This is a genomic window from Streptomyces sp. NBC_00667 (genome assembly GCF_036226825.1).
Classification (GTDB): Bacteria; Actinomycetota; Actinomycetes; order Streptomycetales; family Streptomycetaceae; genus Streptomyces.
The window spans coordinates 6,432,025-6,540,063 of record NZ_CP109022.1 but is presented as its reverse complement, the minus strand read 5'-3'; the positions used below and the strand labels follow the sequence as shown (position 1 = coordinate 6,540,063).

Here is a 108,039-nt window from a genome sequence, read left to right as displayed (position 1 = left end):
GCGCACGGCAGTTCGGGCTCGCGCAACCGGATCGGCGCCCACCCCCGTGGCCCGCTCGCCCATCCGACGCAGGGCGTGTTTCCGGGGCAGCGGCAGGGGTGATTTCTGATGAGCACACCAACCCCTCCCTACTCAAGGAGTAGCCATGCGCATTCGCGCCGCAGTCACCACCGTCGCCCTCGCCGCCACCATGGTCCTCGGGGGCGCCGCCACAGCGCTCGCCCACGGAGACGACGACCACAACGGCGGTTCGGCGCACCACGGCGCCTGCTACCTGGCGGGCGGCGTCAACCACGGCAACCCGGGCTTCGCGGGCGGCTGCGAGTGGGCGGGCATCGACTGGCGCTGACGGTCCGAGCACGTGCGTGGCCCGGAGTCCGCTCCGGGCCACGCCCTCGTCCGCACCGGACCCCGGTCGGGCCGTTCGGCCGCGCGCGGCCATCGGACGGCCCTCAGGCGTGGGACACGACGAAGGCGATCAGGAACCCCAGCACCGTGGTGAGCCCGGTGAGGAGGTGCGCCTGCTCGAACGCCTCAGGGATCATGGTGTCCGCGATCATGGCGAGGATGGCCCCGGCGGCCACCGCGGTGATCGCCGCCAAGACGCTCGGGGACGCACCGCCGAGGAGCGTGTATCCGGCCAGTGCCGCGAGGCCGGAGATCACCGTGATGACCGCCCACAGCGTGAAGACGTAGGTCCGGCTGCGTCCCGCCCGCTTCATGCCGGCCGCGCTGGCCATGCCTTCGGGGACGTTGCTGATGAAGACGGCCGCGACCGTGGCCAGCCCCACGCTGCCTCCGCCGAGCAGGCTGGTGCCGATCACCACCGACTCCGGGATGCCGTCGAGCAGCGCGCCCAGGGCGATCGCATTGCCCGAGCCCCGCTGTTCCTCCTCCGACGGCTGGCGGCCGCCCGACCGTTTGCGTGCCGGGCTCCGTGCCGGGCGAGCAGCACGTTGGCCAGGGAGTATGCGGCCGCACCCGCCACGGCCCCGCAGGCCGTGGGCACGACGCCGCCCTGTTCGTACGCCTCGGCCATCAAGTCGAAGGACACGGCGGAGATCAGTACCCCGCTGCCGAAGGCCATGATCAGCGCGATCCACTGGGCGGGGACCCGGAACAGTGATCCCACCGCCGCGCCCACCAGCAGTGCGGCTCCGGCGAACAGTCCCCATCCTCCTGCGACCAGCGCTCCCGCCATGACCCGTCCTTTCGCCCGTGTGCGTCACCGCCCCCCTGCCCAGGCGGGCCCGGTCCCACTCCGGACGGCGCCGCCCGAGACCGCGGGTCACCCGTAGCTGACGCTCACCTTGCGGAAGCCGAGCGAGCGCAGCAGGCCCTCCAGCATCGCCGTGGTGTTCTGCTCCGCGCGGGCGGCGAGGCCGCTGTCGCGGGCCGCCTCGGTGATGTGCTGGACGGCCAGGCGCTGTACGGCCTGTTCACCGGCCGGGTTGTCGGAGAAGAAGTCGCCGAGCCGGTCCAGCAGGCCGCGCTGCTTCGACGCGGCGTAGGAGCGGTCGGGGTCGAGGGCGGCCGGGCCGAGGGTCGCGTGCGGAAGCCGGATCGAGGCTTCGGTCCGGTCGTCGTTCACCGTGACGCTCTTCTCTCCGAGGCCGCCCAGTTCGACGTATCCGCTGACCGCGCCCGCGCCGACGTACAGCGTGCGGGTCCCGCGGATCGCGTCCGGCAGGAAGGCCGCGTCCTTCTCCAGGTCGACCACCACCTGGAAGTTGCCGACCGCGCCCTCGTAGCGGTGCATGTCCTGGATCGACTTGAGCAGTGCGGGACCGGAGCGGTCCCGGGTGTCCTCGCCGAACAGCCCGCCGAGGCCCGGGAGCAGGCTGAAACGACCCGCGACCACGAACAACGCCACGAGCAGGGCCAGTCCCCCGGCCACCAGTGCCCACCACGGCATCCTGCCCCGGCGCTGCGGGGTGACCGGCTGCTCGGAGGTACGCGAAGAGGTCTCCATGCCTTCCGTGTACCCCGTGGACTGCCCTCCACCTCCGCCGGATGTGACCAGGTGCGTCTCAAGTCCCCGGCGGTACAAGGCGCTTGGCGGCGCCCGGTGCCCGTTCGCATGCGGCGGGGCATTGCGGGCACAAGCGGCCGGTCCCGCCCCGAGGAAGCTGTGGAGGTGATGCCCGTATGGCCGTGACCCATGGTCCGGCACGCCGGATGTACGCGGCGGCACGCGAGGCCGCCGCGTACGTGCGCAGAGGCGTCGGATCGCCGGGCACCGAACGTGACGACTTGATCCGGCAGGCGAAGACGGTGGTGGCGGCGATGGCCGCCTGGGCGCTGGCACACCGCCTCCTGCCGCCGACGGTCACGACGTTCGCGCCGTTCACCGCGATCCTCGCCCTCCAGGCCACGCTCTACCGTTCGGTGCGCGAATGCGTCCGCTACCTCGGGGCGATGGTGCTCGGCGCGGCCCTGGCCGCCGGGCTCGCGGCCCAACTGGGCATCCACGCCTGGTCCTTCGGCCTGCTCGCCCTCCTCGCGCTCGTGATCGGGCGCGTACGGCATCTCGGCTCCCAGGGGCTCCAGGTCGCCGTCGTCGGCTTCTTCGCCTTCACCTCCGGCCACGGCCGCATCGACTACATCGGCCACCTCGCCGGTTCGGTCGCGCTCGGCGCGCTCTGCGGACTGTCGGCGCACCTGCTGCTCGCGCCGGCCCGGCACGTACGCCACCGCCAGCAGGCGGTGGCCGACCTGTACGGGAGGCTGCGGCACGTGGTCACCGAGCTGGCGGCGGCCGCCGGGGAGGGCGACGGCCCGACCGGGGAGCAGGTCGGGCGGTGGCGGCGCGCCTGCGACCGGGTGGCGGCGGACGCGCCGCACGTCCAGGCGTCGGTCGACGCCGAAGCCGAGAACAGCCGCCTCAATCCCCGCCGGGCCGACGGCCGGGACGGGGAGGTCCTGCCGCGCGCCCAGGAGGCCGGCGCTGCGGCCGGCCGCAGCGCCGCGCACCTGCACTCGCTGCTGCGGAGCCTGTCCTCCTCCGTCGACAGCGGCCACTACGCCCGTGTGCCGCCCCGGTTCCTGTCCGGCTACGGCGCCCTCCTGGACACCGTCGCCGCGGCCATGGAGGAGGTCGGCCGGCCCGCCCGGACCGACCGGCGGGAACTCGACGCCCTCGTCGACGAGGGGCTGACCCTCCACGAGGACCTGGAGTACGCGGCCCAGCAGGACACCGGTGTACCCGCCCCGGTACGGACGCTGTGCGGCGCGCTCCTCACCGACGCCAGCCGCCTGCTCCACGAGCTGCGCGGCGCGCTCCCCGAACCCGCCGGCACCCGAGGTCAGCGGTAGCGGCTCCGGGAGGCGGCGGGCGCCCCCGCGCCTAGGGTGTTGTCCATGACACGCACCAGCGCCCCCTCCCGTACCCGCCGCCCGAGCCGGCTCGGATACGCGGGCGCCGGGGCGGTGTTCGCCATCGGTATGGCCGGCACGACGCTGCCCACCCCGCTGTACGGGCTGTACCGGCAGGAGCTGGGGTTCTCGGACCTGACGGTGACGCTGGTCTTCGCCGCCTACGCGGTCGGCGTGATCTTCACCCTCCTGGTGGCGGGGGGCTACTCCGACGTCGCGGGGCGCCGCCCGGTCCTGCTCTACGCGCTCGGCCTGGGGGCCCTGAGCGCGCTCTGCTTCCTGCTGGAGGGGGGCCTGCCACTGCTGTTCGCCGGCCGGGTGCTGTCCGGGTTCTCGGCCGGGCTGCTCAGCGGGGTGGGTACGGTCGCGGTGCTGGAGCTGGCTCCGCCGGAGCACAAGGCGCGGGCCGGTCTCGTCGCGACCGCCGCCAACATGGGCGGGCTGGGCTGTGGCCTGCTGCTCGCGGGAGTACTGGCCGAGTACGCCCCCGCGCCGCTCACCCTGCCCTTCGTCACCCACCTGGCCCTGCTCGCGGTGGCGTGTGCCGTGGTGCTCGCGCTGCCCGAGACGGTGGACGACGCCCGTCGGTGGGCGCCGCTGCGGCCCCAGGGCCTGTCGGTCCCGGTGTCCGCCCGCGGCGTGTTCGTCCCGTGCGCGCTGGCCGCGTTCGCCGGGTTCGCGCTGCTGGGCCTGTTCACCTCGTTGGCGCCGAGCTTCCTGGCCGAGACGCTGGGCGTACACAACCACGCGGTGGTGGGGCTCGTGATCTTCTCGGTGTTCCTCGGCTCGACGCTGGGCCAGTGGCTGGCGGGCCACATCGCGGTGGCGCGGGCGCTGCCGCTGGGCTGTCTCATCCTGGTGGCCGGTCTGCTGCTGGTCGCCGCCTCGCTCTGGGCCGAGTCCCTGGCCCTGCTGGTGGCCGGCGCCCTGGGCGGTGGTCTGGGGCAGGGCGTGGCCTTCCGCGCCGGGCTCAGCGCGGTGGGCGACGCGGCGCCGGCCGCGCACCGGGGCGCGACGACCTCCTCGTTCTTCGTGGTGGCCTACACGGGGATCTCGCTGCCCGTGGTGGGCGTCGGCGCCCTGACCCTGTGGCTGGGCCTGGTCGGCGCCGGGCTGACGTTCAGCGCGTGCGCGATCCTCGTGACCACCGCCACGGGCCTGTACCTCCTGCGGCACCCCCCGGCGTCGTGAACCGCAGCACCACCCGGGGCCGACCCGGCACCGGATGCACCACGGCCGGGGCCGGCGGGGACCGGCGGCATCACGGCCGCTTCCTCCCCGAACGGGTGCCCGCGGTGCCGGGGGATCGCGGACACGTGTGAGGGCCGCCGCTCGGGGAAGGCGGGCGGTCGCGGCAGGGGCGCCCCGTCCCGGAGCCGCGCAGGGGGCGACGGCCGCCCGGTACCGGAAGAGAGGAACTGCCCGTGAGCATCAACGTGTGGGGTTACCGCGAGGGATCGGGCCGGGTGGATGCCCTGGACCTGACGGGTTACAAGGTCGAGGCGGCGGACGGCGGGATCGGCAAGGTCAGCAAGCATTCCGACGAGGTCGACTCGTCGTACATCGTCGTGGACACCGGACCGTGGATCTTCGGCCGGGAGGTCCTGCTCCCCGCGGGCACGGTCACCCGCGTCGACGCGCAGGACAGGACGATCCACGTGGACCGGACGAAGGACCAGATCAAGGCGGCCCCCGACTTCGCCGGGGACCAGCACGTCGAGGACCCCGCCTACTACAGCCGGATCGGCGGATACTACGGCAACCTCCTGGGCTGACCCCCGAGGACGCGCCCGCTGGCGTCCGCGCCCGGGGATGGCACCCTGAAACGGGGACCGCGAACGGCGGGCGGAGACCAGATGGGCATCCCTACGGATCCGGACACCGGAACGGATACGGCAGGTGCCGGCGCGGAGCGCGGAGCGTCCCGGGCGCTGACGCAGTTGCGCACCGGCACCGGCGCCGCGCCGGCCGCGGCCCGCCGGGCCGTGCGCGTCACCCTCGCCGCGTGCGTCGGCTTCTACACCTTCCTTTATGTCCTGCACCGCACGGTCCCGGCCACGTACGCCCTGTTCGCCGCCGTCTCGCTGGCCGTGCTGTCCCGGATCCCCGGGACGGGCCGCCAGCGGGCGGCGCAGCTGGTACGGGTGCTGCCCTTGGCCTGCGTGCTGGTCACCCTCGGTACCCTGCTGGCCGTACGGACCTGGGTCGCGGTGGCCGGCATGCTCGTCATCGGCTTCTGCCTGGCCTTCTCCTCGGCCGCCGGTCCCCGTCAGGCCGGGGCCGCGCCCGGATTGCAGTTGCTGCTCATCCTGCCCTGCTTCCCCCCGTACTCCCCCGGTGACCTGGGCGAGCGCCTCGCCGGCGCCGTCGTCGGGATCCTCCTGCTGATCCTCGCCGAAGCCTGGGTGCTGCCCGATCCGCCCGTGCGCTCCTACCGCGACCGGGCGGCCGAGGCGGCCGGGGTCGCGGCCCGGTGTGCCGCCGCGCTCGCGGCGCCGCCCTACGCCCTGCCCCGGGCGGCCGCGGGGGAAGCGGTGGCCGCCGGCGAGGCACTGCGGCCCTCCAAGTCCCCGGAAGCGGAGCGGCCCGCCGGCCCCGGGCTCCGGGAGCGGGCCCTGGCCCACACCGGCCTCGCGGCGCGCACGCTCCTCGCCCGGCTGCACGCCCTGCCCGCCGCGGCGGAGGGCGTCCCGCCGCTGCCGGAGAGCCTGGTCCTGATGCGGGCGGTGGAGGGGGCGGGACGGGAGGTCGCCGCGCTCCTGGCGGACCTCCCGCCCGCCGGCTCCGCCCGCCCCCGGGAACAGGACGCCGAGGCCGTACTGGTCCTGCGGCGGGCGCGCGCCGAGCTCGCGGTCGCCCTCCCCCCGAAACCCGCCGACCGGCGCCGGCAGGCGAGCGTGCTGGAGGTGGCCGACGCCGCGCTGGTGCTGGGCGAGGCGGCGGACATCTGCGTCCGGGGCCGCAGGGCGGCCACCGAGGGGCGCGGTTCCGGGCGTTTCTGGTACGCCCGGATGTCCGCGCCGCGGCTGTGGTGGCACCGGCTGGCAGCCCATGCCGGCCCGAGGTCCGTGCACTTCCAGAACGCCGTACGGATCGCCCTCGCGCTCGCGGTGGCCCGGACGATCGCGGGGCTGGACACCCTGCCGCACGGCTTCTGGGCGATGCTGGCGGTGCTCAGCCTGACCCGCACCACTGCCGTGCAGACCCGCCACACCGTGCGCAGCGCCCTGGTCGGCACCTGCGTCGGCGCGCTGGCGGCCGGCGGCGTCCTGACCCTGGCCGGCACGGCGAGCACCGCGTACGCGTTCATCCTGCCGCCGCTGATGCTCGTCGCCTTCGCCACCGGCCCGCTGCACGGTGTCGGGTGGGGGCAGGCGATGTTCACGAACGTGGTCGCGATGGCGTTCGCCCAGTTGGCGCCCTCCGACTGGCGGCTGGCCGAGTACCGGTTCCTGGACGTGCTGATCGGGAGCGTCATCGGACTGGCCTGCGGTCTGCTGGCGTGGCCGCGCGGTGCCCATGACGAGCTGGGCAGGGCCGTTGCCCGGTTGCTGCGGGCCGCCGCCGCCGAGGTCGCGGCCACCACCCGCGGTAGCGGGGGCCCCGGGCCCGCCGGGGCCGGGGAGCCCGAGGAGTCCGAGGTCCGGCGGGCGCTGGTGCTCGCGGAGTCCGCGTACGCGCAGTACCAGGGCGAGGCCCAGCGCCCGGCGGGCCCGGGCGCCGACTGGCAGAGCGCCCTGATGGCCGGGCACCACGTCCTGTGGGGCTCCCGGCGGGTCCGTGCGGCGGGCGGGGGGCCGCCGGCGCCGGTCGCGGAGCGGCGGGTCGGGGAGTACGGGGCGTGGGTGGCGGAGGGGCTGCGGACCGCCGCCGAGCGCTATGACGTGCCCCGGAGCTCGGCCGGTCCTGCGGGGCGTTCCCCCGCGGGCGCCGGGCCCCGGACCTCGGATTCCTCACTCGACGCCCCTCCGCGCTACTACACGGCGGTGGCCTGGCTCGACTTCCTCACCGCGGATCTGGTCCGGATGGCCGCGTCCCATCCGGCCCAGCGTCTGGTGACCCCGTGAGACCGCCGCCGGGCGGCCGGGCGCCGTCCGCGGTGCTCGCGAGGCGGGCCGCCCGGAGGTTGAGGTAGTCGCGTTCCGGGAGGCTCGCCGTCCGCCTCGCGGCGGCCCGGTAGTCGGCGACGGCTTCCTCGCGGTCCCCGGCCAGCTCGTGGAGGTGGCCGCGTACCGCGTACAGGCGGTGGTGCTCCCGCAGGGCGGGTGCGGCGGCGAGCAGGGCGAGCCCCGCGCGCGGACCGTCGACCATCGCGGTCGCGACGGACCGGTTCAAGGTGATCAGCGGGTTGTCGGACATTCGCTCCAGGACCCCGTACAGGGCGAGGATCTGCGGCCAGTCCGTCTCCTGTGCGCTGGGGGCTTCGTCGTGGACGGCCGCGATGGCCGCCTGCACCTGGTAGGGGCCGACCGGGCCGCGCGGCAGGGCCGCGGTGATCAGCGCGACGCCCTCGGTGATCGCGGCGGCGTCCCAGCGGCCGCGGTCCTGTTCGGCGAGCGGGACGAGTTCGCCTCCGGGCCCCGTACGGGCCGGCCCGCGGGCGTCGGTGAGGAGCATCAGCGCGAGCAGCCCGGTGACCTCGCCGTCGTCGGGGAGCAGCGCGTGGACCGCCCGGGTCAGGCGGATGGCCTCCCGGGCGAGCGGGGCGCGTTGCAGGTCGGGCCCGGCGCTGCTGGTGTAGCCCTCGTTGAAGATCAGGTACAGCACGTGCAGCACCGCGTCCAGCCGGGCCGGCCACTGGTCCGCGCCGGGCATCCGGAACGGCACCCCGGAGGCCTTGATCCGCTGCTTGGCCCGGCTGATCCGCTGGCCCATGGTCGCCTCCGGCACCATGAAGGCACGGGCGATCTCCCCCGTCGTGAGCCCGCCCACCGAACGGAGGGTGAGCGCGATCGCCGAGGCGGGAGAGAGCGCCGGGTGGCAGCACAGGAACAGCAGGGTGAGGGTGTCGTCGCGGGCCGCCCCGTCCTCCGCGTCCGCGGGCGGCGCGGCCTGCCGGTCGGCCGGCGTCCGGGCGGCCACCAGGTCCTCGCGGCGACGGCGCGCCTCCTCGCTGCGCACGTACTCGGTCATCCGGCGGACGGCGACCTGGATCAGCCAGCCCCGCGGATTGCGCGGCAACCCCTCCCCGGGCCATTGCCGGGCGGCGTCCAGCAGAGCCTCCTGCACCGCGTCCTCGGCGGTGGCGAAGTCGCCGTAGCGGCGGGTGAGCACGCCGACGACCTGCGGCGCGAGTTCGCGCAGCAGGTCCTCGACGGTGCGGTCGCCCTCGGTCACAGCTCGGTCGGCGGCGCCGACATCACCTGGCGCACCTCGATCGGCATGTTCAGGGGCCGCCCGCCCGGTCCGGGCGCGGCGGAGACCTGGGCGGCGATCTCGACGGCACGCTCGTCGCCGTCACAGTCCACGATCCACCAGCCGGCCAGGAACTCCTTGGTCTCCGGGAACGGCCCCTCGGTGATCACGGGTGCGCCGCCCTCGTGCGACCGTACGATCCGCGCGGTCTCGGGCATCGCCAGGCCCTGGGCGTCGACGAGCTCACCCGCCTCGGCCAGCTCCCGGTTGGTGTCCTTCATGAAGCGGATGTGGGCTTGGAGCTCCTCGGGAGTCCACCGGTCGATCCCCGGGAAGTCGACGGTCTTCTCGCTGAACTGCATGAGCAGCATGTACTTCATGGTCCCGTGCCTCTTTCGTCCTGTGCGCCGGCCCTCGCCGCGTCGGAGGGCCGCTCTCACGGTGAGGTAGGAGCAGGTTCCTGGATTTCGACGTCCCCGACGGGATATTCCGAAAAAAGTTTGCGGGTGCCCGGCCGCCGCCTCCATCTGCGGGCCGCTCTTTGTGGCTGCCGCGCACATGTCCGCAGCTGCGCCGCGCACCTAACCTCCGGGAAACCATGCGAGCGAGCCGCCCTGGAGGGTCCATGCGTCCTTCGTTCCACGCCCGGTTGCGCGAGGCCGCGGCTGTCCTGCTCCTCATCGCCGCCGCGCTGGTGCCGTCCCTGGCCGCCCCCGCGCAGGCGGCGCCGCCCGTCCCGGTGCCCGGTGGCCTGTCCCGGTACGACGTGGGGGCGGTGTACAGCGCCGGCGTCTCCTCGGGCGGCTACATGGCCACCCAGCTGCACGTCGCGTACTCCGGTACGTTCAGCGGCTCCGCGGTGTTCGCCTCGGGTCCGTACGGCTGCGCGCAAGGCGATCTCAACAGGGCGCTGGGAGCCTGTATGGACACCGCGCAGGACCTGCGGCTCGACGCGCTGGAGCGGACCACCCGTGACTGGTCGGCCCGTGGTCTGACGGACCCCGTGTCCCAGCTGGCGGGCGATCCCGTCTACGTGTTCAGCGGCTCGGGCGACGCGACGGTGAAGCGGCCGGTCGCGGACGCCCTGGCGGACTTCTACGGCCGTTTCGGCGCCCGGGTGCGCTACGACAGGAGCACGGCGGCCGGTCACGCCTGGATCAGCCCGCTCGGCCCGAACCCGTGCGCCGTCACGCAGAACCCATGGGTCAACAACTGCGGTCTCGATGCCGAGCACGACCTGCTGGGCCATCTGCTGGGTTCCGTCGCCGCGCCGGGTGACGCGCCCCGCGGCTCCCTGGTCCGGTTCGACCAGAACCCGTACGCCCCGGGCGGGTCGGCCCGGCGGGTGTCGATGGACGAGGCGGGCTTCCTGTACGTGCCGACGAGCTGTGCCGGCGGCGCGAAATGCCGGCTGGTGGTCGCCCTGCACGGCTGCAAGCAGGGCTACTCGTACCAGGGCTTCAGAAGCCGGTTCATGGATACGGCGTACCTGGACGAGTATGCGGACACCAACGACCTGCTGGTGCTGTACCCGCAGGCCGTTGCCACCACGACCCTCGACAACCCCAACGGCTGCTGGAACTGGTGGGGCTACCTGGGAGACACGGCGTACGCCCGGCACGGCGGGGAGCAGATCGAGACGATCATGGCAATGGTCAGGGCGCTCGGCGGCGCCGTGCCGACCACCCCGCCCGGGCAGAGCAGTGTGGTGCTCGCGAGCACCGACTCCCAGGACGGTTACGTCAAAGCGGCCGCCGACGGTTCGGGAGCGGCGGTCGGCACCCTGGAGGGGGCGTACGGGCTGGCGGTGGGGCGTGGCACCGACGGCAGGTTCGACCGCGCCGTCCTGTCCTTCGACACCTCGCGGATCCCGGCCGGGAAGGAGATCGTCCGCGCCTACGTGACGGTGACGCGCGTCGGGGGCGCCGGAACCCCCTGGTCGAGTCCGCCGGGAAACGTGATGGCCGTCGACGTCCGGCGGGGGTGCTTCGGCGGTTGCGCGGTGGAGCCCGGGGACTGGGCGGCGGAGCCGACGGCGGCGGAGGCGGCCCGGATCGCCGCCTTCGCCGGGGGCGACGGGGTGTCCACGGACCTTGCGGCGGCCGGGCTGTCGGCGATCGACCGGTCGGGGACGACGCAGGTCAGGCTGCGGTTCCGGCAGGACCAGACGTCGCCCGCGTACGTCTTCCTCGCCCCGGCCGCCGGGGCGACCCTCACCGTCGAATACCGCTGAGCGGCGGGGGTACGCGGGTGCCAGGGTGGCACGTGGGACCCATGGGGTGAACATGGAGCCAGCTGGGCAGGGTGCTGAGAGCGAGGAGGCTGACGATGACCGAATCCGCGGCCGGCGGGTCGTATTCGAACGTGGTCGTGTCACCCGTCATGGCGGGAAGCCCGCCGTTCCGGATCGTGCAGGTCTGCGGGGAGGTGGCGGGCCGGGCACACGACGTGGTCGACGTGATCCACCTGCTCCGGGCCGTCGGCATACCCCACGCCGACCTCGACGACCCGTCGGTGGTCCGCTGGGAGGGCGGGGATAAGTTCACCTGGGGCCTGCACAGGAAGTGACGACGGCCGGCGGCGGCCGCGCCCGGCCTCACCTGGTCGGCCCACTGGTGGCGCGCGGGTTGCCGGGGGGTTCGCGAAGGGGCGCGGAGCCGACGCCGCCGGGCCGCCGTCGCGCTGTGACCGGAGGGGCCGACGGCGCGAGCGGCGCCCAGCGCGAGGGGTGCTCCCCTTGGACGGCGCCCGCGCGGTGCGACCGGCCCGCGTGGCGGAGGCCGCCCGCGTAGGGCCCCGCCCGAGGTCCCTGTCCGGTCAGCCGTTCAGCGCGGCCATCAGCTCCGGGGCGTAGCGATCGCCCGAGACGGCGCCGTGCGGGGCGACGGCGTCGAGAGCGGCCAGGTCGGCGTCGGTGATCGTCACGGCGGTGGCCGCGACGTTCTCCTCGAGGTAGCGGCGCCGCTTGGTGCCCGGGATCGGCACCGCGCCCTGGCGCAGCGTCCAGGCCAGGGCGAGCTGCGAGGGGGTGACGCCCTTCTCCGCCGCCAGGCGGCGCACCTGGGCCACGAGGGCGAGGTTGCGGTCGAAGTTCTCGCCCTGGAAGCGGGGGTCGGTGCGGCGGAAGTCGTCTGCCGCGAAGTCGTCCGGGCTGGTGATGGCGCCGGAGAGGAAGCCCCGGCCCAGCGGGGAGTAGGCGACGAGGCCGATGCCGAGCTCGCGCAGGGTCTCCAGGACGCCGTCGTGCTCGATGCCGCGCTCGAAGAGGCTGTACTCGGTCTGGACGGCGGCCAGCGGGTGGACGGCGTGGGCGCGGGCGATGGTGGCGGGCGCCACCTCGCAGAGGCCGATGTGGCGCACCTTGCCCGCGGCCACCAGCTCCGCCATCGCGCCGACGCTCTCCTCGATCGGCACGGCCGGGTCGACGCGGTGCAGGTAGTACAGGTCGATGTGGTCGGTCCCGAGGTGGCGCAGGGAGCGATCGGCGGCACGGCGGATGTACTCCGGGGTGCCGTTGTGGCCGCGGAACTCACCCTGGTCGGTGAATTCGATGCCGGTCTTGGTGGCGACCACGGCCGCGTCCCGGCGACCGGTGAGCGCCTTGCCGAGCAGCTGTTCGTTGATGAAGGGGCCGTATCCCTCAGCGGTGTCCAGCAGCGTGACGCCCAGCTCCAGGGCCCGGTCGATGGTGGCGAGGGACTCGGTGTCGTCGGTGGCTCCGTAGTGCGCGCTCATGCCCATGAGCCCGAGGCCCTCGACGCCGACGGTGAGGCCCTGGCCGCCCAGTGTGCGCATCTCCATGGTGTTTCTCTCCTGCTCCGGCTGCTTCCGCCGAGTAAGTAACTAACTGGATAGTTCGATACTGTGGCACACCTGCCGAGGATGTCAATAACTGGATAGTTACTTGCTAGGCTGCCGCCATGGCACGGGACTCCAGCGCAACCAGGGCACGGCTCCTCGACGCGGCCTTCGCCGAGTTCGCGGCGTACGGGATCGCCGGCGCGCGCGTCGACCGGATCGCGGAAGCGGCGCAGGCGAACAAGCGCCTCATCTACGTCTACTTCGGCAACAAGGAGGAGCTCTTCGACGCCGTTCTGCAGCGCGCGCTGGCGACCGGCTCCGAGACGGTGCCGTTCGACGCCGAGGACCTTCCCGGGTACGCGGGCGCAGTCTTCGACCACCTGGTGGAGCGGCCCTCCCTGATGCGGCTCGTGGCGTGGAAGCAGCTGGAGCGCCCCGGGGTCGCCGACACCGAGGCAGAGTCGTACCGGGGCAAGATCGCGGCGGTGGAGCAGGCGCAGCGGGCCGGGCTGGTCGACCCCGCGCCGGACCCCGCCGATCTGCTGACCCTGGTGATGGGACTGTCGCAGTCGTGGTTCGGCGCGGTGGGCGGCCCGGCGGCGGGCGACTCGGAAGCCGGCTGGTCACCGGAGCGGCTGGCCCGTCACCGCGCGGCGGTCGTGGAGTCCGTACGCCGCGTCGCGGCCCCGCCGCCCGCAGCGGCGCCCTGAGCGGCCGCGGGGAGGCGGGCAGCATGGACACGGCAGAACTGGAAACCCGGGCCCGGCGCCTCGCGGCGGCGGGCGAGCGGGGGGCCGGCGGGCGGGCGGCCGGCGAGCTGCCGGCCGACGGGCTGCCGGCCGGCGGGCTACCGGCCGGCGGGCTACCGGCCGGCGGGCTACCGGCCGACGGGCTACCGGCCGACGGGCTACCGGCCGACGGGCTACCGGCCGGCGGGCTACCGGCCGGCGGGCTACCGGCCGGCGGGCGGCGGATCCTGGGCATCGCCGGAGCGCCCGGCGCGGGCAAGTCCACGCTCGCCGCGCGACTGGCCCGGGCTCTGGGTCCCGCGGTGGCGGTGGTCGTACCGATGGACGGGTTCCACCTCGCCCAGGCCGAGCTGGAGCGGCTGGGCCGCGCCGCACGCAAGGGCGCGCCCGACACCTTCGACGCGGCCGGCTACGTGGCCCTGCTGCGACGGCTGCGCGAGCGGACGGCCGAAGCCGTGTACGCGCCGGCTTTCGACCGCACCCTGGAGGAGCCCGTCGCCGGGAGCATCCGGGTGGAGCCCGACGTACCGCTGGTGATCACCGAGGGGAACTACCTGCTGCACGGCGCGGGGATGTGGGCCGAGGTCCGCCCCCTGCTGGACGAGGCGTGGTTCCTGGCCCCCGACGACACGGCACGGGTCCGGCGGCTGGTCGACCGCCACGTGCGGCACGGCAAGGACGAGGCGTACGCCCGCCGTTGGGTGGCCCGCTCCGACGAGGCGAACGCCCGCCTGATCGCGCCGGGGCGCAGCCGGGCGGACCTCGTCATCGATTGACCGGGCCCCGGGGAACGGCACTGTTCCCGGGACGGCACCAGCCGGCCGGCCCGGGCGTCCGCCTTCGCCGCCCGCGCGTCAAGGGGCGTTCGGCGGGGCCGGGTCGTGGCGGGCGAAGACCTGGTCGAGGCCGACGATGCCGAGCACGCGGGTGATGTTGTCCGGTACGGCGGCGAGCGCCATGGCCGCTTCCGCGGCGGACGTCCGGTTGTGGGCGGTGATCAGGGCGCTGATGCCGCTGGAGTCGCAGAACTCCAGGCCGCCCAGGTCCAGGACGAGGAGGTCGCCGGGGGCGAGGGCGAGGGCGTCGACCGCCTGGCGCAGTTGCGGCGCGGTGTCGAAGTCGAGGTCGCCGGTGACCCGCAGTACGGGACCGGTGTCGGCGTCTCGGACGGTGATCGTCAACGGACTCATGTCAGGTAGTCGCTCCGGAAGGTGTCGGGGAGGCCGGGAGGCCGAGGGCGAGCAGGGCGGTGTCGTCGTCCAGCCCTTCGCCGAAGCTGTCGAGCAGGCCCCTCAGGGCACCGATCAGGCCGTGGGGGCCGACGGCGGGACGCGCGGCGGCGAAGTCGCGCAGCGCCTCGTCCCCGTACAGCTCGCGGGTCGCTCCGATCCGGGCCTCGGTCAGGCCGTCGGTGTACAGCAGGAGCGTGTCACCCGGCTCCAGCACGGTCCGGGCGGGTGTGAACGACGCTTCGGGCAGGACCCCGACGAGCAGCCCGCCGGGGGTGGACAGGTACTCCGCCCTTCCGTCGGCGCGTATCAGGAGCGCCGGCGGATGGCCGCCGGACGCCAGCTCCACGGTGACGGTGTCGCCCACGGGTTCCAGTACCCCGAAGATGGCGGTGCAGTAGCGGGGATCGCCGCCGGTGTACCGCTCGTGGAGGACGGCGTTGAGCGTGGTGAGCGCGGCGACGGGATCGGGGTCGTGCAGGGCGGCGGCGCGCAGGGTGTACCGGGTCAGGGAGGTCACGGCGGCGGCCTGGGGGCCCTTGCCGCAGACGTCTCCGAGGAAGAACGCCCAGCGTCTGCCGTCGATCCGGAACAGGTCGTAGAAGTCACCGCCGAGCCGGTCGAGGGAGGCGGTGTGGTAATGGGAGGCGGCCTCCATGCCCGGGACGTCCGGCAGGGTGGCGGGCAGCAGGCTCTGCTGGAGGACGGCCAGTGCCTCCGTGAGCCGTTTGCGGTCCGCTTCCGCCTCGGCGCGGGCTTCCTCCGCGGCCTTCTGCCGGCGCAGCAGCTCCCTCTCGTAGGAGCGCCGCTCGCTCGCGTCGAAGACGGTGGTGCGGATGAGCAGGGGCTGGCCGTCGCCGCCGGTCTTCACGGTGGAGGTGACCAGGACCGGCAGCCTGCTGCCGCCGGCCGCCTTGATCTCGAAGGCGATGCCGCTGACCTGGCCCTGCATGCGCAGCAACGGCGCGAAGTGGGTCTCGTGGTAGAGCTTCCCGCCGACCGTCAGCAGGTCGGCGAAGCGCATGCGGCCCACGACCTCCTCGCGGGAACGGCCGAGCCAGCTCAGCAGGGTGGTGTTGATCTTGGCGATGGTGCCGTCGAGGAGGGTGGAGAGGTAGCCGCAAGGAGCCGACTCGTAGAGGTCCTCCGCACTGTCCTCCAGCAGGGAGGTGAACACCGCGTCGGTCGCAGCCCTGTCTCCCGGCTGCTCGGCGCTGTGCCCCGTGCAGGACATCACCGCAACGACCGGACGAAGGCCAGGATCTCGGCGGCCGTGGCCTCCGGAGCGCTCAGCTGGGGGCAGTGACCGGTGGCGTCGAGGGTGACCAGGCGGCTGCCGGCGATGGCGGAGTGTACGTAGGCGCCCACCTCGCGCGGTGCGATCACGTCCTGGGAGCACTCCAGAACGAGCGTGGGGACGGTGACCTTGCGCAGGTCGTCGCGACTGTCGGTGAGGAACGTGGTGCGGGCGAAGACGCGGGCGATGTCCGGGTCGGTGGCGCAGAAGCTGGCGGTGAGTTCCTCGCCGAGTTCGGGGCGGTCGGGGTTGCCCATGATGACCGGTGCCATCGCCGCGGACCAGCCCAGGTAGTTCGATTCCAGGGAGTCGAGCAGTTCTTCGATGTCGTCGGCGCTGAACCCGCCCCGGTAGTCCTCGCCGTCGATGTAGCAGGGGGAGGGACCGACCATGACGAGGGAGGAGAACCGGGAGGGTGCGGCCGCGGCGGCGAGCATACCGATCATGGCGCTCACCGAGTGGCCGACGAACGCCACGTCCCGCTGGTCGAGCTCGTCGCAGATCTCCACGACGTCGCGGGCGTAGCCGTCCAGTGACGCGTAGCGTTCCCCGTCCCACGCGGACAGGTCGGAGCGGCCCGAGCCCACGTAGTCGAACCGCACCACACGGTATTCCTCCGACAGCGCCGGCGAGACCAGCCGCCACATGTTCTGGTCGCAGCCGAAGCCGTGCGCCAGCATGATCACGGGGGCGCCCTCGCGTCCGCTCACCGTTACGTTGTTTCTGCGGAGGATGTCCATCCGTACATCCTCCCATCCTGCCGGACGGCCCCTTCGGGCGCCTCCCCGCCCGGCCGCAGAAGCCGCCTCCCCGCCCGGCCGCCGAGCGGCCTCCCGCACCGGCCGGCGACCCGTGCGTTCTGCACACCCCATCGGTGACAGCCGTGACTGTCGCCGTGCCCGGTCCGGCTGGCACCGTTGATCCCGCCACCAACCGACCGAGGGAGTACGGGTGAACAAGGGGTACGCCGCCTTCTGCGACGCAGACCGCTGGTTCTACGACGCGCCGTACCGGCGGGCCGAGGAGAGCTATCCGGCCGCGCTCGCCCCCGTACCGGCGGGATGGCGCGCCCACCGCAACGGCAGCTGGTACGCCTTGCGGCCGCTCGGCCTCGAACTGCCCTCCCAGGGCTGGAAGATCCACGTCTCGGCCACCCTCGACAACGCCGAGTCCGTCCTGGCCCGCGTGTACGAGTACTGCGTGGACGGACGCATCGCCTTCAAGTTCGTGCCGAGCCGGTACCTGCTGCACCTGCGCAACGCCAAGTACGCCGACCGCGGCGCCAGCGGCAAGTTCCTCACGGTCTACCCTGCCGACGCCGAAGAGTGCCGCCGCATCTGCGAGGACCTGGACGGCCTGCTGTCCGGGGAGCCCGGCCCGTACATCCTCAGCGACCTGCGCTGGGGCGCGGGCCCGGTCCACCTGCGCTACGGAAGCTTCACCCTGCGGCACTGCTACGACGAGCAGGGCGAGGTCGTCCCGGCGATCGAGGCCCCCGACGGGCGCCTGGTGCCCGATCCACGGGGGCCGGTGTTCCAGCCCCCGGAGTGGGTCGAGCTGCCGCCCTTCTTGAAACCGCACCTCGAAGCGCGGTCCGCCGTCAGTCTCGCCGGTCTGCCCTACACGGTGGAGCGGGCCCTGCACTTCTCCAACGGCGGGGGCGTCTACGCCGGCCGCGACACCCGCACCGGTGAGGCGGTGGTCCTCAAGGAAGGACGGCCGTACGCGGGGCTCGCAGCCGACGGGGCGGACGCCGTGGCGCGGCTGCACCGGGAGCGGGCGGCGCTGGAGCGGCTGGCCGGTCTGGACTGCGTACCCGCGGTCCGCGACGCCTTCACGGTCGGCGACCACCACTTCCTGGTGCTCCAGTACCTGGAGGGCAAGCCGCTCAACACCTACTTCGCCCGCAAGCACCCGCTGATCGACGCGGACCCGACGCCGGACGCGCTCGCCGCCTACACCACCTGGGCCCTCAAGATCCACGAGCGGGTCACCGAGGCCGTGGCGGCCGTCCACGCCCGTGGGGTGGTCTTCAACGACCTGCACCTGTTCAACGTCATGGTCTGCGAGGACCCGGAGGGCGAACCCTCCGTCGCACTGCTGGACTTCGAAGCCGCCGCGCACGTCGACGAGGGGCTGCGGCAGACGGTGGCCAACCCCGCCTTCGTCGCCCCGCCCGACCGCCGTGGCTTCGCCGTCGACCGCTACGCCCTCGCCTGCCTGGGCCTGGCCCTGTTCCTGCCGCTGACGAGCCTGCTCGTACTGGACCGGGCGAAGGCCGTCCACCTGGCCGCCATCGCCGCCGAACACTTCCCCGTACCACGGCGGTTCCTGGACGAGGCCGTCGCGGAGATCCTCGCGGGGCCGCAGGGGGAGCCGGCCGAGGCGGCGGCCGGCCCGGTGCCGGTGCCCACCGGCCCGTACCTCCCGGTGCACCCCGGGGACGGGGCCGCGGCCCGGCGCTCCATGGCGGCGGCCCTGCGGGCCTCGGCCACGCCGGACCGGGAGGACCGGTTCTTCCCGGGCGACATCGCCCAGTTCACCATCGAAGGCGGGGGCACCGGCTTCGGTTACGGCGCCGCCGGGGTGCTGTACGCGCTGGCCGAGACCGGCGCCGAGCCCTGGCCCGAAGCCGAGGAATGGCTGCTGGCCCGGGCCGGGGATCCCGGCTCGGGGACCCCGCTCGGCTTCTACGACGGCCTCGCCGGCACCGCCTGGACCCTGGAGCGGCTCGGGCACCGCGAGCAGGCCCTCGCCCTGGCCGGGGAACTGCTGCGCCAGCCCTGGCAGGAGACCGGCCCGGACCTGTACGGCGGACTCGCCGGCATCGGACTGGCCCTGGACGCGCTGGGCACGGCGACCGGCGAAGGCGAACTCCACGCCGCCGCCGTGCACTGCGCCGAACTCGCCGCCCGATCGGCCCCCCGGCTGACCCGCGCGGGACTGCTGTACGGCAACTCCGGGCCCGCGCTGCTCTTCCTGCGCCTGTACGAACGCACCCGCGACGAGGAGTACCTCGTACGTGCCGGGCAAGCCCTGCACCGCGATCTGGACCGGTGCGTGACCAGCGCGTTCGGTACCCTGCAAGTCGACGAGGGCTGGCGCACGATGCCCTACCTCGGCGCCGGCAGCGTGGGCATCGGCATGGTCTTGGACGATTGGTCGGAGCACGCCGAGGACCCGCGTTTCGCACGGGCCCGGCGCGAGATCGTACGCGCGGCACGGTCCCACTTCTATGCGCAGCCCGGCCTGTTCCGGGGCGCGGCCGGAATGGTCGTGCACCTGGCGCGGACCAGCACGCCCGACCCCGAAGCCACACGGAGCGCCGACCTCGACCGCCAGATCGCGGCCCTGGCCCGGCACGCCGTCCCCTACCAAGGCCATCTGGCCTTCCCCGGCGAACAGTTGATGCGCCTGTCCATGGATCTCTCCACGGGCACGGCCGGCATCCTGCTCGCCCTCGGCAGCGCGACGCCCGGCGGGCGCGCCCAGCTGCCGTTCCTCCCACCGCTGCGGCACGCCGCGGCGGTCCCAGAGCCGGCCACGCACCACCGCGAGGCCGTGACCCCATCGCACCAACTCATCGAGAGGAACATGACATGACCCTTCTTGACCTGCAGTCGATGGAGACCGTGAAGGAAGAGACCACCGAGGCGGCCCTGCACGGCGGTGGCAGCCAGGCGAGCCTGCTGCTCTGCGGTGACAGCAGCCTGAGCCTCACGACCTGTCACTGATCAGGTAGCTTCCGGGCCCGGGCGGTTCACCGCCCGGGCCCGGAGCCATCTCCTCAAGCCTGGGAGCCCCGACCATGACCCCGCCCGCGTCCCCGAGCCCCTCCCCCGGCCCTCAAGGCGGGGCGGTGTCCGGACGCGGCGGCGACCGGGCCCTGCTGGCGGCCGCCCGGCACAGCGGTGCGCGCACCGCCGCCGTGGGCGTGTGCTCCGCCGCCGCCGCCGTCGCGGCCCTCGCCGAACCCGCCGTGCTCGGCCGTGCGCTCGACCTCCTGCTGCGCCGCGACCCGTCCGGGCCGTCCTGGACCCTGTGGTGTGCGGCCGTCATCGCGGCCGAGGTGCTCCTGGACGCCGTCACCGCCCGGCTGACCGGGCAGGTGGGCGGCCGCAGCACCGCCTGGCTGCGCCGCAAGGGGCTGGCCGCGCTGCTGCGCGCGGCACCGCACCACGCGGGCCGCCACTCCCCCGGCGACCTCACGGCCCGGCTGACCGCGCACGCCACGGAGGCCGGAACGGGGCCGGCCGCCGCCGCGGCCGGTCTCGCCTCGCTGCTGCCGCCGCTCGGCGGACTCGTCGCCCTGTTCCTCATCGACACGTGGACCGCCCTCGCCTTCCTCGCCGGACTTCCGCTGCTGGGCTGGCTGTTGCGGTCCTTCGCACGCGACTCGGGCGCCAGCGTGAACCGTTACCAGGAGGTGCAGCTGGCCATGGCGGGCCGTCTGGTGGAGGCCCTCGCCGGGGCCCGGACCATCGCCGCCGCCGGAACCGTCGACCGCGAACGCGCCCGGATCCTGCGCGGACTGCCCGAACTCGGCGCCCAGGGGCGGCGCATGTGGCGGGTCTACGGCGGCACGAGCGCACGGACCTCCGCCCTGATGCCGCTGCTGCTGTACGTGGTGCTCGGGGTGGGCGGGACGCGGCTGGTGGCGGGGGCGCTGGGCGTCGGGGAACTGCTCGCCGCCGTGCGCTACGCCGGGCTCGCCGCCGGGATCGGCGCGGTGACCGGCCGGGTCGCCGCCGTCGTGCGCGCCAGGGCCGCCGCCCGGCGGACCGCGGCCGTGTTCGGCCTTGCGGAGCTCCGTTACGGGGTCCGCGAGTTGCCGCCCCGGGGGCCCGGGAGGCTGGAACTCGAAGGGGTCCGGGTGGTGCGCGACGGCAGGACCGTCCTCGACGGCATCGACCTCGTGGTGCCGGGCGGCGCCACGCTCGCCGTGGTGGGCCGCTCCGGCGCGGGCAAGTCGCTGCTCGCGGCGGTGGCCGGTCGCCTCACCGACCCGGACTCCGGGCGCGTCCTGCTCGACGGGGTGCCGCTGGCGGAGCTCTCCGCGACGGCGCTGCGCCGGGAGGTGGGCCACGCCTTCGACCGGCCCGCGCTGCTCGGGCGGAGCGTCGCCGACGCCATCGCCTTCGGCGCGGATCCGCAGCCCGCGCGGGAGGAAGTGCGGGCCGCGGCGCGGGCCGCGGGGGCGGAGCCGTTCGTGCTGCGGTTGCCGCTGGGCTACGACACCGTCCTCGCGGACGCCCCGCTGTCGGGTGGGGAGCTGCAACGCCTGGGCCTGGCACGGTCGTTCGTACGGGCGGGCCGGCTCCTGGTGCTGGACGACGCCACCTCCAGCCTCGACACGCTGACCGCCCGCGAGGTGGAACGGGCGCTCGCGCGGTGCGTGCCGGGCGGGACGCGGATCGTGGTGGCTCACCGGGTCTCTTCGGCCGCCCGGGCGGACCTGGTGGCATGGCTGGAGGACGGCCGGGTCCGCGCCACCGGAAGCCACGCCGGCCTGTGGCACGACCCGGACTACCGGGCGGTGTTCGCCGCGGAGGCGGAACGGGGGCGGGAGGAGGAACCGCAGACCGGGCCGGAGCCCCGTCCGGGATCCGGGCCGGCCGTGGGGGCGGCGGCCGGCCCGGGCACCGGCGACGGGGGGCTCTCGTGAGCCGGGGCGGGGGCCGGGCGCGGGTGGCGGGCGACGCACGGCGCTTCCTGCGGTCCCGGGTCCGGGCGCTGACCGTCCTCGGGCTCTGGTCGCTGCTGGAGTCCGCGCACACCTTCCTCGGCGGCTACGGCGTCGCCCGCGCGCTCGACGACGGCTTCCTCGCCGGCCGGGCCGCCACGGGCGCGGCCTGGCTGGCGGCGGCCGGTGCCGGGGCGCTGCTCGGCGGCTTCGCCCTGCGCGGGGTGTTCGCCCAGCTCGCCGACCTCGTGGAGCCGCTGCGCGACGGGCTCGTACGCCGGGCCGTGCGCCAGGCGCTGGCCGCGGCGCTCGCCGATCCCGCCCGGGCCGCCGACGCCCGGGCGGTGTCCCGGCTGACCCAGCAGACCGAGATGGCCCGGGACTCCTTCGCCGGTCTGGTCCTGACGGCCCGTTCGTTCGTCTTCACCGCCGTCGGCGCGGTCGCCGGAATGGCGGCGCTCGCCCCCGTACTGCTGCTGGTGGTGCTGCCTCCCCTGCTGCTGGGGCTGGCCGCCTTCCTGGCCACGCTGCGCCCGATGGCGGCCGTACAGCGGGAGGCGCTGGACACGGAGGAGGCCCTGGCCTCGCGGGTGGGGGAGGCCGCGGGGGCGCTGCGCGACATCGCGGCCTGCGGTGGCGGCGCTACCGTGGCCGCCGGGGTGGAGCCGCTGATCGCGGCCCAGGAACGGCTGGCCGGCCGGCTGGCCGGCTGGGGCGCCCTCCGTACCGTCGCCCTCGGCCTGGCCGGACGGGCGCCCGTCGTCGCGTTGCTGGCCGCCACGCCCTGGCTGCTCGGGCGCGGGATCACGGCGGGCGCGCTCGCCGGCGCGGTGACGTACCTGGTGCAGTCCCTGCTGCCCGCGCTCGACACGCTGATGGCCGCCCTGGGTTCGGCGGGGACGCGGCTGCTGGTCGTACTGGAGCGCTTCGGTACGACCCCGGCGCCGCAGCCCCCGGCGGCACAACCCCCGTCGGCACAGCCCCCGGCGGCGACGGCCGCTCCGGCCGGGTACCAGGAGGGCGGCTGCGCCGCCGAGTTGAGGGGGGTCACCTTCGCGTACGGGCCCCACGCCCATCCCGTGCTCCAAGGCCTCGACCTGCGCGTGCGGCCCGGCGAGCACCTCGCGGTGGTCGGGCCGAGCGGTATCGGGAAGTCCACGCTCACCGCCCTGCTCGCCGGGCTGCTGGCCCCCGACCGGGGCGCGGTCCTGGTCGCGGGGGCCCCCGCCCGCCCGGCCGGGGGCGGCGGGCCCGATCCGCGCCGGACGCTGCTGCCGCAGCAGGCGTACGTGTTCACCGCCAGCGTGCGCGACAACCTGAGCCACCTCTGCCACGGGCCGGTGTCCGGCGACCGGCTGGACGCGGCGGTCGCCGCCCTGCGGCTGCGGGGCCTGGTCTCCCGGCTGGGCGGCTACGACGCGGTCCTCGACCCGCTCCGGCTCTCCCAGGGCGAGCGGCAGCTGCTGGCGCTCGGCGCGGCCTACCTCTCCCCCGCCCCGCTGCTCCTGCTCGACGAAGCCACCTGCCATCTGGATCCGGAGGCCGAGGAACACGCCGAGCGGGCCCTGGCGGCGCGGCCCGGCACGCTCGTCGTGGTGGCCCACCGGATCTCGTCGGCCGCGCGCGCCGACCGGGTCCTCGTACTGGACGGGACCCGGGCGGTGTGCGGCACGCACGAGGAGCTTCCGGCGCGGTCGGCCCTCTACCGGGACCTCGTGGGGATGTGGAGCGGCGGGAAGGAACCGGTCACGCCCGCTTGAGTCCGCCTGCCCGGAGCTGCCCGGGACTGCCCGGGGGTGCCTCTACACCCACCCCGCGCTGCGGGAGATGCGTATCGCGTCTATGCGGTTGCGCGCGCCGGTCTTGCGGGTCACGGCCGCCATGTAGTTGCGGACCGTCCCGCTGGCCAGGTGCAGGGCGCGGGCTATCTCGGCGACCGAGTCGCCCTGCGCGGCCCGGGCCAGGACGCTCAGCTCGCGCGGGCTGAGGGGGACGGGGTCGGCCTGCATGAAGGCGGAGGCGAGCGTGGCGTCGATGAACCGCTCGCCCGCGGCCACCTTGCGGACGGCGCGGACGAGCCGGCCGGGTGAGCCGTCCTTGTCGACGTAGCCGAGGGCCTTGGACTGGAAGGCGCGGCCCAGCGTGCCGGGCGTCTTGGCCGTCGCCAGGACGAGCAGCGGGGTGGGCGGGTCCAAGAGGCGTCCGGGGCCCATTTGCTGGCCGGTGAGGACGGCGGTCGCCCCCGGACAGTCGACGTCGACGACGGCCACGTCCGGTCGTAAGGACTCGGCGCGGCGCGACGCCGTCCGCCAGCCCGCGGCGGTGACGTCGAAGTCGCCTTCGGATCTGAGCAGGGCGGCCAGGGCGGAACCCACGAGGCTGACGCTGTGCAGTACGAGGACCTTCGTCATGGTGACTCTCCGGACTGGAGTAGGAACGGGCGGTCAAGGCTTCATCAGCACCAAGCGGTTGCCCAGGTACCGGCCGCCGGAACGTGACCATCGGGGGCACGCGGGGGCGCATGGCCGTAATGGGTCTGCGTCCCGGCCGTGCGTGGTCGGCATGTCGTACTTGTCGTCGCAGTCCGCCGCCGCACGTGGCCGTCCGTCACCGTGGAGTGTCCGGATCCCGTTCCCGCGCCCGAGCGGTCCCCGTGCGTGCGCGTGTTCGAAACGCGGCTGCACGAAACGCGGCTGTTCGAAACGCGGGCGGGCGGCACCGGATCAACCGGTGCCGCCCGCCTGCTGGATCGGGAGGGTTGGTCAGCCGATGAAGCCGCTGTAATAGCCGCCCACCTGACCGCGGTAGTCGTCGTCGTGGAGGTGCTCGTCCCGTACGAACTCGGGAGCGTTCTTGATCTGCTCCTTCGTCCCGTCGACGTAGATCTTCTGCTCCTCCGGGTCGATGCGCGTGATGGTGCCGGCCGGGAGCAGGACCTCCCGGCCGAAGATCCACGGCCCGGTGTCGACCACGATGTAGGAGGAGCCGACCTCGTCCGAGTGCTTGTCGACCTTGCCGATGCTGCCGTCGGTGGCCTCGACCTTGTAGCCCGTCAGGTCGGCGCCCAGCGCCCGGCCCGACGTCTCGCGGTAGCCCCATACGTTCCCAGACATGCGAACATCTCCTTGCTCGGTTCGTCGGCCTCCGCTCCGCCGGCCTGTCGGCGGCCGGGTGGAGCGGGAGCCTCGTAACGGCCCGCCTGCCCCGGCGGACGGTTCCCACACACGGGCGGCCCTGCCGCCGCCGGGCGCCGCGGGACCGGCCCGCCGCCCGGCCGCCGCCCACCCCCCACCAGATCTTGACCGCATGGCCGGCGCCGAAGAGAATCGGCGCGAAGCCATGAACGAGGAGCGGGGGGACCGTGGTTGACGGCTGCGGCAGCGCGGGTACGGACCCGCGTGCCCTGCGCAGGGCGTCTTGACCGGGCGGCGCGTGGGAGCCTTGGCGGTCGGCGCGCTGCTGGTGCTCTCCGGGTGCGGTGGTGACGGCGGCGACGAGTCTGCCGTCTCCTGGAAACGCCCCTGCGACATGCTGCCGAAGGCGGCGGTGGAGAAGGCGGTCGGTATCCCGCTCGTCGCCGCGGGCTCGGAAGGGCCGTACGGGTACCAGTGCCTCTACCGGCCGCCCCGGTCCCCCGAGGCCTACTGGACGGTCTCGTTCAGGTCGGACACCCGCGGCGCGGGATGCGCCGACCCCGTGTCACAGCCCGCGCCGGAGGTGGACGCCGACGCGTACCGCGTCGACGACAACGGCCGTGTGGTCGTCGGTGGCCCCTACCACGGCCACTGCCTGCGCGTCGCGGGCTACAGCAATTGGGTCGACGGGTCCCAGGTCACCGTCGCCTCGGCCGCCGACCTGCTCCGTACGGCCCGGACTCGTATGGAGTAGCCGCGACGGCGCCGGGTGCTCAGACCTGGCCGCGCCAGGATCCGGTTTCCTGGCCGCGCGTCTCGATGTACTCCTTGAAGCGCTTGAGGTCACCGGTGATCTGCCGCTTGACGAAGCCGAGCTTGTCGCCGACGTTCTCCGTGAACCCGTCCGGGTCGTAGTCGAGCTGGAGCATGACCTTGGTCCTGCTCTCGGCCAGGCGGTGGAAGGTGACCACACCTGCCTGCTTCACGTCGCCGCCGAGCGTCGTCCACGCCACGCGTTCGTCGGGGATCTGCTCGGTGATCTCCGCCTCGAACTCCCGCTGCGCGCCGCCCACCTTGGTGACCCAGTGGGTCATGGTGTCGGTGCGCTGGTCGATCCGCTCGACCCCCTCCATGAAGTGGGGGAACGTCTCGAACTGCGTCCACTGGTTGTAGGCGGTGCGGACGGGGACCTCGACCTCGATGGACTCTTCGACCTTCGACATGGTGTCGCCTTCCTGTTCACGTTCCTGTTCCACGCCCGCCGACGGGGCCTGCCCGCCGGACGGAACCGGGGAGTCCGTCTCCCGACTCCGCCCGTGCCCCGGTTCGCCCGTTCCAAAAACGTTGTGTGGCAGACGGTTTGAAGTCGGCCCGGCGGGTCACATGCGGAGGTGTCGGTGTACGGGCGCCTGATGGAGCGGCGCCGAACCGTACGCCGAGGACCGGTGACCGCGCGCTGAGCGCCTCCCCCTGGCACCGCGCGCGGCTCACGGGCCCTACCCGAGGCTGCCGTCCCGCCGCACCGGACCCCCGGCCGCCGCCCCGCTGCCCCCGCGCAGCGCCGCGGCCCGGGCAATCCCCCGGCGGCCACTGCCACGCAGGGACCCCCGGGCCCAGACGGGGCGGCGGCTCCCCTCCCCCGCCCGGCCCCGCCCTCGTACGACGGACGGCAGAGCCATGTGCCCCCGAACGCACATAAGAAACTGCTAAAAGACGCGAATGCAGAGCGCCCGGTAGGGCAGATGACTGCCTGGAGGTTGATAACTATGGTTCCCCTGCTACTCGTTCTCCTGCTCGCTCTGATCCTTTTCGGTGCGGGCTTCGCCGTCAAAATCCTGTGGTGGGTCGCGATCGCCGTCCTGGTGATCTGGCTGCTGGGATTCGTTGCCCGTCCGAGGGGCGGTAGCGGCCGATGGTACCGCTGGTAGTCCGCTGACCAGCGCACCGACCGCAGTGGGCCCGTACCGGTTCTTTTCCGGTACGGGCCCACTGCGGTGTTCCGCCTTTCCCCCGACGGAATTGAAGAAGTAATATGCTCCGCTTTCCAAGGTCACGAGCAGCCCGTACAGGCGGAAAGGCGGTCACCTTCGTGTCCCGTAAAAGAACCGACGCCCGCACCCTTCACCCGCGGCACGAGCGGCGCGGCGAAGCAAGGATGCCCGCGGTCATCGCCACATTGACGGCGATCTTTCTCTACCTCGCGCTGCCCCAGCAGTTGCTGATCGCTCCGCGCTACGTGCTCCCGGCCTTGGAGGTGCTGCTCCTCCTGCCGCTGATCGCCATCAACCCGCGCCGGCTGACCCGTCAGACGAAGGCATTCCGGTTCATGTCGGTGGCGCTGGTCCTGCTCATCGTGGCGAGCAACCTGACCGCCCTCGGCATCCTGGTCCACGAGCTGCTCTACGCGGGAGTCGACGACGGGCGTTCGCTGCTCGTGGCGGCGCTCCAGGTGTGGCTGACCAATGTCATCGCCTTCGGGCTCGCCTACTGGGAGCTCGACCGCGGCGGCCCCGTCAGCCGTACCCAGGCACCCCGTGAAGAGCTCCAGCTGGCGGACTTCCGTTTCTCGCAGGACGAGAACGACGACGCCGTACAAGAAGTCGCGGACGGCGCGAGCAAGGTCTCCGACTGGGTCCCCACCCTGGTCGACTACCTGTACGTGTCCGTGACCAACTCGACCGCTTTCAGTCCGACGGACACGATGCCGCTGTCCGCCCGCGCCAAACTGCTCATGGCAGTCCAGAGCGTGGCGGCCCTGCTCACCTCGCTGCTGGTCATCGCCAGGGCGGTGAGCGTCCTGCGCTGAACCGCTGCCGCAGACCGGCCCGGTCGGGTGGCTTCCCGGCCGGCCGCTCGCGGCGCTCGTGGTCCTGCCGGCGATCCCCGCCGTCCCGCGCGGCCGGTGGCCGGCGTCACGGCCTGGAGCGGCCGTCGTCCTCGCCGTCACCACTGCCGTCGTCCTCCCGGTCACTGCGGAGCACGACCGTGCTCTGCGGCTCCAGCCGCAGGCGGCCTCCCGGTTTCAGCTCCCGCTCGTCGGAGGTGTCCGTGGTCGCGGTGTCGAAGAGCAGCGTCCAACGGGTGGCGAAGCGGCTGCCGGGGAGGCGGAAGTCCACCGCGGCGCCCGAACTGTTGAACAGCAGCAGGAAGGAGTCGTCGGTGACCCGGTTGCCGTAGCGGTCGGGTTCGGTGATGCCTTCGCCGTTGAGGAACATGGTGAGGGTGCCGGCGTTCGGCAGCGTCCAGTCCTCTTCCTCCATCGGCGAGGCGTCCGGGCGCAGCCATTCGACGTCGGCCGGCAGCCCCGTGTGTCCGGCCGCGCGTCCGGAGAAGAAGCGCCTGCGGCGCAGGACGGGGTGCCGGCGGCGGAGCCGGATCAGGCGCGAGGTGAAGTCGAGGAGCCGTTCAGCGCTCTCGTCGAGGTCCCAGTCGATCCAGGCGGTGGGGTTGTCCTGGCAGTAGGCGTTGTTGTTGCCGTTCTGGGTGCGGCCGAGTTCGTCCCCGTGGCTGATCATCGGGATGCCCTGGGAGAGGATCAGCGTGGCCATCAGGTTGCGCTGCTGGCGCTCGCGCAGGGCCAGCACCCCGGGGTCGTCCGTCTCGCCTTCCGCGCCGCAGTTCCAGGAGCGGTTGTCGTCCTCGCCGTCCCGGCCTTCCTCGCCGTTCGCTTCGTTGTGCTTGCGGTCGTAACTGACGAGGTCGCGCAAGGTGAACCCGTCGTGGGCGGTGACGAAGTTGACGCTGGCGAGGGGGCGGCGCCGGTCGTGTTCGTAGAGGTCCGCGGAGCCGGTGATGCGGGAGGCGAACTCGCCGAGCGTGCCTTCGCGGCCGCGCCAGTAGTCACGGACGGCGTCACGGTAGCGTCCGTTCCACTCCGACCACAGGGGAGGGAAGTTGCCGACCTGGTAGCCGCCTTCGCCGAGGTCCCACGGTTCGGCGATGAGCTTGACCCGGCTGATGACGGGGTCCTGCTGGATGACGTCGAAGAAGGCGGAGAGCCGGTCCACCTCGTGGAACTGGCGGGCGAGGGTGGCGGCGAGGTCGAAGCGGAAGCCGTCGACGTGCATTTCCTGGACCCAGTAGCGCAGCGAGTCCATGATGAGCTGGAGCACGTTGGGGTGGCGCATCAGCAGGCTGTTGCCGGTGCCGGTCGTGTCGTAGTACTGGGAGCGGTCCTCGTCGGACAGCCGGTAGTACGCGCTGTTGTCGATGCCCTTGAAGGCCAGGACGGGGCCCTTGTCGTTGCCCTCCGCCGTGTGGTTGTAGACGACGTCGAGGATGACTTCGATGCCCGCCGCGTGGAGCGCCTTCACCATCTGCTTGAACTCGGTGACCTGCGCTCCGCGGCCGCCGCTGGCCGCGTAGGCGTTGTGCGGGGCGAAGAATCCGATGGTGTTGTAGCCCCAGTAGTTGGAGAGCCCCTTTTCGGCCAGGTGGCCGTCCTGGGCGAACTGGTGCACCGGCATCAGTTCCAGGGCGGTCACCCCGAGACCGGTCAGGTGGCCGATGATGGCGGGGTGGGCGATGCCCGCGTAGGTGCCGCGCAGTTCTTCGGGCAGGGCCGGATGGGTGCGGGTGAGGCCGCGTACGTGGCCTTCGTAGATGACGCTGGCGCCGTAGGCGTGGCCCGGGGGCGTGTCGTCGCCCCAGTCGAAGCCGCGGTCGGTGACCACCGACAGCATGGTGTGGCCGGCGCTGTCCAGCGTGTTCGGTTCCGCGCCGTCCGCGAAGCGGTGGCCGTACAGGGACTCGTGGTGGTCGAGCTGCCCGTCGATGGCGGTGGCGTACGGGTCCAGCAGGAGCTTGGCCGGATTGCAGCGGTGTCCGGCGGCCGGGTCGAACGGGCCGCGGACCCGGTAGCCGTACCTCTGCCCGGGGCCCACGTCGGGCAGGTAGATGTGCCACGCGGACCGGTCGATCTCCGTCATCGGGACGCGGGTCTCCCGCCCGGCGTCGTCGAGCAGGACGAGGTCCACACCCTCCGCGACCTCGGAGAACAGTGCGAAGTTGGTTCCGGAGCCGTCGTACGTCGCTCCCAGGGGATACGGTTTGCCCGTCCATGTACGCATGTGGTCACGCTACTGTCGCGGGCGGCCGATCACCGCCGGACGCGCATGAGCGGGCCGTCGCGGGTAACACGGCGTCAATGAGACCTGAACGCGGCGCAGCCGTGAGCGCCGGACGCCTGCCCGTATTGCTGTTGCTGCCGGTGCAGGCGGCCCTGATGGTGGGCGTGGGGCTGCTGGTCACCGGGCCGCTCTCCGGCCTGTGGCCGCTGGCGGCGGAGGACGGCGTCAACCGCGCCCTGGCCGCGCACCGCGGTGGCCCCGCGACGCCCCTCTCCGAGTGGCTGTCCCTGCTGGCCGGCACGCAGAGCGTGATCGCCCTGACCCTGCTCGCCGTCGTCACCCTCGTGGCCGTGTCGCGGGGCCGGTGGCTGCGGGAGGCCCTCTTCCCCGCCGTGGCCGTCGCCGCGCAGTCGGCGGTGTTCCTGCTGGTGACCCTGGTCGTGGAACGGCCCCGCCCGGACGTACCGCACCTGGACGCGGCGCCGCCCACCTCCAGTTTTCCCTCCGGGCACGTCGGGGCGTCGGTGGCGCTGTTCGGGAGCCTGGCCATCCTGGTGGCCGTCCGCCTGCGCGGGACGCGGCGGTGGGTGCGGTACGCGACGATCGCGGTGCTGCTGCTGATCCCGGTGGCCGTGGCGTGCTCCCGGGTGTACCGGGGCATGCACCACCCCTCCGACGTCGTGGGCGGTCTGCTCAACGGGACGTGCACCCTGCTGGTCGTGACCCACGCGCTGCTGCTGCCGGCGCGGCCGCGGGCGGTGGGCGCGACCCACGGGGAACGGCTCCCCTGTGCCCGCGCCACGGACGAGGACGGCGCGGTGGACGCCGTCCGCGGGCGGCGGGTCGTGGTGGTGCGTCACCCGCACGGCTGCGGCGGGGAGCTGGCCGAGCGGGTGCGGGTCATCCTGCGCCGCCACGGTTACGCCGATCAGGTGTGGACCGCGACCTCCGCCGAGGCGCCCGCCGGCGCCCTCGCCCCGCTGGTCGCCGAGGCGGACACCGGGCTCGTCGTGGCCTGCGGCGGGGACGGCACCGTACGGGCCTGCGCCGACGTGGTGTCCGGGACCGGTATCGCCCTCGCGGTCGTTCCCTGCGGCACCGGCAACCTGCTCGCGCGCAACCTCCGGCTCCCCTCCGATCCGGCCGCCGCCCTGGAGGCGGCCCTGTCCGGCGGGACCGCCCGGATCGACGTGGGCCGGGTGCGGGGCGACGGGCTGGAGCCGGCCCGGTTCACCGTCATGGCGGGAGCGGGCTTCGACGCCGCGATGGTGGGGGACGCGTCGGAGCGGGTCAAGGAGCACCTCGGCTGGGCCGCGTACGTCCTGTCGGCGGTCCGCCACCTCGGGGACCCCCGGATGCGCCTGTCGGTCCGCCTGGACGGGGGCCCGGTACACGAACGCCGGGCCCGGATGGTCGTCATCGGCAACGTCGGCACGCTACAGGGCGGCCTGCCGCTGCTGCCCGACGCCCGGCCCGACAGCGGGCGCCTGGAGGTGGTGCTGCTGGACCCCAGGGGCGCCCGCGGCTGGCTCGCCGCGGCGGGGCACCTCGGCTCGCAGATGCTGCCGGGCCGGGCGACGCGGACTCCCGGCGGCCCGCGCGGGCCGCGGGGCGCGGTGGCCGGCGGGGCGTTGGAGTACTTCAGCGCCGTGCGCGTCGACATCAGCTTCGTGAAGCCGCAGCCGCGCGAGCTCGACGGTGACGTCGTCGGCTCCGGGACCCGGCTGACGGCCGAGGTGGAGCCCGGTGCCCTGCGGATCTGTCTGCCGCCCCGGCCGCGGGCCGCCGAGGTGTCTGCGGCCCCGGCCGAGCAGGCCCCGTTCACCGTCGGCGGCTGAGTTCCGGCCGCGCACGCACCAGTCACACAGGGGGTTACGCACATGGGCACCGCGACGCGGGTACCGCAACGCAGCGAGGTAGCGGCGGTCGAGGCCGAACTGGAGGTGGAGGGCGAGGAACTGTCCGCCGAGGAGGCCTGGTCCGCGCTGCGCCGGTACGGGGGCTGGAGCCTGGTGCGGGACTCCTTCATCCGGTTCCGGTACGCCGACGGTTTCAGCCACTCCAGGGCCCTGGCGCTCCAGACGGTCCTGTCGATCGTCCCGCTCGCCATCGCCCTCATCGGCCTGTCCGGTGTACTGCACACCGAGGACGTCGGCCGGATCGCGGAGCTGACGATCCGCCGGCTGGCGAGCGGGCCCAGCCAGGACGTGGTGGACGACGCTCTGGCGCAGAGCCACCACCGGGCCGGGGACGGCAGCCAGGTCGCCCTCTGGCTCGGCCTGCTCTTCTCAGTGGTGAACGTGACCACGGCCCTGTGCCAGGTCGAGCGCGGCGCCAACCGCATCTACGGAACGGAACGCGACCGGCCGTTCCTGTTCAAGTACACCCGCGGGCTGGTGATGTCCCTGCTGGCCGGGCTGCCGCTGGGGCTGAGCTTCGCGGTCACGGTGCTCGGGGCGGAGCTGAGCCGCGCCGTGGCGGAGGTCTACCACCTCGGCCCCGACACGATCCGGGTGTGGGACGTGCTGCGCTGGCCGCTGGGCATCCTGCTGGCGATCCTCGCCACCAGCGCCATGTTCCGTCTCTCCCCCCGCCGCACGCAGCCCGGCTACACCTGGCTGGCGTTCGGCGCCACGGTCTACCTGGTGCTGTGGCTGCTCGCCACCTGGGGCCTGAGCCTGTACGTCGGGGCCAGCGGCTCCTTCGCCACCGTGTACGGGCCCCTCAGCGCGTTCGTGTCGCTGCTGCTGTGGGCCTACCTCACCTCCATGGCCCTCTTCCTGGGCCTCTCGTTCGCCGCCCAGTTGGAGGCGGTGCGGGCCGGGGTGAGGGAACCGGTCACCGAGGACCCCGGGGTCTGAGGGGCCCCGGCCGGTCAAGACGCAACTGTGAAAGGAAGCACGAGGAACATGGCACGACGCTCCACCCGCCTGCGGGGACTCGTCACCCGGCTCCTGTCCGGCCGCTCGGGACCCGACGCGCGGTTCGGCGTGCGGCTGGTGACGACGGTGACCGCCACCGCGCTGGTGTCCGTGCCCTTCGCGGTCGCCCTGGTGCTCGTGGAGTCCCGGTGGGGGCCCTTGCGCCGGCTCGACCAGGGCGCGGCCGAGCGGCTCCACCGTGCCGCGCTGGAGCATCCCGCGTGGGTGCGGGTGCTCGACTTCCTCACGCAGGTGGTGTGGGGGCCGCTGACCATGCGGCTGCTGGTGGCGGCGCTGGTGGTGTGGCTGCTGCTGCGCGGGGCGGTGCGCCTGGCGCTGTGGGCGGCGGTCACCGCGACGGCCGGTGGCCTGCTGGGGGTGCTGGTGAAGAACGTGGTCGAGCGGACCCGGCCGCATCTGCCCGATCCCGTCGCGCACGCGCCCGGCTTCTCCTTCCCCTCCGGTCACGCCATGACGGCCACCACGTCCTGCGCCGTCCTGCTGCTGGCCCTGCTGCCGCTGGTGCCGCGGGCCTGGCGTCCGCTCCCCTGGACCCTCGCGGCGGTTTCCGTGATCGGCGTCGGCTACACGCGGGTGGCTCTCGGCGTGCACTGGGTCAGCGACGTGGTGGGGGGCTGGCTGCTCGGGCTGGCCGTGGTCACGGCGACCACCCTGGCGTTCGAGGCCTGGCGGGCGGATGTCGGGCGCACCCGGACCACGCCCGCGCAGGGGCTGGAGCCGGAGATCACGGCCGAGCACCCCGAACCTTGGGCGGGCGCCCGCTGAGCTCGCGACTTCCCCGAAGCCCTGGCCCATACCCCATGACCGGCCCAGGCAATGCGACAAGATCTGGGGACGAGTTCTAGCAGATACGACCCTTCCCCAAATCGACAACCTGTTCAAGGATCATGGGCGGTCCGGAAGCATTTCATCCGCTTCATGACCAGGCGCCCCTACCCGATGAGGACTCATGCTCTCCCGACACGACATCGCCCCTTCCGACCCGATAGGCAGATCCGTCCGGACAACGAGCGGGGGAGCGCTGGTCTCTTGAGGTTCCGGATCGGCCGTCCCAGCAATCCGCCCGCCCACCAGCCCACGGAAGGACCGGCGCACCACCGCGCCCCCGCCACTGCGCCGCCCCCGGCCTCCGAAGCGCCCTTGTCGGAGTACGAGATACAGCTGATCAAGGCTTCGGCGTCGGTGGTCGCCCCCGTGGCCGAAGAGATGACGGTCTACTTCTACGCCATCCTGTTCGCCCGCTACCCGCAAGTGCGTCCGCTGTTCCCGCCCGGGATGGACGCCCAGCGCGGTCGCCTCCTGCGCGCGCTCCTGCACATCGTGGACGTGGTCGACGACCCCGCGAACCTCGTCCGCTTCTGCGGACACCTCGGCCGCGACCACCGCAAGTTCGGCACCCTCGCCGCGCACTTCCCCGCGGTCGGCGAGTGCCTCCTGGACTCTCTCGCCCGCTACGCGGGCCCGGCCTGGACGCAGGACATCGCCGCCGCGTGGACGAAGGCGTACGGCGTGGTCTCCCAGGTCATGATCAGCGCAGCCGAGGAGGACGAGGCGCTGCGGCCCGCCGTCTGGCCCGCCACGGTGGTGCACCACCTCCCCCGCGGACACGGCATCGCCGAGATCACCGTGCGCCCCCACCTGCCCTACGCCCACCAGGCCGGGCAGTACGTGAGCATGGAGACGCCGTGGTGGCCGAAGCTGTGGCGCTACTACTCCCCCGCCAACGCGCCCCGCGCCGACGGCACCCTGACCTTCCACGTCCGCGCGGTGCCCGGCGGCTCGGTCAGCGAGGCGCTGGTACACCGGGCAGCGGTGGGCGACGTGGTGCGGCTGGGCCCCCCGATGGGCGACATGGTCCTGGACGCGGCCGTGCACAAGGACCTGCTCTGCGTCGCCGGCGGTACGGGGCTCGCCCCGATCCGCGCCCTCATCGAGGAGGTCGCCCGTCGCGGGGGACGCCACCAGGTGGACCTGTTCCTCGGCGCCCGCACCGGCGGCGAAATGTACGGGGTGGACGACATGCTGCGGATGGTCCAGCGGCACCACTGGCTGACCCTGCGCGGCGCGGTCTCCCACGAAGACATCCCCGGCATCCGGGGATCACTGCCACAGGTGCTGGCCGAGTACGGGCCGTGGTACCAGCACGACGCGTTCCTCAGCGGACCGGCGGCAATGGTCGCATCCGCCAGCGAAACGCTGACCCGCCACGGTACGTTGCCCGACCGTATCCATCACGACCCGTTCGAGACCCCCGTCCTGTCCACCCGCTGAACCTGATCCCCGTTCACTCTCCCAGGAGCAGTCCCGTGATCTTCCCTCCACCGTCGTCCGGTTCGGCCGGTGAGCACCGGTTGCAGCAGCAGCTGGGTACGGCCGAGCGCGCCGCCCGCTTCTACGACCAGCAGGTACGCCCCCACCTGACGGACGAGATGCGGGAGTTCATCGGCTACCAGAGCATGGTGTTCCTGGCGACCGCCGACTCCCACGGGGAATGCGACGCCAGTTTCCGCGCCGGGCCGCCGGGATTCGTCCACGTCATCGACTACCGGACGCTCGCCTACCCCGAGTTCCGCGGGAACGGCGTGCTCGCCAGCGCCGGCAACATGAGCGAGAACCCCCACCTGGGCATGCTCTTCGTGGACTTCACCCACCACCACGTGGGACTGCACGTCAACGGCGTCGCCCGGCTCTACGACGACGCGGACCTGCGCCGGGTCCATCCCGGCCTGCCCACCGACGTCGCGCCGGGTCGGGGCCCCCAGCTGTGGGTCCACCTCACGGTCCAGGAGGCGTACATCCACTGCTCGAAGTACATACCCCACCTGGAACCGGCTCCCCGCCCCCTGGGCCACGACCCGGCCCGGCCCAAGGACGCGGACTACTTCACCAAGCGCCGCACCGCGGTGTGGTCGGGACTTTCCTGACGCGGTGCGCACGGGCGCATGCGCGCGGGCGTGAGGGGCACGAGCGCGCTGTGACATCGACTCTGAGCAGCGAAGGGCGCCGTGGGCGCGCCCCCGCCGCGGCGGTCGCGGCGCGCGCCCGTGGCGCGTTGCGCGGTACTGCCGTACGGCTCTGGCACGACAACGTGGCGGACTCGGCGGCGGCCCTGACCTATTACGGCCTGCTCGCGCTGCTGCCCGCGCTGGTGGTCGCCGTCTCCCTGGTGGGGCTGCTCGGGGACCCGACGCGCAAGCGGCTCGTCGCCGAACTCACCTCCTACGCGCCTCCCCAGTCCGCGCAGGTGCTCCAGGACGCGCTGAACGGCCTGTCGGCGGCGCACACCTCGGTGTGGACGCTGGCGATGGGCGGTGTGGTCAGCGCGCTGTGGTCGGCCTGCAGTTACCTCGCCGTGTTCCGCCGGGCCCTGCACACCATGCACCGGGTACCCGACACCCGGCCGCCGCTGCGCGCGGCGCACATGCTGCTCATCACCTCCTGCCTGCTCCTGCTCCTCCTCATGGCCGGCGCCGTGGGGCTGGTGGCGTCCGGGCCGCTGGCCCACCGGCTCGCCACGGCCGCCGGGGTGGGCGTGGGCAGCCTGACCGTGCTGCGCTGGCCGGTCCTGCTCGCCGTCGTGACCCTGCTGATCCTGATCCTCTTCCGTACCGGACCGGCCGGCACCCGCGGTACCCGGCGCGGGCTGCCGGGCGGAGTGCTGGCGGCGGCCCTGTGGCTCGGCGCGTCGCTGGTCTTCACCCTCTACACGCAGCTGAACACATACGGCCGCCTGTACGGCTCGCTGGCCGGCGTCATCGTCTTCGTGGTGTGGCTGTGGTTCGCCAACCTCGCACTGCTGGCGGGAGCCCAGTTCAACAGGGAGCTGGCACGGGCCCGCGCGGACTGACGGTCCGGGCGGGGCGGGGGCCGTGGAACCGTCCGGAAACCCGTTCTCGTCGCGCCCGGCCGGACGTACGGTGTTCCGTGATCGTTCCCGGCTGCAGGAAGGCTTGTCCCGTGACGGAGAAGAGCGCTCCGGCCGAAGTGGTCTCGGATCCGGTCGGCCGGGTCGTCGGTGGCCGGACCGAGGTCCACGACGACGCCTGGGAAGGGGTGTCGGCGGTGATCCGGCTGGACGGGCGGTTCGGGCCGGAGGCACTCGCAGGACTGGACTCCTTCTCGCACCTGGAGGTCGTCTACCACTTCGACCGGGTCCCGGCGGAGAAGGTGGAGACCGGGGCCCGGCACCCGCGCGGCAACCCCGACTGGCCGCTGGTCGGCATCTTCGCGCAGCGCGGCAAGAACCGTCCCAACCGGATCGGGGTCTCCCGCTGCCGGTTGTTGCGCGTGGACGGGCTCGACGTCCACGTCCAGGGTCTCGATGCGGTGGACGGCACGCCCGTGCTCGACCTCAAGCCCTACATGGCCGAGTTCGGCCCCCGGGGCGCCACGAGCCAGCCGGACTGGGCGACCGAGATCATGCGCCAGTACTACTGACGGGGCGTGGAACGGGGCGTGGGACGGGCCCCGTCAGCGGCCGGGGGTGCGTTCCACGACCAGACGGACGGCGGCGGTCGTGAGGTCCGGGTCGTGGAGCTGGACGTAGTGGTCGCTGCCCGTGGCGAGCAGGTGCGGGGTCTGCGCGGCCAGTGCGACCAGCGACTGCTGGGCCTTGGGCCAGGCGGCCTCCAGCCGGGCCAGGAGTTCCTTGCTCATCGAGGCGGGCGCCGCGAAGGGCTCCGTCTTGCTGAGGACGGCGAGCGGGACGTCCGGCAGCGGGCCCGCCCGGTCGACGGCCGTCACCGCCCCGTCGATGTCGGCCTGCTCGAACGCCGGATCGTCGTCGTAGGGGGTACCCGGGTGGCGCAACGCGTCCACGTACGGGGACCAGGCCGCGCCGAGGTCCCTCCTGAGCGCCGGCGCGAGCGCGTCGACGAGCACGAGGCCGCGGGTCCGGTCCGGGTGCTGCTTCGCGTACAGCAGGGTGATCAGGCCGCCGTAGGAGTGGCCGACCAGTACGTACGGTCCCGGCACCTTGCCCGCGGTCAGGGTCCGGTCGAGGTCCCGCACGACGGCGGGCAGCTCACGGGTGCCGGTCACCGGGCTGCTGCGGGTGGTGAGGGCCGGCGGATCGGTGTAGCGCAGGGTGCCGGGCCGGTCGTACACGCAGACCCTGGTGAACGCGGCCACGCCCGGGAAGACGGCCGGCGCCTTGGGCACGGGCGGCTCGGTGTCGGTGAGGGTCCAGCTGTCGGACGACTCGTGCAGGCCTGCCACCAGGACGACGGTCGGCGCGCCGCGGCCCCGGCAGTGCAGGTACACCGTGCGCCCGCCGCCGAGGTCCACGTGCTGGACGCTGTCACCGCCGTCGGCGGAAGGCGCGGGAGCCGGAAGGCGGGCGGTGACCGGAAGGCGGGCGATGGCCGGCGGCCCCGCGCAGAGCGTCAGCACCGCGGTGACCGCCGCCAGCACGGCGGCACGGGGGCGTCGGCGCATGTGCGGGGCCTCCTTCCGGCCGGTCCGGCGGCTACGGGGCGAAGATGCGCGAGAGGTACGAACCGAGGCCCGCTCCGGCCGGTGGGCGCAGCCGGGCGCCCAGGTAGCCGTCGGGGCGCACGACGAAGGCGACCGGCCCCTCCCCCACCCCGTACATCCGGGCGAACTCGCCGCCCGCGTCCCGGTACACGGGGACGGGTGCGGCCCTGTCGGCGTCGGTGGTGGCGAGCACTGCGCAGATGTTCACCTGGCCCGGGGCCAACTCGTCGATGACCTCCGCGAGTTGTTCGAGGTGGGGTACCTCGGGTCCGTTCCCGTAGAGCACCAGGGTGTGCTCGCGGCCGCGCAGTACGTCGAACAGCCGCAGCGGGTACGCGGTGACCTCCGCGAGGAGCCCGCCGCAGTCGGGCGCGCGTTCGCCGGGCTGCGGGCCGGGGCCGGCCCCGGCCTCCGGGGGCTGTGCCTCCGGGGGCTGTACGAGGGGGCTGTCCGGGTAGCCGACCAGGAGTTGCGCCTCGCGCCGCATCAGGGTCATCGGGTCCGCCGGGTCGGCGTCGATGCCCGCGGTGGCGTGCCGGACGGTCCGTCCGACCACCTCCTCGCCGACCGGGCGGCGCTCGGCGTCGTAACTCGCGGGCAGGTCCGGGTCGGCGGTCCCCGCGACGGCCAGCGCGAGCTTCCACGCCAGGTTCCAGGCGTCCTGGATGCCGGTGTTCATGCCCTGCGCGCCGGTCGGCGGGTGGATGTGCGCGGCGTCCCCGGCCACGAAGACCCGCCCCTGTCCGTACCGGCCCGCCAGCCGGTGGCTGATCCGGAACACGGAGGACCAGCGCAGCGCGGACGCGGTCGTGGGCTGCGGCGACAGCCGGTCCAGCACCTCCTGCACGTGGGTCAGGCCGGGCACCCGGCCGCCCTCCAGGCCGTGCACCACCTCGTCGGGGCCGGTGGGCGCCGCGGCGGAGAGCTCGGGCGGCACCAGCATCGACATGCGGTACCGGTGCTCGCCGGGAAGCGGGATGCACACCAGCACGTCGTCGAGGGCGCCTTCGGCGTCGCGGTGTTCGCTGCGCACGCCGTACCCGCGGGGCACGTCCCAGTCGACTTCGACGTCGGCCAGCATGTACTCGTCGGGCAGTGCGCCGCCTTCGAAGGTCAGCCCGAGGCCCTTGCGCACGCTGCTGTGCGCGCCGTCGCAGCCGACGAGGAAGCGGGACCGTACCTCCTCCTCGCCGTGCGGGGTGCGCAGCACACTGCTCACGCCGGTGGTGTCCTGGGTGAAGGAGAGGAGCTCGCTCTCGCGTTCGACCACGGTCCCGAACCGGTTCAGGTACTCCTCCAGGATGCGCTCGGTCTCGTACTGCGGCAGGGCGGCGAAGCCGTACGGCACCTCGGGGGGCAGGGCCAGATCGATGCGGCCCTTCTCGGCGCCGTTGAGGTACGTCAACTGCCCGCGCAGCGGTACGGCGACGTCGAGAGCGGCCTGGACGAGGCCGATCCGGTCCCAGAGCTCCAGCGTGCGGGGCTGGATGCCGACGGCCTTCGCGTAGGGGAGCCGGGCCGGGAGCCGGTCGACGATGCGGCAGGATACGGCGCGCCTGCGCAGTTCGGCCGCGGCCGTCAGACCGACCGGTCCGGCCCCGGCCACCAGGACGTCCGGGTGTGCCGCGTCGTGGTGCGCCATGGCGCTCTCCCCATGTGTGGTCCCCCGCACGAAGGATGCACTTCCATGGTGGCCCGGTGGTGCGCGGGCGGCCATCGCACGGCGGTCAGGGCCCCGGAACGGGCACGGCGGCGGCGAGCTGCGGGTAGTCGACTACCAGGCCGTCGGCGTCGAAGGTGACGTCACTGCGGAAATCACCGGACTCGTAGCGGATCCGCGAACCGGACGGGCCCCGCTCCAGCGGGGTGTACGTCTGCCGGTCCGCGCTCACCGCGAGGTCCGGTACGGAAACCCAGGCCATCAGGAAGGTGCGCGGCGCGGCGTCGGGCCGCTGGTGGAGGCCGTGCCGTAGCACCGGCATGGTGTTGGTGAGCGGGCACAGGCCCAGGTCGCAGTCGAGGGCGCCGTCGAGGTCGGGCCGGGGCGCGCCGTTGTGCGTCCACCGCCCCCCGTCGTCGCGGCGCAGCTCCAGGCGGGCCGTCGTGTCCTGGGTCTCGACCGTGACGGACAGGCGCCGGGTCACGTACTGCGGTCCGGTCTCCATCTCGTACGCCAGCCAGTAGGGCGCCGGGTCCAGCGCCACCGCCCGGCCGCGGGCGCGCAACCGCCCCGCGGCGAGCTCCGCCCAGGCCGTGGTGTACCCCCTCGAGGGCAGGACGTGCCAGGTTCGCACCAGAGCGTGCGTGTCGAGGGGCGCCATGGCCGCAGTGTAGGGCGGCGGCCGGGGCCCGCACTTCCTCACGCTGCCGCGTGGAAGAAGGCCGCCGCCTCTCCGCGGGAGGCGACACCGAGCTTCGTCAGGATCTTGGCGACGTGGAACTTGACCGTCGATTCGCTGATGTGCAGTTCCTGCGCGATGGCGCGGTTGCGGTGCCCTTGTGCCAGCCGCGTGAGGACTTCGAGTTCCCGCGCGCCCAGGGTGCCCAGGGGGTCGATCGCGGTAGTCGCGGGCGCGTCGGGGGTGGTCAGGGGGATGAACGCGGTCACGGTGGTGCCCCAGCCGGGGACGGGGTCGATGTCGAGGCGTCCGCCGAGGACCTCCAGCCGGTCCGCGATGCGGGTGGGGCCGAGGCCGCAGTAGCTCATGCCGCCCGGCCCGTCGTCCCGTACGGTCACGCGCAGTTCCTGTCCGGTGATCTGCCAGCCCACGTGGACGCGGGTGACGGGGTCCTGTTCCAGGACGGCGAGCAGCAGCTCGCGGGCGATCGCCCGCGCCGTGTGGGCCACGTCGGCGGCCACGCTGCGGGTGGAGTCGGGTGCGCCCAGCTCCAGCCGTACGGGGCTGTGGCGCAGCAGCGGGCGCAGCGAGTCCGCGAGCCGGGCGAAGGCCTCGTCGGCACGTTCCTCGGCCATGGCCTGGTCCCGTTCCGCCTCGGCCCGCAGTTCGGCCAGTGCGGACACGGCGAGTTCGGTGGCGGTCGAACGGGTGGCCGCGTCGTGGAGGTTGCGGCTGCGCAGGACCCCGAGGAGGGCGGTCAGCGTGGCGGTGTGGCGGGCGCCCAGTTCGGCGATGACACGGGCGCGGGTGTCCGCGGCGGCGCGGGAACGGGCGAGAGCGCCGGGGGCGGCCTCCGCGGCCAGCCGGTCGAAGTGGCTGACCACGAGGGTCCACAGCGCTTGGACCACGGCCAGCGCCGCGTCCTCGGCGGGAGCCGCGTCCTCGTCGCGTACGAGGACCAGGAGCGCGCCCCGCCGGGTCGCGTCGGTCATGACCGCGATGACGGGGCGGTCGGCCCCGGCGATGGCCGCCCTGCCCTGCCAGGGCCGTCCGGCGGTGCCCGCCCGGAACAGCGGCTCCATGTCCGCCGTGCTGATCCTGGTCGCGTACGCCTGGTCGCCGAAGGACTTGAACGGTGAGTGGGCGCAGTGCGTGGACAGTTCGGCGGCGGCGCGGTGCGGTACGAGGCCGGAGAGGACCGCCGAGAGCCGGGGCAGGATCTCCCCCAGCGGCTGCCGGATGACGTCGTACCCGGCGGCCAGCGCGGCGAGCGTCGCCTCCCCCGCCGCGAGCGAGGGGGGCGTGGTGGTGAGGGGCGTGGCGGTCGCTATCAGCTCCATGGGGTCAGCCTAGCCAGCGCCACCCTGACCTCCACTGGACTTTCGGCCAGGTGGGACTGGCCCGAAGACGGGCCGGATTCCCCGCCGTCCGGCCAGAGGCTGGAGGTGTCAACGAACAAGATCCACAGAACAAGATCTACAGCGGGGAGACAGCGACATGGAAGCGATCGTCTACGACGAGTTCGGCGGGCCGGACGTCCTGCGTCACGAGCAGATCGACGAGCCGGAGCCGCGCGCCGGGGAGGTCCGGGTGAAGGTGGTGGCCGTCGGCGTCAACCCGCTCGACTACAAGCGGCGTTACGGCTGGGTCGAGGAGTTCTACCCGAGCGTGTTCCCGATGGTCCCGGGGCTGGAGTTCGCCGGTGTCGTGGACGCGGTCGGCGAGGGCGCCACCCATGTCGCCGTCGGGGACGAGGTCCTGGGCTGGACCCGGACGGGCGCGTACGCCGAGTACGCCATCGCCGACGACATCGTCCACAAGCCGGCCGGACTGTCCTTCGAGCGGGCCGCGTCGTTGCCGGTGGCCGGCGAGACCGCGCAGCGGGTGCTGGACCTGCTGCGGGTGAAGGCGGGCGAGACGCTGCTGGTGCACGGGGCGGCCGGGGTGGTCGGCTCGGTGGCGGTGCAGCTCGCGGTGGCCGCGGGGGTCACCGTCATCGGCACGGCTTCCCAGCCCAACCACGACTACCTGCGCGACCTGGGTGCCGTGGCGGTCGCGTACGGGGACGGTCTCGCCGAGCGGGTGCGCGCGGTGGCGCCGCAGGGCGTGGACGCGGTGTTCGACGCGGCGGGCCAGGGGGTGCTGCCGCTGTCGATCGAGCTGGCGGGCGGCTCCGCCGAGCGGGTCGTCACCGTCGCCGATCCGGATGCCGCCGAGCACGGGGTGCTGTTCAGCGGCGGCGGTACGGACCCGGCGGCGATCCGCGCCGGTCTGGCCGAGCACGCCCGCCTGGCCGCGGAGGGCAGCTTGCAGGTGCGGCTCGGGGAGGTGTTCGCCCTTGCGGACGCCGCGAAGGCGCAGCAGTTGAGCGAGTCGGGCCACGCCCGCGGCAAGCTGCTCATCCGGCCCTGAGTCCTCGGGGCGGCCGCCGCGCACCCGGGCCCGGGTGCCGGGCCCGGCACCGGGCGTGAGAGGGTCGGGCCCGACAGGAGGAGGGCAGGGTGACCGGTACGGCGTCCGAAGGGCTGGTCCTGGTGGCGGACGACGACGCCGCCATCCGTCGCTCGCTGGAGCGCGGGCTGCGGCTGAGCGGCTTCACGGTGCTCCTCGCCGAGGACGGTCCGGGCGCGCTGCGGCTGCTCGCCGACCGGAACCCGGACGTCGTGGTCCTTGACGTGTCGATGCCCGGCCTGACCGGAACCGAGGTCTGCCGCGGCCTGCGGGAGCGGGGCGATGAGACTCCCGTCCTGATGCTGTCGGCGCTCGACGAGCTGGCCGACCGGGTCGCCGGGCTCCAGGCCGGGGCCGACGACTACCTGGTGAAACCGTTCGCACTGGAGGAACTGGTGCTGCGGCTGCACGCCCTGCTGCGGCGCCGGCCGGCCCAGGCCCCGTCGGACGTGCTGAGGGCCGGTCCCCTGGTGGTGGACGAGGCCACCCGCCAGGTGCGCCACGGCGAAGCCGAAGTGCGGCTGACACGGCGGGAGTTCGAGCTGCTCGTGCAGTTCGTGCGCAACACCGGGATCGTCCTCACCCGCGACACGCTGCTGGACCGGGTGTGGGGCTACGACTTCGAGGTGCGCACCGATGCCGTCGACACCTTCGTCAGCTACCTGCGCCGCAAGCTGGAGGAGGGCGGCCGGCCCCGGCTGATCCACACGGTGCGTGGTGTCGGCTTCGTCCTGCGCGTGCCCGACGACCGGAGCCGGCCGTGAAGCTCGCCACCCGCATCGCGCTCTCGGTGACCGTGGTGGTGCCCCTGCTGGTGCTCGCGGCGGGGCTGCTGCTGCTCGGGCTGGTCACCCGCGATCTGCACCAGCAGCAGGACTCCCGGCTGCGGGACCGGGCGTCCGCCGTCCTGCCCGACGTCAGGGCGCTGCTCGCGGCCGACCTGAAGGGCCGCCCGAAGGTGGAGCAGAACCAGCACCGCAAGGTCCTCGGGGACGCCCTCGACGCAGGGATCAGAGTGCGGGGCGCGGACGGGCACGTCGTACTGGAGGGCGGCCCACAGCCCGCGGATCCGGCCCGGCTGCCCGAGCAGACGCCGGACGGGCCCGTCACGGTCCGCTCCAAGGGACACGCCTGGCGGGTGCTGGCCGTCCCGGTGGCCGGGGCGGCGCCGGGCACCCTGTGGCTGGTCACCCCCGCCTCCGCCGCGGACCCGCAGCTCGTCGCCGTGCGCGGCCGGGTCCTGCTGGTCGCGCTGCTGTCGGCCCCCGTAGCGGGCCTGATCGCCTACGGCCTGGCGGGACGCGCCACCGCCTCCGTACGGCGGTTGAGCAGCCGGGCCGCCGCGCTCGACCCGCGGGCGGGCGCCGCGGCCTTCGCGACCGCGCCGGCGAACATCGCCGAGGTGGACGAGCTGAGTGCCGCCATCGGCCAGTTGCTGGCCCGCTACGACGAGCAGGCGCTGCGGACGGCGCAGGCGCTGGAGACCGCCCGTTCCTTCTCCTCCGCCGCTTCGCACGAGCTGCGCACACCGCTGATGAGCATGCGGACGGACCTGGACGTGCTCGCGGCCCACCCGGACCTCTCCCCCGGCGAACGGGCCGAGGTGGTACGTGACCTCCAGAGCGACCACGCCCGGCTGCTGGAGCTGCTGACGGCGCTGGCGATGCTGGCCCGTGGCGACCTGGTGGAGGCGTCCGCGTTCGGCCCGCTGGACCTGGCGGAACTGGTGGACGCGGCGGTGGGCGACACCGGCCGGCGCCGGCCCGGGGCCCGGCTGAGCGCGGAACTCCCCGCCGAGCTGCGGGTCCGGGGCTGGGAAGCCGGGCTGCGGATCCTGCTCGACAACCTGCTGGGCAATGCCGTGACCCACGGGCACCGGCCGGGCGAGCCGCCCGTGGTGGCGGTGCGGCTGCGGGCGGAGGGCGGCTACGCGGTGCTGACCGTGGACGATGGGGGGCCCGGCGTCCCGGCCGGTGAGCGCGAGGCCGTCTTCCGGCGCTTCCACCACCGCCCGGGCAGCCCCGGCTCCGGGCTCGGGCTGACGCTGGTCGCCCAGCAGGTGGCGCTGCACGGGGGTACGGTCACCATCGGCTCGGTGCCGGGTACGGGGGGCGCCCGCTTCGAGGTGCGCCTGCCGTTGCCGGCTGCGGACACTCCGGCTCCGCCGCTCCCCTCCCGCCGGGACTGGATCTCGCGCGGTGACTGAGGGCGGGGCCGGGCCCCCGGCCCGGGCGGCCCGACCAGGACTCCGCGGACCGGGTCCACCCGATCGCCACACCCCGGCCGGGGCCCACAAGAAATCCACAAAGACTCCCCCTACCGTCCTGCACGGCTGGACCGCTCAAGGAGAGCCAGCCAGTCGTACGAAGGGGATACCACCATGCTCCACCACCGTAGGACCGCCGCCGCGATCGGCGCCGTCGCACTGACCGGCGCCCTGTTCGCCGCCGCCCCCGCGCAGGCCGACGCCGGCGCCCCGGGCGCGAGCGCCTCGCCGAAGTCCGCGCCGAAGGGCGACGGCGCCAAGGCGATCTGCAAGCGCCTGCCGAAGACCGAGGACCGCGTCAACGCCGCGGTGACCCGGCTGAACGGCGACGCCACCGTCTCCGGATCGATCGCCCGGCTGGAGCAGCGCGTCAACAACGCCAAGGCCGAGGGGCACACGGAGATCTACACGTACCTCAACGACCGTCTGACGGCCCGCAAGAACCTGCTGCCCACGCTGCAGAAGCGGCAGACGGACCTCAAGGCGGTCAGCACCTGGTGCTCCGCCCAGAAGGCCAAGTGACCGGGCGCGCCGCCGCGGGGCTCGTCGCGCTCGCCGCCGGGGCGGCCCTGCTGCTCACCGGCTGCGGACCGGGCGCGAGCGCCCAGCACAAGGCGCCCCAGTCGGTGTCGGACGACGCCAAGGTCAAGGAAATGCAGGACACACTGGACGCCGCGGACGACGCGGCCGCCCAGGCTGATGCGGACGCCACCCAGAACAACTGAGCGTGTGGGCCATTCGGCTGCGGCGGCGCGCGCGGGCGGCGGGCCCGGGTGAGGCTTGCGATCAGGTCTTCTTCCGGTCTCATGCCTAGGGAAAGGTCTGATCCCATGCCGTTCAGCCATCGCAAGGACCTGGGACTGCTGGCGCTGCGCCTCGGTACGGGCGGCGTGCTCCTCGCGCACGGCGCCCAGAAGCTCTTCGGCTGGTTCGGTGGTGGGGGCCTCGACGGCACCACCAAGGCCATGGAGCACATGGGGTTCGCCCCGGCGCGCCCCAGCGCCATCGCCGCCGGGCTCGGTGAGGCCGGCGGCGGTGCGCTGCTCGTGCTGGGACTGGCCACCCCCGCGGCGGGCGCGGCCGCGGCCGGCGCGATGGCGGGGGCCGTCTCCGTGCACGCGCCCGCCGGGTTCTTCGCCCAGGGCGGCGGTTTCGAGTACCCGGCGTTCCTCGGCTTCGTCGCGGCCGGGCTCGGCCTCGCGGGGCCGGGGCGGTTCTCCCTCGACCACTTCACGCGTCACCGGCTGGACCGGCCGGCCGTGCTGCTGGCGGCGTTCACCGCCAGTGCGGCAGCGGCGACCGTCGTCGTCACCCGTCGCAACGCGGCCGTGGCCGCCGCGGCCGACGAGGGCCTGGACGACGGCGCGTAATGCCCAGGCGATCCGCAGCGCGTCCGGCGCGCCGGGATACGCAGACGGGCGCCCGCATCCGTACGGCTGCCCGCCGGGCCCGCGGCCGGCACCCCGTCCCGGGCCCGCCCACGGTGGCCCCGCTGCTCGTCACGCTGGCCGGGTACGCCTGGCGGATCCTGGTCCTGGCCGCCTTCGCCTACGCCATCTTCGCCGTCCTGGGGCGGTTCCACGAGGTCGCCGTGGCGGTGTTCCTCGGCCTGGTGGTGACGGCGATGCTCCGGCCGCTCGCCGATCTGCTGGCCCGGTGGATGCCGCGGCCGCTGGCCGTCGCCTGCGCCCTGATCGGCAGCATCGTCGTGGTCCTCGGCATCCTGGCGTTCGTCGGGGAGACCGTCGCCAGTGAATGGGACTCGCTGGTGACCGAGTTCAGGGACGGGCTGGCCAGGATCCAGCCGTGGCTGGAGCGCCCGCCGCTGCGGCTGAACGCGGACGCCCTCAGCGACGCGCAGGCCCGTATCGGCGCGTACCTCTCCAGCCACCGTTCGGACATCGTGAACACCGCGGTCACCGGGGCGGGCCGGCTCGTGGAGGTGCTCACCGTCGCGGCGCTTGCCCTGTTCTGCTCGGTCTTCTTCATCCACTCCGGCGACCGGCACTGGCAGTGGTTCTGCAACCAGCTCCCGGTCGGCGCGCGCCACCGGGTCGCCGTGGTCGGCCGTGCCTCGTGGAGCACCTTCACCGGCTACACCCGCGGCATCGTGCTGGTCGCCGGGACCAACGCCATCCTCGTAGGCGTCACCCTGCTGGTGCTGCGCGTGCCGCTCGCCGTGCCGCTCGCGCTGCTGGAGTTCGTCGCGGCGTTCATCCCGCTCATCGGCTCGCCCGTGGCCCTGGCCGTCGCCGCCATCATCGCGCTGGCCACCCGGGGACCCTTGGTCGCGGGGCTGGTGATCGTACTGATCGTGGTGATCGGGCAGATCGAGGGCCATCTGCTGCACCCCCTCGTCATGAGCTGGGCCGTGCGCCTGCACCCGGTGATCGTGGCGCTGTCGGTGATCGCGGGCGCCATCGCCGCCGGGGTGGTGGGGGCGGTGGTCGCGGTTCCGCTGGTCTCGGTCCTGTGGTCGGCCGGCCAGGCGCTGCGCTCCACCGCCCCTACCTGACCTCAGCGGCGGCGGCCTCTGGCCTCCTCGGCGGCGGGACCGAACTGTTCGTCCAGTACCGACAGCCGTCGCCAGTACTCGTCCTCGTCGATCTCCCCGGAGGCGAAACGCCGTCCGAGGACGGCGATCGGCCCCGCCTCACCCGGGGATCCGTGGCCGCCGGAGGAGGGACGGCCCGCGGCCCACGGCCGGCTCCGCCCCACCGTGCGGCGCAGGACCGAGACGACCGTGACGACGACCGCCGCCCAGATCAGCGGGAAGAAGAGGATCCACGGGCCGGGCCCGTCGAATGCCAGCGTGTCCATCTCGTTCAGCTCCTCGGAAGTGGTCCGTGCTTCGCTTCCGAGACTGCCGGGGCCGCCGGCCCGCGTCGTCCTACGGACGGCGGCCGTACGGGTACCCCCGGCGGAGTAGGCCCTCAGCCGAGCCAGCCGGGCCTGACCAGACCGGATTCGTAGGCGAGCACCACCAGCTGTGCCCGGTCGCGCGCGCCCAGCTTGACCATGGTCCGGCTGACGTGGGTCTTCGCGGTGAGCGGGCTGACCACCAGGCGTCGGGCGATCTCCTCGTTGGACAGGCCCATCCCCACCAGCGTCATCACCTCGCGCTCCCGCTCGGTCAGCCGGTCCAGCCCCGCGGCGCCCGGGGCCGGCGCGGGCGCCTTGGACCGCGCCGCGAACTCCGCGATCAGACGGCGCGTCACCCCGGGCGACAGCAGCGCGTCACCGGCCACGACCGCCCGGACGGCCCGCAGGAGCTCCTCCGGTTCGGTGTCCTTGACGAGGAAGCCGGACGCGCCGGAGCGGATCGCCTCGAAGACGTACTCGTCCAGGTCGAAGGTGGTCAGCATGACCACCTTCACCGAGGCCAGGGCCGGGTCCGCGGTGATCGTACGGGTGGCGGCCAGGCCGTCGAGCACGGGCATCCGGATGTCCATCAGGGCGATGTCGGGCGTGAGCGCGCGCACCAGGCGCACGGCCTCGGCCCCGTCGGCGGCCTCGCCCGTGACCTCGATGTCCGGCTGCGCGTCGAGCAGGGCCCGGAACCCGGCCCGGACCAGCTGCTGGTCGTCGGCGAGCAGGACGCGGATCATCCGGCCTCCCCCGATACGGGGCCGGAGGCCAGCGGGAGCCGGGCCCGAACCCGGAACCCGCCGTCGGGGCGCGGCCCGGCCTCCAGGGTGCCGCCCTGGGCGGAGGCCCGCTCGCGCATACCGGTCAGTCCGGTGCCGCTGCCGCCCGCCTCGTCGCCGGTGGCGGGGCCGTCGTCGTCCACGCCGATCTCCAGCCGCCCGGGTCCGCGGCCGATGCGGACCCGGGCGGTGCGGGAGGCGGAGTGGCGGACCACGTTGGTCAGGGCCTCCTGGACGATGCGGAAGGCAGCGAGGTCGGTGGCCGGGGGCAGGGCGCCGGGTTCCCCTTCGACGGTGACGGTGAGCCCGGCCGAGGCCGCCTGTGCGACGAGTTCGGGAAGCCGGCCGAGGCCGGGGGCGGGGGCGCGGGGTGCCTCGCCCGGTGCACGCAGGGTGTCCAGGACCTGCCGGACCTCACCCAGTGCCTCCTTGCTCGCCGCCTTGATGGTGGTCAGCGCGGTACGGGCCTGTTCGCGGTCGGAGTCGAGCAGGGCCAGGCCCACGCCCGCCTGGACGTGGATGACGGAGAGGCTGTGGGCCAGGACGTCGTGGAGTTCACGGGCGATGCGCAACCGCTCCTCGCCGGCCCGGCGGCGTTCGGCGGCCGCCCGCTCGGCGCGGTCGCGGGCCCACTGCTCACGGCGTACGCGGATCAGCTCGCAGGCGGCGAGCAGGGCCGTCACCCAGGCGGTGACGCCGGCCTCGGTCCCCCAGCCGGCGGGGCCGTCGCCCGGCGGCGGGAGCCAGCGGTAGAGCCAGTGCCCGATGAGCAGGTGCCCCGTCCACAGCAGGGCGGCGGCGGTCCAGGCCGCGTACCGGTGGCCGGCCAGGACGGCGGCGAGGCAGGCCAGGGCCAGGCTGAGGAACACCGGGCCGTAGGGGTACCCGCCGGCCAGGTAGGCGAGGGTGACGGCGCAGACGCCCCACAGGACGGGCACGGGGTGGCGGTGGCGCAGGACCAGAAGGGCGGGACCGGCCAGCAGCAGGATCCGGCCCGTCACGCCGAGCGGCTCGCTGCCGGGCTGGAGGCGTGCGGCCCATCCGCTGCCGGTCACGGAGATCACGGCCACCAGGAGCGAGGACCGCCACGGCAGCCCGCCGGGGCCGGTCCGTTCCGCCCGGTCCGCCCACCGCACCGCCCCACGCCGCCGCCACTGCGCCATGCGGCCACGCTAGACGGCCGGGCCCCTGCCCGTCGTCCGCCGGACGGGGTGAGCGGGCGTACTCCCGGGGGAGTACGCCCGGACCGGGCGGCGCGTTCAGTGGGTGGTCAGCGGGTGGTCGGGGGCGAGGACCTGGGCGATGCGGGCGGCCACCGTCTGGCCGGGGTTCTGTTCCGTGGCCTTGGGGCCTTGGGTGGTCGTGACGGCGATGGACAGCTTCTGCGCCGGCAAGTAGGCCTGCACGGCCGCGTAGCCGCTGAACGACGGGTTCTGGATGATCCAGTCGTGGACGACGAGGACGCCGAAGCCGAAGTGCTGCGCGGCGGTGTTCTTGAGGCAGACGTCGGCGGGGCAGGTGCCGGTCTTGCCGCCGAGGCCGACCGTGCCGGGGTCGAGCAGCGTCTTGAGGCCCTGCGGGGAGAGGAGTTCACCGCTGCCGATGGCGCGGGCCGAGCGGGCCAGGTCGCAGATGTTGCTGGTGAGCACCGCGCCGGCCGCGGTCGTCCAGGAGGGGTTCCAGTAGGTGGACTCCTCGTAGACGCCGCGTTCGGACGTGAAGGCGTGCAGCGCGGGGGCCGGGATCTCGGGGGTGAACGCGTTGTGCGTGCCGTTCAGTGCCAGCGGGGTCGCGATCCGCTCGGCCAGCAGCCGGTCCAGGCGGGTGCCGGTGATCTTCTCCAGGGCGACGCCGAGTATCTGGAAGTTGGCGTGCGAGTAGCTCCAGTTGGTGCCCGGCTCGTACCAGAGCGGCGGGGCCGTGGCGATGTCGACGACGTCGGAGAAGGTCCAGTGGCGGAAGGGGGCGGCTTCGAGTGCGGCGAGGAACTTCTTGTCGGTGACGTAGTCGTGGAGTCCGGAGGTGGAACTGCCGAGCATGCGCAGGGTGATCTCGGAGGCGTGGGGCAGTGTGGGCAGCCAGCGCGAGACCGGGTCGTCCAGACCCACCTTGCCTTCGTCCACGAGTTGGAGCAGGACGGTGGCCATGTACTCGATGGCGACGGAACCGGAGCGGAAGTGCATGGCGGGGTCGGCGGGGACGCCCGTCATTGACTCCCCCGTGGCGCCGGTGACGACGTCCCGGTCGCCCGAGAGCACTTTGAAGACCACCGAGTTCAGGTGCAGGTCCTGGGACGCCTGCCGGACGACGTCCCTGACCCGGGCGGCCTGACCGCCCCCGGTCTTCGGCGAGGAGACGCAGGCCTGCGGCGCGCTCGCGGCGGCCGCCGGGGAGGGGATGCCGGTGGGGAGGATCGCGGCGACGATTCCGGCAACGCTGAGCAACGCCGTTCGGGTACGCCTCACGCTCCTCAGTATCAGCGGAAGGTCAGGCCCGCGCCCGTCCACGCCGTCGGGCCCGCGCTTCCACCCCGTCGGGGCCCGCCCGCCCCGCCGTTACGAGGCGGGGCGCCGTTACGAGGCGGGCCGCCCTTACGAGGCGGGCCGCCGCGCCGGGGCGAACCGGTGCAGGAGCGCGTGGAGCAGCACCGCGGCGAGGGTGCCCGCCACGACCCCGCTGCCGAGGACCGTCCGGGCCCAGCCGGGGAACCCCTGGTAGAGGTCGGGTGCGACCACCGGCAGCAGACCGGCCGTCAGGGCCAGTGCCGCGACGGTCGGGTACGCGCTCTCCCCCGGCGCCCCGGCGGCCGCGCCCGGCAGCGCCCGCCCCAGCATGGTGACGCCCATGACCGCGATGATCCCGTAGATCACGAGGGCGGATCCGCCGACGATCGCCGCGGGGATCGCCGCGAGCAGCCGGGAGAGGGGGGCGAGCAGGCCCACCAGGACCAGCAGCACGCCCGCCCCCGCCGTCACGAACCGGCTGCGCACAGCCGTCAGGCGGCCGATGCCGATGTTCTCCGCGCTGGTGACCAGCAGGGACGTGCCGAACAGGGCGCCGAACACGGAGATCAGCGCGTCCGCCCTGGCGACGCGCGGCACGTCGCGGCCGGGGTCGCTGTCCCGGCCCACCGTCTCGCTGTTGAGGACGGTCTGTCCGGTGACCTCCGCCAGGGTGGTGAGGCCGAACACGAGCAGCGGCAGCGCGGCGAGCACGTCGAAGTGCGGCGCCCCGTACGGCAGCAGGTGCGGCAGCGCCAAAGCGCCCGGGCTCCCGTCGCCGGCCGGGGCGAACGCACCCAGCCCGGTGGTGAACGCGATCAGGGTGCCCGCGCCCATGCCGAGCAAGACCGCCGTCTGCCGCCAGACCCCGCGCAGGACCACGAGCAGCAGCACGGTGCAGCCGATGGTGGCTGCGGCCAGGAGCACCGCCGAGGGGGCGGCGTACCCGGGGGTGCCGCGCGGGCCGGTGATCAGCTGGGCGGCCACCCGGATCATCGCGATGCCGATCAGGAGCACCGTGGTGCCCATGACCAGCGGCGGGAAGAGCCTCACGACCCTCGCGTAGAACGGGAGCACGGCGAACAGCAGCGCCGCGGCGAGGAGTACGGACCCGGTGGCCGTCGCGGGACCGTGGTCCCCGGCGATCTGGAGGAAGAGGGCGGTCGCCGCCCCGCCGGGCAGCATGACGAACGGCAGCCGGGCCCCGATCCGCCAGAGCCCGAGGGACTGGAGCAGCGCGCCCGCTCCGCACAGCAGGAGGGTGGCGCTGAGCAGGGACGCGGTGCGGGCGGCGTCGAGTCCGAGGGCCTGACCCGTCAGGAAGGTGGTCGAAACGGGGGCTGCGATCATCGCCAGCACGTGCTGCGCGGACAGCGGTACCAGCCGGCGCAGCGGCACCCGCTCGTCCACGGGCCGCACCGGCTCCGGCGGGCGGGGCGCCGGAGGGGCCGGGGCGCTCACGCCGTGCCCTGCGCGTTCAGCCACGGCAGTTCCTCCGCGGAGTAACGGTAGGCGCGGAAGACGGCGTTGGGCTCGGAGGGGAAGAGCCCGCGTACCTCGGACTCGCGGTAGCCCCCGAAGTACGGGACCACGTACTCCCAGCACAGGTAGCCGTCCGGGGTCACCTCGAAGATCCTGCCGGAGGGCGAGTCCGTGACGAGCGTGTTGCCGCCCGCGAGGCGCTGTGCGCTGCCCATGAAGGGCGCGAAGAACGCCTCGCGCGACGGGTCGTGGTACTCCCAGACGACCTTGCCCGACGACCGCTCGATCTCGATGACGCGTGAGTACGGCACGTCCGAGTGGGGCCGGAAGACGCCGTTGTCGAAGACGAGCAGGTTCCCGCTCGGGAGTTCGGTCGGCGCGTGCTGCTGGGAGACGACACCGGGCTCGGTGCGCCACACGACCTCACCGGTCTCCCGGCTGATGACGACGACGGCGGAAACGCTGCGCAGGCTGGCCAGGACGTTGCCGTCGGCGAGCGGCAGGACGCTGTTGATGAGGGGCCAGTGCTCGCGCGAGTAGGCGGGGTGGAGCGCGTACTCCTCGCGGTCGAGGTGTTCGGCGGCGCTCCACGTCCAGGTCACGGTCCCGTCCGCGTCGACCTCGCGGATGGTGTCGGCCCATACCGTGGCGTCCGTCTCGGAACCGGGCACGCCGCCGCGCACCCCGTCGGCTTCGGCGCCGCGCAGCGGTTCGAGCGCGGTGTACAGGAGGCGGCCGTCGCCGAAGTGGTGCGCGTCGTGGTGCTGGAGGGGGTCCCGGTATTCGCGCAGGACCGTGCCGTCCGGGGCGGCTTCGAGCATGACGCCGCCCCGGTACTTGTGCCACATGGGGAAGAGGGCCGGCTCGCCCGGGAGTACGCCGCTGTAGGCGAGGTTCCCGTTGCCGAGGACGCGGGCGTGGCGGCCGGGGCGGTACGGGAGCTTCCACTGGTGGACGACCGTGCCGTGCGGGTCGATCAGGTACACCTCGCCGTCGCCGGTGAGGGGGGCGAAGAGGGTGTACCCGCCTTCGCTGACGTCGGGGTCGAGGGCGATCAGGCCGGTGCCCCGACGGCGGCGGGCGTTCTGGTCTACTGCGGACATGCCGGTCCTCCTGTGAAACTTTCTTTGATGACACCAACTGGGTTAGAAGGTAGCGGCGGAGTGTTGCGGCACTGTGACGGCCGTGCGAAGCCCCCTCGGGCTTGCGAGAGGATGATCCGCAGAGCGGACCGGAACCGAGGAGTCACGTGAGAGACGAAGCGCCCGCAGCGGCCGCACCACGGATCGGCGCGGGCATCCGCCGCCGACGCAGGAGCCTCGACCTCACCCTGGCGGAGGTGGCCGCCGCGACCGGGCTCTCCTCCCCGTTCCTCAGCCAGGTCGAGAACGACCGGGCCCGCCCCAGCATGCGCTCGCTCCAGCTCATCGCGGACGCCCTGCAGACGACCGCCGTCCAGCTGATGGCCGCCGCCGGAGCCCCGCGCCGGGTGGACGTCGTGCGCGCCGACGCCGACCCCGGACTGGACCCGGCGGCCCGGGTGCGTCCGCTGGTACGCGGCCACCACCAGATGCACGCACTGGAGTTCACCGGGGACCACGACGCGGACCGGGCGTTCGAGCACCGCAACGACGAGCTGATGTACGTCGCCGACGGCTCCGTGGAGGTCGAGGCGGACGGCCGCACACACCACCTGGGCCGGGGCGACACCCTTTACCTCTCGGGCGGCGTCCGCCACCGCTGGCGCGCCCTCGAACAGGGCACGCGCGTGCTGCTCGTCGCCGTGGCCGACCACATCGAGGCCGCCCCGGACCCCCGCGCCTGACCCGGCCCGACCCGCCGGGGCCCGGCCCGCCCGCACCGCCCCCGCACGCGCCACTCCGGTTACTCGCGAGGAAAGCCCAGATGTGGCTATGGTGAGCGCCCTCGGTCCAAAACTCCTTCGGATCGCAAGGAGAAGCGCGTCTTCGCGCGCTGATCGAAGGGCAACCTGCCAATCCAGGGCCCATGTTCCAGTGCGGAGCGACGTGGTGTCGGCAACACCGCCCGGCGTCGGCCCGGTACGAGCCGGCTTGCCCTCGCCCCGACATCCACGGGGCTGGAGGGCGGCGGTCTTCTCATTCACCTACCTCGCGAAGGCAAGGCAGAGATGGCACGAGCCACCCGACAGTCCTCCCGGCACCAGCAGACGCATCCCGTCGACGAGTTGCTGCCGTTCCCCCGACTCGCCCTGTACGGCTTCCAGCACGTCCTCGCCTTCTACGCGGCGGCCGTCATCGTTCCCGTCCTCCTCGGCGGCGCCCTCGGGCTCACCCGCCCAGAACTCGTCCACCTCATCAACGCGGACCTTCTGACCTGCGGGATCGCCACGATCATCCAGGCGCTCGGGATCTGGAAGATAGGCGCCCGGCTGCCGCTGGTCCAGGGCGTCACCTTCACCGCCGTCTCCCCCATGATCGCCATCGGCCTCGGGGCGGGCGGCGGCACCGCCGGACTGCTCGTCGTGTACGGCGCGGTGATCACCGCGGGCATCGCCACCTTCCTGTTCGCGCCCGTGTTCAGCAAGCTGGTCCCGTACTTCCCTCCCGTCGTCATCGGTACGATCCTCACGATCATCGGCATCACCCTCATCCCGGTGGCCCTCCAGGACGCGGCCGGCGGGGCGCGCCTGATCGGCACCCCCGCCTACGGCGAGCCGAGGAACCTCGCGTACGCCCTGGGCACCCTGCTCTTCATCCTGGCCGTGGCCCGGGTCGGCAAGCCGTTCCTGAGCAGCGTCGCCGTGCTGCTCGGCCTGGTCGGCGGTACCGCCGTCGCCTGGGTGCTGGGGGACGCCGACTTCTCGGCGGTGGGCGACACCGACTGGTTCGGGGTCACCACCCCGTTCCACTACGGCATGCCGCGCTTCGAACCGCTGCCGATGATCGCCATGCTCGTCGTCATGCTGATCACGATGGTGGAGACCACCGGCGACGTGTACGCCATCGGCGAGATCACCCGCAAGCGGGTCGACACCGACACGGTCGCCAGGGCGCTGCGGGCCGACGGCGCCGCGACGCTGCTCGGCGGGATCCTCAACTCGTTCCCGTACGTGGCGTTCGCCGAGAACATCGGCCTGGTGCGCATGTCCAAGGTGATGAGCCGGTACGTGGTCGTCGCGGCCGGGGTGTTCATGGTCGCGCTGGGGCTGCTTCCCAAGGCGGGCAGCCTGGTCGCCTCGATCCCGAATCCGGTTCTGGGCGGGGCCGCGCTCTCCATGTTCGGCATGGTGGCGGCGGTCGGCATCCAGATCCTGGGAAAGGTCGACCTGCGCGAGGAGCGCAACGCCCTGATCCTGGCGGTCAGTCTGGGCGCCGCGCTGCTGCCGACCACCGTGGCGCCGTTCTTCGCGCGGATGCCGGACGACGTCAGGGCCGTGCTCGACAGCGGCATCACGCTGGGCGCGTTGACGGCGATTTCCCTGAACCTGCTCTTCAACGTCTTCACCAGCCGCTCCACGATGGAGATCGCCTGGGACGAAGCGGAGGACGAGGTGCCGCTCCAGCCGCGTTACGCGCCGGGCGCCGGCTGACCCCCTGTCCGGGCGATCCTCGGGCCCCGCGGCCGAAGGGCCGGGAGGGACCCGTGGGTCCGTCCCGGCCCGCTCGGCGGCTCAGCGGCCGCCGAGCGGGAACGGCGGCGCCTCGCCCGCCTCGCCGAGCAACTCCCAGAAGTGGTCGACGAGCCGGCGCAGGTACGCGGACCGCTCGGCGGCGATCTCCTTGAGCCGGGCGTCGTCGTTGCGGGCCACGAGGTGGCCCATGTACCGCTCGGCGAAGTCCGAGAACTCGGCGTGCATCGTGCGGAGCGCGTCCCCCACGCTCGTCGCGTCGACCACGACGATTTCCGCCACCGGCCCCACGTAGGCCTTCCATCGGCCCTCGACGGCCGTGCGGAGCAGACCGGCCAGTTCGCCTTCCCGGCCCATGAGCCCGGTCAGCGCGCGCAGTGACAGGCCCAGCGCTTCCACCAGCGCTCGGGTCTGCCAGGTGTCCCCGTGCCAGGTCCGTCCGGCCTCCGCCGCGCGGTACTCGTCCGGGTCCATGCCTATGCGGTGGCCCAGCCGTTCGACCGTCAGCTGGCGGGCGAGGCGGAACTCGGCGAGGGTGCGCGGCGTGACGCCCATCAGCGTCGTGGTGTCGCACCACAGGGCGTTGGCGAGAGCGAAGAGCTGCTGGTCGGTCGGCGCGTAGGAGCCGACTTCCCAAGCGGCGACCAGTTCGGGGTGGACGGGGGTGCCGCAGGCCGCCATCGACCGGGCGACCTGCGCGGGCGTCAGGCCCACGCGTTCGCGTGCGGAGCGGGCCTCGGCGGGGGAGAACGGAGTGCTGTACACGTACAAGACACCTCGCAACGCCTCGAAGCGCGGAGCGTCCGAGGGGAGACGGATCGGTGGATGAACATCCAGGAGCGGGCACACTAACATGCGTTTCCGCCGGTATTACCGGCCGTACCCCTTGGAAATGAAGGTGTGATCCGTGCTCCGGTCGGTTCAGGTGCCGATGGTGTCCCGTACGCCGTCCAGTGCCTCTTCGAGGGTCGGTGCGATCAGCTCGTGGCCGGTGAACCCGTCGTCCGTACCGGGATCCACGGTCCAACCCCACCCGGAGGAGTCGTCGCCGTCGATGGTGGCGGTGTGCTCGCCGCTGGTCACCGTGATGGTCAGGTTCCCGGCCGGAAGGGTGGTCACAGCAGCGTGCGCCTCCTCGCCCAGGATCCGGCGGACGGCGTCACGGGCGGTCTCTGCGGTGGTCATGTGCGGGCCTCCTCGCAGGCGGCGGGTACCGGTACCCCTCCAGTACACCCCGCGCCGACCGGCGCCGCGTGCGGGCGCGGGAGGGGCGGCCACGGCATGGTGCCGCGGCCGCCCCGGCCGTCAGCCGCGGGGCGCGGGCCGGCCCGAGCCGCGGGTGAGGCGGTACCCGGCGATGCCGGCGAGGCCGCCGAGCAGTCCCCCGGCCGCGGTCCAGATCCACCGGTCGGACCACCAGCCCCCGGCCCAGCCGTCCTCCGGCTGCGTGCCGGCCGCGGTCGGCCGCGCCGCGGTGATGCCGGGGACCAGCGGCGCGGCCAGGGCGCCGTCCACGGCGTATGCTCCGCCCAGGTCCTTCGCGTCGGCCTTCACCTGCGCCCGTACGGGCTGGCCGAGGTCCTCCTGCGCCAGGTCGGTGACCGTCAGGCGCAGGTAGTACGTGCCGGGCAGCGGGTCGTCGGACCACGTGTCGGCTCCGGTACGGACCGGGCGCAGCGTGCAGGACAGTTCCAGCCTGGCGCTCTCCTTGGGTGCCGGGGCCGCCTGGACCCCGTACATGCAGGGCTGGCGGCGGCGCAGCCCGTCGTAGACGTCGATCCGCCACGTGGAGGTGGCGTGCCGGGAGGCGGACGGCGGCAGCGCCACCTTGGCCCGGACCGTGCTCCGCTGCCCCGCGTCGAGCGGGAAGGACCAGTAGAGGTAGTCACCCGTGGAGGCGTCGGCGGTGGCCTCCTGGCCGAGCTTGACCGGTGTGGCGGTACGGAAGGCGGTACCCGCCTCGGTCGGTCCGGCGGCGGAACCGCTGGGCTTGGGCGAGGGGCTGTCGGCCAGGGCGGTGCCCGCCGGACCGAGCAGGGCGGCGCCGGTCAGCAGGGCGGCGGCCAGTACGCGTACGGCAGGCATCAGTTGGTCCTCCAGACCGAGATACGCCAGCGGGAGATCCAGCCCCAGACCAGACCGGCGACGAGGCCGGCGAGGACCAGCACGCCGAGCAGCCACCAGCCCCGGCCGAGACCGAAGGCAGCCGCGTCGGACGCGTGGCCCGGGCCGTCGACCAGGTCGATCGTCAGCTCCAGCGGCATGCCCGGGGTGGTCTTCACCGACGCGGGAGCCGAGAAGGAGTTGCTGACCTGGAGGCAGACGGTCTCGGACGCCGTTTCGGCGTTGCCGTCCGCGTCGTCGAGGACGGCCTTCGGGTAGCGCAGGCCCGTGGAGATCAGGTCGGTGCGTCCGTCGCCCGCCTCGGAGCCGCGGACGATCTCCCGCCCGTGCACGGTCGACGCGCGCAGCATCACGCCGTAGTCGTTGTTGACGGCGCGGTCCGCGGCGAGGCTGACCGAGGCGCGCAGTTCCTGGCCGGGCTTGACGTCGACCTTGTACCAGCGGTGCTCGCCGAAGGTCTCGCGGTCACTGTAGAGGCCCGCGCCCAGCTTCGGCGCGTTCCGGCACTCCTTGGCGCCTTGGGCGGCGACCGGGGTGACGACCGGAGCGGCCGCGCGGTCCACGAGTTGCCGTACGCGACCGGAGAGTTCGTCCTTGTGCTGTACGGAGGTGTAGGTGCCGCCGGTGGCCTCGGCGATGCAGACGAGCTGGTCGCGCGTCTTGGCGTCCGGGACGAGGCCGAGGGTGTCGATGGTCAGGTGGATGCCCTGGGCGGCGATGTCCCGGGCCACTTCGCACGGGTCGAGCGGGGCGCAGGTGTCCTCGCCGTCGGTGATGAGCACGATCCGCCGGGTGGCGTCACCGCCCTTGAGGTCGTCGGCTGCTCCCAGCAGGGCCGGGCCGATCGGCGTCCAGCCGGTGGGGGCGAGGGTGGCCACCGCCGTCTTCGCCTCGGTCCGGTTGAGGGGGCCGACGGGGTAGAGCGCCTTGGTGTCCTTGCAGCCGACGTTGCGGTCGTCGCCCGGGTAGGTGGCGCCCAGGGTCCTTATGCCGAGCCGTACTTCGTCGGGCACGGCGTCGAGCACCTCGTTGAACGCCTGCTTCGCCGCGGACATCCGGGACTGGCCGTCGATGTCGGTGGCCCGCATGGAACCGCTGACGTCCAGGACCAGTTCGACCTTGGGGGGTTCCTTGGATACGGGTTCGCCGGCGGAGGCGGTCGCCGGGAGGAGCCCGACGACCAGTGTGGCCAGCAGGCCACAGGCCCCGGCCGCCACCCATTTTCTTGTGATCATCGCCGGATCGTATTGAGGATGGTCCGCCAAACCAAAACGCCCGGGCAGGAGTCCTACGGGGTGTTCGCCGGGAAGGCCTCGGCGAGGACGCTGTCGAACAGGGCGATCACGTCGGGCGCGCCGAGGCCCTCTTCGCGCGCTTCCCGCATCCAGGTGGTGAGGCCGCCGCGCAGCCGTGACTCCTGCTGCGCAGCGGCCGGTCGGGGAGCGTGCGTGACGAACGTGCCGGCGCCCTGGCGGACTTCGACCAGGCCGGCGCGTTCCAGTTCGCGGTAGGCCTTGAGGGTGGTGTTGGGGTTGACCTTGGTGGCCGCGGCGACCTGCGCGGCGGTGGGCAGCTTGTCGCCCTCGGTCAACGCTCCCATGCGCAGGGCCAGTTCCACCTGCCGGACGATCTGCAGGTAGGCGGGCAGCCCGCCGCGCCGTTCGATGTGGAATACGACCATGGTGCCCGCCTCCTTCTTGCCGTGTGGTGGTTCGTAGCCTATGGCGTGAGCGGGGCGCGGCGCAGACGCCAGAAGAACAGGGCGATGAGGACCGCGCTCGCCGCCACCAGCACCGCGGTGGCCGTCCACTCCATGCCCATCCGCTGGTCGTCGCCGAAGTAGTCCCAGACCGAGTTGACGATGCCCAGGCGCGCCCGGCAGGCCTCGGGGGAGGCGTCGTGGACGCAGGTGCCCCATCCGTAGAGCTTCCCGGAAGCGGTGCCCACCCACTGGTCGACCTGCACCACGTGGTCGAGCGCGGCCGGCACGTCGGTGCCGAACGGGAAGGAGATCCTGCGGGGCGTCGCCAGGTCGTCCTTGAACACGTCACCCGCGACCATGGCCGCCCACGAGGCCAGGAGGGTCAGGACGATCGCGCTCACCGCGCGGCGGGTCAGCGCCCCGATGAGGAGGCCGAGGGAGGAGGTGAAGAGCGCGGTCGCCACCAGGACCGGGGCCGAAGCATCGAAAGCGGCGTCGTGCAGCCAGTCGGTACCCGCGAAGGGGCCGATGGAGTCGCGCCACCAGCCGAAGAGCAGGCCCAGCGGCAGGGTCGTGACGGTGACGAGGGTCAGCGCGAAGCCGGCTTTCGCCAGGAGCCACCTGTCCCGGGGCACGGACTGGGTGGTGACCAGACGCGCGGTGCCGTGCTCCAGGTCGGGGGCGATGAGCGCGGCCCCCAGGCACGCCCCCAGCAGGGCGGGCAGCGAGGCAAGGGTGCTCGCCGCGGAGTCGAAGCGGTTGGTGACCCGGTTCAGGAGATCACCGTCGAGGGAGTCGGCGGATCCGGCGGGCCAGCCGGCACCGTGCAGGGTGTCGAGCATCGCGCCTCGCTGGTACAGGATCCAGGCGGCGCCGAGGACGGTCACGGCGAGGCAGGCGAGCAGGGCGGTCCGGTGCTGGCGCACCATCAGCCAGAGCAGCCCGCGGGGCCCGCGGCGCCGGACGTCCCGGCTGTCCCGGACGGCCTCGGTGTGGGTGGGCGTGGTCATGCCGCGTGGTCCTCTCGCTGTGCGGGCGCCGCCGTCGGGGCGATCAGCGCGGGGGCCCGGGGTGAGCGGAGGTAGCCGAGGAGCACGTCCTCCATACCTGGCTCGGTGAGCTGCCATTCCTCGTCCAGCGGCCCTTGGCGCAGCACGAGGGCGGTGAACTGCCGGCCGGCGGTGCGGGTCTCGATGACGGTGTGGGCGCCGAGCGCGTCGGGAAGGGCGCCCTCGGGGGTGGTCAGGCCGGTGACCAGCGTGTGCATGGGCACGAGTTCGTCGGTTTCACCAGCCATGCGGACGCGTCCGGCATCGAGGACGAGCAGGAAGTCGCACATCTGCTCCAGCTCGCCGAGGAGGTGCGAGGACATCAGGACGGTCGTGCCGTGTTCGGCGGCCTCGGACATCAGCAGTGCGCCCATCTCGTCCCGGGCGACGGGGTCCAGGTCGGCCATCGGCTCGTCGAGCAGGAGCAGTTCGGGGCGTTTGCCGAAGGCGAGCGCGAAGGCGACGCGGGTGCGCTGGCCTCCCGACAGCTCGCCGACGCGGGCGCCCGGCGGGACCTGTCCCGCCCGCACGATCCGTTCGGCGACGGCCCGGTCCCAGCCGGGGTTGAGCTCCTCACCCATGCGCAGCGTCTGGGCGACCGTGAAGCGTTTGAACAACGGCTTGTCCTGGGCCAGGCAGGCCCAGCGGGGCATCGCGGCGGGCTCGCCGGCCGGCGCCCCGAAGATCCGCAGTTCCCCGGCCGAAGGCTGGGTGAGACGGGTCGCCAGGCTCAGCAGCGTGCTCTTGCCCGCCCCGTTGGGTCCCACGAGGGCGCAGATGCGACCGGCGGGGATCCGGAACGAGCAGTCGCGCAGCGCCCACCCCCGGCGGTACTTCTTCCCCAGCCCGTGCGCTTCGAGCGCCCACCGGGCGCCGGCGGAACCGGGAACGGTCATCTCCCCCACGCCTCTCCCCCTCCATGATTCCATTAAATGATTAATGGAATCATGGAGGGGGACGCCGGGCCTGTCAAACGACCACCGTCAAACGGGCCCGTCACCCCGCCGCCGGAGCGGCGGGGTGACGGGCCCGTGGGTCAGGGCGTGCCGAGGGTCAGTCGTTGACGCAGACGGTGCCGCCCGCCGGGTTCAGCGCACCGATGATGTTGATCGAGTTGCCGCAGACGTTGATCGGGATGTGGATCGGGATCTGGACCACGTTGCCGGAGAGCACTCCCGGCGAACCGACGGCGATACCCTCCGCATTGGCGTCGGCAGAGGCCGCCGAGGCTCCGCCCACCACCAGGGCACCGGCGGCAAGAGCCATCGCGACACTCTTCAGAACACGCGACACGAGGTGTCTCCTTCAGATGCATCCAGCGACCCGCGAGGTGCGCGTCGCACGGCCCGGTTCAGGTCCGCACTCCTTCATTCGTCTGCTGCCGGGTCCCGGCTTTACTCATGGAGCCGCTTTCCCGCGAAGGGATGAGCCCGACCGGCGCAGCCTCAAACACGCGTCCGGATCCTTCCGCCACGGATGGCGGTGTGCGCCACAGCGGCCCCGGTGGCTGTGTGGCCGTACGCCATGGGCGCCGCCCGGCGCCGCGCCTACTGTGTGCAGCCATGACGAGCACACATCCCGCCCCCTCCGCCGCCGGTCTGCGCGGGCGGGTGGCCCTGGTGACCGGCGGCGGCAGCGGCATCGGGCGGGCCTGCGCCCTCGCCCTGGCCGCGGCCGGCGCGACCGTACACGTGGTGGACATCGCCGAGGAGGCCGCGAAGACCGTGGCGGCGTCGATCGGCGGCCGGGCGCACGCCGTGGACCTCGCGGACGCGGCGGCGATCGGCGCCCTGCCCCGCGCGGTGGACGTCCTGGTCAACAGTGCGGGGCTCCAGCACGTCGCCCCGATCACGGAGTTCGCCCCGGAGCGCTTCGCCCTCATCCAGCAGGTCATGGTGACGGCGCCGTTCCTGCTGCTGCGCCACGTACTGCCGCACATGTACGCGGGCGGCTGGGGCCGGGTCGTCAACATCTCCAGCGTGCACGGGCTGCGCGCCAGCGCCTACAAATCGGCCTACGTGGCCGCGAAGCACGCTCTGGAGGGGCTGAGCAAGGTCGCCGCGCTGGAGGGCGCCGCGTACGGCGTCACCAGCAACTGCGTGAGCCCGGGCTATGTCCGCACTCCCCTGGTGGAAGGACAGATCCAGGACCAGGCACTGGCCCACGGGGTCAGCGCCGAGGACGTGCTGAGCGAGGTGCTGCTCGCCCGGTCCCCCGTCAAACGGCTCATCGAGCCGGAAGAGGTGGCCTCGGCGGCACTCATGCTGTGCGGGCCGCACTCCGGCTCCATCACGGGCACCTCCTTGGTCATCGACGGCGGCTGGACCGCCCGCTGACGACCTGTCGAGGCGTCCTCCGCGACGCGGGGACCGACCTCACCACTTGCAGCTGATCAGCCCGACGGGCGGCCCCGGTTCCCCGGGGCCGCCCGGACGGCCGTTCCGGCTCAGCAGATGCGCGGCAGCTGTTCGCCGATCGGCAGGTCCACCACACGGGTGCCGCCCAGGCCCGTGCGGGCGACGACGAGGCCCTGGTGGCTCTCCACCGCCTCGCCGATCACCGCCGCGCGGCGGCCCAGGGGATGCGCGCGCATCGCCTCCAGCACGGCGTCGGCGTGCTCGCGGGGCACGAACGCGACCAGCTTGCCCTCGTTGGCCACGTACAGGGGGTCGAGGCCGAGGATCGCGCAGGCGTTGGCGACCGCGTCCGGGACCGGGACGGCGCCCTCCCGGATGACGACGCCCGTGCCCGAGGCGGCGGCGATCTCGTTCAGGGCGGCCGCCATACCGCCGCGGGTGGGGTCCCGCAGGACGTGCAGGTCCGGGGTGACCGCGAGCATGGCGTCCACGAGGCCGCCGAGCGGAGCGCAGTCGCTCTCGACGTCCACGCCGAACTCCAGGCCCTCGCGCACGCTCATGATGGCCACGCCGTGCAGTCCGATCTCACCGCTGACGATCACCACGTCGCCGGGGACCACCCGCTGCGGGCGCAGGTCGACGCCGTCCGGGATCAGCCCGATCCCGGCCGTGTTGACGTAGATGCCGTCTCCGTGGCCGGCCTCGACCACCTTCGTGTCGCCGGTCGCCACCTCCACCCCGGCCGCGCGCGCCGCGTCGCCGAGGGCCCGGGCCACCGCGGCCACCACCGACATCTCGACGCCTTCTTCGAGGATGAACCCGCACGACAGGTAGGCGGCGCGGGCTCCGCTCATCGCCAGGTCGTTGACCGTGCCGTTGACGGCGAGGTCGCCGATGCTGCCGCCGGGGAAGAACAGCGGCCGCACGACGTAGGAGTCGGTGGAGAAGGCGAGTCGGACCCCGCCGAGCGAGAGCGCGGCCGAGTCGCCGAGCTGGGCCAGCGCCTCGCCCCCGTAGGCGGGCGCGAAGAGGTGCTGGACCAGTTCGGCGGAGAGCGCCCCGCCACCGCCGTGCCCCATCACCACACGGGGGCGGTCCCGCAGCGGGGCCGGGCAGGTCCAGCCGGTGACGTCCAGGGCCGTTGCCGACTGCGCGGGCAGCGCGCTCTCGGGCAGTGTGGTGTCAGGCAACGGGGCTCGCCTCCAGCGGTGCGGTGCTCGCGTGCGGGCCCGCCGGCGCGGGTGGCGCCGTCCGGGCCGGGGTGAGTTCCAGGCGCCGGTAGAGGTAGTACGCGGCGCAGGCGCCCTCGCTGGAGACCATGGTGGCTCCGAGCGGGGTGCGCGGCGTGCAGGTGGTGCCGAAGGCCTCGCACTCGTGCGGCTTGAGGAGGCCCTGGAGGACCTCGCCGCTACGGCACTCGGCCGGCTCCCGGGTGGTGATGCCGGTGACCGCGAAGCGGTGCTCGGCGTCGAACTCCCGGTAGCGCGCGGACAGCCGCCAGCCGCTGTCGGGGATGACGCCGATCCCGCGCCAGGCCCGGTCGGTGACCTCGAAGACGTCCTCCAGCATGGCGAGCGCGGCCGGGTTGCCCTCCGGGCGCACGGCACGCGCGTAGGCGTTGTCCACGGTGTGCTCGCCGCGTTCCAGCTGCCGGACGGCGCGGCGTACGCCTTCCAGGATGTCGAGCGGTTCGAAGCCCGTGACCACGATCGGCACCCGGTGGCGGGCGGCCAGTTCGGGGTACTCCCCCGTGCCCATCACGCTGCACACGTGCCCGGCGGCGAGGAAGCCCTGGACCCGGCAGCTCGGCGAGCGCATGATCGCCTCGATCGCCGGGGGCACCCGGACGTGGGAGACCAGCAGGCTGAAGTTGGGGATGCCGAGCCTCTTCGCCTGGTACACCGTCATCGCGTTCGGCGGAGCGGTGGTCTCGAAGCCGATGCCGAAGAAGACGACCTCGCGCCCCGGGTTCTGCCGCGCGACCTTCAAGGCGTCGAGCGGGGAGTAGACGACCCGTACGTCACCGCCCTCGCTGCGGACCTGGAACAGGTCCCGGCCCGTCCCCGGGACGCGGAGCATGTCGCCGAAGGAGCAGAAGATCACATCGGGGCGGGAGGCGATCTCCAGCGCCTTGTCGATGACCTCCAGGGGCGTCACGCACACCGGACAGCCCGGGCCGTGGATCAACTCCACTTGTTCCGGCAGTAGTTGATCGATGCCGTGCCGGATGATGGTGTGGGTCTGGCCGCCGCAGACCTCCATCAGCGCCCATGGCCGGGTGACCGTGGCGTGGATGTCGTCCAGGAGCCTGCGGGCGAGGTCGGGGTCCTGGAACTCTTCGATGTACTTCACTGCCGCGCCTCCTGCGCTACGTGCCCTGTGGCCGGGCCCTCGGACCGGCCCCCGTCCCCGGCCCCTTCGTCGGTCAGGGCGGCTTCCTCGAAGGGCCAGGGGGCTCCGCCCGCCTGCGCCGCCTGCTCCCAGGGGTCGCCGAACTCCTCCTGGAGCATTCCGAGCTCGTTGAACAGCTCCAGCGTCTGGCGGGCGGATTCCTCGTCCAGGCGCTGGAGGGCGAAGCCGACGTGGACGATCGCGTACTCGCCCACCTGGAGGTCCGGCAGGTACTCCAGGCACACCTCCTTGACCACGCCGCCGAAGTCGACGGTGGCCATGCGGGTGCCGTTCTCCTCCGCGATCTCAAGCACTCTGCCGGGTACCGCCAGGCACATGGGCTTCTCCTCGCTGTGGGTGTTCCGTGGTGTGGTGCCGGGCCGCGGCCACCATGAGCTGGCCGAGTGCGAGCCCCCCGTCGCCCGGCGGGACCAGGCGGTGGCGCAGTACGGTGAAGCCCTCCTCGCGCAGCCTTGCGGCGCAGGCCGAGGCCAGCAGGGTGTTGCCGAAGACCCCTCCGGTGAGGGCGACGGTGTCCAGGCCGTGACGTTCGCGTGCTGCCGCACAGACCGTGGTGACGAGGGAGGCGACCGAGGTGTGGAAGCGGGCCGCGATCACCCGCGGTTCGGTACCCGCCCTCAGGTCGGCGACGACGGCCCTCAGCACGGGGGCCGGGTCGGCGAGGAGCGGGGCGTCCTCGGCGGGCCGCGCCGGCCCCAGGGTGAAGGCGTAGCCGGGCTCCGCCCCGGGGGCGGTCAGCGCCGCGGCCTCCAGCTCGATCGCGGCCTGGGCCTCGTAGCCCGCGTGGTGGCAGATGCCCGCCAGCGAGGACACGGCGTCGAAGAGCCGGCCCATGCTGGAGGTGGGGGCGCAGTTGAGGTCGCGGCTCAACTGGACCCGCAGCAAGCGTAGTTCGTCCGCCGGGCAGGCTTCGACGCACGGCAGGTCGCGGGTCCAGTCGATGCCGGCCGCGCGCAGGTGGGAGAGCGCCATGCGGTACGGGCGCCGTACGGCGGCGTCACCGCCGGGCAGGGGCACGTAGGCCAGGTGCGCGAAGCGCGTGTAGCCGGCGTAGTCGGCGAGGAGGAACTCGCCGCCCCACACGGCGCCGTCGTCGCCGTAGCCGGTGCCGTCGAACGCCACGCCGATGACCCGCCTGCTTCCGGTCAGGCCGTGTTCGGCCATCGCGGAGGCGACGTGCGCGTGGTGGTGCTGGACGCGGAGCAGCGGCCGGGAGCCCGCGTTGCGGGCGGCCCATCGTCCGGAGCGGTAGCCGGGGTGCCGGTCGGCGGCGAGCAGGGCGGGGGTGACCACCCCGGTGAGGGCCCCCAGTTGTCCGGCCGCGCGCTCGAAGGCGTACTGCGTGGCGAGGTCGTCCATGTCCCCGATGTGGGCGGACGGCCAGGCCCGGCGCCCTTCACCGAGGCAGAAGGTGTTCTTGAGGTCCCCTCCTACGGCCAGCGTCGCCGGTACCGGCACGGGAAGCCCGAGGGGCAGCGGTGCATAGCCGCGCGAGCGCCGCAGGATCAGCGGTTCACCGTCACAGACGCGCACCACGGAGTCGTCGCAGGGCACGTGGATCGGGCGGTCGTGCGTGAGCCAGGCGTCGGCCAGCGCACCCAGCCGCTCCAGGGCTTCGGCGTCGTCGGTGACGATGGGTTCGCCCGAGAGGTTGCCGCTGGTCATGACGAGCAGGCAGGGGCCGGGAGGATCGCCGGGCAGGCCGAGCAGCAGGTGGTGCACGGGCGTGTACGGGAGCATCACGCCGAGGTCGGGGCTGCCCGGGGCGACGCCTTCGGCGACCACCGGGTCGCCTGCGGCCGCGGGCCGGCGGCGCAACAGCACGATGGGGCGCAGCGCCCCGGTGAGCAGGGCGCGCTCCTCGGGGCCGGTGGCGACGAGGTCCCCGAGGTCGGCGAGGACGCGGACCATGAGGGCGAACGGCTTGTTGCCGCGGGCCTTGCGGCTGCGCAGGGTGGCCACGGCCGTCTCGTTGGCGGCGTCGCAGGCGAGGTGGTAGCCGCCGAGGCCCTTGACCGCGAGGACCGCGCCGTCGGCCAGGAGCCGGCGGGCCGCCTGCACCGGGTCCGTGTCCGGCACCTCGCGCGGCGGTGTCCCGGCCAGCAGCCGCAGCCGGGGTCCGCAGGCGGGGCAGGCCACGGGCTGGGCGTGGAAGCGGCGGTCGGCGGGGTCGCCGTACTCGCGCGCGCAGTCCGGGCACATCGGGAAGGACGCCATGGTGGTGTGGGCCCGGTCGTACGGCAGCCCGGTGACGATGGTGAAGCGGGGACCGCAGTGGGTGCAGGTGATGAACGGGTGGCGGTGGCGCCGGTCGGCGGGGTCGGCCAGCTCGGCGAGGCAGTCGTCGCATGTGGCGACGTCCGGGGAGACCAGCGTACGGGCGGGCCCGCCGCTCCTCGAGGCGATGATGGTGAAACCCGCGCCGCCCGCCAGGGGGACCTCGCAGTGGTCGACGGCGTCGATGAGCGCGAGGGGCGGGGCGTCGCTCGCGAGGCGGTCGCAGAACTCGGTGACCGCCGCCCGGGCGCCTTCGACCTCCGCGACCACGCCGTCGGGGGTGTTGGTGACGTGTCCGGTCAGGCCGAGCGCGGTGGCGCGGCCGTAGACGTACGGGCGGAAGCCGACGCCCTGGACCACGCCCCGCACCGTGACCCGGCGGCGCTCGACGGCCTCCATCAGCGGGCCCGCACCACGGGAGGGTGCGCGCGGGCGTGGCCGGCGTCGTGATCGTGGCCGGGGCCGTGATCGTGGCCGTGATCATGATCATGGCTGTGGCCGTGGCTGTGGCCGTGGCCGGGGTGTCCCTGGTCCCGTGCGGCCATCACCGGCGTGTGCACCGGGTCGCCGTCGGCGACGGCGAGCGCCCGCCCCAGCAGGGTGCCGAGGCCCTCACCCGTGCGGGCGGAGGTGAGCACCACCTCCACACCGGGGTTGACCTGCTGGACGTTGGCCCGGAAGGCGGCCTCGTCGAATCCGACGGCCTCGGCGATGTCGGTCTTGGTGACCACCACCAGGTGGGCGAGCCCGAAGGCGGTCGGGTACTTGAGCGGCTTGTCCTCGCCCTCGGTGACGGAGGCCAGGGCGACCCTCAGGGACTCCCCGAGGTCGTAGGAGGCCGGGCACACCAGGTTGCCGACGTTCTCCACGAAGAGCAGCCGGGTGTCCTCGGGCAGCCACCCGTCCAGGTGCCGGCCCAGCATCGCGGCCTCCAGGTGGCACAGCCCGTCGGTGAGGACCTGCTTCACGGGGACGCCGGAACGGCCCAGGCGCAGTGCGTCGTTCTCGGTGGCGAGGTCGGCGGTGAGGGCGGCGACGCTCACGCCGCGCTCGCGGGCGAGGCCGAGCTCGCGCTCGAGCAGGGCCGTCTTCCCGCTGCCGGGGCTGGAGAGCAGGTTGACGACGGTCGTGCCGCGCGCGGTGAGTGCGAGGCGCAGGGTCTGCGCGGCCGCCTCGTTCTTGGCCAGTACCGCCTGTTGCAGGTCGACCACTCGGCACATGGTTCAGCGCTCCTCGGGGATCGGTTGGCGGGTGTGCGCGGGGGCGTGGCCCGGGGCGTCCCGCGGTTCGTCGTCCCAGGTGACGTCGAGGATCCGCAGCTCGCGCCCCGAGACCAGTTGGGTGCCGGTGGCGCCGCCGCAGGCGGGACAGCACAGGTCGGGTGGCATGCCGACGGCCCAGTCACCCCTACAGGAGGTGCAGCGGGCGCGGGCCGGGACCGCTTCGGCCGTGAGGGCGGCGCCTTCCAGAACCGTCCCGGCGCAGGCCAGTTCGAAGCAGAAGGCGAGGGCGTCGGGGACCACTCCGGCCAGTTCCCCCACCTGGAGCCGCACGGCGCTCACCGTGTGCGCGCCGGCGGCTGCGGCCGCTTCCTCCACCTGGCTCACCACGGCCATGGCGATCGACATCTCGTGCATCGGGCTCCGTTCTGCCGGGCCCCATTAGAGCGGCAGGGCGGCGGCGGAGCGGTCGGGCACGCCGTCGCCCGTCCGCCCCGTACGCCATTCGGGCGCCGGGGCGGAGGGGTGGGGCGTCACGTGCCGCGGACGTGCGGCTCTCACATGCTGCGGATGCGCAGGTAGCGTTTGAGGTCGGGGGCGATCTGCACCGCCACCGCCAGCAGGGCGGCGAGGGTCACGCCGCACAGGACGGCCTTCTTCATCGCGTTGTCTCCTCCGTCAGGGCCGGCTCCGCGGCCGGATCGTGTTGCACGAGTTCCAGGAGCATCCGTACGGCCTCCGGCACCGCCGCGGCCACCGGATCAGTCAGGCCGATGCCCTCCTCGACGGTCTGCGGTTCGCAGCCGACGACCAGCGTGCGGCGGGGCGGGGTGCCGCCCGTGCCGGCGCACAGGGTGTCGAGCAGGGCCAGCACGGCGTCCGGGGACATGTGGTGGCCGTCCAGGACGGCGCCGCCCGTGATCGCACCCGGTCCTTCGACCTCGATCAGGTAGAGCGTGCCGGGTGCGCCGCCGCGCGCGGTGGCGTCGACCAGGACGAGGGTGTCGTAGCCGTCGAGGAGCTGGTAGGCGAGGTGGACGCCGCGGACGCCGAAGTCCACCGCCTCGACGTGCCCGGGCAGCGGCTGCGCGGCCAGTCGGCGTACCGTCTCGACGCCGAACCCGTCGTCGCCGAGGAACACGTTGCCGATCCCGGCGATCAGCGTCCCGCCGCTCACCGCTCCTCCAGGGGTGCGGCGGCGTCCAGGGGTGCGACCTCGTCGGGCTGGAAGTAGAGGAACCGGCCCTGCTCGCGCCGGATGTCGGCGCCGGGGTCACCCTCGACGGTGACCGCGAGGTGCACACCGCCGTCGACGTCGTGCAGGACGGCTTCCACGTGGGCGGCGCGACCCTGGACGAACAGGTCCTGGGCGTCGGTGCGCCGCAGTCCGGGCCGCAGCAGGACGCGGCTGCCCACCCTCACCGGGACCCCGTCGACGAGGACGTGGTCGGGGGCCGGCCCGGCGGTTTCCCCGTGCGCCGGGTCCCACCACGGGGTGCCGGGCGTGAACACCCCCCGCCCGTCGAGGTCTTCCAGGCCGGTGGGAGCGTCCGGCGGCACACCGGGGTCGGTGATCTCCCGCAGGGCCCGCACCGCGCCGTGCAGGCGTTCGAGTACTTCCGGCGGCATGGATTCGGCGAGGTCGATCACGGCGGCGGCGCGGGGGTCCGTACCGCGCGCCTCCCGCTTCTCCTGCTCGGTCAGGGCCGCGGTGCGCAGGGCGAGGATCTCGTCGATCTCGGTGGCGTCGTACATCGCGCCGATGCTCTCGGGGGCGATCCCGGGGTGGTCCTCCAGGATGATCGGGGAGGACAGGACCACGTCGGCGCGGCCGGGTTCCGCGGCGAGGACGGGCCAGGTGTGGCGGTTGACACAGCCGGCGGTGGCGCCCTTGGCCCACTCGGGCGGGTCGGTCATCGACAAGAACCGGCCCGAGTCGAGGCCGAGCAGGAGGTGGGCGGCGACCAGGGAGCGGGACAGGGCCGCGTCGCGGCCGGTGCCCGCGTCCCCCGGCTGCCAGCCGCTGGTGTTCTCCACGACAGCGGTGAGCTTGAAGGCCCGGTAGGCGCAGTCGAGTTCACTCGCGCGCAGACGCAGGACGCCGCTGATCGCCTCGGTCCGCCGCACCAGGCGTCCGACGGCCTTGCCGTCGGCGTCGAGGACGGGTTCGCTCTCCTCGCCGGCGGGGCGGGTGAAGGGCAGGCTCACGCCGTCGCCCTCCAGTTCCGCAACACCGACGGTGAGCTCGACGCGCTCCTCGGTGCCCTCGTCCCAGGGGACGAGGACGCGGTCGGCCAGGTGCAGTTCCTCCACGTCCGTGAACGTGCCGTCGGGCGCCGCCTGTTGGACGGTACGCCGCTGCGCGTGCAGGAAACGGAGTTCGACGGCGAGGGTGGCGTCCCCCTTGGGTTCCATCAGCAGCTCGGTCTGCTGGAGGCAGTGCTCGCCCTGCTCGGGCGCCCAGGCCGGGGGCACGAGCACGCCGAACTGCCAGCGCAGCCGGTTCTTGGCGGCCGAGGCCCGGTAGGGGTAGAGCACGTACCCCTCGAAGAGGACCGCGTCGGCCACTTGGCGGGCGGTCTCGAAGCGCGCGTCGAGCGCGGCGGTCGTCATGGCGCCGTCCTCTCTCCGGCTCGGGGCAGCAGTCCCGCGCGCAGCCGCTCGGGCGGGGAGGGCGGGGACGGGCGGGAGGCTGTGGCCGCTGTGGCAGCTGTGGCGGCGGCCCCGGCCTCGGCGAGCAGGGCGCGTACGGTCGCCTCCCAGGAGGCCAGCGCGTGCCGGGAGCGGTAGGCGAGCAGTTCGTCCATGGCGTCACGGGGCAGCCGCAGCCAGCCGCAGCCGGGGAAGTGCTGCTCGATCATCTCCTGCCACACCCGCACCGGCATCCGGTACGCCGCTTCGCGGTCCCACGGGACGGGTTCGACGTGGAAGCCGCCGGCGCCGGTGAAGGCGGTGCCGGAGAACAGCATGAGCAGGGGTGCCTCGCCATCGTCCAGGGCGGTGAAGTAGCGGGTCGCGGCGATGTCCATGTCGTAGGTGCAGGGCACGGCCATGTCGATTTCCGTGGAGCCCGTGAAGCTCGGCACCATCAGCGTCACCTGGGCGAACTGCACGGGCTGGAGGGTGTTGCCCCAGCGGGAGCGCTCGCCGAACAGGTCGGCCAGGCCGTCCGCCTCCGCCTGCCCGTAGCCGCGGCGGGCCGGTTCGATCCGGATCTGGCAGCGCAGGGCCAGTGCGTGCACCCGGGTGTCCCCGGAGGCGGTGATGGCCAGCCGGAAGACGAGGGTGGGACCGGCGGCGTACGGATCCGCGCGCACGCCGGTGCAGGTGAAGCCGAACTCCGTCATGGCGCGGCCTCCGCCGCCGGGACCTTGGCACGGCGTTCGACGCCGTCGAAGAACGAGTCGAGCGCGGCGCGGGCCTCGGCGCCGCCGTCGAAGCCCTGCCACAGCAGGCGCATCCGTCCCACCAGTTCGTAGCAGATGTCGATCGGGACGAGGTAGCAGTCGGTGCGTCCCTCGCGGCGGCGCAGCAGCAGCGCCTCGACGTCCGGTTGCAGCAGTGCGGCCAGGGCGCTGTCGCCGAGCGCCGCCTGCCAGGTGGCGGGGTCGAGTTCGCTCTCGGTGGCTCCGGCCGGACTCGGGTAGAGCGCGACGAGCCGGTCCAGCGCCGCGTTGCGGAAGAAGAACGCGACGCCGACGGGGATCTGGAGGAGTTCCCAGGCGCCGTCGTCGAGTCGGTGGCCGGGGTCGCGGAGGTAGCGGGCGGGGACGGCGCGGTAGCGGCCGGTGGCGGCGCCCGGCCGGTCGAACAGCAGGGCGCAGGCCGTGCAGGCGCACACCAGCGCCCGCTTCTCGGTCTCGACCAGGTGGCGGTGGCCGTCCTCGGCGACGGTCACCCCGCACAGTTCGCAGGTCTGCGGCCGGGGTCCCCGGGGTACGGCGAACCGGCGCAGGCCGGACGGGCCCGCCGTCCGCGCGGACGGCGGGGCCCAGGCGCGTGGCGCGCTCACGGCACCCGGACCGGGGCCTGCGGGCGGGTGCCGATCTGGAGCAGCGGCTGTGGCGGCGCCCCGGCCGGCTCCAGTTCGACGGTGGTCACCTCGGGGGCGAAGGAGGCCACTGCGGCCTCGGCGGCCTGCCGGACGGCGTCCCCGGTGCTGCCGCAGCCGCAGCCGCCGCCGGAAGTGGCCCGCAGGCGCAGTGTGCCGGAGGCCTCGTCGAACCCGAGGAGTTCCACCGGCTCGCCCAGGGCGTCCAGGGCGCGGGCGATCCTGGTGTGCACGTCCTCGGGGTGCAGGTCGTGCAGGGCCAGCAGGCTGGAGACGAGTTCGTCGTCCAGCAGCGGGGCGAGGGCATCGGCGTCCAGCCGTGAGGTGATCCGGGCGAGCCCGCAGCCGTAGAAGTCCATCAGGACGCGCACCAGTTCCTCGGCGGCGGCGCAGACTTCCCGGTCACCGGTGTCCGCCAGCCGGCCGAGGACCTCCTCGACCCGGCGGCCCGTCCGGAGGGAGTCGGCGGGGGCGCTCATCCGCCCAGTCCGCTCAGGCCGGTGGGGACGTGCATCTGCTTGACGGTCTGGCCGTTGCCGACGTACATGTGGACGCCGCAGGGCAGGCAGGGGTCGAAGCTGCGCACGGCGCGCATGATGTCGATGCCCTTGAAGTTCTCCGGGGAGTTCTCCTCGAAGATCGGCGTGTTCTGGACGGCGTCCTCGTAGGGGCCGGGTGTGCCGAAGGTGTCGCGGGTGCTGGCGTTCCACGGGGTCGGCGGGTAGGGGTGGTAGTTGGCGATCTTGCCGTCGCGGATCACCATGTGGTGGGAGAGGACGCCCCGTACGGCCTCGGTGAAACCGACTCCGATGGACTCGTCGGGGACTTCGAACTTCTCCCAGGTCTGGGTGCGTCCGGCGCGGACCTCCTCCAGGCCCATCTCGGCGCAGTGCAGGGCGATGGCGGCGGCGTAGGCCTGGAAGTACGTGCGGGCGCGGTTGCGCTCCAGCGCGTTGCTCCACTTGGGGATCTTCCACTCGAAGGTGGTCTCCGGCTTCGTCATCGTCCGGGGCAGGTTGATGATGACGCTGTGACCGGTCGCCTTGACGTAGCCGACGTCGACGAGCCCGGACAGGGCCGTGGACCACAGGCGGGCGATGGGGCCGCCGCCGGTGTCGAGGGACAGGTGGTCCTTGCCGTCGAACCAGCGCGGTGACATCACCCAGCTGTACTTGCCGTCGAAGTCGCGCCTCTGCGGGGCGGGGATGGTGTGCTGGTTCCAGGGGTGGCGGGGGTCGACCGGGTTGCCGAGCGGGTCGCGGGTGACGAACTGCTCCTGGCCGGCCCAGTCGTCGTAGTACGAGCTGCCCAGCAGGATGCGGATGCCCAGGTTGATCTCGGTGAGGTCGTTGGTGACGAGTTTGCCGTCGACGATCACGCCTGGGGTGACGAACATCTTCCGGCCCCAGTCGGACATGTTGGCGTAGGTGAAGTCGCAGTACTCGGGGTCGTTGAGGGCGCCCCAGCAGCCGAGCAGCACGCGGCGCCGGCCGACCTCCTCGTAGCCGGGCAGGGCCTCGTAGAAGAAGTCGAAGAGGTCGTCGTGGAGCGGGACGACGCGCTTCATGAACTCGACGTACTTCATGAGGCGGCTCATGTAGTCCGTGAAGAGCTGGACCGAGGCGATGGTGCCGACGCCGCCCGGGTACAGGGTGGAGGGGTGTACGTGGCGGCCCTCCATCAGGCAGAACATCTCGCGCGTGTAGCGGCTGACCTGGAGGGCCTCGCGGTAGAACTCGCCCTCGATGGGGTTGAGGGAGCGCATGATGTCGGCGATGGTGCGGTAACCGTGGTCGCCGGCGTGCGGTGCCTCGGTGCGCTCGGCCAGTTCCAGGACGCCGGGGTTGGTCTCGCGGACCATCTTCTCGCAGTAGTCGACCCCGACCAGGTTCTCCTGGAAGATGTTGTGGTCGAACATGTACTCCGCCGACTCCCCGAGGTTGATGATCCACTCGGCGAGGTGGGGCGGCTTCACCCCGTAGGCCATGTTCTGCGTGTAGACGGAACAGGTGGCGTGGTTGTCGCCGCAGATCCCGCAGATGCGGCTGGTGATGAAGTGGGCGTCGCGGGGGTCCTTGCCGCGCATGAAGACGCTGTAGCCGCGGAAGACCGACGAGGTGCTGTAGCACTCCGCCACGCGCTTCTGCTTGAAGTCGATCTTCGTGTGGATCCCGAGACTGCCCACGATCCGGGTGATCGGATCCCAGGCCATCTCCACCAAGCCGTCGCCGGACGCCTTCGTCTTCGGTGCCATCGTGTCTGCCGTGACCCTTCTTCGGAGCGGGCTCTGCGGGGGTTGCGCGGTACGGGGGGCGTGGGGCCCGCCGGTCACCAGGGCGGGCGGTAGCCGGTGGTCAGCGTCTCGCCGGTGTGCCGCCACTTGGGTTCGCGGTCCACGGTGTGCGCCGTCATCTGGCGGAGCTTGCGGACGACGGCGCCGTACGCGCCGCTGGCCTTGCTGGACACCTTGGCGCCGGGCGGCTCGTCCATGAACGGCATGAACTTGTCCGGGAAGCCGGGCATGGTGCAGGCGATGCAGATGCCGCCGACGTTCGGGCAGCCGCCGATGCCGTTCATCCAGCCGCGCTTGGGCACGTTGCACTTGACGACGGGGCCCCAGCAGCCCAGCTTGACCAGGCACTGCGGCGAGTCGTAGGTGTGCGCGAACTGGCCCTGCTCGTAGTAGCCGGCCCGGTCGCAGCCCTCGTGGACGGTGGCGCCGAACAGCCAGGTCGGGCGCAGTTTGTCGTCGAGCGGGATCATCGGCGCGGAGCCGGCCGCCTGGTAGAGCAGGTAGGTGAGCGTCTCGGAGAAGTTGTCCGGCTGGATGGGGCAGCCCGGCACGCACACGATCGGGATGCCGGCCTTGGACTTCCAGTCCCAGCCCAGGTAGTCCGGGACGCCCATGGCGCCGGTGGGGTTGCCCTCCATCGCGTGGATGCCGCCGTACGTGGCGCAGGTGCCGATGGCGACGACCGCGAGGGCCTTGGGCGCCAGCCGGTCGATCCACTCGCTGGTCGTGATGGGCTGGCCCGTCTCGGGGTTGTCCCCGAAGCCGCACCAGTAGCCGTCGGCCTTGATCTTCTCGTTGGGGATGGATCCCTCGATCACGAGGACGAAGGGGTCGATCTCACCGCGCTCGCCCTTGAAGAACCACTCGATGAACGTGTCCGCGCCGCCGACGGGACCGCACTCGAAGTCGATCAGGGGCCAGTGCACCGCGATCTTGGGCAGACCCGGCAGTACGCCCATCACGATCTCTTCGATGCTCGGCTGCATCGCCGCCGTCAGGGACACCGAGTCGCCGTCGCAGCTCAGCCCCGCGTTGATCCAGAGGATGTGGATGGGGGGGTCCTCTACCGTGCTCGGCGTTTGTGCATCCATGGGGATGCCTCCTTGGGCAGGAAGAAATCGGGGAAGTGGGCTGAGGGGGAGCCGGGGGCGGGCACTCCGCTCTCACCCTTCTTCGTAACAGGGGCCGGCGGGCGGTGCGCTGTCTTGTACGGCCAGTCCGGTGACCCGGTCCGGCGAACGGCCGTGGCCGGCCGGGACCGTACGGACCAGGTGCGGCGGGGTGGCGGCGGCCGGCTCCTTGCGGACGAAGGCACGGCGCAGGGCGTGGTACGGGGCCTGCGGGTCGAAGAAGGTGGCCCGCATCCGGGCCAGCTCCGCCTCGCGGTAGGCGGCCAGCGGGGTTTCGGCCTCGTCCCGCTCCCGCCGCGCCTTCTTCGCGGCGATCCGGGACGGGGCGGTGGGGGACGCGGCCAGCAGGGCGGCCAGCCGGGCCGTTTCGCCGGCGAACTCCCCGGGCGCGCAGGGCACCGTACGGTCGACCAGGCCCAGCGCGGCCGCGGCGGCGGCGCTCAGCGGCAGGGCGTCGGTGGTGAGCCGCTCGGCGACGGCTGCCCCGACGCGGCGGGGCAGCGTGTAGGTCCAGTACTCGGAGCCGTAGAGGCCCATCAGCCGGTAGTGCGGGTTGAGGACGACGCCCGAGCGGCACCAGACCTCGTCGGCCGCCAGTGCCAGCATCGCGCCTCCGGCGGCGGCGTTGCCGCCGAGGGCCGCGACGACGAGACGGTCCGTAGTGGTCAGGACGGCCTCGACGAGGTCGTCCATCGCCGTGATGTTCGCCCAGGACTCGGCGGCCGGGTCGGCGGCCGCCTCGATGACGCCGAGGTGGATGCCGTTGGAGAAGAAATCGCGGCCACCGCCGAGGACCAGGACGGAGGTGGGGCGCTCACAAGCGGCCCGGTAGGCGTCCAGCAGGCGCCGGCACCGGTCGGTGCTCATCGCGCCGCCGGGGAAGGAGAACGACAGGAAACCGGCCGCTCCCTCCTCACGGTAGGTGATGTCGGACCAGGTACGGCGCGGGGGGCCGTCGTGCGGCGGCGCGGGGTCCTGCGGCAGCGGGGGCAGCCGGTCGCCGAGCGCCACGGTGGCGGGCAGCTTCACCGGGACGGGCTCCCCCGGCGCCCGGCAGGCCCGCAGCTCCGGGATCCACACGGCGCCGTCGGTGGTCGCCCGGCAGACCGCGCCCGCGCGGGTGGCCAGCAGTTCGCCCGGGCGGCCGCGCAGCCGGTCCTCCCGGTGGCCTCCGTGCAGGAACCAGACCCCGCCGAGCAGTTCGTCCCGTACTCCGGGCTGGGAGTCGGCGGCCCGCAGGACGCGCAGGACGCGGTCGGTGGAGTCCGCCGCCCAGTCGATGCGGCGCTCGTCCTGACGCAAGTAGGGCCGGGTGTGGTGGGTGGTCTGCGGGGTGGGGACGTACGTCCCCGAGGCGAAGCGTTCGACGGCGAGCAGGACGGCCCGCAGAGCCGCGTCGGCGATCTCCCCGCGGTAGAGGTCGCTCTTGGCCAGCTCGGGTACGGGGCATTCGGCGAAGGCCCAGACGTCGCCGGCGTCCATCTCGGCGTCCGCCTGCAGCACGGTGACGCCCCAGTGCGTGGCGCCCTCCTGGACGGCCCGGTCGAGCGAGGAGGGGCCGCGGTCCCCGACCGGCCCCGGGTGGACGATCAGACAGGTGTGGGTGGACCACACCTCGCGGGGCACGGCCGTCTTGAGCATCGGCGCGATGATCAGGTCGGGCCGGTGGCGATGCGTGACGTCGGTCAGCGAGCCGCCGGGCAGGGCGAGTTCGACGGCCACGCGGTGACCGTGGTCGCGCAGCTCGGCGTGGACGCGCTGCGTCAGGCTGTTGAACGCGCTCGCGACGAGCAGGATGCGCACTCGGTCTCCCGACGGCCAGGCGCCTTCGCGCACGGTGGGCCGGGGGTTGTCCGGCCGCCTGCGATGTTCGGCCACCGCCGGGCGCGGCGGCGCGAGGCCGAGCGCTGTCGTCACTCGAAAGCGGGCAGGGCGCGCTGCCACTCGGCGGTGCGGCGGCGCCCGGCGCACCCGTGCGATGGAGTGGAGTCCCGTGCGTCGGGCGCGCCCGTTCCCCGGCCGGCCCGGCCGCGCGCATACAGTCCGTGACCATCCGTCCGATCGGACGCGGATCGTTACGAGAGGGAGGTCGGCGATGGCCGGTTCACGCGTCATCACGGTGTTCGGCGCGACGGGCGCGCAAGGCGGCAGTCTGGTACGGGCCATCCTCGACGACCCCGACCACGAGTTCTCGGCGCGCGCGGTGACCCGCCGTCCGGAATCGGACCGGGCCCGGGAACTGGCGCGGCTCGGCGCGGAGGTGGTCCGGGCCGACATGGACGACGAGGCCGGCCTCGGACCCGTCCTGGAAGGCTCGTACGGGGCGTACCTGGTGACCGACTTCTGGGAGCACATGTCGGCGGAGCAGGAGAAACGGCAGGCCGCCTCCCTCGCCCGGGCGACCGGACACGCGGGGGTGCAGCACGCCGTCTGGTCGACCCTGGAGGACACCCGCGAGTGCATCCCGCTCGACGACGGGCGCATGCCCACCCTCCAGGGCACGTACAAGGTGCCGCACTTCGACGCCAAGGCGGAGGCCGACCACTACTTCCCCGAGGCCGGCGCGCCGACCACCTTCCTGCGCACGACGTTCTACTGGGAGAACCTGCTGACGACGTTCGCCCCGCAGCGCGGCGAGGACGGCGCCTTGCGGCTGGTCCTCCCGATGGGCGGCAGCCGGCTGTCGGGCATCGCCGTCGCCGACATCGGCAAGACGGCGCTGGCCGTGTTCAAGCGGGGCACCGACCTCATCGGCGCTACGGTCAGCATCGCCGGCGAGCACCTGCCGATCGCGGACATGGCGGCGGCGATGACCGATGTCATCGGCGAGCCGGTGCGCTACGCGCCGATGGACCCGGACGAGTACCGCGCGCTCGGGTTCCCCGGGGCGGACGAGTCCGGGAACATGTTCCAGTACTACGCCGAGTGCGAGGACCGGTTCACCCATGCGAGGGATCTGGAGGCCATCCGGGCGCTCAACCCCGAGCTGCAGGACTTCGCCACCTGGCTCGCCGCGCACCGCGGGGCGCTGCGGTCCCTGTGAGGGCCGACGGCGCCGGGAAGCGGCCCGGGGAACCCGTCCGCCGGACGTAGGCCGGACGGGTGGGGTCGCGTGTGGCGTCGTTTTGTGTTCGGAACCGGTGCGCTCGCGTTGTACCTTCCCGTCGTTCGGGCGTTCCGCATGGTGTGGAAGGCCGACCGTCGAGGAGAGGGACCTGTGTGGCTACCGGAACGGTGAAGTGGTTCAGCGCGGAGAAGGGCTTCGGCTTCATCGCGCAGGACGGGGGCGGCCCCGATGTCTTCGCCCACTACTCAGCGATCAACGCTACCGGTTTTCGGGAACTGTGGGAGGGGCAAGCGGTGACCTTCGACGTCACCCAGGGCCAGAAGGGGCCGCAGGCCGAGAACATCGTGCCGGCCTGATCCCCCTCCGCCCCCGGTCGCGCACCGGACCGGTCCCCCGCACCGGCCGGAGGCCGGGGGCCGGTTCGCCCCAGGAGCGGACCCTCGGGTCTCGGGGTCCGGGGGCCCGCTCTGCGTCATCATGTGCCATTCGCCCGTACCCGGCCGGTACCGCCGGGCGACCGGCGGCGATTCTCACCCCTTCGGCCACTCCCCCGCGCGCCCTCCCGGGTCCCGCCTCCCGCGGGCCGTGCCCGGCATGCCAGCGGGTCGCCGCGTCCGTTTCCCCCTACTCTCGCCGGATGACCGAGAACGAGATCAAGCTGAAGGCCATCGCGGTGCTCACCGGGGTGCGCGGCGACGTCGGTACGGACTACGTCTCCGCCCTGCTCAGCGAGGTGACGCCGGCGGAGTTCCTGGTCCCCGCGGAAGCCGATCCGGCGGAGATCGGACTCGCCGTGCTGGACCAGCTTTCGGGGCCGTGGAGCGCTTTGGTCACCGGTTTCGTGCTGGCCTTCGAAGCGGTCGCGGACGCTTACGACGAGGCGGACCCGGAGATGTCCGCCCAGGAGATCCTCCAGGCGCTCGCCCTCGAACTCGCCGCCGGGGACGACTGAGACCGGTCAGGGCGCGGGAGCACGTCCTCCCGGCGGAGCGCCGTGCCCTGCGGGGCCGACGCCGTGGCAGCACGCCGTGACCTCCTCCCCGGCACCCTCGCCGGCTTCGTGTCAGGGCGCGCGCTCCGGGTAACCGCCTGACGAGAGTTCACCCGTCAGAGCCGGCCCCCGTGGCCGGCCCGAGTCGAGAAGGGCGCCATGGCCACCCCTCCGAACGATCCCGTACCTCCCAACCCGACGCCCGCACCCGGTCCGGGCCCCGGACCGCAGCCTGGACCCCTGCCGGGGCCGGTCCCGGGGCCGGGCGGCCCCGACCCGGTGCCGCCGGCGCCGCCGCAGCCCCAGCCGGACCCGCGGCCCGAGCCCGCGCCGGGTCCGGATCCGCTCCCGGCGCCCGGGCCGCTGCCCGGCCCGGTGCCGGCTCCGGACCCCGTGACCTGAGGCCGCCCGCGCGGAGGCGGCCACGCCGTCATACGGCGTGCCCGGCCCATTCGGCCGGCACGCCGGCGCCGCCTCCGCCGCGGAGCGCCTCGACCACCGCTTGGTGCAGGTCCCGGCTGTCCTGCTCCGAATCGCATTCGACGGGGCTGCCCGACAGGGTGAACCAGTCGGACGAGCCGCTGTACTGGACGGCGACCTGGGCCGCCGCTCCCGTCCAGGTGGTGTGCAGCGTCAGGTTGCCGGAGATCACTCCCACTTCCTCCGTGCGGACCCCGCCGGCCCCTGGGTAGATGCCCGTCGTCGTCCACGAAGCCCAGGCCATAGGCCACGCTCCTCCCGTGCCATGTCGTCGGCGGAGCCGACGTCCGTCAAACCTCCCCCGCCTCGTTTTCCTCCTCCTGGTCTACCCCCATTGGCCCCCTCGCGCACGGGGCGCTCTCATGGACATCAGGCCGTTCCCTCTGCCGCGTCGAGCATGAAAGAGGTACGCCATGTACGAGATGCGCGCCGAGTCCAGCGCCGAGCGGGGCCACCTGCTGTGGCACGTGATAGCGAAGGACACCACCCTCAGCACGCTGTGCGGATCCCTCCTCAACCCCGGCCACGTGCCGCCGCCGGCGATCGAGCCCTCCGCCGACCACTACTGCGCCGCCTGCATGCACGCGGTCCGCGCACAGACCGAAGCCGTCGCCGAGCCGTAGCCGCCGACCCTCCCGACGGGTTTCACGGCGGGGCCGTCGGGCAGAAGCCGCATGCCGCCCTGTGGTGACGAACACAGGGCGGACCAAGCGCGACGGGAGCACGAGACCCCGCTGGAAGGGCGGCACGGCAGGGAGGTGGGATCCATGGCCGACGGCAGGGAGGTGGGATCCATGGCCGACGGCACGAGCGCCAACCCCGGCACCCTGCCCTCCGTCGGACGGCAGTACGACGCCAGTCCCTACGTGCCCGGCCACGGCGGCCTCGGCGCCCTGCGCCGGGCCGCCGCCGGCTGCCAGGGCTGCCCCCTGTTCGAGCACGCCACGCAGACGGTCTTCGGCGCCGGATCGGCGCACGCCCGGCTGCTGCTGGTCGGTGAGCAGCCCGGGGACCAGGAGGACCTCCAGGGAGAGCCGTTCGTCGGCCCCGCGGGGCGGCTGCTGCACCGGGCGCTGGAGGAGGCGGGCCTCGGCGACGAGGACACGTACGTGACCAACGCCGTCAAACACTTCAAGTTCACCACCGCCGCGCGCGGCAAGCGCCGCATCCACAAAGCCCCGAGCCTGCGGGAGATGACGGCGTGCAGGCCGTGGCTGACGGCGGAGCTGCGCCTGGTGGAGCCCGAGGTAGTGGTCGTGCTCGGCGCCACCGCGGGCCGCGCCCTGCTCGGGAGTTCCTTCAAGGTGGGCGAGCAGCGCGGTGTCCTGCGGCCGATGCCCGCCCTGGGGGACGACCCGCAGGAGCCGTTTCCGGGGCAGCTGTTGGCGACCGTACACCCCTCCTCGGTGCTGCGCTCCGACGACCGGGAGGCGGCGTTCCGCGGGCTGGTCGGCGACCTTTCGGTGGCCGCGTCCGCACTGGGCTAGGCCGCGGGACCGGGCCGGGACCCCGGGAGCGGGCCGGGGCCCCGGGGCGGCCGGGACCCCGGGAGCGGGCCGGGACCCCGGGAGCGGGCCGGGACCCCGGGGCCCACTCCCACGGCTCACTCCGAGGGGGGAACGGACCGGGCGCGGGCCTCGGCGAGGGTCGGGGCGATCTCCAGCTCGGATTCGGCGGCGAAGAGCCGCAGCATCTGCGCGAACTGCTCCGGCACGGGGCCGGCCAGGACCAGATGCTGCTCGCGGTCGCCCGCAAGAAGGGCGTTCAGCAGCGAGGAGTCGGCGAAGGTGACCCGGGCGATGTCCACCACCCGGCGCACGCCCTCCTCGGCCGCGTCAGCCAGCACCTGCGCCAGCGGCCCGACGCTGTCGACGTCGAACTCACCCGACAGCACGACCACCCGGACCCCGTCCTCGTCGAGGAGGACCTGGATTCTCGGGTGGTCGTAGGTCATGACGTAGCCGGTCCGGCTCTCCGTCCGGCTGTCCGTTCAGCCGCCACGGCGTCCGCCGGGCGGGTCCTGGGGGTCGACTCCCGTGTACGCGGAGGCGTCCTTGGTTCCACTGGGGCGCCGGGAGGCTCCCTTCTCGCCCATGTCGTGGTGGCCCTTGTCGCCGGAGCCGGATCCCTTGCTCTTGTGCTCCCCGCGCCGGCCGCCGGTCTTGACGGGGGTGCCCTCGTCGGCCTTGGTCGGCGACGCCTTGGTCCCGGAGCGCCGGTCGGGGCCTTCGCCCCCGTACTCGTCGGTGTGGAAGGAGCGCTCCGCGCTCGGGTTGTCCTGCTGACGGGTGGCGTCCACGTCGGGCGACCATCCGTGCTGCTCGGTCCCTTCGTGCCGACTGGGACCCTCACCGTGTGACGGGTGTCCCGACTTCCTGTTCTTGGCCATGCACTACACCTCCTGAGCGCTTGCTGCGGCCGGGGCCCCGGTTTCAGGGGGACGACGACCGTGGGGTGTGGAAGGGGCGCAGCCGGGCCTCGACGTGACCGTCGACGACGCGCGTCTCGAACGACGGCTGCGGGGCGGTGGCCGGGCCCTCGACGTTCCAGCCGTCGGAGAGCCTGAACACACTGCCGTGCCAGGGGCAGCGTACGCATCCGTCGGTGATCTCGCCTTCGGAGAGCGGCCCGCCCATGTGCGAGCAGCGGTCCGCGAGGACGTGTACGGCGCCGCCCGTGGCGCGGACCACGAGTACGTCCACCCCGTCCACGCGCGCACGGACGGGCCGGTCGACGGCGAAGTCCGCGACGGGTCCGACACGGTGCCAGCCCTCCCCCACCAGGTGCGTCACCGCTTCGGCGTGATTGGCTCCCGCGGCCTGCCGGTAGGCCAGGTGGCCGCCCAGTGCGCCGCCCGCCGAGACTGCCGCGAGGCCCGCCGCGGACAGCAGCCTGCCCCGCCAGGTCCGGCCCCGGGCGCGGGCCGCGAAGGAGCCGGCGTAGAGGCAGAGGCCGACGCTGTTGGTGAGGGCGTGGACGAGCCCTACGCGGGCCTGCTCGGGGGGCAGCTCTGCCCAGTCCGTCCAGCCCGCCAGGGCGGCGGGGACGGCGGTGACCACGCCCACCCCGATCAGGGCGTGCGCCGCCCGGCGCTGGCCGGGCAGCAGGTCCAGGACTGCGGAGGAGAACCAGGCGCCGAGCGGCACCTGGACGAGCGGCGGGTGTGCCGGGTGGCCGATGGGGCGGCCGTGCAGGACGTCCCGGGCCGCTCCCAGCGGGAGGGCGCGTACGGCGCGGCGGAGGGCTTCGATGGCCCCGTCCGCCACCGGCGTCTGCTCCAGCCGCTCCATCGCGGTCAGGACGGGTCCGGGGCCTTTGCCTGCGGTGCCGAGTGCGGTGCTTCGTAGGTCCATGGCGGGCGCCTACCCCGAGTCGGGCCCGCTATGGCGTTCCGCCGCCGGAGGGTCCGGACTCTTCCGGCTCGCGGGCGTCCTCGCCGTACTCGTGGGCGGTGTTGCGGCCCACCACGTGCATGGCGGCCTCCTCGGCGGACTGCGCTCCCCCGTCGGTGCCGACGTCGTGGGCCAGTACGTCGAAGGCCCGCCGGGGGTGGTTGTCCTCCACGGGGGCGAGCCGGCCGACGGTGTCGCCCGGGAGGGGTTCGGGATGCGGACCGGTGTCCTGGCCGTTCTGCCCGACGTCGGGGGTCTCCTGTGCGAGGCGCTGGTCCAGGGTTTCGCCCTGGCGCTGCTCGGCCGCCGTGGTGCCGTGGCGGGAGACTGCGCGGGGCCGGTCGGGGGTGTCGTAACCCTCGTCGAGGCGCTGGTCGGCGTCCGGCTCGTCGAGCGCGTTCTCCATGTCGGGCTGGTACTCGGCGCGCTGGTCACCGTTCTGCGGCTGGTACACCTCGTCGCCCTGCGTGTCGCTGGCCATGATCGTTGCCTTTCCCCGGGTCTGGTGTGGCGGCCCTCGGCGGGCGCCTACCCCGTCCGGCGGGGCTCACACGGCCGGCGGACGCGGCCGCATGGCCGGCCCGGAGGGCGGGTAGCCGCCGGGAACCGGAACCTACGGAGGGAGAGTGCCATGGACGACCAGGGCGGCGCGGGCGGCGTGCCACTGCACCATGACGAGGACGAGGCGAAGCGCCGCGGGCCCCACGTGGACCATCCGGAGAAGGAACGACTCGCACGGAGCGGTGAGCCGCAGGACCGGCGTTCCGGGCAGGGCGGAAAGGACCGCGGCAGCGAGGGAAGCGGCCCGGCGAAGAACGCCGGGACAAGCGGCCCGGCGAAGGACCGCGGGGCGAGGAGCCCGGCCAAGGGCCCCGAGTAGCCGGACGGGCGGTGGGGCCGGGCGCCGGGCGGATCAGCGTTCGGAGAAGCTGAAATCGCCCATCGTCCAGGCGCTGACGTCCTTGATCGCGATCCGGTACATCCCGCCGGTCTCCGGGATGCCGACGGTGCCCTGCAGGATCCGGGCCACGTGGAAGTGGAGGTACGCGGGCGGAGCCACCTTCGGGGAGGGGGACATGGTCCCCGAGTCCGCGAAGATGTCCGCGAAGGCGCCGAGCTGGTCGGAGTCCTTGAGGACCTCGGCCACGCGCTGGCGCCACACGCTCTCGGGGGCGAGGCGGCCCGTGATCACGGCGCCGTGCACCACGACGGTGAGGGCCATCTGATTGGTGGGCTCCGACTCCACGGCGGCGGCGATGGCGACAAGGAGGTCGTCAGGCTTCGACATGGGTACGGAGTCTACAAGGTCCCGCCCCGGGGCCCCACCCCACTGCGCCGGAACCGGGCCGCCCGGCCCCGGTGCTGGCGGGGCGCGCCTCTCACGGGGAGCGCAACAGCACCTCGACCTCGCGCTCCTGGTCCCCGGCGACGGTGCCCTTCGCCTCGACGGTGAAGGCTTCCGTCAGCGCGAACAGGACCCGGTCCACCGCGCGGGGGCCGCCCTGCACACCCACCCGGACCGTGCCGTCGAGGGCGACGGGGCCCGTCGGCGCCGCCGGTCTGCCGGCGTCGATGGTCGTGCTCCAGACGGTGGGCGCTCCCGTGTGGTCCCGGGCCTGCGTCTCGACGCCCTCCCCTCCGTCGTCGGGGAAGGCCCGCTCCAGGAACCCGATGAGGGTACGGGCACACTCGGGCGAGCAGTCGGTGGCCGTCACCAGCACCGCGTCGTCCGCGTGCCGTGCTTCGCTGTTCATCACGTCGCCTTTCCTCAGGGTCCTTCGGGGTGATTCGGGCCCCCGCGCGGGCGGTCACGCGCGGCGCGGCGGACCGGCGGGCCGCCGGTCCGCCGCGGCGGCGGCGCTCCACCGCTCAGCGCCCGAGGGCCTTCTTGAGCTGCTCCTTGTTCATCGCGGAACGGCCCTCGATGCCCCGCTTCTTCGCCTCTTCGTACAGCGCGTCGCGGGTGGGCCCCGAGGAGCCGCTGCCGGAGCCCATGCTCCGGCCGGAGCCGGACGAGCTGCGGCTCGACGACTTCGTCTCGCCGGAGCGGGCCCGCTCCTTGTTCACCGTACGGCCCGCCATCTCCTTCGCCCGGCCCTCCGACATGCCGCGCTCCTGGCCGGACTCCTTGATGTGCTCGTACTGGCGCTCACGCTTACCGCTGGATCCTCGGGGCATCGCAGTTCTCCTCACGCACGGGGTGACGCATAGGGGTGGACACGGCCATGCTGCGGGCCGGCGCCGGCTCGCGCACCCCGGCGCGGCCACCCGGAGGTACGCCGCCCCGTCGGCCGCCCCCGTCCGGCGCCGTCGGCAAACCCGGGCGTTTTCAACGGCTTGGCGTACGGGTGAAACCTTCCGCCGTTTCACGCGCCCCAGGCCGTCTCCGGTCACCCCGCTGGCACAGTGGCCGCACCCACCTCCGGCAAAGGAGTTTCACGTGCTCGAACGCAAGCGGCGCAAGAACGGGACCGAGGTCACCTTCGTCCTTCCGGCCGACAATCCGCCCGGGCCGGTCAGCGTGGTGGGCGACTTCAACGACTGGCAGCCGGGCACCCACGTGCTGGCTCCCCGCGAGGACGGCCTGCGCGCCGTGACCGTCGAACTCAGCGGGAAGAAGACGCACACGTTCCGGTACCTCGCCGCGGGCGACTACTGGTTCGACGAGGAGCAGGCCGACGGCCACGACGGCACCAACAGCCACCTGCGCACCTGAGACCGCGGCACCCGGCCCCGCACCGGAGGTCCGGCGGGTGCCCGCCGGTTCAACCGAGCAGTTCCAGTACGGCCGCCTCCACCTCCCCGTGGGTGGCCGGGTGCCCGTAGACGACGTCCGCGCCGAGCCGGTCCAGCGCGGGCTTGATCGTGACACCGCTCTCGTAGAGCTCGAAGAGCCTCGGGTTGATGTACGAGGAGCGGCAGACCGCCGGCGTGTTGCCCAGGTAGCCGCTCACCTCGCGCACCGCACGGGCCACCGCCTTCGTACGCCGGGCCCGGGACTCGCCCGCCACGTCGGCCGAGACGGCCAGGGCGACGGCGGCCAGGACCGTCGCGTGCCAGGTCCGGAAGTCCTTGGCGGTGATGTCCGTACCGGACCTGCTGCGCAGGTAGTCGTTGACGTCGCCGGCACGCACGTCGTGCCAGACGCGGCCCTGCCGGTACACGAAGAGCTGGGAATGCCCCTCGGACCGGCGCAGCAGTGACCTGACGACGGCGTACGCGGCGGGGTCGACCAGGGCGCGCATCTGCTCCTGCCCCGATTTTCCGGGGTAGCGGAAACAGACCTCGCCCCGGCTGCAGACGGCGTGTTCCCGTAGCAGCGTGGTCAGCCCGTAAGCCTGGTGGTCCCGCCGGTACGCGGCTCCGCCCACGCGGAAGAAGCCTAGGTCGAGCAGGCGCGCCGAGCAGGCCAGGACCCGCTCCCGGCCCAGGCCCCGCGTCGCGAGGTCCGCTTCGATGCCCTGGCGCAGGCGCGGGAGCCGGGTCGCGACGTCCAGGACGTGTTCGTGCTTGGCGGCCTCCTGGCGCTCCCGGAACGCCGGGTGGTAGAGGTACTGCCGACGGCCCGCCTCGTCGGTCCCCATGGCCTGGATGTGGCCTCCGGGCCACGGGCAGATCCACACGTCGGTCCAGGCGGGCGGGATCACCAGTGCGCGCAGCCGCTCGCGTTCCGACGGGTCGGTGACCGGGGTTCCCGACAGGTCCAGGTAGCGAAAACCCCGGCCGTGGCGTACCCGGACGTATCCGGGCCGGTCGGGGCGACTCGTGCGCAGCCGCATGGTCCTCCTCCGCAGACGCCCGGCTTCTGCCCGGTTCCCGCACGGATACTCCCCGGTAAGCGCGGCTGTGCCCCCGTGGCCCGGGGGACGTCCAGGCCGTCTCTTTCGGATCTTGTCGGGCGGCGCGGGTCAGGCAGGATACGGAAGAGACGGCCTAGATTCGTCCGCATGGTGCACGTACTGGGCAGCAGGATGCTGCTGACCCCCACGGACCCCGACCGTTCGCGCGCGTTCTACGGCGGGGCACTGGGCCTCGCGGTGTACCGGGAGTTCGGTACGGGGCCCGAGCGGGGGACGGTCTACTTCCTCGGCGGCGGGTTCCTGGAAGTCTCGGGCCGCTCGGAGAGCCCGCCCGCCCCCGGGCTGCGGTTGTGGCTCCAGGTCGCCGACGCGCAGGCGGCGTACCGGGAGCTGCTGGGGCGGGGGGTCGCGGTGCTCCGGCCGCCCCGGCAAGAGCCGTGGGGGCTGATCGAGATGTGGATCGAGGACCCGGACGGCGTGCGGATCGCCGTCGTGGAGGTGCCGGCGGACCACCCGCTGCGGCTGCGCGTGTGAACCCGGGCACGGGGCTGCCGTGTCGTACGCCACGATCCGCGCCGGGCCATTCCCATGCGGCCGATGCGGCCGTTATCGTGACGATCCCTCCTTTTTCCTATCCGCCCGGATGGTCACCAGTGCCCGCAGACACCTCCCTGTCCCCGCTCATAGCGGCGACGACGCACTGGCTGACCCGCGCCTACCCCGCCGGCAGCGGCGCGCTCCAGCGGGGCCTGGCCGAGGCGCAGGCCCGGCAGGCCGTCACGGTCGCCGCGTGGCTGCGGTACCCGACGGACCTCGACGCGCAGCTGGTCGCGCTGACCGGGCCGGGCGGCTCGGGCCGCCTGGACTGGATCACCGGGGCGGACGCACCCTGCGAGGACGAGGAGCGCGAGGACGTCTGGCGCAGCTGGGTCGACGAGGTCGTGGCCAGCTGGGCGGCGTGCCTGCTGACCGCGCCTTCGCTGGCCTCGGCGGCGGTGGGCGCGCTGGCCGGGACCGATCACGCCGATGCCGTCCCGGTGGCCTTCCGGCGCCTGACCGATCCCGAGGCGAACGACCGCGACGCGGCGGCGCTGCTGCGCCACCCGGACCTGCTGGCGCCGATAGCGGACCTGCACCGCCCGGGGCTGGTGGACTGCCTGGGGGCGGATACCGCGCTGGCGGGCTGAGCGGGGCGCGCCCGGCTCGTTTTCCGGGAACCGCGCGGGGTAGGGGCCGCCGTGCGGGGTGCGGTCTTGGCCTCCCGGCCGCGACGGAGGCCGCATTCCGCCCTGAGCACCGCTGACGCAGCGCCCGGGCGTCCACCCGTACGCGCGACCGGGGGCGCCGCGGGCGGCGACACGACCGAGGATGGGAGCATGTCCGCCCGACTGGTCATCTACCCTCCGGACGAGAACGGCTGGCGCCGGGTGCGTTACGACGGCGTCGCCATCGGTGTGGCCCACAAGCCCTCCGACATCCTCGTCTTCCTGAGCGCGGCCGGGATGGAGGATCCCGGGGAACTGGACCTCACCGATCCCGAGCTCGTCGAGTGGCGCGGCCCCGGACCCGAGTCGTGGGCGGAGTCGCCCCCCTGACGGCGCCGGGAGACGGCCGCTGGCTCCTCACCGAAAACGCCCGCTGACTTCCCGGCCGACGGGCCGGCCCACGTAAGAGCAGGAGGCCCGCGAGGTGGAACACCCGAACGCGAACGTGCCGCCCCAGCCGGCCCGCGAGAAGGCGGCCCAGGTCGCCCTCTCCCTCCAGGACAGCCGCCGGACGGTGATGACGGCTGCGGCCGGCGCCGTCGCCGTGGCCGCGGCCCTCCTGGCACACCGGCGCCGCTGCCGCTCGTAGGACCGCGCCCAGGACCGGTGCGTGCGGTCCGGCCGGTTCCGTGCGGAGCGACGGGGCACGCGTGACAGGGACACGCTCGTCCGACGCAAAGGATCCCCATGCTCGCCGTCGCGCTGCTCACTCCCCCCGTCATGCTGGCCGCGATGCTGGCCCTCGGGCGGTACGAAGAACGTCTCCTGGGCGCACCGCCCGCCGGCCCGGCCCGGCGGCCCCCGCTGCCCCCTCCCGCGCGGGCCCACCGGCCGCCCGGCGCGCACGCCCGACCCGTGGCCACCGGCAGGGTCACCCGCTTCCCTGCACGACATGAGCTGGTTTGAGATGGCTCGTCACCGGCAAGGGGCGATAGACGACGGACGATTTACGAACCTCATCCCTCTTCGCACAGGAAGGACCCACCCATGCGCGTGGCGTTTTTGACGGCTACGGAGGGCGTCGAGCAGATCGAGCTCACCCAGCCGTGGCAAGCAGTGATCGACGCCGGCGGCAACCCCCAGCTCGTCTCGACGGAGCCGGGCCGCGTCCAGGCGTTCAACCACCTCGACAAGGCGGACACCTTCCCCGTCGACCTCGTCGTCTCGCAGGCCTCGGCGGAGGACTTCGACGGACTGGTCCTTCCGGGTGGTGTCGCCAACCCGGACGCACTGCGGACGAACGCCGAAGCGGTGGCCTTCGTACAGAGCTTCTTCGACGGCGGCAAGCCGGTCGCGGCGATCTGCCACGCCCCCTGGACCCTGGTGGAAGCCGGCCGCGTCCGAGGCCGCACGCTGACCTCGTGGCCGAGTCTGCGCACGGACGTCGAGAACGCGGGCGGGACCTGGGTCGACGAGGCCGTGCAGGTGTGCACGGCAGGCCCCAACACGCTCGTCACCAGCCGTAAGCCTGATGACCTGCCGGTGTTCTGCAAGACCTTCCTGACCGAGTTCAACCGCTGAGGGGACACCGCTGCGCATGGGCATCATCGCCTGGATCCTGATCGGCCTGCTGGCCGGGCTCATCGCCAAAGCCATCACCCCGGGGCGGGACCCCGGCGGATGCCTGATCACGATGCTGATCGGCATCGTGGGCGGCCTGCTCGGCGGGTGGCTCGGCAAGGTGATCTTCGGGGTGGACTCGATCAACGGCTTCTTCCACCTGTCGACGTGGATCGCGGCCATCGTCGGTTCCGTCATCGTGCTGCTGGTCTACCGGCTGGTCGCCGGGCGCCGGCACACCTGAGGGCCGCCCCGTTCCGAAGCCGGCCCCCCGCCGAGTGGCGGGGGGCCGGCTTTCGCCCGTCCGGGCCCTGTCGCACCGGGAGCGCGACTCCTTCGGTCCGCCTCACCACCGGCGCGATCGGCCGCCCTGGTCGTCGGCGGGGCGCAGCCGCAGCTGGTCTGCGAGGCGGTGCAGGCGGGGGAAGCGTTCGCGCCGCAGCTGCGAGTGCCGGTCGAGCTCCTCGATGAGCCGCTCGGAACGTTTCTCCACGCCGAGTTCGTCCAGCACCCGGTCCGCCTCGGCGAGCAGGGCGCCCGAGAGCTGCCACTGGCCGGGGTCGGTGCGGACCTGTTCCAGGAGCAGTCCGGCCAGCTTGTCCCGGCTCAGGCGGGCGGTGTTGAGCTCCTCGGTCAGCCTGCTCTCGGCTTCCTCGGCGTTCGCGCTGACCTGGGCGGTGATCAGCTGGGCGAAGCTCTCGACGGCGATGGCCGTGTGCGCGTAGAGCTCCCGCAGCGCCTGCGCGATGTGCGCCGGGAACAGCGGTTGCTCGGGCCGCGTCTGCGCCAGGTCGGTCAGCGTGCGGCAGGAGACGCGCAGCACCACCGCGCAGATCTCCAGGGTGTCCAGTCCGGTACGCAGGACCAGGCGGAACAGGAGCCCTTCGCGCACGCGCGGGTTCAGCCGCAGGCTGTCCTCGGCCTGCCGCAGCGCGGCGTCGACCTGGGCGATGTCGTTGTCGAGCCGGCGTGCCTCGTGCAGCCGGGCGGCGGCCTTCTCCACCGGGGTGTGCTCGTCGAGTTCGTCGGTGATGTGCACCATCAGGGCGCGCATCCGCCGGGCGAGGTCGGTGATCGCCTCGCTCGCCGGTCCGACCCATACGGGCGGCACGAACAGGATGTTGAACAGCAGGCCGACGGCGGCGCCGATCAAGGTCTCCAGCACCCGGTCCCAGGCGGTGTCGGCCACCCGGGTGACGCCGAGGACCAGCATGGCGCTGATCGCGACTTCGGGGACGAACTCGCCCGCCTTCACCAGCGGTCCGATGGTGAGCGACACCAGGATGATCAGGCCGAGGCTCCACCAGGTCAGGCCGACCAGCGCGCTGAATCCGATCGCGAGCAGCACCCCGGCCACCACGGAGTTGACCCGGCGGATGCCGGTGGTGAGGGTCGAGTAGAGGGTGACCTGCACGACGAGCAGCGCGGTGAGCGGAGCGGTCAGCGGGGCGGGTTCACCGCTGAGCTGCAGGGCGACGACGTACGAGATCACGGCGGCCGCGGTGGAACGGACGGTCTGGACGACGGCGGGCTCCCGGTGCCGCCGCACCAGCTGACGCAGTGGAGCAGAGAGTGACATGACCCGCCCTTTCCCCTTCGCGTGAAGATCAACGCGATCCGACGCGCGCAGTACACACCGGATATGTCACGACACGCTACGTGAGGACCAATGCCCCGACGGCTCGCTGCGCGGCGGTTCACTGGGTGGCCTGGATCAGACCATCGGCACGAGAGAGGAGAGCGGCATGGGACACGGCGGCGACGTCATCGCGGAACTCACCACGGACCACGAGGAGGTGGAGGAGCTCTTCACCAACATCCAGGAACTGCCGTCGGGCGACGCGCGCAGGAAGCACTACGCGGACCAGGCGATCATGGAGCTGGTCCGGCACTCCGTGGCCGAGGAGTCGTACCTGTACCCGGCCGTCCGCGAGCACCTTCCCGAGGGGGACAGCATCGCGGACAAGGAGCTGGAGGACCACGCGATGGCCGAGCGCACCATGAAGGACCTGGAGGGCTGTGCCGCGGACGACCCGCGTTTCGACGCCCTGATGACCAAGCTCATGGCCGAGATCCGGGCCCACGTGGCCGACGAGGAGAACAACCTCTTCCCCCAGCTGCGCGCCGCCTGCACCCCGGACATGCTCGACAAGCTCGGCGACAAGGTCCGCCAGGCCAAGAAGATGGCCCCGACCCGGCCGCACCCGTCGGCGCCCGACAAGCCGCCGGCCAACAAGCTGCTCGCCCCCGGGGTGGGCCTGGTCGACCGGCTGCGCGACGCGATGAGCGGACGGGGCAAGGACTGACGCTCCCCTTGAACGGCGGCTCCGGGGACCGGTGGCGTCCGGTCTCCGGAGCGCCGTGCGTTGACGGGGTGCGGTGCTGCCGTGCGTCGCGCCGTGCGGCGCTGTACGGAGGAAGCAGCGGGAAAAGCGACGCGCTCGCGACACATGCCGGGTCGGGCCACGGGCAGGCGCAAAGACGTCACCGTCAAGGCGCGCAGGGAGACAGCGTCCATGGACACCTCACTCGTCCAGCACCGCATCACGCTCGCCCCGCGGCCGGGGGCCAACGCGGTCGCCCGCGATACCGCCCACCGGTTCCTGGCCGACGCGAGGGAGCACGGCCGTGCCGTACCGGACCCGGCCCCCGACACCCTGCTCCTCCTGGTCACCGAGCTGGTGACGAACGCGCTGCGCCATACCGGCGGCCCCTGCACCCTCAGCCTGACGCTGCACGCGAACGCCATCGACGTCGACGTGACGGACACGAGCCCGCACCCGCCCACGCCCCGGGTGCCCGACCACACGGGGCACGGGGGCTGGGGCTGGAACCTCGTGCACCACCTGACCGAATCCGTCGAGATCCGGCCGACCGCGGACGGCGGGAAGACCATCCACGCACGTGTGGCCCTGGAGTGACCGCCGGGCCCCGGCGGGAACGCGCCTCTGACCGCGATTTGACCGCATACCGGGATACGGGATGCCTGATACCGGGCACGCTCAGGCCCGAAGCGGCAGGAGAAGCGGAGGCGACGATGACCGAGACACCGATACCCCAGCGCCGCCGCACGCCCGCGGCCGCCGACCCTGCCGTCGCCGCCGCGGCAGCGGCGCGTGCCCGCACCGAGCTGGCGACGGGGATCCTCATGGCACTGGTTCCGTGCAGCGCGGAAACCGCGCGCCGACTGCTCACGGCGGCCGCCGAGGAAACGGGCACGACGGCGCAGGAGAGCGCCGGAGCGGCCGTCGCACTGCTCGGCGGCCAGGACGAGCCCACCCCGGTCCAGGAAGCGCTGCGCACGGCGATGCGCCGGGCCAGGTCCGGGCCGCAGCAGGGAGCCGGGGCGCGGCTGCTGCCCAGGCCGGACGTCCTGCGCGAGCACGTGGCGCGCTTCCGGGCACTGCGCCGGGAGGTGCTGGGATCCCCGGGCGACCTCGCCCTGCAGCGCGAGCTGGACGACGCCGTGTACACGTTGTGCGTGATGATGGGCCGCCGGACCCCGCACGATGCGCTCAAGGCCGCCGAGACACTCGTCGACGCGCAGCCGCAGCAGCCCGCGCGGGGCGACCAGGGCGCCTGACGAAACGGCCTGACGAAAGGGACGGTCGCGCCCGAACGGACGGCTCCGCCCGGTGGGTACCGGGCGGAGCCGTCTGCTGTCGTGGATGGGGTCGATGGGGTCGATGGGGTGACAGTGCCGGAGGGTGTCAGAGCGAACCCTTGTTTCCTCTGGCGCCCTTGGCCCGGCCCTTGGTTTCTTCCAGCGCGCTCTTCGCCTCGCCCTTGGCCTGGTCCATCTTGCCCTCGGCTGCCATCTTGTCGCTGCCGGTGGCCTTGCCCGCGACTTCCTTGACCTTGCCCTTTGCCTTGTCCATGCCGCCCTTGCCGGCCATGGTGACTCCTCGGCCCGGTGTTCGCGTGTTCTCTGCGTGCCCGCCCGTCAGGCGGGCCAGGTGCCCGAGACGCGCCGTACGGCGGTGGCTCCGCCCCGTTCGACCGCGGCCTTGACCACGGCGAAGATCGCCCCTTGCAGGGCGGCCGCGAGCAGGATCTCGCGCCAGGCCCTGCCCTCGTCCGTGGCGTTCGGCGCGTCGTCCTCGTGGCCCGCCAGTTTCCAGACCTGCTTGAACGCCACGCCCGCCAGCATGCCGGCGCCGGCGCCGAGCGCCAGTCCCACCGGCTTGTAGGCGATCTTGGCTTTGTTCACCGTCCGCGCTCCCTCCGTCGGCCCCGTGCTGGTAGCCGGAGCACCTTCGCAGCGGCGTCTTCCCCGCCGCTGCCGGGATAAGCCCGGTGCCCGGTGGTTTTCCGCGTGCGGCTCAGCGGGCCGCGGGGGGCTCCTCACGGGGCGGAAGGGCCCCCAGCGCCCATCTGATCGTCCCGGTCACCGCCCTGCCGGACAGGAGTACGAGGTCCTCCGGAAGGTACGGCGCTGCGCGCAGGCCCAGCGCCTCCCGGGCCCATGGCGGCAGCGTGCGGACCGCGTTCGCCGCCAGGAGGGCGTAGGGGCCGCGGGCGATCCACGGCAGCGGCGGCTCGCGGAGGATGAAGCGGGCCGCGTCCAGGGCCTCCGGGGTGGCGCGCAGTTCGGGCCGGTAGCGGGCGAGCCGGGCCGCGAGGGAGGCGCGGTCGTCCGGTGGGTCGGGTACGCCGAGCGCGCGGGCGACCCGGGCGGTGTCGGCGATGTACGCGTCGCAGCCGGCGCCGTCCAGGGGGTGGGCACCGTAACGCTGGTGCGCACGCAGGAAGCTGTCGACCTCCGCCACGTGCACCCAGCACAGCAGGTGCGGGTCCGCGGCGTGGTAGGGCTCACCGGCGGCCGTGGTTCCGCGTATCCGCTCGTGCACCTCGCGTACGTGGTCAACGGCGCGCTGGGCGTCCTCGGCGGTGCCGTAGGTGGTGACCGCGAGGAAGGTGCTGGTGCGCTGGAGCCGCCCCCAGGGGTCGCCCCGGAAGCCGGAGTGCGCGGCGACGGCGGCCATCGCACGCGGGTGCAGGGATTGCAGCAGGAGCGCGCTGAGGCCGCCGACGAACATGGAGGCGTCTCCGTGGACGGTGCGGATGGGCCGCTCGGGGCCGAACCAGCGCGGGCCGGGGGTGCCGTGGATGCGGGCGCGGTTCTGCCGGCCGCCCGGCCCCGCCACGTGGGCGAAGAGACTGGTGCCGACCCGTTGGCGCAGGCCCTGGCCCGACCGCTGCGACATGTCCACGCTCCCATCCTCCCGCGCGGCCGGCCGGACCGGCAGTCCCCGGTCCGGCCCGGCCGCGGGCGGCTCAGGCGGAAAGCGCCTGCGCGACCACCGACCGCGCCGCTTCCTGCACTTCGGCGAGGTGTCCGGGGCCGCGGAACGATTCCGCGTAGATCTTGTAGACGTCCTCGGTGCCCGAGGGGCGGGCCGCGAACCAGGCGTGACCGGTGGTCACCTTGATCCCGCCGAACGCCGCGCCGTTGCCCGGGGCGCTGGTCAGCACCCCGGTGACCGGGTCACCCGCCAGCGTGTCCGCGGTGACCTGCTGCGGGGAGAGCCGGCCGAGCACCGCCTTCTCCTCCCGGGTGGCCGGGGCGTCGACGCGCGCGTACGCCGGCTCGCCGAACCGGGCGGTGAGCGCGGCGTACCGCTCGGAGGGGCTCTGTCCCGTCACCGCGAGGATCTCCGACGCGAGCAGGGCGAGGAGGATGCCGTCCTTGTCGGTGGTCCACACGGAGCCGTCGCGGCGCAGGAAGGAGGCGCCGGCCGACTCCTCACCGCCGAACCCGAGGGTGGCGCCGGACAGCCCGTCCACGAACCACTTGAAGCCGACGGGAACTTCCACCAGCTCGCGGCCGAGGTCGGCGGCCACCCGGTCGATCATCCCGGAGGACACGAGTGTCTTGCCGATGCCCGCGGAGACCGGCCACCCCTCGCGGTGGCGGTAGAGGTAGTCGATCGCGGTGGCGAGGTAGTGGTTGGGGTTCATCAGGCCGCCGTCCGGCGTGACGATGCCGTGGCGGTCGGCGTCGGCGTCGTTGCCGGTCGTCAGGTCGAACCGGTCCCGGCCCTCGATCAGGGAGGCCATCGCGTACGGGGAGGAGCAGTCCATACGGATCTTCCCGTCCCAGTCGAGCGTCATGAACCGCCAGGTGGGGTCGGTTTCCGGGTTGACGACGGTCAGGTCGAGCCGGTGTTCTTCGGCGATGCGTCCCCAGTAGGCGACGGAGGCGCCCCCGAGCGGGTCGGCGCCGATGCGCACGCCCGCCGCGCGGACGGCGTCGAGGTCGAGCACGGAGGGCAGGTCGCGGACGTAGGCGCCCAGGAAGTCGTACCTGCCGGTGGTGGCGGCCGCGAGGGCCCGCGCGTACGGCAGTCTGCGCACCTCCTTCGAGCCGCCGGCGATGATCTCGTTGGCCCGCTCCTGGATCCAGCCGGTCGCGTCCGATCCGGCGGGTCCGCCGTGGGGCGGGTTGTACTTGAACCCGCCGTCGCCGGGCGGGTTGTGCGAGGGCGTGACGACCACCCCGTCCGCGAGGGCCCCGCTGCGACCGCGGTTGTGGGTCAAGATGGCGTGGGAGACCGCGGGCGTGGGCGTGTAGCCGTCGGCGGTGTCGAGGAGCACGGCCACGCCGTTGGCGGCGAACACCTCGATGGCCGTGACCCGGGCGGGTTCGGACAGTGCGTGCGTGTCGGCGCCGAGGAACAGCGGCCCGTCCACGCCCTGCCGGGCCCGGTACTCGCAGATGGCCTGGCTCGTCGCCGCGATGTGGTCCTCGTTGAAGGCGGTGGCGAGGGACGATCCGCGGTGCCCCGAGGTGCCGAAGCTGACGCGCTGGTCCGGATCCGCGGGATCCGGGTGCAGGGCGTAGTACGCGGTCACCAGCCGGGACACGTCGATGAGGTCCTCCGCCCGCGCCTGCTGGCCCGCTCGCTCGTTCGGCATCCGTTCGCTCCTCCGTGCTGCTCGGCACTCCACTGCTGGGGGCTTCCCTCCCCACGGCCTACCCAGCGGGAGCCACTCCTACCGGCCGGGTTTACAGCGTTCGTCCGGGTTTGGGACAGCGGCGAGCGGTTAGCCGCACCGTACCGGGGCACGCGCGCCAGCGTCCGCGCGCTTCGGCCTGCCCCCGGAGCGGGGGTGGTGGAGCGCTCACCGAGGAGGTTGTGCCACGTGGAACGCAAGCGCGGGGCCCCTGACCCCACCACCATGTACCCCCGGCCGGATTTCCCGGAACAGGAACAGGAGCACCCGGGACGCACCGGCCCGATGGAGCCGGTGCCCGACCACGGCGAGACGTCCTACCGGGGCCACGGCCTGCTGGAGGACCGCAAGACCGTGATCACGGGCGGGGACTCCGGCATCGGCCGGGCGGTCGCGATCGCCTACGCCCGCGAGGGCGCCGACGTGCTCTTCACCTACCTTCCCGAGGAGGAGGAAGACGCCCGGCAGACCGAGCGCCTGGTGGAGGAGGCGGGCCGCAAGGCGGTGGCCGTGGTCTGTGACATCCGCGAGGAGGAGCAGTGCCGGGCGCTGGTGGACCGGGCGGTCACCGAGTTCGGCCGGATCGACGTGCTGGTGAACAACGCCGCCTACCAGATGGCGCAGCCGGAGGGGATCTCCGCGATCACCACCGAGCAGTTCGACCGGGTCGTGCGCACCAATCTCTACGGGATGTTCTGGCTGTCGAAGATGGCCCTCCCCCACATCCCGTCCGGCGGGAGCATCATCAACACCACCTCGGTGCAGGCCTACAAGCCGAGCCCGCCGCTGCTGGACTACGCGATGACCAAGGGCGCCATCGTCACCTTCACCCAGGGGCTGGCGCAGATGACGGCGTCCGACGGGATCCGGGTCAACGCCGTGGCGCCCGGGCCCGTGTGGACCCCGCTGATCCCGGCCACCATGCCCGACACCGCCGAGTTCGGCGCGCAGTCGCCGCTGGGCCGTCCGGCCCAGCCCGCGGAACTGGCGCCCGCCTACGTCTTCCTCGCCTCGGCGCAGGCGAGCTACCTCACCGCGGAGATCCTCAACGCCACCGGCGGAACGCCGCTCCCCTGACATCGGAGGACATGTGTCACACGACCACGAGGCCCTGTACGACCGGATCGAGGAGGAGGTGGCCCGGCGCGCCGACCGGCTCTGGGACATCAGCTGCGCCCTGCACCGGGATCCCGAGACCGCCTACGCGGAGCACCGCTCGTCCGCGCTGCTGAGCGCGGAGTTCGAGCGGGAGGGGTTCACCGTCGAACGGGGCACGGCCGGGCTGCCGACCGCGTTCGTCGCCCGCTCCGGAGGCGGGGAAGGGCCTCGGGTGGCCCTGCTGATGGAGTACGACGCGCTGCCCGGCCTGGGGCACGCGTGCGGCCACAACCTGATCGCGGCCGCCGGGCTGGGCGCGGCGGCCGCGGTACGGGCGGCCCTCGGCGACGGCGGGGGCACGGTCCTGGCCGTGGGGACGCCGGCCGAGGAGCGCGGCGGCGGCAAGGTGGAGCTGGTGTCGGCGGGGGTGTTCGACGGCGTCGACGCCGCGCTGATGTTCCATCCGGGGGTGCACAGCTGGGCGTGGGCGCCGCTGACGGCGCAGCGTCAGCTCCGGGTCGGGTTCCACGGCCGCGCCGCCCACCCGACCGGCAACCCGACGGAGGGCATCGACGCGCTCGCCGCCCTGGTGCAGCTGTTCAACACCACCGCCGTCCTCAGCCGGCGGCTTCCCGCCGGGTCGCACGTCCAGGGCATCGTGACGGACGGGGGCGAGTCCACCAACGTCGTACCCGCCTACGCGGAGGGTCTGTTCGGGCTGCGCGGGGCGACGACGGGCGCGCTGGAGGAACTGGCGGCGGAACTCGAATCCTGCGCCCAGGGTGTGGCCGGGGCGACGGGCACCAAGGCCGAGGTCACCCCGGTCGGTACGGGCTACCGGCACTTCCGCAACAACCGGGCGCTGTCCGACCGGTTCACCCACCACATCGGGCGGGCCGGCATCGCGGTCGGGGATCCGGCGCCGGGGGTGTACCTGGGCTCGTCGGACATCGGTGACGTCAGCCACCGGGTTCCTGCCATCCACCCGTTCGTGGCCATCATGGACGAGCCGGGCTCCGACCACACCCCGGGCTTCGCGCTCGCCGCGGCCGCCCCCCGGGGACGACGGGCGATGCTCGCCTCGGCGCGGGCGCTGGCCTGCACGGCGGCGGACGTGCTGCTGGATCCCGCGTTGAAGGAGACGGCCTGGGCGCAGCTGCGCTCGCAGGCCGCGTCGGGCGGATGACCGTACCGTGGCGGCATGCGCCTGTTGCTGATCTCCGACACCCACCTGCCGACGCGCGCCAAGGTGCTCCCGGCCGCCCTGGTCGAGGAGTGCGGGCGGGCGGACGTCGTGCTCCATGCGGGTGACTGGGTGGACGAGGACGCCTACGCGCTGGTCGCCGGCCATGCCCGCGAGCTGATCGGGGTGCACGGCAACAACGACAGCCCGGCGCTGTGCGCGCGGCTGCCCGAGGTGGCGAGAGCCGTACTGGAGGGCGTGCGCGTCGGTGTGGTGCACGAGACCGGGGCCGCCGCCGGGCGGGAGGCGCGGTGCGAGCGGCGGTTCCCCGATCTGGACGTCCTGGTGTTCGGCCACAGCCACATCCCCTGGGACACCACCGCGCCCGGGGGCCTGCGGCTGCTGAACCCCGGCTCCCCCACCGACCGGCGCCGCCAGCCCTTCCCCACGTACATGACGGCCGTGGCCGCCGGCGGCCGGCTGTCAGGGGTCCGGCTGCACCGGCTGACGCCCCGGGGCTGACGGCTCACCGGGAGCCGTGGGGGCCGCCCCGTTCCGGGGGGTGCCCGGCGCCGTCGCCGAGGAAGACCGGGCCCAGCCCGCTGATCTCCAGCAGCCGCAGGAGGTGTCCGGGCACGCGCGTGAGGACCACCGATCCGCCCGCGCCCACGGCTCGGCGGCGCAGCTGTACGAGGACGCTGAGCCCGGAGGAGTCGCAGAAGGTGACGGCGGAGACGTCCAGGACGAGGTGCGGGCCGTCGGCGAGCAGCCGCACGCCCTCCTCGCGCAGCTGCGGGGCGGTGTGCCAGTCCATGGCGCCGGTGAGCGCGACGACCCGCCGGGGGCCGTCCGCCTCCCGGACGTTCAGGCTCAAGGCGCTCTTGTTCACGTGCCGACTCCTGACGGGCTCCCGGAACGGGTGTGCCGGGATCGGGTGTGCGGGTGTCGCTTCACTCCTCCTGGTCGGTCAGGCCGGTGAGTGCCGCGGCCTCCCGCGCGGGCACGGCGGTCGGCCCGAGCCATTCGCACAGCAGGATGGTCGCGTCGTCGTTGAGGCGCCCCTCGTGGTGGTCCATGACCGCCTGGATGAGGCGCCGCAGGGTTTCCGGCACGGGCAGTCTGTCGGCGTGCCGGCGGATGAGGAAGTCGGTGAACCGTTCCAGGCCGAACTCGTTCGAGCCGGGGCGGCGGGCCTCGGTGATGCCGTCGGTGTACAGCACGAGGCGGTCACCGGGCTCCAGCTGCTCGCGACAGGGCGTGACCGGCAGTCCGAGGTCGGTGCCCATGGGGTGGGCCGGCGGACAGGCCAGCTGGGTGGTCCACCGGCCGCCCCGGATGACGAGGGGCGGGTGGTGGCCCCGGTTGACCCACGTCAGCTCGCCGGTGGCGGTGTCGAGGTCGGCGAGGATGCCGGTCACGTACGAGCGGTGGCTGAACTGCTCGATCAGCAGTTCCTCCACCCGTTCGCTCATGCCGACCAGGTCCGACCCTTGCCTGCGTGAGTTGCGGCAGGCGCCGACCGCGAGGTTGGCCGCGAGCCCGGCGGCGGTGTCGTGGCCCATGGCGTCGAAGATCGACAGGTGGACGACGGGGCCGGCCATGGCGTAGTCGAAGGCGTCGCCGCTGACCTGGTACGCGGGCTCCATCGCGGCCGCGATCACCACCCGGCCGTCCGCGTAGGTGCGCGGGGGCATCAGGTGCCACTGCATCTCCGCGGCGACGTTCATGGGCGCGGAGCGCACGAGGCGGGCGTAGGAGTCGCTGTGGTCCCGTTTGGTGACGATCAGCAGGGCGAGCAGCGAGGCGAGGGACTCGGCGTCCTGCCGGGCCATCTCGTCGTCGTAGGGGGTGGTCAGCCTGAGCAGGCCCAGGCGTTCGGTGCCGTCCAGCATGGGCACCCACCACTGGAGGCCGCCCGGCCCCGTCACGGGGACGATCTCCCCGTGCTGGTAGGAGCGGCCCGCGAGGGTGCCTTCGACCGGGACCTCGGTGTCCGCGGCGCGGGCGGGCGGCGGGGGCCCGGCGACTCCCTCTCCGGTGAGCAGCCGCAGCACACGCCCCTGTACGTCGGCCACGTAGACGTACAAGTCGCTGAATCCGGCGTGTTCCGCGTGGGCGCGGGCCTTCACCGGTACGAGTTCCATCGGCAGGAGGTGACTGGCCGCGAGCAGGCCCATCAGCATGCGTCGGCTGCCTCGCTCGCGCTCGATCGTCACGGAGTCCTCTCTCGCAAGCCGCACGTCCACAGCCCAGTGCAGCACAGGGGGCCGGGCGTCGCCTCTCAGGACCCGGGGGCGCCCCGCAGGCGCCGCGAGCGCAGGGCCGTACGGGCGGCGTTGGCGCCGGGGGCCCCGTGCACGCCGCCGCCGGGGTGGGCGGTGGCCGAGGCGAGGTAGAGGCCGCGGACGGGGGTGCGGGGGCGGCCGGTGCCCGGGACGGGGCGCAGGAGCAGCTGCTGGTGCAGGTTGGTGGTGCCCTGGTTGACGGCGCCGCCGATCAGGGCCGGGTTGAGGCGCTCCAGGTCGGGGGGTGCGAGCACGCGGCGGGCGCGGACGGTGGCGCCGAAGCCCGGGGCGTAGCGCTCGACCTGCGCTTCGACGCGGGCGGCGATCTCCTGCTTCTCCCGTTCGTCCCACTTGCCGGTGATGGCGGCCGCGCCGTCCTGCCCGGCGTCCCCGGTGATGGCCTGCGGGACGTGGGTGTAGGCCCACGCGGACTCGGTGCCCCGCGGGGAGCGGCTGGGGTCCGCGGTGGTCATCTGACCCAGGATCACGAACGGCACGCGGGGGACCTGGCTCATGGCGATCTGCGCGGAGAAGAGGGTCAGTTCGTCCAGGCCTTCGGCGAGGTGGACGGTCCCGGCGCGCCGGGCGCCCTCCGAGGCCCAGGGGATCGGCCCGGACAGGGCCCAGTCCACCTTGACGGTGGCGAAGTCCCACTGGAAGCGCCGCAGATCGGAGCGCAGCCGCGCGGGCAGGTGCTCCTCCCCCACCAGCCGCTCGTACAGGAGCGGGGCGGGGACGTCGGCGAGGACGGCCCGGCGGGCGGGGATCTCGACGCCGTCCTCGGTGCGCACCGCGACGGCGCGGCCGCCGCGGACCACGACGCGGGTGGCGGCCCGCGAGCAGTACAGGGTCCCGCCGCGCGCCTCCAGCCGGCGCACCAGGGCATCGGTGAGGGCCCGGGCGCCGCCGACGGGCACGGGGAAGCCGTACGTCTGGCCCAGCATGCACATCAGCCAGCCGAAGCCGCCGCCGAGGGCGGACTCGGGTCCGAGGTCGGCGTGCAGCGCGTTGCCGGCGATCAGCAGCCGGGCGCCTTCTCCGGCGAACTCCTCCTCGCCGAGCCTCCGCGCGGGAAGCAGCATGGTGCGCGCCACCCGCAGCCCCTCGGCCGCGCGCAGCCGCGCCGCGAGCCTGAGTCCCGCCCGGACGGGCGGGAAAGGGGTGAACAGGCATCCCAGCACGTCGTCGCCGATGCGCTGCCAGAGGGCGTAGAGCCGCTCCCAGGCGGCCCCGTCCCCCGGCGCGAAGGCTTCGACCGAGGCCGCGGTGTCGTGGACGTCGCTGCCGAGGACGGCGCAGCGGCCGTCTTCGAGGGGGTGGGCGACCACGGCCGGGGCGCGGCTCCAGCGCAGCCCGTGCCGTTCCAGGTGGAGGGCCCGGATCACCGGGGAGGCTGCCGCGAGCGGGTAGAACGCGCTGAACAGGTCGTGCACGTAGTCCGGGTCGAGGCCGCGGTCGCTGCGGACCGCCCCGCCGGGTTCGGGGGCCGCCTCCAGGACGACGACCCGCCAGCCCGCGTCGGCCAGTACGTTGGCCGCGACCAGGCCGTTGGGGCCGGCGCCGATGACCACCGCGTCAGGAGTCGCCATCGGGCCGGGCCCCCTTGGACTCGACGGCCCGGGCCAGGCGCCCGAGCATGCTGCGGTGGCGGAGCTGGACGAGGAGGTCGATGGCGGCGTTGTGGAAGGAGCCGTTGCGGCCGCGCAGGGGGTGTTCGTCGATGATGACGAGCGTGTCCTTGCCCCAGGGTTTGATCTCCAGGGCGATGCGGGCGCTGCCGCCCTTTCCCGCCATCGCCTCCAGTTCGAGCCGGTCCGGCGGCTCGCAGGCGCGTACGACGGTCCTTCCCTCGTAGGTGAACGGGCCGACCTTGACCTTGTAGCCGATGGTGGCGCCCTCCATCGGCCAGTGTCCGCCGGCCTCCCAGGACTCCTCGGTGCCGACCACCCAGTCGGCGTACCGGCTGCCGTCCCGCAGGACGTCCCACAGCCAGGCGGGTGGACGGCGTATGAGCCGGTGCTGCACTGCCATGGCTCCTCCAGGGCTCGGGGGCACGGGTGCCCGGCGCCTACCCCGGGCGGCGGGGTTCATACGGTGCCGGATCGATCAGGTGGGCCGCCGGCGGGTGGCGGCCCGGGCGCCGAGCAGTGCCGTACAGCCCAGGGCCGTGGCGGCCGCCGTCCTGCGCACCGCCGTGCGCCAGCCGCTGCCGCGTCCGCCGCGTACCGCCGCGCTCCGCCCGGACGGCTCGCGCAGGTTGCCCGGGGAGTCGGGAGTGTCCGCGGCGGGGTCCAGGTACCGGTGCTCGGTGCGCCGGGCGAGGGTGGCGCGGGTCAGGTTCGGTGCGAGGGCGTGGGCGGCCGCCAGGGACCGGGCGTAGGGGCCCACCAGCACGCGGGGGCGGGGGTGGCGCATCGCGGCGGTGAGGGTGCGGGCGACCCGCTCGGGTGTCGCCACGGGCGGCAGGGAGCGCAGCTCGCGGCCGGTGTGGTTGGCGGCGTGCCGGAAGAAGGGCGTGTCGACACCGGCGGGGAGCACCGTGCACACCCTGATGCCGCTCGCCCCCATGAGGCCGAGTTCCGTGCGCAGCCCTTCGCCGAAGGTGACGAGGGCTGCTTTGGACATCGCGTAACCCGACATGTACGGGGCCTGTACCACCGCGCCGAGCAGGGAGGCGACGTCGATGAGGACGCCTTCGCCCTGCCCGCGCATGACGGGCACGGCGGCCCGGGCCCCGTTGACGGCGCCGATGACGTTGACGTCGAGGAGCCGGCGCAGTTCGCCGGGGGGCGTCTGGTCGAACCGGCCCAGGATTCCCACGCCGGCCACGTTGGCCCAGACGTCGATCCGGCCGAAACGGGCGGTGGCGGCCGCGGCGAGGGCGGTCACGGCCTCGGGGTCGGTCACGTCGGTGGGTACGGCCAGCGCCTGACCGCCGCGGCGCGCGCACTGCTGCGCCACCCGGTCGAGTTCCCGGGCGCTGCGGGCGGCGAGCACGACGTGGGCGCCGCGCCGTGCGCAGGCCAGGGCGGTGGCGCGGCCGATGCCGCTGGAGGCCCCGGTGATGACGACGACCCGGTTCTTGAGCTTCACACCGGGCGTCTGACCGGTACGGCGTGATTCATGCCGCCGGGCGGTGCGCGGTGCGGGAGCCGGAGCGCCGCGCCGGAGCGCCGCGCCCCGACCGACCCGCTGCCCCACCCCCGTGCCCCACCCCCGCGCCGGACCCCCGCGTGTTCACGTTCCGTGATTCACCGGAATGCAGTGCTCCCGAGTGCCCGTTCCTCCCGGCTGGCGGAGGCTGATGTCAATTCCCGGGGCTCCAGGGGCCCGCCGCCCGCCGCGACCGCTGAGGGAGTGCCACCTGCCGGAACCGGCCGGTGGTGAGCCGGACACACCTGCCAGAGGAGACCTTCGATGAGCACCGTCTCGACACAACGCTGGGAGCACGCCGTCGTCACCGGTGGTGCCGGTTTCGTGGGTTCGCACCTGTGCACCGCGCTGCTTGACGCGGGCACGGCGGTGACGTGCGTGGACGACTTCAGCACCGGCCGGCCGGAGAACGTCGCGGCGCTGGCGGACCGGCCGGGCTTCACCCTGTTCCGGGCCAACGTCTCGGAGCCGTTCACCGTGCCCCGCCCGCCGGACCTGGTGCTCCACCTGGCCTCCCCCGCCTCCCCGGCCGACTACCTGCGGCTGCCGCTGCACACCATGGAGGCCGGCAGCCTCGGTACCCGCAACGCCCTGGAACTCGCCCACCGCTGCGAGGCTCGCTTCGTGCTGGCCTCCACCTCCGAGGTCTACGGCGATCCGCAGGAACACCCGCAGAACGAGCGCTACTGGGGCAACGTCAACCCGGTCGGCCCGCGCAGCGTGTACGACGAGGCGAAGCGCTTCGGCGAGGCGCTGACGACCGCCGAGGCCGGTTTCCACGGGACGGACACCGCCATCGTGCGGCTGTTCAACACCTACGGGCCGCGGATGCGCGGCTACGACGGCCGGGCCGTTCCCACCTTCATCCGCCAGGCCCTGGCGGGCGATCCGCTGACGGTCACCGGTGACGGGCTCCAGACCAGGTCGCTGTGTTACGTGGACGACACGGTGGCGGGCATCCTCGCGATGGCCGCCCACGGCATGCGGGGCCCCGTCAACATCGGCAATCCGACCGAGATCACGATGCTGGAGCTGGCCCGGCTGGTCATCGAACTCACCGGCTCCGATTCCGAGATCCGCTTCATCGAACGGCCCACGGACGACCCGAGCGTGCGCTGCCCGGACATCACTCTGGCCCGCGACAAGCTCCAGTGGGAGCCGAAGGTGGCGGCCGAAGACGGCCTGCGGCGGACCATCGCCTGGTTCCGCGATCAGCCGGACCACTGACGCCGAAGCAGCAGGGCGCGTCCCACCGGGGCGCGTTCCCGTCCGGTGCCCCGCGCCCCTCCGCCGAAAGGCCCGACACGTCATGCGCATCCTCGGAATCAACGCCCTCTTCCACGATCCGGCCGCCGCACTCGTCATCGACGGCCACATCGTCGCCGCCGCCGAGGAGGAACGTTTCTCCCGGCGTAAGCACGGCAAGCGCCCGGTGCCCTTCTCCGCCTGGGAACTGCCCGTACAAGCCGCTTCCTGGTGCCTGCACCGGGCCGGGCTGCGCCCCCAGGACCTCGACGCCGTGGCCTACTCCTTCGATCCGGCGCTCGCCCGGCCGGCCGCGGAGATGGGCCTGGACGATCCCTGGGACCACCTGCGGCTGACCTACGCACGCGAGGCGCCGGGCTTCTTGAGCAGCGCCCTGCCCGGGCTCGACCCCGCCCTCGTCAGGTTCGTGCCGCACCACATGGCGCACGCCGCTTCCGCCGCGTTCGCCGCCTCCGGCGCCGAGACCTCCTCGGTGCTGGTCCTGGACGGGCGCGGAGAGCGGGCCTCGCACCTGGCGGCGCG

Annotated in this window: 118 protein-coding genes and 1 pseudogene (1 of these 119 only partly in view); 55 read left to right on the top strand and 64 right to left on the bottom strand. The window is 73.5% G+C overall.

All coding sequences use genetic code 11. The features are described from left to right. Positions 1-145: 145 nt before the first annotated feature. Positions 146-349 carry a hypothetical protein gene (locus OHA81_RS29670; RefSeq protein ID WP_329200987.1) on the top strand — a complete coding sequence of 68 codons (204 nt, stop codon included), beginning with the start codon at positions 146-148 and terminating at the stop codon, positions 347-349. Between the two features lie 103 nt (positions 350-452). On the opposite strand, the pseudogene OHA81_RS29665 reads toward OHA81_RS29670, so the two are convergent. After that, positions 453-1,201 (bottom strand): annotated as a pseudogene (locus OHA81_RS29665) (ZIP family metal transporter). An 87-nt stretch (positions 1,202-1,288) separates the two neighbouring features. Beyond that, a complete protein-coding gene (locus OHA81_RS29660) occupies positions 1,289-1,972 on the bottom strand; it encodes a DUF4230 domain-containing protein (RefSeq protein ID WP_329200985.1) in 684 nt (227 codons plus the stop codon). Positions 1,973-2,148: 176 nt separating this feature from the next. Here OHA81_RS29660 and OHA81_RS29655 point away from each other — a divergent pair, with 176 nt between their 5' ends. The 4 genes from OHA81_RS29655 (at position 2,149) to OHA81_RS29640 (ending at position 7,442) form a co-directional block, all read left to right on the top strand. Continuing rightward, positions 2,149-3,315, top strand: a complete 1,167-nt coding sequence (locus tag OHA81_RS29655) for an aromatic acid exporter family protein (RefSeq protein ID WP_329200984.1) — start codon at positions 2,149-2,151, stop codon at positions 3,313-3,315. Between the two features lie 45 nt (positions 3,316-3,360). After that, on the top strand, positions 3,361-4,566 hold the full coding sequence (locus OHA81_RS29650; RefSeq protein WP_329200982.1) for an MFS transporter: 1,206 nt from the start codon (positions 3,361-3,363) through the stop codon (positions 4,564-4,566). Positions 4,567-4,799: 233 nt separating this feature from the next. Continuing rightward, a complete protein-coding gene (locus OHA81_RS29645) occupies positions 4,800-5,150 on the top strand; it encodes a PRC-barrel domain-containing protein (RefSeq protein ID WP_329200980.1) in 351 nt (116 codons plus the stop codon). An 81-nt stretch (positions 5,151-5,231) separates the two neighbouring features. Next, positions 5,232-7,442, top strand: coding sequence for an FUSC family protein (locus OHA81_RS29640; RefSeq protein ID WP_329200978.1), 2,211 nt, complete (start codon positions 5,232-5,234; stop codon positions 7,440-7,442). Here the strand turns inward: OHA81_RS29640 and OHA81_RS29635 are convergent. Both OHA81_RS29635 and OHA81_RS29630 read right to left on the bottom strand, forming a co-directional pair. Further along, the gene (locus tag OHA81_RS29635; protein ID WP_329200976.1) at positions 7,381-8,712 is read right to left on the bottom strand and encodes an RNA polymerase sigma factor; all 1,332 of its coding nucleotides are present in this window, start codon (positions 8,710-8,712) and stop codon (positions 7,381-7,383) included. The genes OHA81_RS29640 and OHA81_RS29635 overlap by 62 nt on opposite strands. Continuing rightward, entirely contained in the window at positions 8,709-9,110 is a 402-nt protein-coding gene (locus OHA81_RS29630) for a YciI family protein (protein ID WP_329200974.1), read from the bottom strand. Before OHA81_RS29630 ends, OHA81_RS29635 begins: the two co-directional genes overlap by 4 nt. Positions 9,111-9,355: 245 nt before the next feature. On the opposite strand from OHA81_RS29630, the gene OHA81_RS29625 reads away from it, so the two are divergent. Then, positions 9,356-10,963 carry an extracellular catalytic domain type 2 short-chain-length polyhydroxyalkanoate depolymerase gene (locus OHA81_RS29625; protein ID WP_329200972.1) on the top strand — a complete coding sequence of 536 codons (1,608 nt, stop codon included), beginning with the start codon at positions 9,356-9,358 and terminating at the stop codon, positions 10,961-10,963. 95 nt (positions 10,964-11,058) lie between these two features. Beyond that, on the top strand, positions 11,059-11,298 hold the full coding sequence (locus tag OHA81_RS29620) for a hypothetical protein (protein ID WP_329200970.1): 240 nt from the start codon (positions 11,059-11,061) through the stop codon (positions 11,296-11,298). 249 nt (positions 11,299-11,547) lie between these two features. Here the strand turns inward: OHA81_RS29620 and OHA81_RS29615 are convergent, their stop codons facing one another. Then, positions 11,548-12,531: an aldo/keto reductase gene (locus OHA81_RS29615; RefSeq protein ID WP_329200968.1), complete on the bottom strand. Its 984-nt coding sequence runs from the start codon at positions 12,529-12,531 to the stop codon at positions 11,548-11,550. A 119-nt stretch (positions 12,532-12,650) separates the two neighbouring features. On the opposite strand from OHA81_RS29615, the gene OHA81_RS29610 reads away from it, so the two are divergent. Continuing rightward, positions 12,651-13,241, top strand: coding sequence for a TetR/AcrR family transcriptional regulator (locus OHA81_RS29610; protein ID WP_329200966.1), 591 nt, complete (start codon positions 12,651-12,653; stop codon positions 13,239-13,241). Between the two features lie 263 nt (positions 13,242-13,504). Further along, on the top strand, positions 13,505-14,056 hold the full coding sequence (locus OHA81_RS29605; protein ID WP_443056803.1) for a nucleoside/nucleotide kinase family protein: 552 nt from the start codon (positions 13,505-13,507) through the stop codon (positions 14,054-14,056). Between the two features lie 78 nt (positions 14,057-14,134). On the opposite strand, the gene OHA81_RS29600 is transcribed toward OHA81_RS29605, so the two are convergent. Genes OHA81_RS29600 through OHA81_RS29590 form a run of 3 tightly spaced genes read right to left on the bottom strand, consistent with a single transcriptional unit; the run spans position 14,135 to position 16,546 of the window. Continuing rightward, positions 14,135-14,470 (bottom strand): STAS domain-containing protein, encoded by a 336-nt coding sequence (locus tag OHA81_RS29600; RefSeq protein ID WP_329200964.1) that lies wholly within the window; start codon positions 14,468-14,470, stop codon positions 14,135-14,137. 1 nt (position 14,471) lies between these two features. Continuing rightward, positions 14,472-15,743, bottom strand: a complete 1,272-nt coding sequence (locus OHA81_RS29595; protein ID WP_329200963.1) for a PP2C family protein-serine/threonine phosphatase — start codon at positions 15,741-15,743, stop codon at positions 14,472-14,474. Further along, on the bottom strand, positions 15,743-16,546 hold the full coding sequence (locus tag OHA81_RS29590; protein ID WP_329200961.1) for an alpha/beta fold hydrolase: 804 nt from the start codon (positions 16,544-16,546) through the stop codon (positions 15,743-15,745). Before OHA81_RS29590 ends, OHA81_RS29595 begins: the two co-directional genes overlap by 1 nt. 211 nt (positions 16,547-16,757) lie before the next feature. On the opposite strand from OHA81_RS29590, the gene lanKC reads away from it, so the two are divergent. The 4 genes from lanKC (at position 16,758) to OHA81_RS29570 (ending at position 23,249) form a co-directional block, all read left to right on the top strand. Further along, positions 16,758-19,409 (top strand): class III lanthionine synthetase LanKC, encoded by a 2,652-nt coding sequence (lanKC, locus tag OHA81_RS29585; RefSeq protein WP_329200959.1) that lies wholly within the window; start codon positions 16,758-16,760, stop codon positions 19,407-19,409. Beyond that, positions 19,406-19,540 carry a SapB/AmfS family lanthipeptide gene (locus OHA81_RS29580; RefSeq protein ID WP_136215832.1) on the top strand — a complete coding sequence of 45 codons (135 nt, stop codon included), beginning with the start codon at positions 19,406-19,408 and terminating at the stop codon, positions 19,538-19,540. The genes lanKC and OHA81_RS29580 overlap by 4 nt, the downstream gene beginning before the upstream one ends. A gap of 74 nt (positions 19,541-19,614) precedes the next feature. Then, a complete protein-coding gene (locus OHA81_RS29575; protein WP_443056714.1) occupies positions 19,615-21,471 on the top strand; it encodes an ABC transporter ATP-binding protein in 1,857 nt (618 codons plus the stop codon). Next, positions 21,468-23,249 (top strand): ABC transporter ATP-binding protein, encoded by a 1,782-nt coding sequence (locus OHA81_RS29570; protein ID WP_329200955.1) that lies wholly within the window; start codon positions 21,468-21,470, stop codon positions 23,247-23,249. The genes OHA81_RS29575 and OHA81_RS29570 overlap by 4 nt, the downstream gene beginning before the upstream one ends. Positions 23,250-23,291: 42 nt before the next feature. Here the strand turns inward: OHA81_RS29570 and OHA81_RS29565 are convergent, their stop codons facing one another. Both OHA81_RS29565 and OHA81_RS29560 read right to left on the bottom strand, forming a co-directional pair. Next, positions 23,292-23,900 carry a response regulator transcription factor gene (locus OHA81_RS29565; RefSeq protein WP_329200953.1) on the bottom strand — a complete coding sequence of 203 codons (609 nt, stop codon included), beginning with the start codon at positions 23,898-23,900 and terminating at the stop codon, positions 23,292-23,294. A gap of 351 nt (positions 23,901-24,251) precedes the next feature. Beyond that, on the bottom strand, positions 24,252-24,602 hold the full coding sequence (locus OHA81_RS29560; protein ID WP_329200951.1) for a PRC-barrel domain-containing protein: 351 nt from the start codon (positions 24,600-24,602) through the stop codon (positions 24,252-24,254). Positions 24,603-24,921: 319 nt separating this feature from the next. On the opposite strand from OHA81_RS29560, the gene OHA81_RS29555 reads away from it, so the two are divergent. After that, a complete protein-coding gene (locus OHA81_RS29555) occupies positions 24,922-25,377 on the top strand; it encodes a hypothetical protein (RefSeq protein WP_329200950.1) in 456 nt (151 codons plus the stop codon). 19 nt (positions 25,378-25,396) lie between these two features. Here OHA81_RS29555 and OHA81_RS29550 read toward each other — a convergent pair whose 3' ends face one another. After that, positions 25,397-25,846: an SRPBCC family protein gene (locus tag OHA81_RS29550; protein WP_329200948.1), complete on the bottom strand. Its 450-nt coding sequence runs from the start codon at positions 25,844-25,846 to the stop codon at positions 25,397-25,399. Positions 25,847-26,389: 543 nt separating this feature from the next. Here OHA81_RS29550 and OHA81_RS29545 point away from each other — a divergent pair. Next, the gene (locus OHA81_RS29545) at positions 26,390-26,551 is read left to right on the top strand and encodes a hydrophobic protein (protein ID WP_190184350.1); all 162 of its coding nucleotides are present in this window, start codon (positions 26,390-26,392) and stop codon (positions 26,549-26,551) included. Between the two features lie 248 nt (positions 26,552-26,799). Then, positions 26,800-27,429, top strand: a complete 630-nt coding sequence (locus OHA81_RS29540) for a hypothetical protein (protein WP_329200945.1) — start codon at positions 26,800-26,802, stop codon at positions 27,427-27,429. A 106-nt stretch (positions 27,430-27,535) separates the two neighbouring features. Here the strand turns inward: OHA81_RS29540 and glgX are convergent, their stop codons facing one another. After that, positions 27,536-29,692, bottom strand: a complete 2,157-nt coding sequence (gene glgX, locus OHA81_RS29535) for a glycogen debranching protein GlgX (protein ID WP_329200943.1) — start codon at positions 29,690-29,692, stop codon at positions 27,536-27,538. Positions 29,693-29,769: 77 nt separating this feature from the next. Here glgX and OHA81_RS29530 point away from each other — a divergent pair, with 77 nt between their 5' ends. From OHA81_RS29530 to OHA81_RS29500, 7 genes are all read left to right on the top strand, one after another. After that, positions 29,770-31,530 (top strand): diacylglycerol kinase family protein, encoded by a 1,761-nt coding sequence (locus tag OHA81_RS29530; protein ID WP_329200941.1) that lies wholly within the window; start codon positions 29,770-29,772, stop codon positions 31,528-31,530. 42 nt (positions 31,531-31,572) lie between these two features. Next, positions 31,573-32,553: a YihY/virulence factor BrkB family protein gene (locus OHA81_RS29525; RefSeq protein WP_329200939.1), complete on the top strand. Its 981-nt coding sequence runs from the start codon at positions 31,573-31,575 to the stop codon at positions 32,551-32,553. 48 nt (positions 32,554-32,601) lie between these two features. Then, a complete protein-coding gene (locus tag OHA81_RS29520; protein ID WP_329200936.1) occupies positions 32,602-33,399 on the top strand; it encodes a phosphatase PAP2 family protein in 798 nt (265 codons plus the stop codon). A 375-nt stretch (positions 33,400-33,774) separates the two neighbouring features. After that, the gene (locus OHA81_RS29515; protein WP_329200934.1) at positions 33,775-34,905 is read left to right on the top strand and encodes a globin domain-containing protein; all 1,131 of its coding nucleotides are present in this window, start codon (positions 33,775-33,777) and stop codon (positions 34,903-34,905) included. A gap of 35 nt (positions 34,906-34,940) precedes the next feature. Then, positions 34,941-35,558, top strand: coding sequence for a pyridoxamine 5'-phosphate oxidase family protein (locus OHA81_RS29510; protein WP_443056713.1), 618 nt, complete (start codon positions 34,941-34,943; stop codon positions 35,556-35,558). A 50-nt stretch (positions 35,559-35,608) separates the two neighbouring features. After that, the gene (locus tag OHA81_RS29505) at positions 35,609-36,481 is read left to right on the top strand and encodes a YihY/virulence factor BrkB family protein (protein ID WP_329200933.1); all 873 of its coding nucleotides are present in this window, start codon (positions 35,609-35,611) and stop codon (positions 36,479-36,481) included. Positions 36,482-36,591: 110 nt separating this feature from the next. After that, the gene (locus tag OHA81_RS29500; protein ID WP_329200932.1) at positions 36,592-37,071 is read left to right on the top strand and encodes an SAM-dependent methyltransferase; all 480 of its coding nucleotides are present in this window, start codon (positions 36,592-36,594) and stop codon (positions 37,069-37,071) included. Positions 37,072-37,104: 33 nt separating this feature from the next. Here the strand turns inward: OHA81_RS29500 and OHA81_RS29495 are convergent, their stop codons facing one another. The 4 genes from OHA81_RS29495 to OHA81_RS29480 form a co-directional block, all read right to left on the bottom strand. Then, positions 37,105-38,070, bottom strand: coding sequence for an alpha/beta fold hydrolase (locus tag OHA81_RS29495; protein WP_329200929.1), 966 nt, complete (start codon positions 38,068-38,070; stop codon positions 37,105-37,107). Positions 38,071-38,101: 31 nt separating this feature from the next. After that, positions 38,102-39,751 carry an FAD-dependent monooxygenase gene (locus OHA81_RS29490; protein ID WP_329200927.1) on the bottom strand — a complete coding sequence of 550 codons (1,650 nt, stop codon included), beginning with the start codon at positions 39,749-39,751 and terminating at the stop codon, positions 38,102-38,104. An 85-nt stretch (positions 39,752-39,836) separates the two neighbouring features. Continuing rightward, on the bottom strand, positions 39,837-40,430 hold the full coding sequence (locus OHA81_RS29485) for a putative glycolipid-binding domain-containing protein (protein ID WP_329200926.1): 594 nt from the start codon (positions 40,428-40,430) through the stop codon (positions 39,837-39,839). Between the two features lie 38 nt (positions 40,431-40,468). Beyond that, positions 40,469-41,788, bottom strand: coding sequence for a helix-turn-helix transcriptional regulator (locus OHA81_RS29480; RefSeq protein WP_329200924.1), 1,320 nt, complete (start codon positions 41,786-41,788; stop codon positions 40,469-40,471). A 157-nt stretch (positions 41,789-41,945) separates the two neighbouring features. Between OHA81_RS29480 and OHA81_RS29475 the strand changes: the two genes are divergently transcribed. The 7 genes from OHA81_RS29475 (at position 41,946) to OHA81_RS29445 (ending at position 47,680) form a co-directional block, all read left to right on the top strand. After that, positions 41,946-42,860, top strand: a complete 915-nt coding sequence (locus OHA81_RS29475; RefSeq protein WP_329200922.1) for an NADP-dependent oxidoreductase — start codon at positions 41,946-41,948, stop codon at positions 42,858-42,860. 89 nt (positions 42,861-42,949) lie between these two features. Further along, on the top strand, positions 42,950-43,663 hold the full coding sequence (locus OHA81_RS29470) for a response regulator transcription factor (RefSeq protein ID WP_329200920.1): 714 nt from the start codon (positions 42,950-42,952) through the stop codon (positions 43,661-43,663). Beyond that, entirely contained in the window at positions 43,660-45,105 is a 1,446-nt protein-coding gene (locus tag OHA81_RS29465; protein ID WP_329200918.1) for a sensor histidine kinase, read from the top strand. Before OHA81_RS29470 ends, OHA81_RS29465 begins: the two co-directional genes overlap by 4 nt. A gap of 174 nt (positions 45,106-45,279) precedes the next feature. Next, positions 45,280-45,687 carry a hypothetical protein gene (locus OHA81_RS29460; RefSeq protein WP_329200916.1) on the top strand — a complete coding sequence of 136 codons (408 nt, stop codon included), beginning with the start codon at positions 45,280-45,282 and terminating at the stop codon, positions 45,685-45,687. Next, the gene (locus OHA81_RS29455; RefSeq protein WP_329200915.1) at positions 45,684-45,890 is read left to right on the top strand and encodes a hypothetical protein; all 207 of its coding nucleotides are present in this window, start codon (positions 45,684-45,686) and stop codon (positions 45,888-45,890) included. Before OHA81_RS29460 ends, OHA81_RS29455 begins: the two co-directional genes overlap by 4 nt. 105 nt (positions 45,891-45,995) lie before the next feature. Beyond that, the gene (locus tag OHA81_RS29450; protein ID WP_329200913.1) at positions 45,996-46,535 is read left to right on the top strand and encodes a DoxX family protein; all 540 of its coding nucleotides are present in this window, start codon (positions 45,996-45,998) and stop codon (positions 46,533-46,535) included. Next, positions 46,535-47,680, top strand: coding sequence for an AI-2E family transporter (locus OHA81_RS29445; RefSeq protein WP_329200911.1), 1,146 nt, complete (start codon positions 46,535-46,537; stop codon positions 47,678-47,680). The genes OHA81_RS29450 and OHA81_RS29445 overlap by 1 nt, the downstream gene beginning before the upstream one ends. A gap of 2 nt (positions 47,681-47,682) precedes the next feature. On the opposite strand, the gene OHA81_RS29440 is transcribed toward OHA81_RS29445, so the two are convergent. From OHA81_RS29440 to OHA81_RS29415, 6 genes are all read right to left on the bottom strand, one after another. Further along, entirely contained in the window at positions 47,683-47,985 is a 303-nt protein-coding gene (locus tag OHA81_RS29440) for an SHOCT domain-containing protein (RefSeq protein WP_329200909.1), read from the bottom strand. Between the two features lie 113 nt (positions 47,986-48,098). Continuing rightward, positions 48,099-48,773: a response regulator transcription factor gene (locus OHA81_RS29435; protein ID WP_329200908.1), complete on the bottom strand. Its 675-nt coding sequence runs from the start codon at positions 48,771-48,773 to the stop codon at positions 48,099-48,101. After that, positions 48,770-49,975, bottom strand: a complete 1,206-nt coding sequence (locus OHA81_RS29430; protein WP_329200906.1) for a sensor histidine kinase — start codon at positions 49,973-49,975, stop codon at positions 48,770-48,772. The genes OHA81_RS29435 and OHA81_RS29430 overlap by 4 nt, the downstream gene beginning before the upstream one ends. 96 nt (positions 49,976-50,071) lie before the next feature. Further along, positions 50,072-51,277: a serine hydrolase domain-containing protein gene (locus OHA81_RS29425; RefSeq protein ID WP_329200904.1), complete on the bottom strand. Its 1,206-nt coding sequence runs from the start codon at positions 51,275-51,277 to the stop codon at positions 50,072-50,074. 126 nt (positions 51,278-51,403) lie between these two features. Next, positions 51,404-52,798, bottom strand: coding sequence for a uracil-xanthine permease family protein (locus OHA81_RS29420; protein WP_329200902.1), 1,395 nt, complete (start codon positions 52,796-52,798; stop codon positions 51,404-51,406). Continuing rightward, positions 52,771-53,898: an aryl-sulfate sulfotransferase gene (locus OHA81_RS29415; protein ID WP_329200900.1), complete on the bottom strand. Its 1,128-nt coding sequence runs from the start codon at positions 53,896-53,898 to the stop codon at positions 52,771-52,773. The genes OHA81_RS29420 and OHA81_RS29415 overlap by 28 nt, the downstream gene beginning before the upstream one ends. 146 nt (positions 53,899-54,044) lie before the next feature. Here OHA81_RS29415 and OHA81_RS29410 point away from each other — a divergent pair, with 146 nt between their 5' ends. Both OHA81_RS29410 and OHA81_RS29405 read left to right on the top strand, forming a co-directional pair. Further along, on the top strand, positions 54,045-54,620 hold the full coding sequence (locus tag OHA81_RS29410) for a helix-turn-helix domain-containing protein (protein WP_329200898.1): 576 nt from the start codon (positions 54,045-54,047) through the stop codon (positions 54,618-54,620). A 324-nt stretch (positions 54,621-54,944) separates the two neighbouring features. After that, positions 54,945-56,366, top strand: coding sequence for a nucleobase:cation symporter-2 family protein (locus tag OHA81_RS29405; RefSeq protein WP_329200896.1), 1,422 nt, complete (start codon positions 54,945-54,947; stop codon positions 56,364-56,366). 81 nt (positions 56,367-56,447) lie between these two features. Here the strand turns inward: OHA81_RS29405 and OHA81_RS29400 are convergent, their stop codons facing one another. The 8 genes from OHA81_RS29400 to OHA81_RS29365 all read right to left on the bottom strand — a co-directional run bounded on the left by OHA81_RS29400 (position 56,448) and on the right by OHA81_RS29365 (position 62,573). Further along, on the bottom strand, positions 56,448-57,170 hold the full coding sequence (locus OHA81_RS29400) for a helix-turn-helix transcriptional regulator (RefSeq protein WP_329200894.1): 723 nt from the start codon (positions 57,168-57,170) through the stop codon (positions 56,448-56,450). Positions 57,171-57,326: 156 nt separating this feature from the next. Further along, positions 57,327-57,590 (bottom strand): hypothetical protein, encoded by a 264-nt coding sequence (locus tag OHA81_RS29395; protein ID WP_329200892.1) that lies wholly within the window; start codon positions 57,588-57,590, stop codon positions 57,327-57,329. Between the two features lie 120 nt (positions 57,591-57,710). Then, positions 57,711-58,490, bottom strand: coding sequence for a hypothetical protein (locus OHA81_RS29390; protein WP_329200890.1), 780 nt, complete (start codon positions 58,488-58,490; stop codon positions 57,711-57,713). Further along, positions 58,490-59,764, bottom strand: a complete 1,275-nt coding sequence (locus tag OHA81_RS29385; RefSeq protein ID WP_329200888.1) for a VWA domain-containing protein — start codon at positions 59,762-59,764, stop codon at positions 58,490-58,492. Before OHA81_RS29385 ends, OHA81_RS29390 begins: the two co-directional genes overlap by 1 nt. Before the next feature lie 53 nt (positions 59,765-59,817). Continuing rightward, positions 59,818-60,210 carry a GntR family transcriptional regulator gene (locus tag OHA81_RS29380; protein ID WP_329200886.1) on the bottom strand — a complete coding sequence of 131 codons (393 nt, stop codon included), beginning with the start codon at positions 60,208-60,210 and terminating at the stop codon, positions 59,818-59,820. A 38-nt stretch (positions 60,211-60,248) separates the two neighbouring features. Next, positions 60,249-61,241, bottom strand: a complete 993-nt coding sequence (locus OHA81_RS29375; protein WP_329200884.1) for an ABC transporter permease — start codon at positions 61,239-61,241, stop codon at positions 60,249-60,251. Next, positions 61,238-62,176, bottom strand: coding sequence for an ABC transporter ATP-binding protein (locus OHA81_RS29370; protein WP_329202606.1), 939 nt, complete (start codon positions 62,174-62,176; stop codon positions 61,238-61,240). Before OHA81_RS29370 ends, OHA81_RS29375 begins: the two co-directional genes overlap by 4 nt. Positions 62,177-62,333: 157 nt before the next feature. Further along, complete coding sequence (locus tag OHA81_RS29365; RefSeq protein WP_329200882.1) at positions 62,334-62,573, bottom strand: chaplin; 240 nt, start codon at positions 62,571-62,573, stop codon at positions 62,334-62,336. 269 nt (positions 62,574-62,842) lie between these two features. On the opposite strand from OHA81_RS29365, the gene OHA81_RS29360 reads away from it, so the two are divergent. After that, positions 62,843-63,616 (top strand): 3-hydroxybutyrate dehydrogenase, encoded by a 774-nt coding sequence (locus OHA81_RS29360; protein WP_329200880.1) that lies wholly within the window; start codon positions 62,843-62,845, stop codon positions 63,614-63,616. A gap of 110 nt (positions 63,617-63,726) precedes the next feature. On the opposite strand, the gene hypE is transcribed toward OHA81_RS29360, so the two are convergent. The 15 genes from hypE to OHA81_RS29290 all read right to left on the bottom strand — a co-directional run bounded on the left by hypE (position 63,727) and on the right by OHA81_RS29290 (position 78,823). Next, positions 63,727-64,827: a hydrogenase expression/formation protein HypE gene (gene hypE / locus OHA81_RS29355; protein WP_443056712.1), complete on the bottom strand. Its 1,101-nt coding sequence runs from the start codon at positions 64,825-64,827 to the stop codon at positions 63,727-63,729. Next, complete coding sequence (hypD, locus tag OHA81_RS29350) at positions 64,820-65,989, bottom strand: hydrogenase formation protein HypD (protein WP_329200879.1); 1,170 nt, start codon at positions 65,987-65,989, stop codon at positions 64,820-64,822. The genes hypE and hypD overlap by 8 nt, the downstream gene beginning before the upstream one ends. Next, complete coding sequence (locus tag OHA81_RS29345) at positions 65,986-66,366, bottom strand: HypC/HybG/HupF family hydrogenase formation chaperone (protein ID WP_329200877.1); 381 nt, start codon at positions 66,364-66,366, stop codon at positions 65,986-65,988. The genes hypD and OHA81_RS29345 overlap by 4 nt, the downstream gene beginning before the upstream one ends. Next, a complete protein-coding gene (hypF, locus tag OHA81_RS29340; RefSeq protein ID WP_329200875.1) occupies positions 66,335-68,725 on the bottom strand; it encodes a carbamoyltransferase HypF in 2,391 nt (796 codons plus the stop codon). The genes OHA81_RS29345 and hypF overlap by 32 nt, the downstream gene beginning before the upstream one ends. Further along, entirely contained in the window at positions 68,725-69,546 is an 822-nt protein-coding gene (gene hypB / locus OHA81_RS29335; RefSeq protein ID WP_329200873.1) for a hydrogenase nickel incorporation protein HypB, read from the bottom strand. The genes hypF and hypB overlap by 1 nt, the downstream gene beginning before the upstream one ends. A 3-nt stretch (positions 69,547-69,549) precedes the next feature. Continuing rightward, positions 69,550-69,963, bottom strand: coding sequence for a hydrogenase maturation nickel metallochaperone HypA (hypA, locus tag OHA81_RS29330; RefSeq protein WP_329200871.1), 414 nt, complete (start codon positions 69,961-69,963; stop codon positions 69,550-69,552). 140 nt (positions 69,964-70,103) lie between these two features. Next, entirely contained in the window at positions 70,104-70,208 is a 105-nt protein-coding gene (locus tag OHA81_RS34660; protein ID WP_443056711.1) for a DUF6893 family small protein, read from the bottom strand. Then, positions 70,205-70,723 carry a hydrogenase maturation protease gene (locus OHA81_RS29325; protein ID WP_329200869.1) on the bottom strand — a complete coding sequence of 173 codons (519 nt, stop codon included), beginning with the start codon at positions 70,721-70,723 and terminating at the stop codon, positions 70,205-70,207. The genes OHA81_RS34660 and OHA81_RS29325 overlap by 4 nt, the downstream gene beginning before the upstream one ends. Next, positions 70,720-72,159, bottom strand: a complete 1,440-nt coding sequence (locus OHA81_RS29320) for a hypothetical protein (protein ID WP_329200867.1) — start codon at positions 72,157-72,159, stop codon at positions 70,720-70,722. The genes OHA81_RS29325 and OHA81_RS29320 overlap by 4 nt, the downstream gene beginning before the upstream one ends. Then, positions 72,156-72,893, bottom strand: coding sequence for a DUF6084 family protein (locus OHA81_RS29315; RefSeq protein WP_329200865.1), 738 nt, complete (start codon positions 72,891-72,893; stop codon positions 72,156-72,158). Before OHA81_RS29315 ends, OHA81_RS29320 begins: the two co-directional genes overlap by 4 nt. Beyond that, positions 72,890-73,558 (bottom strand): DUF5947 family protein, encoded by a 669-nt coding sequence (locus OHA81_RS29310; protein WP_329200863.1) that lies wholly within the window; start codon positions 73,556-73,558, stop codon positions 72,890-72,892. The genes OHA81_RS29315 and OHA81_RS29310 overlap by 4 nt, the downstream gene beginning before the upstream one ends. After that, entirely contained in the window at positions 73,555-74,076 is a 522-nt protein-coding gene (locus tag OHA81_RS29305) for a hypothetical protein (protein WP_329200861.1), read from the bottom strand. Before OHA81_RS29305 ends, OHA81_RS29310 begins: the two co-directional genes overlap by 4 nt. Further along, positions 74,073-75,851 carry a nickel-dependent hydrogenase large subunit gene (locus OHA81_RS29300; RefSeq protein WP_329200859.1) on the bottom strand — a complete coding sequence of 593 codons (1,779 nt, stop codon included), beginning with the start codon at positions 75,849-75,851 and terminating at the stop codon, positions 74,073-74,075. The genes OHA81_RS29305 and OHA81_RS29300 overlap by 4 nt, the downstream gene beginning before the upstream one ends. A 74-nt stretch (positions 75,852-75,925) precedes the next feature. Then, positions 75,926-76,981 carry a hydrogenase expression protein HypE gene (locus OHA81_RS29295; RefSeq protein ID WP_329200857.1) on the bottom strand — a complete coding sequence of 352 codons (1,056 nt, stop codon included), beginning with the start codon at positions 76,979-76,981 and terminating at the stop codon, positions 75,926-75,928. 72 nt (positions 76,982-77,053) lie between these two features. Beyond that, positions 77,054-78,823: an enoyl-CoA hydratase-related protein gene (locus OHA81_RS29290; RefSeq protein WP_329200855.1), complete on the bottom strand. Its 1,770-nt coding sequence runs from the start codon at positions 78,821-78,823 to the stop codon at positions 77,054-77,056. 292 nt (positions 78,824-79,115) lie between these two features. Between OHA81_RS29290 and OHA81_RS29285 the strand changes: the two genes are divergently transcribed. The 3 genes from OHA81_RS29285 to OHA81_RS29275 all read left to right on the top strand — a co-directional run bounded on the left by OHA81_RS29285 (position 79,116) and on the right by OHA81_RS29275 (position 81,039). Beyond that, positions 79,116-80,063, top strand: a complete 948-nt coding sequence (locus OHA81_RS29285) for an NmrA/HSCARG family protein (RefSeq protein ID WP_329200853.1) — start codon at positions 79,116-79,118, stop codon at positions 80,061-80,063. 176 nt (positions 80,064-80,239) lie between these two features. Continuing rightward, positions 80,240-80,443: a cold-shock protein gene (locus tag OHA81_RS29280; protein ID WP_136215879.1), complete on the top strand. Its 204-nt coding sequence runs from the start codon at positions 80,240-80,242 to the stop codon at positions 80,441-80,443. Between the two features lie 281 nt (positions 80,444-80,724). After that, positions 80,725-81,039: a hypothetical protein gene (locus tag OHA81_RS29275; RefSeq protein ID WP_329200849.1), complete on the top strand. Its 315-nt coding sequence runs from the start codon at positions 80,725-80,727 to the stop codon at positions 81,037-81,039. Positions 81,040-81,508: 469 nt separating this feature from the next. Here OHA81_RS29275 and OHA81_RS29270 read toward each other — a convergent pair whose 3' ends face one another. Continuing rightward, the gene (locus OHA81_RS29270) at positions 81,509-81,802 is read right to left on the bottom strand and encodes a hypothetical protein (protein ID WP_329200847.1); all 294 of its coding nucleotides are present in this window, start codon (positions 81,800-81,802) and stop codon (positions 81,509-81,511) included. Between the two features lie 169 nt (positions 81,803-81,971). Between OHA81_RS29270 and OHA81_RS29265 the strand changes: the two genes are divergently transcribed. Then, positions 81,972-82,181: a hypothetical protein gene (locus OHA81_RS29265; RefSeq protein ID WP_329200846.1), complete on the top strand. Its 210-nt coding sequence runs from the start codon at positions 81,972-81,974 to the stop codon at positions 82,179-82,181. A 171-nt stretch (positions 82,182-82,352) separates the two neighbouring features. Beyond that, on the top strand, positions 82,353-83,045 hold the full coding sequence (locus OHA81_RS29260; RefSeq protein ID WP_329202602.1) for a UdgX family uracil-DNA binding protein: 693 nt from the start codon (positions 82,353-82,355) through the stop codon (positions 83,043-83,045). A gap of 116 nt (positions 83,046-83,161) precedes the next feature. Here the strand turns inward: OHA81_RS29260 and OHA81_RS29255 are convergent, their stop codons facing one another. From OHA81_RS29255 to OHA81_RS29240, 4 genes are read right to left on the bottom strand one after another with little or no spacing between them, the layout of a single operon-like run. Beyond that, positions 83,162-83,512 (bottom strand): STAS domain-containing protein, encoded by a 351-nt coding sequence (locus tag OHA81_RS29255; protein WP_329200845.1) that lies wholly within the window; start codon positions 83,510-83,512, stop codon positions 83,162-83,164. A gap of 36 nt (positions 83,513-83,548) precedes the next feature. Next, on the bottom strand, positions 83,549-83,947 hold the full coding sequence (locus tag OHA81_RS29250; protein ID WP_329200843.1) for a hypothetical protein: 399 nt from the start codon (positions 83,945-83,947) through the stop codon (positions 83,549-83,551). 43 nt (positions 83,948-83,990) lie between these two features. Next, positions 83,991-84,911: a Rieske 2Fe-2S domain-containing protein gene (locus tag OHA81_RS29245; RefSeq protein WP_329200841.1), complete on the bottom strand. Its 921-nt coding sequence runs from the start codon at positions 84,909-84,911 to the stop codon at positions 83,991-83,993. A 28-nt stretch (positions 84,912-84,939) separates the two neighbouring features. After that, positions 84,940-85,431, bottom strand: a complete 492-nt coding sequence (locus OHA81_RS29240) for a DUF5709 domain-containing protein (protein ID WP_329200840.1) — start codon at positions 85,429-85,431, stop codon at positions 84,940-84,942. 150 nt (positions 85,432-85,581) lie between these two features. On the opposite strand from OHA81_RS29240, the gene OHA81_RS29235 reads away from it, so the two are divergent. Further along, positions 85,582-85,830, top strand: a complete 249-nt coding sequence (locus tag OHA81_RS29235; RefSeq protein ID WP_329200838.1) for a hypothetical protein — start codon at positions 85,582-85,584, stop codon at positions 85,828-85,830. 33 nt (positions 85,831-85,863) lie between these two features. Here OHA81_RS29235 and OHA81_RS29230 read toward each other — a convergent pair whose 3' ends face one another. From OHA81_RS29230 to OHA81_RS29220, 3 genes are all read right to left on the bottom strand, one after another. Next, a complete protein-coding gene (locus OHA81_RS29230) occupies positions 85,864-86,238 on the bottom strand; it encodes a hypothetical protein (protein ID WP_329200836.1) in 375 nt (124 codons plus the stop codon). A gap of 91 nt (positions 86,239-86,329) precedes the next feature. Next, on the bottom strand, positions 86,330-86,704 hold the full coding sequence (locus OHA81_RS29225; protein ID WP_329200834.1) for a hypothetical protein: 375 nt from the start codon (positions 86,702-86,704) through the stop codon (positions 86,330-86,332). A 115-nt stretch (positions 86,705-86,819) separates the two neighbouring features. Further along, positions 86,820-87,128 carry a plasmid stabilization protein gene (locus OHA81_RS29220; RefSeq protein WP_329200832.1) on the bottom strand — a complete coding sequence of 103 codons (309 nt, stop codon included), beginning with the start codon at positions 87,126-87,128 and terminating at the stop codon, positions 86,820-86,822. Positions 87,129-87,390: 262 nt separating this feature from the next. On the opposite strand from OHA81_RS29220, the gene OHA81_RS29215 reads away from it, so the two are divergent. Continuing rightward, positions 87,391-87,666, top strand: a complete 276-nt coding sequence (locus tag OHA81_RS29215; protein ID WP_190184408.1) for an isoamylase early set domain-containing protein — start codon at positions 87,391-87,393, stop codon at positions 87,664-87,666. A gap of 49 nt (positions 87,667-87,715) precedes the next feature. Here OHA81_RS29215 and OHA81_RS29210 read toward each other — a convergent pair whose 3' ends face one another. After that, a complete protein-coding gene (locus OHA81_RS29210; protein ID WP_329200828.1) occupies positions 87,716-88,729 on the bottom strand; it encodes a DNA topoisomerase IB in 1,014 nt (337 codons plus the stop codon). A 168-nt stretch (positions 88,730-88,897) separates the two neighbouring features. Here OHA81_RS29210 and OHA81_RS29205 point away from each other — a divergent pair, with 168 nt between their 5' ends. The 7 genes from OHA81_RS29205 (at position 88,898) to OHA81_RS29175 (ending at position 91,819) form a co-directional block, all read left to right on the top strand. Continuing rightward, the gene (locus OHA81_RS29205; RefSeq protein ID WP_329200826.1) at positions 88,898-89,284 is read left to right on the top strand and encodes a VOC family protein; all 387 of its coding nucleotides are present in this window, start codon (positions 88,898-88,900) and stop codon (positions 89,282-89,284) included. Positions 89,285-89,403: 119 nt separating this feature from the next. After that, positions 89,404-89,937 carry a hypothetical protein gene (locus OHA81_RS29200; RefSeq protein WP_329200824.1) on the top strand — a complete coding sequence of 178 codons (534 nt, stop codon included), beginning with the start codon at positions 89,404-89,406 and terminating at the stop codon, positions 89,935-89,937. A 189-nt stretch (positions 89,938-90,126) separates the two neighbouring features. After that, entirely contained in the window at positions 90,127-90,345 is a 219-nt protein-coding gene (locus tag OHA81_RS29195; protein WP_329200823.1) for a hypothetical protein, read from the top strand. Positions 90,346-90,439: 94 nt separating this feature from the next. Further along, positions 90,440-90,604: a hypothetical protein gene (locus tag OHA81_RS29190; protein WP_329200821.1), complete on the top strand. Its 165-nt coding sequence runs from the start codon at positions 90,440-90,442 to the stop codon at positions 90,602-90,604. Between the two features lie 98 nt (positions 90,605-90,702). Continuing rightward, positions 90,703-90,921, top strand: coding sequence for a hypothetical protein (locus tag OHA81_RS29185; RefSeq protein ID WP_329200819.1), 219 nt, complete (start codon positions 90,703-90,705; stop codon positions 90,919-90,921). A gap of 81 nt (positions 90,922-91,002) precedes the next feature. Further along, positions 91,003-91,536: a type 1 glutamine amidotransferase domain-containing protein gene (locus tag OHA81_RS29180; RefSeq protein ID WP_329200817.1), complete on the top strand. Its 534-nt coding sequence runs from the start codon at positions 91,003-91,005 to the stop codon at positions 91,534-91,536. Between the two features lie 16 nt (positions 91,537-91,552). Further along, entirely contained in the window at positions 91,553-91,819 is a 267-nt protein-coding gene (locus tag OHA81_RS29175) for a GlsB/YeaQ/YmgE family stress response membrane protein (RefSeq protein WP_329200815.1), read from the top strand. Between the two features lie 102 nt (positions 91,820-91,921). Here OHA81_RS29175 and OHA81_RS29170 read toward each other — a convergent pair whose 3' ends face one another. Further along, positions 91,922-93,154 carry an FUSC family protein gene (locus OHA81_RS29170; protein ID WP_329200813.1) on the bottom strand — a complete coding sequence of 411 codons (1,233 nt, stop codon included), beginning with the start codon at positions 93,152-93,154 and terminating at the stop codon, positions 91,922-91,924. 166 nt (positions 93,155-93,320) lie between these two features. On the opposite strand from OHA81_RS29170, the gene OHA81_RS29165 reads away from it, so the two are divergent. The 3 genes from OHA81_RS29165 (at position 93,321) to OHA81_RS29155 (ending at position 95,158) form a co-directional block, all read left to right on the top strand. Beyond that, positions 93,321-93,881: a hemerythrin domain-containing protein gene (locus OHA81_RS29165; protein ID WP_329200811.1), complete on the top strand. Its 561-nt coding sequence runs from the start codon at positions 93,321-93,323 to the stop codon at positions 93,879-93,881. A 210-nt stretch (positions 93,882-94,091) separates the two neighbouring features. Beyond that, complete coding sequence (locus tag OHA81_RS29160) at positions 94,092-94,496, top strand: ATP-binding protein (RefSeq protein ID WP_329200809.1); 405 nt, start codon at positions 94,092-94,094, stop codon at positions 94,494-94,496. Between the two features lie 116 nt (positions 94,497-94,612). After that, positions 94,613-95,158: a DUF5133 domain-containing protein gene (locus OHA81_RS29155; RefSeq protein ID WP_329200807.1), complete on the top strand. Its 546-nt coding sequence runs from the start codon at positions 94,613-94,615 to the stop codon at positions 95,156-95,158. Positions 95,159-95,285: 127 nt separating this feature from the next. Here OHA81_RS29155 and OHA81_RS29150 read toward each other — a convergent pair whose 3' ends face one another. From OHA81_RS29150 to pgm, 4 genes are all read right to left on the bottom strand, one after another. Next, the gene (locus OHA81_RS29150; RefSeq protein ID WP_329200805.1) at positions 95,286-95,471 is read right to left on the bottom strand and encodes a CsbD family protein; all 186 of its coding nucleotides are present in this window, start codon (positions 95,469-95,471) and stop codon (positions 95,286-95,288) included. Between the two features lie 47 nt (positions 95,472-95,518). Continuing rightward, positions 95,519-95,785: a DUF4235 domain-containing protein gene (locus OHA81_RS29145; RefSeq protein WP_329200803.1), complete on the bottom strand. Its 267-nt coding sequence runs from the start codon at positions 95,783-95,785 to the stop codon at positions 95,519-95,521. 112 nt (positions 95,786-95,897) lie between these two features. After that, positions 95,898-96,782, bottom strand: a complete 885-nt coding sequence (locus OHA81_RS29140) for an oxygenase MpaB family protein (RefSeq protein ID WP_329202600.1) — start codon at positions 96,780-96,782, stop codon at positions 95,898-95,900. 70 nt (positions 96,783-96,852) lie between these two features. Next, positions 96,853-98,493: a phosphoglucomutase (alpha-D-glucose-1,6-bisphosphate-dependent) gene (gene pgm, locus OHA81_RS29135; RefSeq protein WP_329200801.1), complete on the bottom strand. Its 1,641-nt coding sequence runs from the start codon at positions 98,491-98,493 to the stop codon at positions 96,853-96,855. A 264-nt stretch (positions 98,494-98,757) separates the two neighbouring features. On the opposite strand from pgm, the gene OHA81_RS29130 reads away from it, so the two are divergent. From OHA81_RS29130 to OHA81_RS29120, 3 genes are read left to right on the top strand one after another with little or no spacing between them, the layout of a single operon-like run. After that, positions 98,758-99,609 carry an SDR family oxidoreductase gene (locus OHA81_RS29130; RefSeq protein WP_329202598.1) on the top strand — a complete coding sequence of 284 codons (852 nt, stop codon included), beginning with the start codon at positions 98,758-98,760 and terminating at the stop codon, positions 99,607-99,609. 13 nt (positions 99,610-99,622) lie between these two features. Continuing rightward, entirely contained in the window at positions 99,623-100,816 is a 1,194-nt protein-coding gene (locus tag OHA81_RS29125; RefSeq protein WP_329200799.1) for an amidohydrolase, read from the top strand. 15 nt (positions 100,817-100,831) lie between these two features. Continuing rightward, positions 100,832-101,335, top strand: coding sequence for a metallophosphoesterase family protein (locus tag OHA81_RS29120; protein WP_329200797.1), 504 nt, complete (start codon positions 100,832-100,834; stop codon positions 101,333-101,335). 4 nt (positions 101,336-101,339) lie between these two features. Here the strand turns inward: OHA81_RS29120 and OHA81_RS29115 are convergent, their stop codons facing one another. The 5 genes from OHA81_RS29115 to OHA81_RS29095 form a co-directional block, all read right to left on the bottom strand. Beyond that, positions 101,340-101,702, bottom strand: coding sequence for an STAS domain-containing protein (locus OHA81_RS29115; protein WP_329200795.1), 363 nt, complete (start codon positions 101,700-101,702; stop codon positions 101,340-101,342). A 61-nt stretch (positions 101,703-101,763) separates the two neighbouring features. Beyond that, positions 101,764-102,996, bottom strand: a complete 1,233-nt coding sequence (locus OHA81_RS29110) for a PP2C family protein-serine/threonine phosphatase (protein ID WP_329202596.1) — start codon at positions 102,994-102,996, stop codon at positions 101,764-101,766. Between the two features lie 98 nt (positions 102,997-103,094). Further along, positions 103,095-104,687, bottom strand: a complete 1,593-nt coding sequence (locus OHA81_RS29105; RefSeq protein ID WP_329200793.1) for a phytoene desaturase family protein — start codon at positions 104,685-104,687, stop codon at positions 103,095-103,097. Further along, the gene (locus OHA81_RS29100) at positions 104,674-105,129 is read right to left on the bottom strand and encodes an SRPBCC family protein (protein WP_329200792.1); all 456 of its coding nucleotides are present in this window, start codon (positions 105,127-105,129) and stop codon (positions 104,674-104,676) included. The genes OHA81_RS29105 and OHA81_RS29100 overlap by 14 nt, the downstream gene beginning before the upstream one ends. A 75-nt stretch (positions 105,130-105,204) precedes the next feature. Beyond that, positions 105,205-106,191 (bottom strand): SDR family NAD(P)-dependent oxidoreductase, encoded by a 987-nt coding sequence (locus tag OHA81_RS29095; protein ID WP_329200790.1) that lies wholly within the window; start codon positions 106,189-106,191, stop codon positions 105,205-105,207. Between the two features lie 324 nt (positions 106,192-106,515). On the opposite strand from OHA81_RS29095, the gene OHA81_RS29090 reads away from it, so the two are divergent. Both OHA81_RS29090 and OHA81_RS29085 read left to right on the top strand, forming a co-directional pair. Then, positions 106,516-107,478, top strand: a complete 963-nt coding sequence (locus OHA81_RS29090) for a UDP-glucuronic acid decarboxylase family protein (protein ID WP_329200788.1) — start codon at positions 106,516-106,518, stop codon at positions 107,476-107,478. A gap of 82 nt (positions 107,479-107,560) precedes the next feature. Further along, positions 107,561-108,039, top strand: the 5' end (the start) of a protein-coding gene (locus OHA81_RS29085) for a carbamoyltransferase family protein (RefSeq protein WP_329200786.1). The gene runs 1,198 nt beyond the window's last position; only the first 479 of its 1,677 coding nucleotides appear in the window; the start codon lies at positions 107,561-107,563; its stop codon lies off the right edge, out of view.

Bases quoted from the DNA above. Each gene is read 5' to 3' on its own strand.
- OHA81_RS29670 (WP_329200987.1), top strand. From the start codon at position 146: ATGCGCATTCGCGCCGCAGTCACCACCGTCGCCCTCGCCGCCACCATG.
- OHA81_RS29660 (WP_329200985.1), bottom strand. From the start codon at position 1,972: ATGGAGACCTCTTCGCGTACCTCCGAGCAGCCGGTCACCCCGCAGCGC.
- OHA81_RS29655 (WP_329200984.1), top strand. From the start codon at position 2,149: ATGGCCGTGACCCATGGTCCGGCACGCCGGATGTACGCGGCGGCACGC.
- OHA81_RS29650 (WP_329200982.1), top strand. From the start codon at position 3,361: ATGACACGCACCAGCGCCCCCTCCCGTACCCGCCGCCCGAGCCGGCTC.
- OHA81_RS29640 (WP_329200978.1), top strand. From the start codon at position 5,232: ATGGGCATCCCTACGGATCCGGACACCGGAACGGATACGGCAGGTGCC.
- OHA81_RS29630 (WP_329200974.1), bottom strand. From the start codon at position 9,110: ATGAAGTACATGCTGCTCATGCAGTTCAGCGAGAAGACCGTCGACTTC.
- OHA81_RS29625 (WP_329200972.1), top strand. From the start codon at position 9,356: ATGCGTCCTTCGTTCCACGCCCGGTTGCGCGAGGCCGCGGCTGTCCTG.
- OHA81_RS29620 (WP_329200970.1), top strand. From the start codon at position 11,059: ATGACCGAATCCGCGGCCGGCGGGTCGTATTCGAACGTGGTCGTGTCA.
- OHA81_RS29615 (WP_329200968.1), bottom strand. From the start codon at position 12,531: ATGGAGATGCGCACACTGGGCGGCCAGGGCCTCACCGTCGGCGTCGAG.
- OHA81_RS29610 (WP_329200966.1), top strand. From the start codon at position 12,651: ATGGCACGGGACTCCAGCGCAACCAGGGCACGGCTCCTCGACGCGGCC.
- OHA81_RS29600 (WP_329200964.1), bottom strand. From the start codon at position 14,470: ATGAGTCCGTTGACGATCACCGTCCGAGACGCCGACACCGGTCCCGTA.
- OHA81_RS29595 (WP_329200963.1), bottom strand. From the start codon at position 15,743: ATGTCCTGCACGGGGCACAGCGCCGAGCAGCCGGGAGACAGGGCTGCG.
- OHA81_RS29590 (WP_329200961.1), bottom strand. From the start codon at position 16,546: ATGGACATCCTCCGCAGAAACAACGTAACGGTGAGCGGACGCGAGGGC.
- OHA81_RS29580 (WP_136215832.1), top strand. From the start codon at position 19,406: ATGACCCTTCTTGACCTGCAGTCGATGGAGACCGTGAAGGAAGAGACC.
- OHA81_RS29575 (WP_443056714.1), top strand. From the start codon at position 19,615: ATGACCCCGCCCGCGTCCCCGAGCCCCTCCCCCGGCCCTCAAGGCGGG.
- OHA81_RS29565 (WP_329200953.1), bottom strand. From the start codon at position 23,900: ATGACGAAGGTCCTCGTACTGCACAGCGTCAGCCTCGTGGGTTCCGCC.
- OHA81_RS29560 (WP_329200951.1), bottom strand. From the start codon at position 24,602: ATGTCTGGGAACGTATGGGGCTACCGCGAGACGTCGGGCCGGGCGCTG.
- OHA81_RS29550 (WP_329200948.1), bottom strand. From the start codon at position 25,846: ATGTCGAAGGTCGAAGAGTCCATCGAGGTCGAGGTCCCCGTCCGCACC.
- OHA81_RS29545 (WP_190184350.1), top strand. From the start codon at position 26,390: ATGGTTCCCCTGCTACTCGTTCTCCTGCTCGCTCTGATCCTTTTCGGT.
- glgX (WP_329200943.1), bottom strand. From the start codon at position 29,692: ATGCGTACATGGACGGGCAAACCGTATCCCCTGGGAGCGACGTACGAC.
- OHA81_RS29530 (WP_329200941.1), top strand. From the start codon at position 29,770: ATGAGACCTGAACGCGGCGCAGCCGTGAGCGCCGGACGCCTGCCCGTA.
- OHA81_RS29525 (WP_329200939.1), top strand. From the start codon at position 31,573: ATGGGCACCGCGACGCGGGTACCGCAACGCAGCGAGGTAGCGGCGGTC.
- OHA81_RS29520 (WP_329200936.1), top strand. From the start codon at position 32,602: ATGGCACGACGCTCCACCCGCCTGCGGGGACTCGTCACCCGGCTCCTG.
- OHA81_RS29495 (WP_329200929.1), bottom strand. From the start codon at position 38,070: ATGCGCCGACGCCCCCGTGCCGCCGTGCTGGCGGCGGTCACCGCGGTG.
- OHA81_RS29490 (WP_329200927.1), bottom strand. From the start codon at position 39,751: ATGGCGCACCACGACGCGGCACACCCGGACGTCCTGGTGGCCGGGGCC.
- OHA81_RS29485 (WP_329200926.1), bottom strand. From the start codon at position 40,430: ATGGCGCCCCTCGACACGCACGCTCTGGTGCGAACCTGGCACGTCCTG.
- OHA81_RS29480 (WP_329200924.1), bottom strand. From the start codon at position 41,788: ATGGAGCTGATAGCGACCGCCACGCCCCTCACCACCACGCCCCCCTCG.
- OHA81_RS29475 (WP_329200922.1), top strand. From the start codon at position 41,946: ATGGAAGCGATCGTCTACGACGAGTTCGGCGGGCCGGACGTCCTGCGT.
- OHA81_RS29460 (WP_329200916.1), top strand. From the start codon at position 45,280: ATGCTCCACCACCGTAGGACCGCCGCCGCGATCGGCGCCGTCGCACTG.
- OHA81_RS29450 (WP_329200913.1), top strand. From the start codon at position 45,996: ATGCCGTTCAGCCATCGCAAGGACCTGGGACTGCTGGCGCTGCGCCTC.
- OHA81_RS29445 (WP_329200911.1), top strand. From the start codon at position 46,535: ATGCCCAGGCGATCCGCAGCGCGTCCGGCGCGCCGGGATACGCAGACG.
- OHA81_RS29440 (WP_329200909.1), bottom strand. From the start codon at position 47,985: ATGGACACGCTGGCATTCGACGGGCCCGGCCCGTGGATCCTCTTCTTC.
- OHA81_RS29435 (WP_329200908.1), bottom strand. From the start codon at position 48,773: ATGATCCGCGTCCTGCTCGCCGACGACCAGCAGCTGGTCCGGGCCGGG.
- OHA81_RS29430 (WP_329200906.1), bottom strand. From the start codon at position 49,975: ATGGCGCAGTGGCGGCGGCGTGGGGCGGTGCGGTGGGCGGACCGGGCG.
- OHA81_RS29415 (WP_329200900.1), bottom strand. From the start codon at position 53,898: ATGTCCGCAGTAGACCAGAACGCCCGCCGCCGTCGGGGCACCGGCCTG.
- OHA81_RS29405 (WP_329200896.1), top strand. From the start codon at position 54,945: ATGGCACGAGCCACCCGACAGTCCTCCCGGCACCAGCAGACGCATCCC.
- OHA81_RS29395 (WP_329200892.1), bottom strand. From the start codon at position 57,590: ATGACCACCGCAGAGACCGCCCGTGACGCCGTCCGCCGGATCCTGGGC.
- OHA81_RS29390 (WP_329200890.1), bottom strand. From the start codon at position 58,490: ATGCCTGCCGTACGCGTACTGGCCGCCGCCCTGCTGACCGGCGCCGCC.
- OHA81_RS29385 (WP_329200888.1), bottom strand. From the start codon at position 59,764: ATGATCACAAGAAAATGGGTGGCGGCCGGGGCCTGTGGCCTGCTGGCC.
- OHA81_RS29380 (WP_329200886.1), bottom strand. From the start codon at position 60,210: ATGGTCGTATTCCACATCGAACGGCGCGGCGGGCTGCCCGCCTACCTG.
- OHA81_RS29375 (WP_329200884.1), bottom strand. From the start codon at position 61,241: ATGACCACGCCCACCCACACCGAGGCCGTCCGGGACAGCCGGGACGTC.
- OHA81_RS29370 (WP_329202606.1), bottom strand. From the start codon at position 62,176: ATGACCGTTCCCGGTTCCGCCGGCGCCCGGTGGGCGCTCGAAGCGCAC.
- OHA81_RS29360 (WP_329200880.1), top strand. From the start codon at position 62,843: ATGACGAGCACACATCCCGCCCCCTCCGCCGCCGGTCTGCGCGGGCGG.
- OHA81_RS29345 (WP_329200877.1), bottom strand. From the start codon at position 66,366: ATGTGCCTGGCGGTACCCGGCAGAGTGCTTGAGATCGCGGAGGAGAAC.
- hypF (WP_329200875.1), bottom strand. From the start codon at position 68,725: ATGGAGGCCGTCGAGCGCCGCCGGGTCACGGTGCGGGGCGTGGTCCAG.
- hypB (WP_329200873.1), bottom strand. From the start codon at position 69,546: ATGTGCCGAGTGGTCGACCTGCAACAGGCGGTACTGGCCAAGAACGAG.
- hypA (WP_329200871.1), bottom strand. From the start codon at position 69,963: ATGCACGAGATGTCGATCGCCATGGCCGTGGTGAGCCAGGTGGAGGAA.
- OHA81_RS34660 (WP_443056711.1), bottom strand. From the start codon at position 70,208: ATGAAGAAGGCCGTCCTGTGCGGCGTGACCCTCGCCGCCCTGCTGGCG.
- OHA81_RS29320 (WP_329200867.1), bottom strand. From the start codon at position 72,159: ATGACGACCGCCGCGCTCGACGCGCGCTTCGAGACCGCCCGCCAAGTG.
- OHA81_RS29315 (WP_329200865.1), bottom strand. From the start codon at position 72,893: ATGACGGAGTTCGGCTTCACCTGCACCGGCGTGCGCGCGGATCCGTAC.
- OHA81_RS29305 (WP_329200861.1), bottom strand. From the start codon at position 74,076: ATGAGCGCCCCCGCCGACTCCCTCCGGACGGGCCGCCGGGTCGAGGAG.
- OHA81_RS29300 (WP_329200859.1), bottom strand. From the start codon at position 75,851: ATGGCACCGAAGACGAAGGCGTCCGGCGACGGCTTGGTGGAGATGGCC.
- OHA81_RS29295 (WP_329200857.1), bottom strand. From the start codon at position 76,981: ATGGATGCACAAACGCCGAGCACGGTAGAGGACCCCCCCATCCACATC.
- OHA81_RS29285 (WP_329200853.1), top strand. From the start codon at position 79,116: ATGGCCGGTTCACGCGTCATCACGGTGTTCGGCGCGACGGGCGCGCAA.
- OHA81_RS29275 (WP_329200849.1), top strand. From the start codon at position 80,725: ATGACCGAGAACGAGATCAAGCTGAAGGCCATCGCGGTGCTCACCGGG.
- OHA81_RS29270 (WP_329200847.1), bottom strand. From the start codon at position 81,802: ATGGCCTGGGCTTCGTGGACGACGACGGGCATCTACCCAGGGGCCGGC.
- OHA81_RS29265 (WP_329200846.1), top strand. From the start codon at position 81,972: ATGTACGAGATGCGCGCCGAGTCCAGCGCCGAGCGGGGCCACCTGCTG.
- OHA81_RS29260 (WP_329202602.1), top strand. From the start codon at position 82,353: ATGGCCGACGGCACGAGCGCCAACCCCGGCACCCTGCCCTCCGTCGGA.
- OHA81_RS29255 (WP_329200845.1), bottom strand. From the start codon at position 83,512: ATGACCTACGACCACCCGAGAATCCAGGTCCTCCTCGACGAGGACGGG.
- OHA81_RS29250 (WP_329200843.1), bottom strand. From the start codon at position 83,947: ATGGCCAAGAACAGGAAGTCGGGACACCCGTCACACGGTGAGGGTCCC.
- OHA81_RS29245 (WP_329200841.1), bottom strand. From the start codon at position 84,911: ATGGACCTACGAAGCACCGCACTCGGCACCGCAGGCAAAGGCCCCGGA.
- OHA81_RS29240 (WP_329200840.1), bottom strand. From the start codon at position 85,431: ATGGCCAGCGACACGCAGGGCGACGAGGTGTACCAGCCGCAGAACGGT.
- OHA81_RS29235 (WP_329200838.1), top strand. From the start codon at position 85,582: ATGGACGACCAGGGCGGCGCGGGCGGCGTGCCACTGCACCATGACGAG.
- OHA81_RS29230 (WP_329200836.1), bottom strand. From the start codon at position 86,238: ATGTCGAAGCCTGACGACCTCCTTGTCGCCATCGCCGCCGCCGTGGAG.
- OHA81_RS29225 (WP_329200834.1), bottom strand. From the start codon at position 86,704: ATGAACAGCGAAGCACGGCACGCGGACGACGCGGTGCTGGTGACGGCC.
- OHA81_RS29220 (WP_329200832.1), bottom strand. From the start codon at position 87,128: ATGCCCCGAGGATCCAGCGGTAAGCGTGAGCGCCAGTACGAGCACATC.
- OHA81_RS29210 (WP_329200828.1), bottom strand. From the start codon at position 88,729: ATGCGGCTGCGCACGAGTCGCCCCGACCGGCCCGGATACGTCCGGGTA.
- OHA81_RS29205 (WP_329200826.1), top strand. From the start codon at position 88,898: ATGGTGCACGTACTGGGCAGCAGGATGCTGCTGACCCCCACGGACCCC.
- OHA81_RS29195 (WP_329200823.1), top strand. From the start codon at position 90,127: ATGTCCGCCCGACTGGTCATCTACCCTCCGGACGAGAACGGCTGGCGC.
- OHA81_RS29185 (WP_329200819.1), top strand. From the start codon at position 90,703: ATGCTCGCCGTCGCGCTGCTCACTCCCCCCGTCATGCTGGCCGCGATG.
- OHA81_RS29180 (WP_329200817.1), top strand. From the start codon at position 91,003: ATGCGCGTGGCGTTTTTGACGGCTACGGAGGGCGTCGAGCAGATCGAG.
- OHA81_RS29175 (WP_329200815.1), top strand. From the start codon at position 91,553: ATGGGCATCATCGCCTGGATCCTGATCGGCCTGCTGGCCGGGCTCATC.
- OHA81_RS29170 (WP_329200813.1), bottom strand. From the start codon at position 93,154: ATGTCACTCTCTGCTCCACTGCGTCAGCTGGTGCGGCGGCACCGGGAG.
- OHA81_RS29165 (WP_329200811.1), top strand. From the start codon at position 93,321: ATGGGACACGGCGGCGACGTCATCGCGGAACTCACCACGGACCACGAG.
- OHA81_RS29160 (WP_329200809.1), top strand. From the start codon at position 94,092: ATGGACACCTCACTCGTCCAGCACCGCATCACGCTCGCCCCGCGGCCG.
- OHA81_RS29155 (WP_329200807.1), top strand. From the start codon at position 94,613: ATGACCGAGACACCGATACCCCAGCGCCGCCGCACGCCCGCGGCCGCC.
- OHA81_RS29150 (WP_329200805.1), bottom strand. From the start codon at position 95,471: ATGGCCGGCAAGGGCGGCATGGACAAGGCAAAGGGCAAGGTCAAGGAA.
- OHA81_RS29140 (WP_329202600.1), bottom strand. From the start codon at position 96,782: ATGTCGCAGCGGTCGGGCCAGGGCCTGCGCCAACGGGTCGGCACCAGT.
- pgm (WP_329200801.1), bottom strand. From the start codon at position 98,493: ATGCCGAACGAGCGAGCGGGCCAGCAGGCGCGGGCGGAGGACCTCATC.
- OHA81_RS29130 (WP_329202598.1), top strand. From the start codon at position 98,758: ATGTACCCCCGGCCGGATTTCCCGGAACAGGAACAGGAGCACCCGGGA.
- OHA81_RS29120 (WP_329200797.1), top strand. From the start codon at position 100,832: ATGCGCCTGTTGCTGATCTCCGACACCCACCTGCCGACGCGCGCCAAG.
- OHA81_RS29110 (WP_329202596.1), bottom strand. From the start codon at position 102,996: ATGCTGATGGGCCTGCTCGCGGCCAGTCACCTCCTGCCGATGGAACTC.
- OHA81_RS29105 (WP_329200793.1), bottom strand. From the start codon at position 104,687: ATGGCGACTCCTGACGCGGTGGTCATCGGCGCCGGCCCCAACGGCCTG.
- OHA81_RS29100 (WP_329200792.1), bottom strand. From the start codon at position 105,129: ATGGCAGTGCAGCACCGGCTCATACGCCGTCCACCCGCCTGGCTGTGG.
- OHA81_RS29090 (WP_329200788.1), top strand. From the start codon at position 106,516: ATGAGCACCGTCTCGACACAACGCTGGGAGCACGCCGTCGTCACCGGT.